Source organism: Butyricimonas sp. DFI.6.44 (genome assembly GCF_022132345.1).
Lineage (GTDB): Bacteria > Bacteroidota > Bacteroidia > Bacteroidales > Marinifilaceae > Butyricimonas > Butyricimonas muris.
This window is the reverse complement of the sequence record NZ_JAKNJD010000010.1, coordinates 1-115,343: the sequence shown is the minus strand read 5'-3', so window position 1 is coordinate 115,343 and position 115,343 is coordinate 1. Positions and strand designations below refer to the sequence as shown.

Below are 115,343 nucleotides of genomic sequence, written 5' to 3'. Positions count from 1 at the left end.
CTCCCTTGTCACCGTGTTTTGCATGAGCTATTGCAAGGCAAAAAAAGCCAACCGAAACATCCTCACGGACAAATCGGTTCATCGCCTGCTTTGGAATTTCTTTCTCCCGTTATTCGCCGGGGGCGTTTTCTGCATCTCCCTGATATGGCAACACTATTACGGGCTGACCTCTTCCATCATGCTCATATTCTACGGTCTGGCTCTTGTCAACTGCTCCAAGTACACTTACTCGGATATCCGCTACTTGGGTTACGCGGAAATCCTGTTGGGACTCGTTGACAGCTTTGTCGTGAACAATGCCCTCGTGTTTTGGGTTATCGGGTTCGGGTTACTCCATATTTTGGCAGGCATATACTTTTATTATAAAGTAGAACGCCACCAGACATCGCAACCACAAAGAGCAAACTTCAACGAATGAAAGAAGTACTCGAAAATATAAACAAGGCCTTCGAAAGCAAGGCACGACTGGGAATCATGTCCGTGTTGATCGTGAACGAATCGGTAGATTTTGTCACGCTGAAAAACCTGCTCGACCTCACGGACGGGAACCTTGCCAGCCATACCCGCAGTCTTGAAGAACTCGGGTACATCGAATGCAGAAAACAATTTATCGGGCGGCGTCCCAACACGACCTTCGCGGTGACGGAAAAGGGACGGGAAGCATTCACCAAACACTTGAATGCCTTGGAAGATTTTCTAAAGAGTCAAAACATATAATTTTTTTTACCTTATTTACTTTGAAATTCAAAGTTCTTTTCAAGTAACAACTAAAAATAAAACACCATGAACGAACAAACAAACCTTCCGCACAAAGAGAGACACACACAGAACCGGGACGCCATTACCTTGAAAATCCTACTTATCGGGGTACTCATCGTTATCCTGATTATCCCCATGTTTATGATCCAGAACCTTATCAGCGAGCGAGAGAACACCGCGAAAGAAGCAACAACCGAGGTGCAACAAAAATGGAGCGGCCCGCAGACAATCATCGGTCCCGTTCTTACCCTAAGCTATACTTATCAAGACGAAAAGGGAAAAAACAAAACCGGCTACATCAACTATCTCCCGGATCAATTGGACATCACGGGTGATATCGAAACACAAGAACTCAAACGAGGATTGTATGAGATTATCGTTTACAATTCCTCGCTTGAACTCAAAGGCAAATTCATCTCGAAAGATCTTTTGGAAACAAACCTCTCGCGAGACATCAAGTGGAACGAAAACGCGACACTCAATCTTGGAGTAAGCGACCTGCGAGGCATCTGCGAACAAGTTGCCCTCACGTGGAACGGACAAAAATACAACATGGAACCGGGCGTCAACCCCAACAGTATCGTTTACACGGGAACATCCATTCATCTTAACGTCAGCGACCTGCTCACCCCGGACAAGACAATTGATTTCTCCGTGAAACTGACAACAAAAGGATCGGCATCCATACTTTTCGCCCCGGTAGGCAAAACGACAAACGTGGCACTGAACTCCAATTGCCCGACACCAAGTTTCTCGGGAGCTTTCCTACCCTCGGAGAGAGAAGTAACCCCGAACGGTTTCACGAGCAAGTGGAAAGTACTGGAAATAAACCGGAATTTCTCTCAAGTACTAAGGTCTTACCAACCCGACCTCTCGAATTACACGCCCTCCAATCCAATCCGTCCCGGGGAGCTCTCCATTGTTTCCTCTTCCATCTTTGGCGTAGATTTACTATTCCCCGTCGACCATTACCAAAAATCCACGCGTTCCGCCAAATACGCGTTCCTTATCATTGTTTTGACATTCGTCGTTTGCTTCTTCGTGGAAATCGTGCAGAAAAAGAACATCTATCCGCTTCAATACCTGCTGGTCGGCTTGGCGCTTTGTCTTTTTTACACGTTACTCGTTTCCACCTCGGAACACATCAGCTTCACGTGGGCATACCTGCTTTCCGCCCTTGCGACCACGACATTGATCTCGCTCTATATGGTCGGAATTCTAAAAATCAAGAAAACAGCCTTCACGATCGGGGGATTGCTCGTGTGCCTGTACACTTACATATTCTTCCTGATCCAACTGGAAACCTATGCCCTACTCGCCGGAAGCATCGGATTATTCGTCATTTTGGCAATCGTCATGTATTTCTCGCAAAAAATAAACTGGCATAATAACTAATCTCGCACTCACTATACGAATGTGGTAAAAGTCATTTTTCAAACTCCATCCCCCCCTTCGGGGTATTGAGTCCGAAGCGGACTCGAACCAACTCACGCTCGGCAATCAAGAAGCGAGGGCAGATAGAGAGCTTGCTCTCGGTTTGCCGAGCGAGAGCCGGTTCGAGACCGGCTTCCGGGCTCACTTGGATGCGAAGCAGACGGAGGAGTTTAATGACTTTTGACATACCCTCTTTTAACGACAACTACCCCTAAAACTAGGGATAACCTCACGCGAAACCGATACCTTGCAAACCACTTCCCGAGTGATAACAGGCTGCACGGATTTATCGCTCGTGTTAAAAGAACATATTTTTCACTAAAACGTGGGCTAAGTGTGGGCGAACATCAGGCGAACAGTAGGCGATGCCTTTAGACAACCGCCTAAAAGCCTCCCTACAACCACCCCACGGGGTTAGAAAAAGGTAGCTCACCGCCATGACTATGCCGGTTTCACCCCTTACCGGAAAAAAATCTTTTTGAAATTAACACCCCCGTTTTTTGGATTTCACCGAAAATGTTTAGTTTTGTGCAAACGAAATTGTATGGAGATAAAGATTCCGATAGAGGTCGTTGAGTTGGAAGACAATAGTTTCCACATCATCGCCACCCTGCAAATCGGTAGTATAGAGGGGGATTTTATTATAGACACGGGCGCATCCGTGACGGTCATAGACAAACTGACACCGTTTTCCTATGAACCGCTGGAAGATGTTTCCGAGATTAACTCCGGGGGTGTGTGCGGAGAAATCAATGAGGTTGAGCTGGTGAATATCACAACCTTACATATCGGCGGACACACGATAGAGAATGTACACGCGGCAGTCATAGACTTGCAATACGTAAATTCTTTATACGACAAACACCTGCGTCGTCGGGTTGCCGGATTGTTGGGAAGTGATTTTCTCGTGAAGCACGAAGCCGTCATTGATTATAGAAATAAGGAGTTAACATTAAAAGTATCTGCCTAATTGTATAGCTATTTTGAAAAAAATGTTATACTTTTGCGCACTAAAATATGTGTTAAAGCGAAGAATTGAAACATAGTATATTATAAATTATTTAACAGATGCAGAATAAAGGAGCGATTACACTACTCGCTGTTGCACTAGCATTGGTGAGTCTTTATCAGTTGTTTTTTACTTATAAAACGAACCAGGTAGAGAGAGCAGCAAGCGCATTTGCGAACGGCGATCCGGCTAAAGAAAAGCAATATTTGGATTCAATCGCAAATCAAACGGTTTACAATTTCCTCGGATTGGCCAAATTCACTTACAAGGAATGTAAGGAATTAGAGTTGAACCTCGGTTTGGACTTGAAAGGCGGTATGAACGTAACCATGGAAGTTGACGTGGTTGACGTGGTAAAAAGCCTTGCCAACCATAGTACTGACCCCGCTTTCAACCAAGCGATAGAGGAAGCCGTTAAAATGAGAGTTTCCAGCCCGAAAGACTTTGTTACCCTTTTCGGTGAGGCTTTTGAAAAAATAGCCCCGGGAGCACAGTTAGCTTCTCCGGCAATCTTCGGTACTCACGAGATGAGAGAAAAAATCAAAGTGGGCGCGACCAACAAGGAAGTTCTCGACGTGGTTAGAAAAGAAGCGGAAGGAGCTATCGACAACACGTTTAATATTCTCCGTACCCGTATCGACCGTTTCGGTGTGGCACAACCCAACATCCGTAAAGCAGATATTTCCGGAAGAATTATCATCGAGTTGCCGGGTATCAAAGAACCGCAACGTGTAAGAGAGTTGTTGCAAGGAACGGCTGCATTGGAATTTTACGAAACATACGATAACGGCAGAGCATTCGATGCCGGCGACCAAGCATTTTACAACTACCTTGCCCAAGCAGACCAGAAGTTAGCTGAAGTGTTGCAAGCACAAGCCAAAACTGAGGTTGTGACTGACACAGCGAGTCAAGCGGGTGTAAAACAAGAAGAGAATAAAGAATCCGCCATCTTGGACGCTATCAAGGGTGAAGCCGATTCATTGAAAAATTTAAGCCGAAACGATATCGCGAAAGAACACCCGTTATTCGCTTTATTGCAACCTAACATGACACGCGAAGGTTTGGGAACCGGTTCATGTGTCGGTTACGCTTTCGCGAAAGATACCGGGACTATCAACGCTTATTTGCGTATGCCGCAAGTAAGAGCGTTATTCCCGCGCAACTCCCGTTTGTTGTGGGAAATGAAAGCTACTCCCGAGGGATTAATCGGGTTGCACGCGATTAAAATCACGACCCGTAACGGAAAGGCTCCTCTTGAAGGAGATGCGGTTGTAGACGCCCGTCAAGATTACGACCAACAGGGAAAACCGGTTGTTTCCATGAGCATGAACAGCGAGGGAGCCAAAACTTGGGCTCGCTTGACCAAAGATAATGTAAACCGTAGCATCGCTATCGTTATTGACGGAGTGGTAGCCTCTTCACCCAACGTGATGAACGAAATCAAGGGCGGTAGCTCTCAAATCTCCGGTCGTTTCGACGTGAAAGAAGCAGGTGACCTTGCCAACATATTGAAATCCGGTAAATTGCCCGCACCCGCACGCATCATCGCTGACGAGGTTGTAGGAGCATCTTTGGGACAAGAAGCTATTCAATCCGGTATGTGGTCATTCATCATCGCCTTCGTGCTGGTATTGGCTTACATGCTATTCTTCTATAGCAAGAGCGCCGGATTGGCTGCCGATATCGCGTTGCTTGCCAACTTGTTCTTCTTGTTCGGTATTCTGGCATCCATCGGAGCCGTGTTGACACTGCCCGGTATCGCCGGTATCGTGTTGACCATGGGTATGGCGGTTGATGCCAACGTGTTGATTTACGAACGTATCCAAGAAGAGTTAAGAGCCGGCAAAGGCTTGAAACTCGCTATCAAGGAGGGTTACAGTAATGCGTACTCCGCTATCATCGACGGTCAGTTGACCACGTTGATCACCGGATTTATCCTGTACTATTTCGGAGAAGGTCCTATCAAAGGATTCGCAACCACGTTGATCATCGGTATCTTGTCTTCTCTGTTCACGGCAATCTTTATCACCCGCTTGATCCTCGAGAGAGCAGCCAAGAAGAGTGATAACGTGACATTTACTACACCGTTGACCGCGAACTGGCTGAGAAATACCAAATTCCCGTTCTTGCAAAAACGCAAGATCAGTTACACGATTTCAGGTATCGCTATCATCATCTGTTTCGTATCTCTGTTCACGAGAGGTCTGGATAAAGGTATCGACTTCGTCGGAGGTAGAACTTATACCGTGACTTTCGCCCAAGACGTACAAGTTGGAGACGTCGCTGAACAATTGGCTACTGTTTACGGAAGCGCACCCGAGGTAAAAACTGTGGGAACAGCGAATAATGTTAAAATCACGACTAAATACAGGATCGAAGAAAGCGGCGCTGATGTTGACGCTAATGTAGACTCCTTATTATACGTGGGATTACAGAATATTCTCCCTGCCGGAACTGATTATGAAACATTCCGTTCCGTGAACTTGCAACAAACCCAAAAGATCGGACCCGCCGTGGCTGAAGACATGACGAGAGCCGCTATCTGGTCGGTATTGTTTGCGTTGCTCGGTATTTTCATCTACATCATGGTGAGATTCTCCAAATGGCAATACGGAGCCGGAGCCGTTGTCGGTTTGGCACATAACACGATTATCGTAATCGGAGCCTTCTCTCTGTTTGCAGGCTTATTACCGTTCTCGTTGGAAGTAGACCAAGCGTTTATCGCTGCCGTGTTGACTGTTGTGGGTTACTCAATCAACGATACCGTGGTTGTATTCGACCGTATCCGTGAATATCGCAAACTGTACCCGAAACGAGATGACGAGCAGGTGGTAAATGACGCATTGAACTCTACGCTACGTCGTACTTTCAGTACATCATTATCAACAATCGTTGTGTTGTTAGCGATATTTATCTTCGGTGGGGCATCTATCAAGGGATTCATTTTCGCCTTGTTAGTCGGTATCGTGGTCGGTACATACTCGTCACTGTTTATCGCGACTCCGATCTCTTTCGACTTAAGCAGAAGATTCGGGAAAAAATCAGAAGAGAAAAAATAGTACTATTTTACTATATAGAAGAAACCGCCTCGACCGAGGCGGTTTTTTTATACCAAAATCTTTATTTCACTTACAAATTGAAAGCAAAAAACGGCAAATAATATTAAAGTTGCAATTTACTTGGGTTTATTGCGATAAATGTCTTATTTTTGCAACGCAGAAAGTATCAACCTGAAAATCGAAGAAGTACAAGTATGTCAAAGCGCCAAATCAGAATCTGTTTAGGAAGTTCCTGCTTCTCCCGGGGAAATAACACGAACCTCGGGGCAATCAAGAAATACCTGAGTGAAAACAACTTGGAAGCAGAGATCGATTTTTGTGGACATTTGTGTGAAGAATTGTGCAGCAAAGGTCCGATTATTCGGATTGATGATAAAGTGTACGAAGAAGTGAATCTCTCTCGTTTATATAAAATCTTACAAGAAGAGTTCCCATGCAACTAAGACCTATCTACACGGAATCGGACAATTGTCAGGATTGTTACAAGTGCATACGGGAATGTCCCGTGAAAGCAATCCGAATGGAAAACAACCAAGCCTCCATTATAGAAGACCGTTGTATCTATTGCGGACATTGCACGCAGATATGTCCAACCGGAGCTAAAAAGATTCGCGACGGACTGACCCGGGCGAAACTGACATTGGCGCAAAACCCGAAAGTATTGCTCTCCCTCGCCCCCTCGTACGTGAGCGAATTCGAGGGAATCCATTCCAGCGTGTTGATTGCCGCTATCAAAAGATTAGGATTTGCCGACGTGTCGGAAACCGCGCTCGGGGCGGAAATCGTTTCAGACCGGACGGACAAATTCCTGCAAGAAGCGGAAAACGGAGTTTATATCTCTTCAGCCTGCCCGGTCGTAGTAGAATATATCCGGAAATACTCGCCGGAACACGTGCATAACATTACGCCGATCATTTCCCCGATGCTGGCTCATGCCAAAATATTGAAACAATTATACGGGGATGATGTCAAGATCGTATTCGCCGGTCCCTGCATCTGCAAGAAACTGGAGGCAGACACGTTCAATCACTTGATCGACGTGGTAATCACGTTCAAGGATTTAAAAAAATGGTTCGAGCAGACCGAGATAAACCTTCACCAAATCGCACCGGGACAACCGAACGCGCATTTTATCCCTTATCGTTCGGGATTGGGCGCGTACTATCCTATCGAGGGCGGAATGTTGAAAGGCTTGCATGAAGGGGGAAAACAAATACACAACATGGCCTTTTCCGAATTATCGACGGTAAAAGACGTGCTGAAATCTCTGGACACACACCGGGAAAACGATTCCATTTTTCTGGAACTATTGGCATGCAAAGGCGGTTGTATCAACGGTCCCGCGAAATTAAGCCATATTTCCCCGGCGTTAAAAAGATACGAAATTATACATCAATCGGAACTGGGCAATCCCAAGGATGATTTTAAAGATATAGACCTTCAGATACTATTCTGCAAGGACCCGCATATCCAAGACCATATCTACACGGAAGAGGAAATTAAACAAGCCATGGCAGTAGTCGGGAAAACCGGACCGGAGGACGAGTTGAATTGCAGCGGTTGCGGGTACGACTCTTGCCGGGATTTCGCCATCGCCATGCTGGAAGGAAGAGCCGAGGAAAACATGTGCGTATCCTATATGCGGAAAATCGCGCACGATAAAGCGACGGTTCTCCTGCAAAAGATACCCGCCGGTGTGGTATTGGTCAACTCGGAGTTGAAGATCATGGATATGAATCAATCCTGTGCCACGATCATGGGCGAAGACATAGCCGCCATATACGAGGTTACCCCCGGATTGAACGGAGTTCCGTTGAAAAACATCTGTTCTTTCGAAGACTTGTTCCGTGCCGTGTTGACAACCGGCAAAGAAATTATCGAGCGGCAAGTGCGTGAAGAAGAGCACACGTGGATTATTTCAATTTACAATATACAACCTCATCATCTGGTATTCGGGTTACTGCAAGACCTGCGGGAACCTTACGTGCGCAAGGAATGGATGCTTGAAAAAACTCAGGAAGTAATCAAAAAACACATGGAGACCGTTCAACAAGTGGCTTGCTTACTGGGAGAAAACGCGGCATTTACCGATGCCATGCTACGTACCGTTATGGATGCTTACAAAAAGGATGACAAGAAACCACTTTAATTTCATTTGTTTTGAGAAATAACGGTAATTTCATCGAGGTTGACTTCTTCCAGAAGAACAAAGCAGGCAATGTTGTTTGCGGGGATTGTTTCATGTCGCAGAAGTTAAAAGGCGAAGGACGCGTAATCAGCGTGTTGTCCGACGGGTTGGGCAGCGGGATCAAAGCCTGCGTGCTATCCACGATGACCGCTACCATGGCCATGAATTTCACCGCCATGAACGAAAGCATCCTGCGTACTTCGACTTCTATCATGAACACCTTACCCAAGGATATGGTGCGCAAGATCAGTTACTCCACGTTCTGTATCTGTGATATCGACTGTTTCGGAAGCGTGAAGATCATCGAGTACGAGACTCCCTCGTACTACCTTTACCGTAACGGCTCATTCGTGAACATACACAAGGAAAAGATCCCCGTGGAACGCGAAGATTTAGAAAACACATGCCTGTGGATTTCCGAATTTACACTGGAAAAAGAGGATCGAATCATCTTCTTCAGTGACGGAGTCTCGCAATCCGGAATGGGTTCCCACAAAATGCCTTTCGGGTGGGAAGACGGCGTTAAAGATTATATTGCCGGTTTAATAGAACACTATAATGATATATCAGCCAAGGAACTCGCGCATAAAATCGTGAGTCAGGCAGAAAAAAACGACGGGTATTCACTGAAAGACGACACGAGTTGTTGTGTCATCTACATGCGGAAACCCCGGAACCTACTTGTATGTACAGGTCCTCCCTACGACGAGAAAAATGACAAATACCTTGCCAACCGGGTACGGGAATTTCAAGGTAAGAAAATTCTCTGCGGGGGAACGACAGCTACCATCCTTTCACGGGAACTAGGGGCAAGCATGGAAGTAGATATGAATATCGTGGACAAGGAACTCCCTCCCATTTCCAAAATGGAAGGAATCGATTTGGTCACGGAAGGTATCCTCACGCTCGGGAAAGTGGAACGCATCCTGACCGCCGGAGATATAGACAAACGCCGTGAAGCCGGACCGGCCGAAATGGTGGTAAAAATGTTGTTGAATAGCGATAAGATCACGCTACTCGTGGGAACCCGTATCAACACGGCGCACCAAGATCCCAATCTACCTGTAGAATTAGAGATCCGGAGAAACGTGGTCAAAAAAATAAAATTTTTATTGGAGACAAAGTATCTGAAAGATGTAGAGATTATGTATATTTAGGGGCAAAATTCAAAAAAATGGCTCACATTATGGAAAAAGTAAATTTAAAAATATGCGTAGGCACCATGTGTTATGTTATGGGCGGCGCTGAATTGAGAGACGTTATTGAATCTCTTCCCCACAATATTATCGAACATCTGAACGTTAGCTATTCTCCATGCCTCGGGTGCAGTAAAGGCGAAGAAGCACCCCCGTTTATAGAGATAAACGGCAAACGAGTCGCCGGCGTTAGTAAAAATAGTTTAATACGAATTATAAAAGAGGAACTTAGAGATGTTGTATGACAATTTTGCAATGCTCACGAAACGTGAGCTACTGATTAGAATTGTAAAACTTTTAAAAGAAAAGAATTTAGTAGACGGCGTGAAGTACATCCCGGTGGAAATGCGTCCAAAAAATAAGCGACCGATAAAATGCTGCGTGCATAAGGATCGTTATATCTTGAAACACAAGATTATTTCAATTTTGGGTTTCGAGATCACGGACGAGGAAATCGACTTAATCCCGTTAGCTGAATTCGCGCAAAAAGCCTTGGACAACAAGAACACGAAAGAGAATATTCTTTCCGTGGTACACGAAGCTTGTAGCGCGTGTATGCAATCACAGTATTTCGTGACCAACATGTGCCGGGGTTGCGAGGGACGTCCCTGCCTGATGAACTGCCCGAAAGCAGCCATCTCCTTCAAAGGCGGCAAAGCATCTATCACACAGGAAGACTGCGTGAGTTGCGGACTTTGTGCCAAAGTGTGTCCCTACCACGCGATCGTGTACACTCCCGTACCTTGCGAGGAAGTATGTCCGGTAAAAGCAATCTCCAAAGGAGAAGACGGCACGGAACATATTGACAAAGATAAATGTATCTATTGCGGAAAGTGTATGCAAACCTGCCCGTACGGTGCCATCATGGAACGCTCCAAAATCATCGACGTGTACAAAGGCATCACGAACCCGGATAAAAAGATTATTGCCATCCCTGCCCCGGCTATCTATGGGCAGTTTAACGCTACCCCGGGACAGATTCTTGCAGCCATTAAAGCTATCGGATTCGACAAAGTAGTTGAAGTAGCTCTTGGTGCGGAAGACACTTCCCGCAACGAGGCTGCCGAATTCATGGAACGCATGCACGAGGGCAAACCTTTCATGACCACCTCATGCTGCCCGGCATACGTGGGCTGGGTAGACAAACACGCTCCCATGGTGAAACCGTTCGTTTCGGACACCCGTAGTCCCATGGTATACGCTGCCCGACGCGTAAAAGAACAATATCCTGACGCTGACGTTGTATTTATTGGTCCCTGTCTGGCAAAGCGCTACGAGGCAGAAATGTACGTTCCGGAAGTGGATTACGTGATGAGTTTCGAGGAACTCGGTGCGTTTATGGTCGCTTACGACATTGATGTAGAGAAATGCGAAGAATTACCGTTAAACCCGGAAGTAACGAAATACGCCCGCGGATACGCCCAAGCCGGAGGTGTTCGTGACGCTATCGTTCAAGCGGTAGGTAACGGTTATACCACCCTCTCGATCGAAGGATTAGATAAAAAGAACCAAACCTTGCTGAAAATGATGCCGAAGAAACCCGAAGCCCAATTCGTGGAAGTCATGGCTTGTGACGGCGGTTGCGTGAACGGTCCTTGTTCACTAGCCCCGCTGACGCTGGCAAAACGGCAGATAAAGAAGGCGTTGGATAAATAATAAAAAAATAACCCGAGCGTGACTCGGGTTATTTTTTTTATTTCAAATATGCATCTACTTCGCGAAAGCGTGACGATATCCCTTTATCTTATTCCAGCCGCCGCGGGTGAAATCCGGAATTGCCACGGGAGCACTATTGTTTTCCAGTGAAAGTGCGGTCAATTCACCAAGACAACACCATTCCGCCAAGTCATACACGTCCATATCCAACGGCAAACCGTTCTGCAAGCAATACACGAGGCGATAATCCATGATAAAATCCATGCCGCCGTGTCCGCCGACCTTCTTGGCTTGTTCTTCCAATTCCTTTTGAATGGGATGTTTGTATTTTTCCATCAAGGCTTTCTTCACTTCTTGCGGCACGAAACCGTGAGCGTTTAGATTCTCGTGATCCGGCATCACGTCCGAGGATACCTGCGAGGGTTGCAGGGCGTAGCCTTGTATCGGGTATTTATTGGCAAAACCTTTCGTACCTGTCAACTGGTACATCCGACTGTACGGACGGGGCGATGTCACGTTATGCTGCATCTGTATCGTTTTACCATTCTCCGTGTGAATTAACGTCACCGTGTGTTGCCCGTTCTTGAAATCCTTCACCTCTTCACCCGTCTTGTTTTTGATATACTCCGGTGCAGAAACAGCTTTCGTGTCCATGCAAACAAGATAATTCATCTTATCGCCGCGGTGAATATCCAGCAATTGACAAGCGGGCCCCATGCCGTGAGTGGCGTAAATATCCCCCCGGTGTTTCCGGTTGTAGTCCATACGCCAGTTATTCCAGTAATAAGCCCAGAACTCGTCAAGATTATGAATGTAAGCACCCTCGACGTAAAGTATTTCCCCGAAGACATCATGTTGCGCCATGTTCAACGTGGTCAACTCGAAGAAATCATACACGCAATTTTCCAACATCATGCAATGCAATTGCTTTTTCTCCGCCATGTTAATCAACGCCCAAATCTCCTCCATATTCATGGCGGCAGGAACCTCTATTGCCACGTGTTTACCGTGTTCCATCGCGTAAAGAGCCATCGGCGCGTGATGCAGCCAATCCGTGGCGATATACACCAAGTCAATGTCATCCCGTTCGCAAAGTTGCTTCCACGCATCTTCACTTCCCGAATAACCCGCCGCCTCCGGCAATCCGGCACGTCTCAATATCCCTTGCGTCTTATCCACCCGTCCGGGAACGATATCACAGAGAGCCACGACTTTTGTACCCGGTATATGCGTGAATCTTTCTACCGCTCCCGGTCCCCGCATCCCCAACCCGATAAACCCGACACGCACGGTATCCAACTTGGGAGTCACCAACCCCAGCACATCTTTCTGTCCCGCCGGACGTTCCGGCACGGGCACCTCGATAGGCATCACTTTTTGAGCCGCCTTCTTGTCCACTTTACAAGAACACAAGCAAAATAGTCCGCCCGAAAAAATTGCCATAGCAAATAATAAGGTCTTCATTACTCTTTTCATACAACAACACTTTAATATTTAAACACTGATTATATTCCTTCTTCTTCAAACACGCTCTAAAAGTAATAATAATCCTTTATAAATAATATAATCTATCACAAAATAATGCAGGTAATCAAACAACCAAAAACAACACACATTACACCTACATAGATATATTTCCGGAATTATTTTCTTAAATTTGTAAAAACCTATATTTATTACTTATGGATATCTCATTCGAATCTCAATTGGAAGTCTATCGATCATTATCCGGTCAGGCAAAACTTATCGTAGACATGTTAGCACACTCTTGTTGCCCTATCAACAGGAAGGATATGGAAAGTTTATTCCCTGACGTCACTTCCCCCCGTTCCGAAGTACACGCGACCTTCAAAAGGCTCCAACAGGCTAAAATTGTTTGGTATTGCATGGAAGGCGGAAGTACTGATGATTACTACACGTCTATGTTAGCTCTGGAATTAACCATTCTACTATTCCTGCAACAGGTAAAAGAGGGGCGCAATATCGAGCAAGAAGTCAGCACTCCACAATTCTGGGAAAAAGTAAATCGAACAGGACGCCCCACGAGAGAGAGGATACTAGCTATATTCTTTGATGTAAAATTACCGGATCACGACCATTTCCCGATCCCGCATTTTTATGAACAGCAACTTCTCAACACAGCCTCAAAGATGAAATCATCCTTTCATCTCGAAACAACATTTCCCGAAAAATACCTTATACGCCACTTCCGGGACATTGTCCGGCTACAAATCGAACAGATTCATCCTAACCCGTCCATCGCTTGTTGGTATGACCGATTTACCGTTATACACAAAAACTCCCCCCTCTTTCATGCCACCTTGCAAGATACACGGGCAATCCTAACACTCTTGCTTCCCGGCAAATCAGATCAAATTCCCGACAACGTAAATCCCGCTACCAGAGAGGGAGCATCCTTATTGGGAATGTACTACCTTTATCAAGGTGATTACTCGCGTGCCCTTCGATATTTTTCGGAAGGGGAATCAAATAAAACGATATTCGACGACTATCGCCCCACCCAATACCCCATATTCCTATTCGGTAAAGCCATGGCTTACCTACTAGATTCTAAAACATCTATCGATATCAATTCCCCGCTAAACATTCTCCCTCCCGACGACATTTTCGAACGGCTCGCGTGGGCAAACAAAATGAACAAAAGCCCGGAAGAAATCACTCGCTTACTACCGGCAGAAGGCTCTCTTCCCCCCTTGTCCCAATATCTACTGAACAGCATGAAACAATACCTCGGACTAGCCGTCGACGGTTCATTGACATTCCTCGAACATCAAGCCGCTAAACTAGGTTGGGACATTCCGTCTTTAGTAAACAAATGCTCATCGAGAGAAAACTCAGTATCTTTTAAACAAGATACCATACTAACGGGAAAATGGGAAAAAACATTTGCACCTCTCGCGGAACAAACATTCACACCAATCATTCAAAAAGATAGGATGAAAGAACTCTTAGCCACACGAACAAACACATTCCGGATCGCGTACTTTATACGCACATGGGGCAAACAACAGTGGATGATTGTCCCCAAGCTACAGAAAACAAAGGATGGAATCACATGGACATCCGGCATGCCTATCGCCGCGCCAAGACTCTTCGAAGGCTCCGTCCCCGACATGACCGATTGGGACTGTGAATTAGCCTACCCGAATCTTTCCAAAGAAGACAAGATAATTCTTCTCGCAGGACATCCTCACGTCTACAATGAAAAAGATGAACAAAGACGTTCCGTTCAAATCATAAAAATCAATCCCGCGATCTCGATACGACAAGATGACACGGGATATTGCATAACCACAAATCTTAAAAATTTTGCATCCCGACAAAAAATTCTTTGGGAACGAAATTTTCTGAAAGCCACGATTTATGAAATTACTCGCCAACAACACTACATTCTCTCTTGGCTAGACAAGTTTTCGCATTTGCCATTCGAAGCGCACGATGCACTGGTTGTCTTAATAAAACATCTACAAAAATCCGTCACCATATACACTGACATCGAAATCAATATAGAATAATACCGGATAGTCTGTCATTCACTTCTTAAATCTTTGCAATATGCAAAGATTTAAGAAACACCATGATGTAAACTCCGGTTTTCCGCCGAAGTCCGATTTATTTAGCCTACTATTTGTCAAATACCAAAAAATATCTATTTTTACATTATCATCTGAGCGTTTCAGATAGGAAATATTTTAAAGGCGTTTGTTTGGATTCTTATCTTTAGAATCTTAATTATTACAATGTTCTGTTTGGTGGACATGATATTGTATGTCGTGTATAATATACATTAAAAGGCGAATGAATTGTTTGCAACAGAACATTCCGCAAGATATAAAAGATAGATAAAACAAGTATCTCCACGCTTTTAACGGTTATAATTACCTTTTGGAGATAGAGGTAGAAACATGATATCAGACATGCAATTAATCTATCGTCTTCGTAGTGGAAAAAATCCGAAATGGATTTACTATATTCAAAACATGACTCGTTACGCAATCCCGCAAATCATACTCCGCAACCGTCGTGAAAAAATATTGAAAAAAGCCATGAAACGACCGGATTTCCCTTACATACAAGAACGTGTCGAGTATTATAACAAACTGTCAGAACCCGTGAAATTACCGGACACTTCTCCCCGTCTGGCAAATCACAAGTTCACCAAAAGGGAAAAACAATCCGTTTACTTCTTTGATACCTACGAATTCACCCGCTGGTTCCCGAAATCTCTAAAATGGCAACATTTGCCCGGTGATATCGTTCACGTTCCCGACTATCCGGCTATCGTGAAAAGCCGTCCCCTTCATCCCGATAATAAAAATTCGGTTCTATTGAATCTCGACAAGATACGCCATTTCGTTTTTCTCAAAGACACGATACCTTTCTCCGGAAAAAAGAATAAAATCATTTTTAGAGGCAAGGCAGGCTCGAAACCTCGCAGACAACAGTTCATTTCAAAGTTTATCGATCATCCCATGTGCGATGTCGGAGAAGTTGGCAGTAGTCCCAACATACCCGCGGAATGGAGAAAACCCAAAATAACACTACGCGATCATCTCGAGTACAAATTCATCATGGCACTCGAGGGGAATGACGTGGCAAGCAACTTGAAATGGGTAATGTATTCCAACTCCATCGCTGTAATGCCCAAACCTACTTGTGAAACTTGGTTCATGGAAGGTAAATTAATCCCCGATTATCACTATATTGAAATCAAGGAAGATTATTCCGACCTGATCGAGAAAGTTAATTATTACATCGAGCACGAGAATGAGGCTCTCGAAATTATAAAACACGCTCACGAGTACGTGGCACAATTCCGGAATAAAAAAAGAGAAAAACTAATTTCTCTATTTGTCATGGAAAAATACTTTGAAAAAACGAATTAAAAAACGGGAGATTACTATTTGAAATATTTTTCAAAAAAAATATATATCAAAGAGAATTTTTCCCGAGAAAAGACAAAAAAAATACTTCACGAATGCCCAAAAAACGATTTCAAATCCTTGTGGCACTCGTGAAGTATTATTCCAATATTATACTATCTCAAAATTTCTCGAGCAACTTCTCCAGAAGAGAAGCAAGTTTCCTTAACAACAGTTCATTTGTCGCAAGCAACATAGTCATCTGCTCATCCTTAGCCTTTAAAGAAGAAGCTTGTTTATCAACAATCGCCACCAGATGACGTGTCATTATACTATCATCCTCGCCGACTGAATCAACCCCTAAAGAATCATCATCAACCGCAACAACTTTACGGTATTTCTCGCCCTCGCCACTTACAAGCCAATTCCGGTTTACTCCCAGCAAGTGACTCAGCACCTCCAATTTTGTGGTATCAGGCTTCGTCTTGTTATTCAGGTAGTTTGAAATGGTAGTAGCCGACATGTTTAATGCCTTCGCCACACGGTATTTCGTGTAACCTTTCTCGTTCATCACCTCTTGCAATCTCTCGGAAAATGACATACCCTTTTATTTAGAATTAATTTAAATTTTATCTATTACCAAAAAATAATCCAATTTGATTTTGCATTCTTCCAAATTTGTATTACCTTTGTGTATCGTTTGTTACAAATATAGCGATTATTGGTAAAATCCCCAAGCAATTGGGGTATGTTAATCGGTTGGTGATGTGAGAAGACAAAGATATTTATCCCGTTAATGTTCTTTGTCTTCTCCTTTTATTTATCAAGCCCGCTCCTCACAGACTCCCACAAACAATCAGATAAAGTCAGTTTCAAGTCGGCTTGTTCTACCGTTGTTGAATCGTTGTTCTCTTTTTCTACAACCGTTCCGAAACGGCACAACATCAATTCAACAACATAAGTAAATCAATACCCCCTCTCGAACACACCCCTATTGTAGATTAAATACCGACACTCTTGTCACTACTAGCACATCACTTATTCAACACTTGCCACACAAATCATACAAGATAAATTTTACTTGATCTAACCACAGTTTTCTACCACCTTTAATTCACATCTAGTATTTACCAACAATAATTTATTTTTCCCATACCTTATATATATAGTAAAAGAGATTTCATTTTTCCTCATTCAAGAGTATTTGAAAGCTATTCAAAACACGAAACGGAACTTGCTCTTTCATTTACTTTCGTTTTTAGGTGATTTTATTGCGATATTATTTTGTTTTCTTTCGTTTTATTCTTTCCTTTGCGATAATAAAATCTTTTGGACATGACACAGCACGAGACAACAAAACCATTTGATGTAATCATCATCGGCGGCGGCGCGACAGGAGCCGGCACTGCCAGAGATTGTTCCCGCAGGGGACTGCGGGTGCTTTTGGTTGAAAGATTCGATATTTCCACCGGAGCCACGGGACGCAATCACGGGCTGTTGCATAGCGGCGCTCGCTATGCGGTAACCGACAAAGAATCCGCGGAAGAATGTATCAAAGAAAATATGATTCTTCGTAAAATCGCCAGCCACTGCGTGGAAGAAACCGACGGACTCTTCCTCACCCTTCCCGAAGATGACATAAATTACCAGTCCAAATTTGTTGACGCCTGCAGGCAAGCAGGTATTCGGGCTGACGTGATCGATCCGAAAGAAGCTTTAAAGATGGAACCTTCCGCCAATCCCGATATCATTGGAGCGGTAAGAGTTCCGGACGGAGCGGTCGACCCGTTCCGCCTGACAGCATCCAATATCATGGATGCGAAACTACACGGTGCCACCGTGCTGACTTATCACGAGGTCACGGAACTCATCCGCGAGCAAGACCGCATCACGGGCATCAAAGTCCTTGACCACAAAACGAAAGAAACAAAATCCTATTACGGCTCCGTCGTTGTCAACGCCGGGGGTATATGGGGACACAATATAGCCAAACTGGCCGGAATCAATATCAACATGCTACCCGCCAAGGGAGCCTTGTTGATTTTCGGGCACCGGGTAAACAACATCGTGCTGAACAGATGCCGCAAGCCCGCCGACGCCGATATTCTCGTGCCGGGCGATACCATCTGCCTTATCGGAACAACTTCCAGCAAAGTACCTTACGAGGAAGTGGACAACATGTACGTCACCCCGGAAGAAGTGGACTTACTATTGCGGGAAGGAGAAAAATTATCCCCGCTACTGGCACAAACCCGCATCCTAAGAGCGTACGCGGGAGTCCGACCGCTAGTTGCATCAGACGATGATCCCAGCGGAAGAAACGTAAGCCGGGGTATCGTGCTACTGGACCACGCGAAGAGAGACGGGCTGGAAGGCCTTATCACCATCACGGGCGGAAAGCTCATGACCTACCGGTTGATGTCCGAATGGACGACCGACTTGGTTTGCAAGAAACTAAACGTTTCAACCCCTTGCACCACCGCCACGGAAAAATTACCCGGCTCCAGAGGAAATGCCGAAGAAACAAGTAAAAAAATCATATCCGTTCCGCTCGCGCAACGCAACGCCACAATCAACCGCCACGGGGAGATGGCAGACAAGTTCTCAGGGAATACCGCCTTGGACAACAGCTTGATCTGCGAATGCGAAGAAGTATCCGTGGGAGAAGCGAAGTACGCCTTGAACGAGTTGGATGTAAACAATCTGGTTGACTTGCGAAGAAGAACCCGCGTGGGAATGGGCACTTGCCAAGGAGAACTCTGTGCCTGCCGAGCCGCCGGATTAATGAGCAACATGAAAAAAGCCTGCACGAAAAGAGCGAAATCAGACCTTACCTCTTTCTTGAACGAGAGATGGAAAGGCATGGCACCCATCGCGTGGGGCGATACATTACGTGAAAGTGAATACACCGCGTGGATATACGAAGCCGTATGCGGGCTAACATCATCTTCAAAAGAATAATTATGAAATTCGATACCATTATCATCGGTGGCGGTCTGTCCGGCTTAATTTCCGGGATACAATTGTCCAAGCAAGGACAACGCTGTGTCATTATTTCTTCCGGGCAAAGCGCCTTGCATTTCTCTTCCGGTTCTTTTGATTTACTAAACGCGCTACCGGACGGGAAAAGCGTGAACAAACCGCTGGAAGCAATCGGAGAATTGATCGAGCAAGCACCCGCGCATCCTTACGCGAAGCTGGGAATAAGCAAGTTCGCGCAATTGACCGAAGAAGCGGAAACCTTCCTGCAAGACACGGGCATCCCGATAAAAGGAAAAGCAGAACAAAATCACTACCGAGTAACCCCGATGGGTACGTTAAAACCGACATGGCTAACCTTGGAAGATCATTTGCAAGGCGAAAACGCGAACCGGATTCAATGGAAGAAAGTCGGGATTTTCAACGTGACGGGATTTCTTGATTTCTATACCCAGTTCATTGTTGACGAACTGGCAAAAATAGGTACGACATGTACCACCCACTTGATTAATTTTCCCGCCTTGGAGCGTTTACGGAAAAACCCGACAGAAATGCGTTCCGTGAATATCGCCAGAGTGTTTGACAACCAAGACAACCTGAACGAATTAGTTCGCCAAATCAAGGCGGAACACGGAGATTGCGAAATCATCGCGTTACCCGCTATCGTGGGATTAAGCCGGAAAGACGCTTTAGCCTATCTTCAAAAAGAAATCGGGAAGCCGGTTTATATACTGCCAACCCTCCCCCCTTCCGTGCCGGGCATCCAAGTACAACAACAACTGCGCGCCCGCTTCCAAGAGGTCGGCGGCGTTTTCATGCTGGGCGACATTGTCCTGCGGGCAGAGAAAGAGGGTGACCGGATCACCCGGGTTTACACGAACAATCACGGGGATATCCCGTTCACGGGCAAAAACGTGATTCTAGCGACAGGAAGTTATTTCAGCCAAGGACTGATTGCCGATCCGGAACGGGTTTACGAACCAATCTTCAATCTGGACGTCACTTACTTCCGAAATCGCGAACAATGGTATAGCCGGGATGCGTTCGAGGCTCAACCCTATCAGACTTTCGGGGTAAAAACCGACAAAGATTTCCGGGGGATGCAAAATGGCAAACCGATAGAAAACCTTTACGTGTCCGGAGCCATACTGGAAGGCTTCAACGCGATAAAAGAGGGATGCGGGGCGGGAGTCTCCATCTTAAGCGCATTGTATGTAGCAGACAGAATTTCAAGTAAACAGGAGATGTTATGAATCTACAACAACACAATATAAGCGATAATAATTTCGAGCAATGTATCAAATGTACCGTGTGTACCGTTTACTGCCCGGTGGCAGCCGTCAACCCGGATTACCCGGGTCCCAAACAAGCGGGACCGGACGGGGAACGCCTGCGTTTGAAGAAATTCAATTTCTATGACGAATCTCTGAAATATTGCATTAATTGCAAGCGATGCGAGGTGGCATGCCCCTCGAACGTGAGAATAGGCGACATCATACAGTCCGCACGCATCAAGTACAGCGAGAAGAAACCCACGCTACGCGATTTCATCCTAGCGAACACGGATCTGGTGGGGACGTTATCAACCCCGTTCGCCCCGATTGTAAACACCACGCTGGGATTAAAACCCGTGAAAGCCATCCTTGACGGCGTGATGAAGATCGACCACCGCCGCACGTTCCCGAAATACTCGTTCGGCACATTCGAGGGGTGGTACAAAAAACAGGCTGAAAAGCAAGCCGCCTACCCGAAGCAGGTCAGCTACTTCCACGGTTGTTACGCGAACTACAACAACCCGCAACTGGGAAAAGACCTCGTGAAAGTAATGAACGCTCTCGGCATCGGGGTACAATTGCTCGAGAAAGAAAAATGCTGCGGGGTCGCGTTAATTTCTAACGGCTTTATCAATCAGGCAAAAAAACAAGCCAAAACAAACATAGCTTCGATTCGAAAGTCCGTCATCGATAAAAACATTCCGGTGATAGCCACCTCGTCAACCTGCACGTTCACCATCAGGGACGAGTATCCCCATCTATTGGACGTCAAAAACGACGATGTCAGAGACCGGATAGAATTAGCCACACGCTACATCTATCGGTTACTTGGCCAAAAAGATTTGAAATTGAATTTCAAGCAAGGAGAAAAACTCAAAGTAGCTTACCACACTCCTTGCCACATGGAGAAACTGGGTTGGTCTTATTATTCGATAGAACTGTTAAAACTTATCCCCAACATCGAATTAACCATTCTCGATTCACAATGTTGCGGGATAGCAGGAACTTACGGCTTCAAGAAAGAGAATTACAAGACCTCACAAGATATCGGTGCTTCCTTGTTCAATCAAATCGAAAGTTGCGGTATCGATATCGTTGCTACCGATTGCGAAACTTGCAAATGGCAAATCGAAATGTCCACGACCAAGCGGTGCGAACATCCTATATCAATATTAGCCAATGCTTTAGAATGATATAAATATTATCACCAGCGGGGTAAACTAATCTTTTTCAAAAAGAAATAAAAATAAAATCAAAAGAGAAACGTAATTTTATTGAAAATTATTTTGATTTAAAAATCAATATCCCTAATTTTGTTGTGAATTGAAAGAGATTAGTTTCGAAATAGAAAGAAAACGTTTTCGAATACATTCGATAAAAAAAACATTGAGAATTAAATACAATTGCAATGAATCAAAGAAAAAACATACTAAAATGCCCTATTTAGGGTTGCGATGAAACTTTTTAAGATTTATTACGTATAAAGGTGTGTCTAAATTAATAATTATAACATAAAATCTAATAACATGTGGAACTTTTTGAAACCAGCGCCATTCAAAACCCAGTTACCCGAGGGTGAGATTGATTCTACGTACAAGCGCATGCGTTGGCAGGTATTCATCGGTATTTTCGTTGGATATGCCGGCTATTACATTGTGCGAAAGAACTTTTCAATGGCGATGCCATTTTTGACAGATCCTGACGGTCCTTACGGCTTCGAGAAAGGCTCGTTAAGTATCGTGTTAGCTCTAAACGCTGTTGCTTACGCCTTATCCAAGTTCTTGATGGGTAGTGTTTCCGACCGAAGCAACGCGCGCGTATTCCTACCTTTAGGATTGGTTCTAGCCGCGTTATCCATGATGTTCATGGCAGTCCCGATTGAACTATTCGGGGCGGGTACCATCTCCATCGTGATTATGGCGGTACTAAACTTCCTCGTGGGGTGGTTCAACGGAATGGGATGGCCTCCTTGCGGACGCGTGATGACACACTGGTTTTCCGTGAAGGAACGGGGCACGAAGATGTCTATCTGGAATTGCGCCCATAACGTGGGTGGCGCTCTTGTCGGCCCGATGGCCGTGTACGGAGCCATGTGGTTCGGTTCTTGGTTCTACGGGGCTGACAGCACAAAATACTTCATTATAGGTACTTACATATTCCCCGCGGCAGTAGCTTTGCTAATCGCTCTAATCGCTTACGTTATGATTCGCGACACGCCACAATCCTGCGGGTTGCCCACCATCGAGAAATGGCGTAACGATTACCCGAAAAATTATAGCGAGAAACAGGAAGAAGTCCTCACCACGAAAGAAATCTTCTTCAAATACGTGCTTAATAACAAAATGTTATGGTTCATCGCCATCGCTAACGCTTTCGTTTACATGGTTCGCTACGGTTGTCTTGACTGGGCTCCCACCTATTTGAAAGAGGCACAAGGCTACGATATCAAAGAAGCCGGATGGGCATATTTCGCTTACGAGTTTGCCGCTATACCGGGCACGCTTGTTTGCGGTTGGTTGAGTGACTACGTGTTCAAGGGGCGTCGGGCAATCACAACGATCATCTTCATGGCGCTTGTAGCGGTATTCATTTTCTTCTATTGGCATTTCTCCGACAACTATACAATCGTGACGCTATCTCTGATTGCCATCGGGTTCTTCATCTACGGACCGGTGATGCTTATCGGTGTGCAGGCTCTTGACCTTGCTCCCAAGAACGCGGCGGGAACATCTGCCGGGCTAACGGGTTTCTTCGGGTATTTCTTCGGAACCGCGATTCTGGCAAACGTCGTGATGGGTTATGTCTCTGAAAGTTCGTTCGGTTGGGATGGAACATTTATATTATTGCTGATAGCGTGCGCTTTATCAATAGTATTTGTCAGCTTTACTTACAAGGAAGAACAATATTTGGTTAACAACAAAAAGTAATAACAAACATGAAAAAGAAGCTCGTAACGAGTAGCGTTATCATTCTGGTAATGCTATTCTTCACCCCTTATATCTCCGCGCAAACCTATCGCGAGATCAAGGGATGGTCAAAAGAGATTAACGATCGCATTGAAACATTCTTGAACACGACCTTAACCATGAATACCCGCAAAGTTGCCGTGTTCGACGGGGACGGCACCGTGTTCGGGCAAGTTCCTCATTATCTGGCAGACGAAGCACTGTATCGTTACGCCGACAAATATTACAAGGGCAAGAATGACAAAGTGTCAAAGGAAAAAATGGCTATTTTGAACCGCATGGTGAAAAACGGCGACAACGTGGGTAAAGTGTACGTTGAAGACCGTGCCCATTTTCTCGCGGGAATGACTCCCGAAGCCGTGGCAACCTTGGGTTACGATTGTTACGTGGAATCATACCAAGGAAAATTCTACCCGGAAATGAAACAGCTTATCGCGAATTTGAAAGAATACGGATTTGAAGTATGGATATTGACAGCTTCTCCCGAGTTTTTATACCAAAAATTCTTATCAGAGGAATTGGGAATCCCTGACGTGAATATTCTCGGGATGAAGTCTGTCGTTGTCGACGGGGTGCTGACAAACGAAATCGTGCTGCCGATCCCGCAAGACGACGGGAAAGCCAATGTCATCCCGACATTTATCAAAACCCGCCCGCTGGTAGTGGGTGGCAATAGCCGCGGGGACATGGACATGCTGAATCAATCCTGCGGTTTAAAAATAGTGATCAACCCGGACGACAAAACCGTCCGCGGCGAGGAAGACGGTCCGATGCACGGTTACACGGTGAAAGGATACTGGGAAAAAGAGGGGGCGCTTATCGTGAACTGCAACGACACCAGAGATCCGAAAGTACGCTTCCACACGGGAGAATGGGGAATAAGAGAGAACGCGGCTAATCCGAAAAAGTAATTCCGAGAAGAATATAATTTGTATGAACTTAATTTAACATTGTTATGAAAAAAAGTTATTTATTGAACGTGTTAATGCTGTGTTGTGCCCTTTTCGTATGCACATCTACATGGGCTAAGGCCGAGAACGACCAAACCCCTGCCACAACTGAAGGGACTGCCCAAACAAATGACGGGGATCTTACTCAAAAAGTAAATAAACTCCTTTCACTACTACCGAAATTTTCCGGTTACATCCAAACCGGTTACAACTGGGGTGACAAAAACGGCGACAACAGATCATCTTTCCAATTGAAACGTATGCGTTTGATCATCGACAAGCAAGTGTCAAAAACATTTGACTTCCGCGCACAATTGGAATGTTTCTCCGGTTCTACCGACGGAACCGCTTACTCGAAGAAAGTAATCACGGTTATGGATGCGTTCATTAACGCGCATATCACGAAAGGACTACACTTCCGCGCGGGTCAATACTATTTGCCGCTTGGCTTCGAGAACTATGACATTTCCCCCGCGACATTGGAAACAGTAGATTTCTCTAATATTTGCTACCGCATGGTATGCCGTAATGCTGTTTCAACTCCCAACCTTATCGACTACGGTCGTGACCTCGGTATCATGGCTTATGGAGATTTCCTACCGAGCAAAGACAAGAAATTCAACTACTTGAGCTATCAAGTATCTTTGAGCAACGGTTATCTTCCCACGTTGAACGACGACAACAAATCTAAAGATATCATTGGTCGTATCACCGTTCGTCCCATCGAGAAATTGCGTATCATCGGTTGCTACAACTGGGGTGAATACAAACAACTCAATGCAGGACAAGTAGTAGGAAATTATCAAGCCATGAACCGCGTTATCACCGGTGCTTGGTATTATGATCCGAACGGTCTTGACCTTCGTGCAGAATACGGTCATATCAAGAGTGACGATGCCGATGTTGACGAAGACGGTTTCTACTTCCTCGCCGCTTACAAGATCGGTAAATTCTTGCCGGTAGCCCGTTTTGACATGTATCGCGACAAAACGAACAAGACTTCTGCCAACAACAAGGACAATTACCTGATCGGTTGTACTTACGAGCCTATCAAGGATGTTAAGTTCCAAGTGAATTACATCTTGTCCGACTACACGGACAAAGTTGACAAAGGCACTGGCAACAGTTTGCAAATCATGTGTTTGCTTAAATTCTAATATAAAGTAAACCTTTATTAATAACCTAAATATTTTTGATTATGAATAAGTTATTATTTGTTGTGGCATTGCTTTTAGCAAGTATGGCCGTAAACGCTCAACATCTTGGCTCCGAGTATCGCTTGAAAAAAGTTATTCCCGTGGCAGGACGTCAAGGAATTGCTATCGACAGCAACTATTACTATGTATCCGATACTAAAGTTCTTTACAAATACGATAAGCATGGTAATCTTATCATGAAGAACGATCAACCGTTCCAGAATCCCGAAATCGCCAACCACTTCGGTGATATCGACATTTATAACGGGGAAATCTATTGCGGTATCGAGAAATTCGAATACGGACGCGGTTACAACATTGCCGTATCTATCTATGACGCGGAAACGTTGAAATGGAAACGCGACCTGCCTTGGTCACCGGAATCGGGACAAGTAGAGGTATCAGGTCTTGCCGTTGACCGCGAGAAAAACATGGTTTGGATGTCCGACTGGGTGGATAGCCGTTACGTGTATTGCTACAGCCTTGAAACAGGACAATACTATACCAAGATGCAATGCCGCCCGACCCCGTACTGGTGTCAAGGTATTTTCATCGCTGACGGTAAAATGCTTTTCACTTCAGATGACGGTGAATCATTATACAATATTCCTGACAACATTTACATTGCCGACATCTCTGAAGTACACTTCACCGGATTGCAGGACGGAACTGAAGTTGTTAAGGACACCCCTTTCAGCGTGAAACTTGACAAAAAAGGGAAACCCGTAATGCGTACAGGCAAAATTGCCGGCGGAGCGAAAGCCGGAAGAGTTGAATTATTCCGCGAGATGAGTGATTTCCGCCGCGCCGGAGAGATCGAAGGTCTTTCTATCGACCCGGTAAATGACGACCTCGTGGTATTGAACAACCGTGGTACCCTGATCGTTCTCGGTATGTCACAAGGTCCGTTCAAAGATGAAGGTTACACCGGAGAAATTCACGAACTTTACATCTACGAAAAAGTAAAATAGTTTTCGGGTTCAATAATTTCAAACAACGGGAGACTGTCCGACACGCTCGGGCAGTCTTCTTTTTTTTACGCCGGTCCTGTTTTCCTCTCTTTTTCGAGATCAATTTCTGCCCTGTTCAGTTATCTTCTAAGAATTAATTATAATCATACCATATAGTTCAGTATTATCAAATTTTATTTAATTCCAATTAATTTTCTATTTCTATACCTTTATAATAGGAGATGAATGGGAGTTGAATAGGAGTTGAATGGGAGATGATATAAAGAAAGTACAAATCACATTATTATAATATTATAATCATATAACTTTCATTAACAGCAAAACCACTTTTCTTCCAACACATTTCACCCGCCTCTACTTAGCAAGGGTACAAAAATATAAACACCGTATACCGGAATGAATACGACAAATACATAGATGATTCCTGCTGTTATTCTAGAACGGATAACCGATAGCCAAATGGAACGCCAACCCGTCCTTGAATTTGGAAATATTGTAATATCCCGGTTTATCGGGATTCTTGTAAGGGGTATGCAAAGCAACACCTAAATCCCCGCGGATAACGATAAAACCGATGTCATAGCGCAACCCGCAACCTGTTCCCAGCGCGATCTCGTTCAGCAAACCCGCCAGCTTGAATTCTCCCCCCGGACGCTTGGGGTCATTCCGCAACAACCACACGTTACCGGCATCCAAGAAAATTGCCCCGTTCAGGCTTCCCGCTATTTTAAAGCGCAACTCGATATTTCCTTCCAGTTTTATATCCCCGGTCTGGTCGAGATATGCCGTCTTGTTATCACTTTTCTGGTGATAGCTACCCGGCCCGATGGAACGAATCGTGAAAGCCCGGATGCTGTTGGCTCCCCCGATATAAAATTGCTCGCTATACGGCATCACGCTTGAATTGCCGTAAGCGTACCCGAGCCCTCCCATGAAACGAGTGGCGATCAACGAATTTTCGGTCAGTTTCCGGTAAACAATAATCTCGGAAGTACCTTTCAGAAACTGGGAATAGGTGTTACCGAATATCGTTTTCCCCTCTCCCTTGTGATTCCCCGACAAGTACTGTATCGCGGACAACAAGTTTCCCGCCGACATGATCATATTTTGCCAGTACAACCGGTTCGGGTTACGGGAAGTCCCCTGTCGGTCATACGTGTAGGTGTATGCCATCGAGGGTATAAACTGATTCTTGAAACTCATCGCTATTGCCGGATTATTATCCATCGTTTCGTCAAATTCCTTTGAAGTCCGCAACAAATGGGTATAACTGAGCTTCAACGGGGTGATCGTGTGATACTTCCGGTAGGAAGACTGGAAATCATAACTGAATGATCCCGTGAATGAAATCATCCGGAAAAATGTATGACGGTTCAGGAAATCCACTCCGATTTGGAAATGCGTGCGTTCGGGAAAATCTTTCGTACTTTTCAAGAAATTGGGAACCAACAAGCGAGGTACCGACAAACCGACATTCACGCCCAACTCGTAGGAATTGATTAATCCGGATTTCGAGTTGCCTTGCTTGTTACCGACCTCCCACTCGTATGCCCCGTTCAACTTGAAAGACAGGTTCTCTCCTCCCCGGAACAGGTTTTTGTTGGTGATACCGAGAGTCAGTCCCGGTCCCAGCAAGTTGTTGGATTTCGAGGATACATCCACCTCTACCTCGGTTTCGATCGGTAAATCGTACACCGCGTTAATTCCAAAATTCAATTTGCCGAATCCGTCCGTCCTTGCCGTGTCCGCACGGGTGACGTTCAGATTCGTGTATTTAAAAATCCCCAAACGGGCAAGGCTTGTCTGCGTACGATTCTGCCGCCGGAAAGAGTAAATATCTCCCGGCAATAAATACATCGAACGAGCCAGCACTTTGGGTTTTACACCCAACGGTTTCGTGTATTTTACATTTATCTCTTTATAAGCTAGCGAATCGGTCGTTTCCGACTCATCGGGTTCCTCCAGCACCAGTTCTACACTCCCAATCTTGTAAGGTTGCAACGCGACAGCCGGAACACCATGTTTCAAGGCGATACGAACATCAGCCACCCGCTTTTCCCGTGTCGTGTCGGCAAGAAACTCGATATAGTCCGATTGGAAATAATAGTAACCGTTGTTCCTCAACAATTGGGTGATACGCTCCCGCTCGTCTTCCATCGAGTAAACACTGTATTCAGCCCCTTTTGTCAAAAGGCAACGCTGTTTCCTCCTCTGCAACAAACTATCCATGCGTCCTTTCCATCCCCAGAACTCGATATTGCCAAACATATACGGTTCGGGTACACGCACGTGATAGCTGATTTTCGCTTTCTTGGGATTGCGCTTGTTGGGGATGATCTCGTAACTCGTTTCCACCCCGAAATACCCGTAATCCCGGGCAGCGTTCTCCACCGCTTTCAAGCGCAATTCCGGTTGCACGTCGCTAATCAATACCGGTTTCTTCGCCAACTTCTTGTACAACCAGTGTTTCAGACCTTTCTCTTTTTTGATGTTCCAATTGTACACCCACAGACCGATGGGAAAAGGCGAACGCACGTACGGGGCGAACAACGGGTTGTTGGGGGGATAGGACATCGGGTTGGAAATCGCGGAACTCTGCGCCCCTTGCAACTTGACTCCTTCCGCCGTTTCTATTTTCATTTTTTTCACCCCGGTGTACAACACTTCGCCTTCCGTCAGTTTTTTGGTCTGCGAACAAGATGCGCCCAACAGTAGCAAAGCTACCGTCACGGATATATATATTCTATTTATCAGACTTTTCATTTTCTATTCGCCGTGTTTCTTTCTTTTCCACTTTCGTTTTCTTCTTTCGCCGGAATATATCCCGGAATTTCTGGTAATTTTTCCGTAACACCACACCGATACCGGTTTGGGTGACTTCGCCCTCCAACACGCTCTCGTAACCCGTGTGCCGGAATATTTTAAGGAAGAAATTGGGATTCTTCCCGAACAGGTATTCCACCGCGATATCATCGACCAGATTCTCCTCCACACCCCCGGCTGCCGGATCATTATCCGTGGATATACGTCCCCCGACTTTCACCCGAACCCGGTTATTGAACAGCCGTTTCGAGAATTGGTAGGAGTAATCCGTCTTCTTCGACTCGCCCGCCTCCGATACCTGATTGTATGTATTGATGCCGAAAGTCAAATCCATGTTCTTCAAATGTTTTCTCGACCATTGATTCAACTCCCGTTCCACGAAATTATTGATCGCATTATCGGAAGCGTTTGATTTGGCTACCGTACCGGGTCCCGAGTAAGACCCGTATATCATCATATTCATCGCCTCTCTGGATCTTTCTTCGGGAGTCATCGCCGCCAACTGGTTCTGTATCGTGATATCCCCCTCGGCGGCAAGGTCGAAAGTGATATCCGGCTTCTCCAACGTGTTGGTAATCCGTATTATCGCCTTGAAATTCACCAGACGGGATTTCTGGCTATCATCCGTGACACTCGCGGAGATCGTTTCTGCCGCCATAATATTCAGTGTCGGGTTGGCAATATCTCCTGTCCATTCCACGTAATTGCCATCCTGTATCTTGAAATCTTTCTGCCCGATCACCGGCAAGCCGTAAGACACGATTCCGCTCGACAGCACGTAGCGCCCCACGAGGCGACTCTCTCCCACCGGACTCAGCGTGTAGGTCAAACTCCCTCCCCCGTTGATGGAAACCCGGTTCTGCCCGTTAGCGGACAACAACACGTTCAAACTTACCAGCGGGGCGATATTCACGGACATCAACAAGTCCAGACTGACTGCGCGGATTTGCTTCAGTTGGTCATCCTCCGCCACTTCCGTACTATCCCGGAAAGACACGAAACGCACGAGATCAACACTCCGGTCGGTCACGGACAAAGGAGCGGACTTCAACGTGTAGTACACTTCGCTGTTATCCAACAGATTAATATTTCCCCGAATCTTCAACGCGTCTAACATTCCTTTCAAGGTTGCCGACACGTCGACAAACAATTTCCCGTAAACCATTGTTTCGTCGTTTTCCTGCACCTTCATCGCTTGGAAATTACGAGCCGTGACGGATGCATCCATCTCGATACTGGAGAATGAAGCAAAGTTCACGTCCCCCTGCAATTCCAGTCGTTGCTTATTCGGAGCAATCAGCCCGAAATGATTAAATTTCAATAAATTATTCCGAATCGTGATGGTAGAGGTATCTATCTTGAAGGTCGTTCCCACCGGAAGCGCTTCCACTTCTCCCTCTCTGAAACTCAAATTGCCGTCAATCAAAGGTTGGCTCATATTCCCCTTGATACGGAACGCTCCGACCATATCCCCGCCCAGACGAATCATCCCCGGCGGCGTGAAGGCTCCTGCCACCCGTAGCGGTAATTTCGGTATCCCTATATTCAAATCCATGTTCTGATCATCCGGTCCGGTCATCATCTTGCCCCGCGCCAATAGAGCCTGTTGCCCGTCCACGGCAAGGGTAAAATCGACATCATGCTCGGTCTGTCGCGACAAGCGGTATTTTATACCCATATCCAAGTTCCCGATCCGCTCCTGTTGATAATTAAATTCATTTATCGTGATATTTCCACCCACGTCGATCACCTTGTTTTTACTGTGCATCTGTAAATCAACGCCCAGCATACCGGACATATCCGGGATAAAACTCAACACATCGGAGATATGCCCCAGATCAATACCTTTTATATCCACGACCAATGATTCCGGTTCCCGGTTCGCTCCTTCCTCCGACACCAACCGGATACGCTTATCCCCGTTCAACAACTGCAAGTTTGCCGCCGGAATTTCGCCTTGTTTCAGACGAACAAAGTTTCCCCGGTTCACTTGCCAAGACACGTATCCCAACACCAACGGGTCCGGGGATATACTCACGCTGACAGCACTGTCCTGAAAAGCGATATTCGCCCCGATGTTAAAGATCTCTCCGTCTTTATTCTCCCGTTCCCGCAATCTCACGTTTACCTGATCGTGTTCCACCGAGCCTTCCGCGGTCAATTGCGACAATGCTTCCAATTGATTTTTTGCCCCGAACACGTTCACCCCGTAGCGTAAAGCCACGCCTTGACCGTGAGCGTTCATGAACACGCTATCAATCACGAAACCCTCGATGTCCAACCCGAAAACCCCGGCATCCATCTTGAAGTGGGACTCGGTATCCGTCCCCAGTTCTATACCTACACGCTTGAAGCGCATCCCGTTATTCTTCAGGTAACTGTTTAATATGTTCTTTTGGGCAGCATCGATCGTCAAACTGAAATCCGGCAACACCTCCCCCAATTGTTCCATATTAAAATCGTGTATTTCCAGTTGTCCGGCAAGCAGTTCTCCCGCTTTGGCAAATTGCCGAGCCAACAAATAGCCGTTCCCTTTCCCGTTAAACTTCACGCTCAAATCTCCAGCGTCCACGTTCAATCGGGTACGATTGTCCTCCCCGGCGAACGATATATTTAAATTCCCCAACTGCCGGGTTCCGACATCTTTCAAAACGATATCCGTGAAATCGGCTTTTAGAGCGGAAGTACTGTCCGCGTTCAATTCTCCCTGCAACGTCAATCCCAGAGAGAACGCCAGTTCTTCCGGCATAAAATGCAATCCTTTCAAGTCCGCATTCCGGATATCACTTTCAATCTTTGCCTCGTATCCTTTGTCGCCGGCGGTAAGCTGGAATTTCATATCCATATCCAACTCTTTATTACCACTTGCCAAAACCCCGTTCAGCACACCCTCTTTCAACACGGCATTCAACGTGATATCTTTATAATCGTAACCATTGTATTGCAATAATGCCAAAGCTAAATTCACTTTGCCCGCCGCCGTTTTCAAATCCAATCCTTTCCCCGAGGCGGAAAGCGTGGCGGAAACCATTCCCAATGAATCTTTTGGCATAAATTCATTCAACGCGAACTCCCGCAAACGAACTCCCGCGTAATAGGAATTATCTTTCATCCCGTAACCGGCAACCATATTCAGACTTCCTTGTCGGGGGCTAACTCCCACTTTGACTCTCGCGGTCTGATCCGCCATATGTAAATCGACGTTCAACTTCAAATTATCCGGCACAACCACGCCTGCCTCCTCCCCGTCGCCCAAGAACGGCGCGAAAAAACGCCCGTTCCGAACAGTCAACGATACCCGGTAATCCGCGACCATCTGTTCCATATCGGTAATAGAAGAAACTTTTCCGCTACTTTCCAACAAAAAATCATTTCCGGCACCCACGTTCAGGTGTTCGATATTCAATCGCTCGATCTCCCCATTCAATAATCCGGCAAGCGAAAACGTTTTATCCTGTAAAAAAGATTCCATTAATTTATTCGTGTCCGGCATAAACAAAAGTATATCCTTCCCCCCTATCGTACCGTTTATCGACAAGCGCAAAGGAGTATTCATCCCGAATCCGGTAAGCCCGCTAGCCGCTTGCACGTTCATCCCTAACCGGCTATAAGCCGTTTTCAATGACAGATTGGAAACGTTAGACTTATCGCTCCCGACATTTACCCGACAGGATAAATTCCGCAAATCAAGCCCGTTCCCTTCTTTCAACTGCAATCGCTGCACGATAGCCGCTATCTCCGTTCCCCGGTTAAACACGCTGTCCACTTGCAATGAAAGAGCCGATACCCGTATCGCCTCCGGAAATCTTTCCTCTGCCACACTTATTCCGCGAGGCTTCATTAAAAAACGACTATCCGCCAACTCGACCTTCCCGGCATGTACTACCCACGGCATACTCCCCGTGGAATCCTGTACCGCGTCCTCCCCGCCCGAAGTGGCATCCGCAAGCGTCAGCACCTCACAATATCCCCGTACCAATAGTATGGAATCCAGATTTACCGTCTGTTCCCCAAGATGTATCTCCGCTTCCCTCAAGCGTCCTTCGCCCACTCCCGCGCGGATTTGTCCCATGGGCAACCCGTTCATCACGCAGTCGACACTATCCAACAGCAACTCGCCCACCCGGAACTTCCAACGTGCCGGCTCTCCCGGCTGTGTGGTGTCCGGCTCACTTTCACCCAAGTTCATGAAAACCGTTCCGCCATGCAAGGAAACCGTAGGAATGTCAGCCTCTTGCTTCGCCAGATTCAACCTGTCCATACGAAGATTCAGTTCATGGAGTGCCACTTTCATTTTCATTCCCGAAAGCGTATCCCCGAAGTTCATTGCCGCATTCTCTATCACCAACCGTCGCACTTCAATCTCCTTCTTCAACAATTTCGATAAAGCGACATTTACTTGAATCAGGTCAGCACTCAGCATCGTGTCCCGCTCCGTCTTTCCAAAATAAATTCTTTCCACTGCCAAGTCTAACGGGAATTTCAACAGTACACGCCCCACGGAAAGTTTCATACCCATGTTACGCTCCACGTATTGCTCCGCCTTTCCCGTCACGAAATTCTGTATACCGGGAATGTATAAAAGAATCATAACAAGCACTACCAAGGTGAAAAGCCCCAGTATAACCCTGAATATATATTTTAATATCCTACGTAAAATCTTCATTCTATCTTCATTTCGAAGGTTGTAAACCAATTGCAAAACTACAATTATTTCTTCAAATCCCACGGGTAACACGGAAAACTCCTTCCACATGCCCCCACCACTCCCGCAAAACAGAATGTAAATTTTACGCATGAAACTTGTTTCGTGTTACGAAAACAGAACAAAAACACGATGGGGGGCAAAAAAACATTTTACCACTCCAATGCACAATGTATCAATACATTATCCCAAACACCCCCGAACAGGTGTTTTTTTCTCCGTTTTTTTTCGTAATTTTGCAGACTGGGTAGGTAGGATTTTGTATTGAGTTGAAACCTATCATTTACAAACATAAATTATTACTTATGTCACTTAAAAGAAATGTTCTTGATTTAAGGAAGAGAAAAGAGATTGTTCTTCAAGGTGGTGGCGAAGAGGCTATTAAGAAGCAAGCTGCAATGGGAAAGTTGACAGCCCGGGAGCGTATTGAAGCAATACTCGACAAAGATTCTTTCCACGAGTACGACATGTTCGTTGAGCATCAGTCAAAAGATTTTGATATGGATAAAAAGGTTCTGCATGGTGATGGTGTTATCATCGGAACCGGTACTATTTATGGAGAACCCGTGTGTATCTATGCCCAAGACTTCACCGTTGCCGGTGGTTCATTAGGCTTGATGCATGCCCGCAAGATCACCAAAATCATGGACCACGCTCTGAAAATGAGAGTGCCCTTGATCGGGATCAACGACTCGGGAGGTGCTCGTATTCAAGAAGGAGTTGACTCTCTGGCAGGATACGGGGAAATCTTCTTCCGTAACACGCAGGCATCCGGAGTTATTCCTCAATTATCCGTCATTCTCGGTCCTTGCGCGGGAGGTGCCGTGTATTCACCCGCTTTGACTGACTTCGTGTTCGTGGTGGACAACATCTCGAAAATGTTTATCACGGGACCGGAAGTGGTGAAAACCGTACTCGGTGAAGTGGTAACGATGGAAGAACTCGGGGGTGCCAGAGTGCACAGTGAAGTCAGCGGTAACGCCCATTTCTTCGCACACTCGGAGTACGAATGTTTCGAACAGATCAAAAAACTATTGACCTTTATCCCGTGGAGTAACGAGGCGAAAGCCAAACCGTTCCCCTCCAAACCGCCGAAACCGGAGTACAAAATCGAAAAGATTGTTCCCGCCGATCCCACTCAACCTTACGACGTGAGAGATATTATCCGGGCGGTTGCCGATGACTCGGACTTCCTTGAAATACAACAGGAATTTGCCAAAAATATCGTGGTCGGATTCGGACGTATCGACGGAGAAACTATCGGTTTCGTGGCAAATCAACCTTCCGTGTTAGCGGGAGTGCTGGATTGCGATTCATCGGATAAAGCGGGACGTTTCATCCGCTTCTGTGACGCATTCAATATCCCGATCGTGACCTTCGAAGATATGCCGGGTTACTTACCGGGCGTGGAACAAGAACACATGGGTGTTATCCGTCATGGGGCAAAAGTACTTTACGCGTATAGCGAGGCGACCGTGCCCAAGATCACCGTGATCCTGCGGAAAGCGTACGGCGGAGGTTACATCGCCATGAACTCGCGTCACTTGAAAGCAGACTTCATGTTCGCTTGGCCGACAGCAGAGATTGCCGTAATGGGACCGGAAGGAGCCGCTAACATTATCTTCAAGAAAGAGATCATGTCAGCAGAGAATCCGGACGAAATGCGCAAGATCAAAGTTGCCGAATATCGCGAGAAATTCGCTAACCCCTATGTGGCTGCATCCAAAGGGTACATTGATTCTGTCATCGAACCCGAGGAAACCCGGAAAATTTTGAAACACTCTATCGAGGTATCCAGCAACAAGTCGGTACTAACCCCGGCAAAAAAACATGGTATTCCTCCATTTTAATCTTAAATTATACCACGAATGAGTACACCAAAATATGACTTATTAGAAATTGACGGCTTACAATACAAAACCCAATTCACGGAGAAATTTATCAACCGCAAGAAATGGGAAAAACCCGATCCGGGAGCCGTCCTCACGTACATACCCGGTTCTATTATCGACATGTACGTGAAAGAAGGTCAGGAAGTAAAAGCCGGAGACTTATTATGCCTCCTGCAAGCCATGAAAATGCATAACAAAATCCTGGCCCCTATAAGCGGAACTGTCGTTAAAATCCATGTAAATAAAGGCGACAAAATTCCCAAAGACGCTTTAATGTTTGAAATAAAATAACCTTCAAAGGCTGCCCCTTCGGCAGCCTTTGCTTACTAAACGAATATGAGTTTCTTTAAAGCTATAAACATCGTCAAGACGTATGCCAATCACAAGGCACTGGATGATGTTTCCATCAATATCCCGGAAGGCTCGATTTACGGATTACTAGGTCCGAACGGAGCCGGGAAAACCTCATTAATCCGTATCATCAATCAAATCACCGCTCCTGATTCGGGCGAAATCTATTTCCGGGGTGAACATCTGAAACCATCTGACGTCAATCGCATCGGTTATCTTCCGGAAGAGCGAGGACTCTACAAGAAGATGAAAGTCGGAGAACAAGCCGTCTATCTGGCTCGTTTAAAAGGAATCAGCAAAAGTGATTCCATTACCCGATTGAAAATGTGGTTCGAAAAATTCGGCATAGAGGCTTGGTGGGACAAAAAGGTAGAAGAACTCTCCAAAGGAATGGCGCAGAAGGTGCAGTTTATCACAACCGTGTTACATGAACCGGAGTTGCTGATATTCGACGAGCCTTTCAGCGGGTTTGACCCGATCAACGTGGAATTATTGAAAAAGGAGATATTGGAACTTCGCAAAAAAGGAACGACAATCATCTTTTCCACTCACAACATGGGATCAGTCGAAGAGATTTGCAGCCATATCGCTCTCATTAACAAATCCCGGAAAATCATCGAAGGCCCGATTAACCAGATTCGGGAAAAATATGCCAGCAATACCTATCAATTAAGTTGTCGCTACAACCCGGAATTTAACCCGGAACTCGTTGTCGGCTCGGAGTTCGAGGTAGTATCCCAGCGTGTCGAAGATGAACGCCAAGATATTATCTTACAACAGAACACGTATTGTTCGGCAAATACTCTCCTGTCCAGAGTGCTGCCGAAAGCGGACATAATCTCTTACCAGAAGATTATTCCCAGCATGAACGATATTTTCATCAAACTGGTTAAAGAACAATAGAATATTAAGCTATAATAATTCAAATTGAAGCTTGTGAATGATTCTTCATTTTCAATTTTCAATTTTCAATTTTCAATTAAAATGAACAAGATATTCATCATCATAAGCCGGGAGTTCTCCACAAGGGTACGTAAAAAAACATTTCTGGTCGTTACCATTTTCGTTCCGATCCTGTTCGCATTGTTTTACGCGTTTCTGATGTGGATGCTATTGCGTGACGACACGCAAAAGAGAACGATAGCCGTGATCAACGAATCGAGTCTCGAAACCCCATTCCAGAAGATTAATAACACGACTTTCCAATACATTGACCATGACATACCGGAAAGCGATTATGCCGAGTTTCTGAAAAAGAATGACTATTACGCCATTACCAGAGTGCCGGCAAACGTTATGACTCATGCCGAAATTCCGGTATTCTCGACATCACAGGTACCCATGGAATTAAAAAATGAACTGGCCGCACAGCTACGACAGAATATCGAGAGTATCAAGCGAGCCGAAGTCATAGCCAAAAGTCAGGTACCTAACCTTGAACAAGAATTGGACGCGGCAAAGACACCTGTATTAGTCAGAACCTTGTTAGTCACGGATAAAGGAGATACGAAAGAGGGTTCTTCGGAAATCACTTCCATTATCGGGTTAGTGGCAGGAATGATTATCTATTTCTTTGTCTTCATGTACGCTTCCCAAGTCATGAAAGGCGTCATTGAAGAAAAGACGAACCGTATCATTGAAGTTCTCGTTTCTTCCGTGAAACCATTCCAATTCTTGTTGGGAAAAATCATCGGTGTTGCCGCCGTGGGACTTGTGCAATTTCTGATCTGGATTGTTCTCGGCGGAATAATTATGATCGCGTTTCAAGCGTTGTTTATGCCCAACTTGGACTTGGAAGCATTGAAAAACGCAAGTGACCTCACGATGTTCGCACAGAGTTCCGAGATAAACACGGAACAGTTAGCCGTGATTCAGAATCTGGCAAAGACGATCGATCCCGCGTTTATCATGAAATTCCTTGCAGCATTCCTTTTCTATTTTATCGGGGGATACTTACTCTACGCGTCACTCTTCGCCGCGATCGGTGCAGCAGTGGATAACGAAACCGATTCCCAACAATTCATGACACCGCTCTCTATCATATTGGTAGTAGCCCTTTATATCGGTGTCGCTGCCATGAAAAGCCCCGAATCGCCCATGGTATTCTGGAGTTCTCTTATCCCGTTCACTTCCCCGGTAGTGATGCTCGTGCGCATCCCGTTCGGGGTCCCGGCATGGGAGATCGCTACTTCCATGGGATTACTGGTTGCTTCCTTCCTGTTCTTCACATGGCTATCGGGCAAGATATACCGGGTAGGTATCCTGATGTACGGGAAAAAGGTCACGTGGAAAGAACTTTACAAATGGCTTAAATACAAGGCATAAAAAAAAGCGGCTCCCGCCGCTTTTTTTATTTTATCAAATCTTATGGATTACCATTCCTGAACGCAACTTCGGCTCAAACCAAGTTGTCTTCGGGGGCATAATATTCCCGGTATCGGCAATATTAATCAATTGCTCCATAGACACAGGATATAAAGCGAAAGCCACTTTCATCTCTCCATTGTCAACACGACGCTTCAATTCACCCAACCCACGGATACCACCAACGAAATCAATCCGTTTGGAAGTACGCAAATCCTGAATGTCAAGGATGTCAGCCAACACGTGATTAGAAAGAATCGTTACGTCCAATACTCCGATCGGATCGTTATCATCGTAGCTTCCGGGTTTAGCGGTCAATTTATACCATCTTCCACCCAAGTACATGCTGAATTCATGCAATTTAGCCGGGTGGTAAATCTCCGTACCCATATCTTCAACCGTGAAATGTTCACCCAATTTAGCCATCAATTGCTCCTCGGTCAAACCGTTCAGATCTTTCACAACGCGGTTGTAATCGATAATTTTCAATTGATGATCCGGGAAATGAACAGCCATGAAGAAGTTATACTCTTCTGTTCCGTTGTGGTTCGGGTTCTTAGCGCTGAATTCGGCACCGATACGAGCGGCAGCAGCCGTTCTGTGGTGTCCGTCCGCAACATAAGTGTAAGGCACTTTGGTGGCGAACAATTCTTCCAGACGCTTGTTCGTATCCGGGCAGTTGATAGCCCAGAAATGATGACCGAAACCGTCTTCTGCCACAAAATCGTAGTCAGCTTTCCGGCTTTTCACGATATCCTCAACGATAGCGTCGATTTCCGGCACTGCCTTGTAAGCGAAGAACACAGGCTCCAAATTAGCTTTCACGTAACGGGTCAGAATCATACGATCCTCTTCCTTGTCGGGACGAGTCAACTCGTGTTTCTTGATAATACCGTTCACGTAATCCTCGCAAGCAGCACATCCCACGATACCGTATTGTGTTCTTCCGTCCATGGTTTGGGCGTAGATATAGAATTTTGCGTCCTCATCTTGTACCAACCATCCCTTGTCTTGGAACATATTGAAGTTCTCAACACTCTTGTTATAAACTGTTTCGGAATGAATATCCGTTCCAGCGGGACAGTCGATTTCGGCTCTGGTCACATGTAATAATGAACGAGGTTTACCGGCTGCCATTTGTGCAGCTTCTTCCGAGTTCATCACGTCATAAGGCAGACAAGCCAACTCCTCGCAAATTTCTTGAGAGGGAGTACGCAATCCTTTAAATGGTTTTACTATTGCCATATACAATTTTAGATTTTAGATTTTAGATTTTAAATTTGCTGTGTTCCAATTTAAAATCTAAAATTTACAATTTACAATTCTATTTGTTTACTCTGAATTTCTCGTCGCCTTTCTCGATAAAGTTCACGATTTGGCGAGCGGCAGCCAATCCGGCATTAACGTTAGCCTCTTCAGTCTGAGCACCCATCTTTTTCGGGGTAGCGAAGAAACGACCTTCAAACTTGTTGAAGCAATCGCAATCCGGAGCGATATCGGTGATATAGTGGAAATCAGCTCTTTCTTCCATCAATTTACCCAAACCTTCCTCGTCGATAACCTCTTTACGAGCGGTGTTTACCAACACGGCACCCTTCGGCATATTCTTTAACAAATCATAGTTGATAGATTTCTTGGTTTGTTCCGTTGCCGGGATATGCAAAGAGATATATTGGCACATACCATACATTTCTTCAGCCGAATGTAACGGGGTAGCACCGGCTGCCTTGATTTGTTCATCCGTCATGAACGGGTCGAAAGCGTACACTTCCATGCCGAAACCGCGAGCGATACGACCCACATTCTGTCCCACGTTTCCATAAGCGTGGATACCGATTTTCTTCCCCTTCAACTCAGAACCTGATTTACCGTTGAAGAAGTTACGAGCCATGTAAACCATCATACCGAAAGCCAACTCAGCCACTGCGTTTGAGTTTTGTCCCGGGGTATTCATAGCTACCACGTTATGAGCGGTACAAGCAGCCAAGTCGATATTGTCAAATCCGGCACCTGCACGAACGATCACTTTCAATTTCTTGGCAGCCTCGATAACTTCTTTTGTAGCTTTGTCCGAGCGGATAATCATAGCGTCAACGTCAGCCACGGCAGCGATCAACTCGTCTTGAGATGTATATTTTTCTAATAATACCAATTCGTATCCCTGAGCCTCTACGATCTCACGAATCCCGTTTACAGCAACCGGAGCAAACGGTTTATCTGTTGCAATTAATACTTTAGTCATGATATTTCAATTTTTGATGTAAAAAAAAGATTTACGATTTCAGATTTCGATCACCCTCTTCCGAAAGCAATAATCGTAAATCCGAAATCGTAAATCAATAAATTATTTAATATGAGCAGCTTCAAATTCTTGCATTGCAGCAACCAAAGCCTTCACGTCCTCGATAGTACAAGCGTTGTAAGTAGAAGCACGGAATCCGCCTACTGAACGGTGTCCCTTAATACCCACGATATTCTTTGATTTAGTGAAATCCAAGAATTCTTTCTCCAATGACTCGTATCCTTCTCTCAACAAGAAAGGAATGTTCATTCTTGAACGAGAACCTTCTTTCACAACCGGACGGAACATCTTGCTTCTTTCCAATTCGTTATAGATCATATCAGCTCTCTCGATAGCCAATTTCTCCATAGCTTCAACGCCACCCATTGCTTTAACCCACTTCAAGGTTTCTTTTACCCCAAAGATGTTCACACAAGGAGGAGTGTTGTACATAGATTCTTTATCCACGTGAGTTTTGTATCTCAACATGGTCGGGATCATTCTGTCTGCAACAACGTTGTTAGCCAAGAAATCATTGTTGATGATCACGAAAGTAACTCCGGCAGGTCCGAGGTTCTTCTGGCAACCGCCATAGATCATAGCATATTTAGACACGTCAACCGGACGGCTGCAGATGTCTGATGACATATCACAGATTAAAGGCACCGGAGAAGTCGGATCATAGAAAATTTCCGTACCGCGAATCGTGTTGTTGGAAGTGATGTGCATGTAATCCACGTCTGAAGGGATCGTGAATTCGGGATAATAAGTAAATCCATCTGCCTCAGAAGAAGCAACAATTTCTACATCTCCCCACATTTTAGCCTCCTTAATAGCAGCGGTTGACCAAGTACCGGTGTTCACATAAGCAGCTTTCTTCTTGAAGAAGTTGAACGGGATCATGCAGAATTGCATGCTGGCGCCACCACCCAAGAAAATTACGGAATATCCTTCCGGGATGCCCAATACTTCTTTGAATAAAGCTACAGCTTCGTCATACACAGCTTGAAAATCAGAAGAACGGTGAGACACTTCCAAAATAGATTGTCCCGTGTTACCAAACTCAAGCACAGCTTTTGATACATTTTCCAATGTAGAATCCGGCAATTTACAAGGTCCGGCATTAAAAATGTGTTTTCTCATCTCTAAAATATTTAATAGATAATTAATACTAAAATCTTGTTTATAATCACGTTGCAAAGATGCAAAATAAGTCGGTATAAAAGACTTTTTTCCGTAATTTTTATTCGCATTCGTTATTCGCTTGATATCAACAACTTCCGCCTTTCCGAAAACGTTTTTATACCTTCAAAGACAAAAGCACCCGTTTGCGGGTGCTTTGTTATCGTTCAGCTCAAAAGCACCCGACTAAAAGAACGGGGTTTTGACGATTTTCGCTTTTAAAGCTTTATTTCTTACACGGATGAAAATCTCGGTATCCAGCTTGTGGAAACCGCTCTTCACGTATCCCGTACCGATTGACTTGCCTGTCAACGGGGAAACAGTACCCGAGCAAACCACCCCGATCTCGTTTCCTTCCGCGTCCTCGATCACGTATCCCTGACGAGCGATACCCTTATCCAGCACCTCGAACGGTTTCATGTAGCGGGCAGGCTTGTCATTTTTCATTTTTTCATGGTACGCGCGGTTGATGAAATCATTTCCCGGTACAAACTTCGTGATCCAACCTAATCCGGCTTCAATCGGAGAGTGTTCGTCATCAATTTCATGCCCGTACAAGCAGAAACCGGCTTCCAAACGCAAAGTGTCGCGAGCACCTAAACCACAAGGCTTAATACCGAACTCTGCGCCTGCCTCGAATACGGCATTCCAGATTTTCTCGGCGTCTTTCACGTAAGCGTAAATCTCGCAACCGCCTGCTCCGGTATATCCGGTCGTGGAAAAAATTACTTTGTCTACCCCGGCAAACGGAATTTCTTGGAAAGTATAATATTCCATATCCACCACGTCAGCGGAAGTCAATTTTTGCATTGCTTTCAATGCTAACGGTCCTTGAACGGCAAGTTGACAGATATTCTCGGAAGCGTTCTCCAAATCCGTATCCAAGTTCATACCTAACTCTTTCGCCCATTTGGTGCACCATGCCCAATCCTTATCGATATTCGCAGCATTCACCACCAACAAATACTTTTCAGCACTGAAACGATACACCAGCAAATCGTCCACGATACCACCAGTTTCGTTCGGGAAGCAACTGTATTGCACTTTACCGTCAGTTAATGCTGCCACATCATTGGACGTAAGTTTCTGCACCAACTCGAAAGCCTTCGGACCTTTTACCCAAAATTCTCCCATGTGAGAAACATCGAACACGCCCAATTTCTCGCGTACGGTATTATGCTCGTCCTTGATACCCGTGTATTCTATCGGCATATTGTAACCGGCAAACGGAGCCATTCTTGCTCCCAACGCCTCATGAAAATGTGTAAATGGAGTAGTCTTCATCATTATTTATCGCTTAAATATTCATTATATTATTATACTATTAACTATAACGCTCCGCAAAGTTATAACTTTTATTCATCCCGCCTACCCTTTCTTTAAAAATATTACTTCTTATGAAAAAAGTTATGCATAACCACACATATTATCCTTTCTTCCAAAAACTTATATCCCGTATCCAAGCGAAGTAAACAAATTTTGCAAACGATTTAATATTATTTTTTTCCACAGATACCTTAACGAATCATTTGATGATTTATTTGCATTGTCAGCAAAAATGATTACTTTTGCTAAATAACCCATTAATTTAGATACTAGAAAAACCATGATAATCAAAGTAACAGAACACAACGGTATCACCTTCGCCGAATTTACAGAAGAAGTGACTCGTTTCACTCTCGCGCTGTCAGAAGAAGTTAAGTCTGAACTAAGACCTTATTTGAATAATCCCGACTGTCGGATGATATTCGATTTCAATCACATTGAATTTGTGGATAGTAGCGGTATCGGCACGGTCATCGCTCTTTTCAAAACAGCTAAAAGTGTCGGTTCCAACTTGAAACTTTGCAACCTATCCCCGGATGTTTTGAAGATATTCGAACTTCTACACCTGCAAGTCATTTTCGACATCACGGGAACACGAGAAAGTTGCGTAGCTTCCTACGCTCAATAAGAAACTTAAAGACCGTCTAAATTATCGAGGACGGTCTTTAAGTTTTTAGAAACTCCCAAAAGTTAACAATTTCCATCATGAATGACACCTTGCCAACAAGGAGATAAAATATCTTGACAATGTTCGTAAACCGAACGAATAATATGAATTCCCTTCTCCTCGTTTATCCGGATACTTTTTCCCACGGCAATCATATCTTCCAACGACGGATTCCCGCTATTATTCACGGAAGTTGCATGTTCCCCGTTATACCCTGCACGGCAAAGAGTTAAATCATATGCCGGAGCCAATGTCCAAATCCCATCCCTACATATAAAACTAAAATTCTTCGCATGATCATCCTTATTTGAGGTCAATACATTAAAAACCATACGACGAAACATCTCATCAACCGCTTTTGAGTCTTGCGTTAAATACCCCGTAAGATGTAATAATATTTTGTAATCCAATTTCGGTAACAAAATAGATTCATTCAATAAAGCACCTGCCGTAGCAACGTGCAAGCGTTCCCCATTCTCAATATCAAAACGCATGGATGCAAAATACTTTCCCTCTAAAAGTTTAAAATCAGGTATTTCAATACCACATCGCCTTGCTGCCAAATTATATTTATATTCCGTTTTCCCCATGTCCGCGGGATCGTAGATATGCCTGAATTTGACAAGCCAAACCCCATCCGCATCCCGATACAAGCATTTAGGTCTACATCCCCCGGAATTACCACTATTAAAATAGAGAACCTCTTCCCCCTCGTCTGTCTTTTCACCTAAAACAGCCAACGCCAATTCTTGTAACTCATCTAATTCCGGCAATGTTTTATCCTCACCAATATAAGATTCAGGAACATAAGACAAGGCTCCCATGCCCGTACGTCCGACAATACTTAATCTTTGTAATGGCGTTAAAGTTGAATCATCAATCTTTTCTTTTCTCAGAATACGATTTAACAAATATCGACCATAACCATCAGGCAAACGATCTTCAAATATCCCGAAATTCCCATAAAAAGGCTCAGGTGACGCGATAAATAAATCCGGCTTTAAAGGCAAGTCCAAAGGAGATATGGAGAAACCGGATACCAACCAATTTTTATCATATTGAAAAGCACAACGTCTCCTGTCAGGAGTCAAAGTCAATTCGCCTACTTTCCTGTCGCGATACATAACCGTGAGCTTGTCAACTAATTTCATCTCGTCCCCCTTTTTCTGTTTCTATTCTGATTTATCGTATCAAGTTCCTGCATCGTGCTGTATTTCGGTTCCCCAAGCAGAGCCTTAATCTCTTCCGTGTATCCAAGCGCTTTACAAAGTGCTACATAAGATTCCAATGAAATTTTATGCACATTCTCAAATTTCACAATTGTAGCTAATGGCACCCCACTCATCTCCGAAAGCAGTTTGCGGGAATAATTCTTCTCTAACCGCCTCTTCTTCATATTCCGCGCTAAAATTTGCAAAAGTTCTTCTATCGAAACCAAATCAAAATCATATATAACTTTCATTATTATAACTTTTATATCTCAATTTGATATTTAATATATACTATTATATCTATTACAAATATAGGAAACATTACTCATTCTTCAATCATTCACTACCTGAAATTCCTTCATTTTTAACTTTCAATTCTCTATTTTCAATTAAAAATCCGAAAAGACTTTTCAAGAGCATGTCGTTTCCTCACAAATCGCCTAAAACCTACTGTAATCCCAAGGTAATACTACCTCTACCTACTTACAGAAAACTTACACCACTCTTATATCTCCGGTGTCTAACGATGACACAAGGATAGAATAACCGCCTTATAAGCAAGTAGAGGTAGTATTACGTTAGGATTACCACGGGTTCTCGAATATTTTCCCAAAACACGCTCAGAAATCCAATCATTAAATAAAAAGATTGCCGCCCAAAAATTTTACTTTTTAGGCGGCCTTCAGAACCATTCCGGAATTTCCCGAAACGAATTAATCTACCACAAACTAATTAACACTATCAACCTTTCAACGAACGATTGATTAAAAACATCAAATAATCGTAATGAGCCTTCGTATCCGCATTACCGGACCCTTGGCGTTTTTTTACCTGTTCTATTACTTTCAAATAAAGATTATACCACAAATGATTCGGATTATCGACAGCCATATTCTCCACCAGCCAGCGACTTCCGAATCCGGCAACTTCCGGCATCCGGTTACTTTGTTTACCATTCAACGATTCGACAGATTCATGCAACACGTTCTGAGACTTCGCATAATAACGGGAAGCATTTTCACGATTACCATTGATATCAACAGTATTCCGCACATTGGTCAAGAAAGCCACTTGCAAAATTCTTTCGGTTTCTGTCAAATTGCGTCCCTTTATGGTCGGCTCCCAAATCATCTTGTACAAATCTTCCAAATACTCTTCCGGGGTATAATTACCCTTGTCCCGGTAAGCCACCAGTGAAATACGGCGAGTACTGAACAAATCTGTTTCTTCATCCGCCTTACTCAAGAAATCTTTCAGTATCTGACGAGCCCGGGAACCGTCGAATTCCAAATTCTCCACCACTTCCGGACGATCTATCCAATCTATATCTTTCAATTGCCCGATCACGAATTTCAACGAATTCTTCTGTACCTCTTTCGGAACAGCAACAAAAGTTGAAACCGGCTCACCGACATAATGCTGATTCAGATAAAACCCTCCCAAATTCATGAACACGTTAAAGATATAGCGCTTATAATAATAACCCACGTAACGATATACCATATTACGATACGTGTAATCGATATCTTCTTTGTCCAACCATTGGTTCATATTCTCCATCAGGTATTTCAGATTCCGAATCCCGTAAGTACTTGATTTAATGGCGTCATCACCCAAATCTTCAGGCAAGGAAGTCGGATCGAACATCGTCAACGTGTAAGGTTCCGGGTCAAAACGATACATCGGATCTCCCACCTTTTCCGCGATCCACTTTTCTACCACCTTTTGTTCGTCTTCAAGTGTCTTTACGTCAAACACGGGTTGATATGCCACTTTCACGGCATGATAGTCTGCCACCCCCAGTCTTTCCGGAATCAAGACAACATCTTTGTCTCCCGGTTGAGCCACATAATTATAGCCCATGTTATCCATGATAGAAGGGGTTATACCGTATTTCCGGGTAAAAGAAGCAGAACGCAGGGAATCGGTCGGGTAAGCATGAGATGCCGGCAAGTTATGAGCGAAACCCAGAATATGTCCTACTTCATGTACAATCATCCCCTTCAAACCTTCTCCATATTTCTCCAACGGCAATTTCATCGTGCGGACGGCCTCATCACATGAAGCTGTCTGAACAAAACGTTTTAAGTTCACCCGCCTCAACATATCATGGAATATCTCGATAGACGCGTTCATCACTTGCCCCGACCGCGGATCTACCCAACGAGGAGCCGTCTTGAAACTTTCCACCCCGATCGGGGCATAACGAATACACAAGAATTTCATGTTATCCGGATCAAAAGTCGTATCATTAACCGGGAAAGCCTTCACTTGAAGCACATTTTTAAAACCGATCGCCGCGAAAGCCTTATTCCATTCTTCAATTCCGGCTTTGATATATTCGCTCCAACCTTCGGGGAAATTATTATCCACGTAGAACACAATCGGCTTCTCCGGTTCCACTAATTCTCCACTTTTATATTTCGCCACATCTTTCGGTTGTATATCCCAACGTGTCATATAGTGCGTAACCCGGGAACCATCGACTTTAGTCGTCATATTCTCCCGTTCGGTCGTCGTCACGTTTACGCGAGGATCCCCTAAACGGGGTCTCATCAACTGTTCCTCTCCCGGTAAAATAAGTAATGTCCGGTTTAACTTCACCGTCACCGGTTCATCCTGCACGACCAGATATTGACCGTTTACCAACAAATTCTGAGTATAGGTTTCAGTTGAAATAATCGAAATATTATCCTCGAAAGCCTTGATATCATCCAAACGAGTCAACTCTTCTTTCAACTTCACATCTCTCTGACCGTCCCCCAGTTCATCCACACGTTTCCCCTCGTCAGCAAAAGGAGTCAAATCATTATTCTGTTTCAAGAAAAAATCCGTCATATCCACCACTACGGCAGTACTGTCCGGACTATAAGCCTCTACTTTAAAAGCATACCGGATCGGTGGTTGAGTACTTTTACGAACAGCTTCCCGCATACCTTCCTCGGGCGAATCGGTAAGCATCGGATTCGTTCCCCACTTACGCGTAATCTCATGCATTTGCAGGGTAGAATCTCGCAGCGTGAAAGCGATATGCAAGGGATCGTTGATCATCTGCCCGACAGCCCCGTTACCATTGTCACTGGTTTCGACGAAAGTCGTTCCCAACAAGTATTCCCGTCCCAACAGGGATAAAGGATACTCGAAATATAGTTTCCCCCCGACTTGATGAAGCGTGATCAATCCTTTTACCGTTTTTATTTTCTTTCCTTTAAACAATTTCTCGTACTTCGTTTCCGGCTCTTGTTGCACGTTCTCTTTCGTCGCTTTCTTCTTCCGGTTCTTCGCGACTATATCCGCCGGATTCACCTGAATAAAGAATGCCAATAGGATTATTGATAGTATAAAACCTTTATTCATATCTTCTATTTATAAATTATATCGTTCATTAAAACTTCATTACCGGGCATTTCTAAAATCTTCAATCATCTCGAGCAGATAAGAATAATGAAGATTCGTTTCCCTGTCAGCTGTCCCGACTTTTTGCCTTAACAGGTTCTCAACACGTTGTAACAACAGGTAATAGAGATGTTGCGAATTATCATGAGCCACGTTATACACACCATAATGCAGACCGAATCCGGCAACGTCCTCCATATGTCGGCATCTTTCGCCCGACATACATATCCTTTCGCCTGCAAACATCGGTTCTCGGGACTGCCGCTCCGACTCTGCCTTGTAAGCAGGAGCCAATCGGGCAAACAACCCGTTTAGTACAACTTGTTGCAGATAACGTTCGGATTGTTTTGGTTTTCTTCCCTTTAACGTCGATTCCCACACCCCGGCATAAAGGTCATCCAAATATTCTTTCGGGGTATAGGCATCCGGTTCCCGATAAGCACAAAGAGATACCCGTTTGGTATTTAATAATGCCCTCGCGAAAAAATTAATAACATCCTGTGATTTTGGTGCTCCCACGTGCAGATTGCCAGTATACGAGAAATCATCCAACCACTCCAAGTTCTTCAAATGTTTCAACAGAAAAAGAAAGTTACGTTTCTGAATATCTTTCGGCACAACTTGAAAACTCGGCATAGGATCACCCACGAAACGTTCCGTCAGGTAAACACCCCCGACATTCATGTAAGCGTTGTACAAATATCCCCGACATTGGTAGACTATCTCGTCATAGATATGCATCCGGTAAGAATAATCCTTATCCCACGGCTGCATCCACTCATTCAAATGATTCAGAATATATTTTAGATTAGCCATTCCATAATCACCCGCTTTCACGGCATCGTCACCCAGATCTTCCGTCAAAGCACTGGGATCATAGACACCGCGAATTTGTTGTTTCCCGTAACGATACATCGGATCACCCGCTTTTTCAGCAATCCAGTCTTGTACAACTTTATTTTCTTCTTCCATCGTCGTAGCGTCGGGCACCGGCTGGTAATTAACCTTAATCGCGTAATAATCATACACGCCCAGTTCCGGCGGTGTTAAACGCACTCCTTTATCCCCCGGTTGCGCCACATAATTATACCGGGCATAATCCATGATAGAAGGTGTAGTCCCGTATTTTGCCGTAAAAGTAGCAGAACGAAGCGAATCTACCGGAATGGAAAAAGAAGATGCCATATTGTGCATCAATCCCAAACAATGTCCCACTTCATGAGCCACGATGTAACGCATACTTTCATACAGCACGTCATCAGGCTGTTTCACGGTTCTTACCCGTTCGTCCACCTGTGCAGTCTGCACGAAACGCATATCGTTTATCAACCGGATGACATCATGATAAATATAAACAGAAGCGTTAATTATCTCACCTGTTCTCGGATCTGTCCACGAGGGTCCCATCCCGTTAGCGATACTGATCGGGGCATAGCGGATACAACTGTATTTCAAGTTATCCGGGTCAAATTCGGGGTCGTCTGTCGGGAAATCACGACTAACCATCACGTTTTTCAAACCGATTTCTTCAAATGCCTTGTTCCATTCCCGAATCCCGGCATGCACGGCAGCTTTCCAATCTTCCGGAAACCCGTTGTCCACGTAAAACACGATCGGTTTTACAGGCTCCACCAATTCACCCCGCTTGTAGGCTTCCATATCTTCAGGCTCCACTCGCCAACGGTTCATCAAAAAAGTATATCTGGAACCGTCTGTTTCCGTTGTCATATTTTCTTTCACGGAATAGAAAAGCCCTACCCTTGGATCGGCCAATCGCCCGCGCATAAGATCTTTCTCCGGGAGCAGGATCATCGAACGGTTCATTTTTACCGTTACGGCAGTTTTTACACTCTTCCCCGTTACCGGTGACATTAGGCTTTGATCATAAGAAAGTGAAGATATCACGGCAATATTATCCTCAAAAGCCTTGATGTCATCAATATAAGAAACTTCCCGGTTAAAAGTAGCCCTTCGCTTCAACTTCCCGTAACCGGTAGAGCGACTATACGGATCAAAAGGAGTCAAACGAGCATCATCAGCTAGAAATAACCAAATCATATCAAACACGACTGCCGTACTGTCCGCATTGTAAGCCATGATTTCCATCGCTTTAAGCACAGGTGGAATATTACTGTTCCGAATCGCCCGATTGTACGATTCCTGATCTGTATCACTATATACTTGAAGTACGGACGGCAGACTTATCTGTACCAATTCAATCTTCTTATCCCTCTTTTGAAACGCTATATGCAAAGGATCCGTGGGTTTCTGACCGATAATGGCATTTCCGTTGTCACTAATCTCCACCACGGTCGAACCCAACAGAAATTCTCTTTTCAGCAGAGTCAAAGGAAATTCAAAATAGACCTTATCTTCAAATTTGTGAAGCGTGATCATTCCCTCGCGAGTCACGTACTTTTTCCCTTCAAAAAGCTGGTCATATTTGCTCTCCTTCTTCTGCTCCACACACTCATCCTTCCCTTTCTTTTTCCGTCTTTCGGCTTGTACCTCCACAACATCCGTCAACAGAAAAGAAAACAAACAGAATAGAACTAAAAGGAAATTCTTATTCATATATCTTGTTTTAGAATGCATCACTTATTCTTTAAAAATCCCTCGATCTGTGACAACAAATAAGCATAATGTCCCCGAGTCTCATAAGTCCCGTTGTTTTTGTTCTCTTTCATCAGATTTTGTATTTTCAATAACATCTGATGTAAAAGATGCTGATTATTATCATTCGATACATTCGCCACGTACTGGATAAAGTCATACCCGAACCTGCCATTCAAGTTTTGTTGAAATTCCATCTCGTTCGAGAAGCGATCAAAATTCGCAGTTTTCATACTCATTGCTTTCCTCTCTGACACCCCCTCGATCATTTCCCGAATCCGGTAGTCCGGCAACCCGGCGTGACCGCCACAAGAACAACTGTATGCCGGACGGGATTTAGCCAATACCATATCTGCCATAGTCTTCCTTCCCGATGCCGGATTCACGTCACGAATCAAAGAATTCACGATTTCAGTTTGTAGGATACGTTCCGATTCGGTTGGGTCCTTTCCCCTGATTGTCGATGCCCATATCATATTGTAAAGATCATCCAAGTATTCTTTCGGGGAATACGCTTTCGAGTCCCGATACACACCCAGCGCCAGACGTTTGGTTGTTACCAACGAACCGGCAAAAGCTTTCAGTAATAAACGGGCGTTCGAACCGTCAAACTCCAAATTCTTCACCACGTCGGGACTATCCAGCCACTCCATGTCTTTCAACTCGTTAATAACGAAACGTAAAGCCCGTCTTTGCACCTCTTTAGGAACAACTTGATAAGTTTTATAAGGATCACCGACATAATGTTCATTAATATAGAATCCTCCGACATTCACCAGAGCGGTATAGATATATTGAGAATACTGGTTACAGATTTCACGGTAAATATTATCCCTGTAAGTGTAATCTTTATCCTGACTATCCATCCAGTTATTGAGATTTTTGAGAATATATTTCAAATTCCGGATACCATATTCACCCGCTTTCACGGCATCATCACCCAAATCCTCCGTCAACGACGACGGATCAAAAGTCCCGTACCCGATTTGCTGTTTCCCGTAACGATACATCGGATCTCCGATTTTATCCGAAATCATTTTCCGCAGAACCGGCAATTCTTCTTCCGGCGTACGAGCGTCCAACAGAGGCTTGTATCCCCATTCGATAGCATAATAGTCATACACGCCCAATTCGGGTGGAGTCAACGCAACCCCTTTATCTTCCGGCTGCACGATATAATTAAAGCGGGCATAATCCATAATAGAAGGGGTAGTCCCGTATTTTTTCATGAATTCCGCATCCCGGTAAGATTCTACCGGAATCGAAGCCGACGAAGCCATGTTGTGCATCAATCCCAAGGTATGCCCGACCTCGTGAGCCACGATATATCGCATACTCTCAAACAAAACATCCTCCGGCAATTTAGTCGTACGTACCCGCTCATCCACTTGAGCGGTCTGCACGAAACGCATGTTATTCACTAATTTAATCACGTCATGGTAGATCAACACGGAAGCATTCACCACTTCACTATTACGAGGATCAACCCAAGACGGTCCCTGCGCGTTAGCCATCCCGACCGGACAATAACGCACGCAGGAATATTTTATATTGTCCGGATCGAATTTCGGATCATCTTTCGGGAAGTCATAAGACTGCACGGCATTTTTAAAACCGATCTTTTCAAAAGCCTTGTTCCAAATTCTCACTCCGGCATGAATCGCGGCTTTCCACTCGTTCGGGAATGCATCATCGACATAATACACGATCGGCTTCATCGGTTCTACCAGTTCGCCCCGCTTATAAGCTTCCACATCCTTAGGCTGAAGATCCCAACGATTGATATAATACACATCTTTCACTCCATCCTGTTCGTCCGTAATAACTTCTTTGCCGGAAACAAAATAACCGATTCGGGGATCGGCCAGCCGGGGACGCATAGTCGGTTCCTCCGGCAATAAAACTAATGAACGATTCACCCCCACGGTTACCGGTTCATCCATAACCAACACGAACATCCCGTAAAGGGCAATATCCTGCAAATAAGAAAGTGAAGAGGTGACGGAAACATTATCCGAGAACGCCTTTATGTCCCCGACATAAGACAATTCCGACTGGAAACGCTTTCTCCGTGTACCCTGTCCGTAATAAACTTTTTTCCCGTAAGGATCAAAAGGATCCATCCGGGAATCATCGCTCACGAAGAATTTGGTCGTTTCAAAAACAACTGCCGTACTATCGGCATTGTAAGCCTTCACCGCAAATCCTTCCATAATAGGCAAACGGGTTCCCTTCTTCATGGCCTCTCCGATGTTTTTATCCTTGCTCTGGCTGAAAATCTGTGCCCGAGAAGGATTCGTCACTTCGCACAGGTAAACCATACTATCGGTCATCGTGAAAGCTACATGTAACGGTGTCTGATTCTTTTGTCCCACCAATGCATTCGAGTTATCACTAATACTGGAAACAGTCGAACCGAGAAGCATATCCCTTCCCAACAAGCTCAACGGAAACTCAAAATACAATTTACCATCCACCTTATGAAGCGTGATCATCCCTTTCACCGTGGTACACTCTTTACCTTTAAAAAGCTGGTCATAAGCAGATTCCTTAGGAGTTTGCACCTCCTCCGTTTTTCCCGCTTTTTTCTTTTTCTCCCTCTTTTTAGCATCTGTAATCAACGGAATACAGACAAGAGTCATCAAAATAACTAAAACTCTGATTTTCATAAATACTTCTAATTTACATACAATTTATTTCATCCCGATATTTATACAACGCTCTCCCGTTCTAGAACAAACAAGACTTAAATAAATCTCTGTTCCAGCCGATTAGAGGAAGCCCGAAAAGAATTTCAAACGAAAAGACCTTCGGGACTCCCTTGTTTTCTGTTACAAATTAAAAACTCCAACTATTACCGTAACCTACCTTGTAGCGGATGTGCACGATCTCACCAAAATCATGAGTGGAAGCATAAAGCAATTTTTCTTTCTGGCCATTCACGGCTTTTCTCGTCAAATCCAACACGTAGAACTCTCCGGATTGCATACCGATTGCCACCCTGCGACTACCTACACATTCCGAGTCGATAGCCGTAATAATCTGTCCTTGTGGAAATTCATAATACTTTTCTACCGGTAACTTAGCATCACGATCATATAACCACAGCTCGTTATCTTTAGAAATCAATACATAGGGAGTTCCGAAATCTTTCCCGAACACCCACGAACGCAACACGTTAAACACGTTCTTTGAAGTTCCGTTTATCACTTGACTCAAATCTATCTGCCGTTGCAACACCGGAAATGCCGAAGGATTAGCAGATTCTTTCATCTCGTTCACCCGAAAATCATGCGTGTAATAATTCCCGGTTGTCCGATCCCGCAAAATAGAGTAATATCCTTGATCACCACGTCCTTCGTTAACCTCGTAATACCCGGTATGCAAGACCTCCATTGTACCCAAATCATTCAATCGCGCAAAGTCCGGGGCATACGCGGATTCATCCACTGCAAATTTAAACACCTTTCCAGCCACTTCTTTGCTCAGGTCGGAAATTGCCAAGAATCGGTTGTTCACTTTATCATACATCACGGTAAAACCCAATCCGGCAAAGGGAGCCAGCACAAAACGTGAACCATCTACCTCTTCTCCCTCAAATATCAACGGACGATCGATAAAATAACCGGAATTATACAACTGATCGGTCAATTTCTTGCGAGTATACACTTTCCCGTCATGATTCACCACGCAGGTCAACCACTTCATATCAATCATATCTATCGGTTTAAAATCCGTCGGCAGATTCCCGTCCAAGAAGATATTATTTAACAATACGTCTTTCGTGAAATCCTGTCCCGATAAATCAACACATCCTTGACCGCCGTTTTGCAACACCCAGAAATTTCCAAGATCTCCGCCACCGGCAAAATGTTCCAACACCCGAACCGGTTCCGAGCCTAATTCCTCGTCATTTACCAACCGGTAAATATCCGGTACGTCTTCGTACGTGAATTTTCCATAGTCACTCCCGTCATCCTCATTTTTTTCCCGAATATAGGAAAGAACGGACTTCCCGTTTTGTTTCGCTAGAACAACCCACGCTTCTTTGGCATAAGGAGAAGTCAAAAGAGCTGATATTCCCCCGGAATAAGCGACACCGGTACGATTATCAATTACGTTCATATAAATACTCTGGTAATTGACCACGGTATCGACCACCCATTCCAAATTCCGCTGATCAGAAATTTTCCTTCCGAGGAAAATCCATTCATAACTCAAATCAACATCATTACTGTCAATAGCAAAAGTCAACTTAGGTGACAATTTAACCGTTTCCCCCAAAACCGCTTCAAAATAACTTGCATCAAAAGTAACCGTAATATCATTCTTGGGGTCGTATGAATAATTTCCCTTATCATCATAGCAAGAACTCATCCCTAAAATCATGACGAGTAAAAAAAGTATATATCTTATTTTCATTGCCATTATTTTTTAATCATTAATAAATAGGCACCGTTAAATTCAACTCCGGATGCAAAGTCAAGTAATCTTTAAACTCTAATGCCAACAGCCGTAATTTAGTCGGATTTTCCTTTAACAACACTGGAATTTCCGTTGCATCTATTTGGGTTGCAATCAAGAAATGTTTGTATTTCTCCGGAGAATATTCTCCCAGATACACGGAAATGATATCCCCTTCCCACCAGAGCGGTTTGCTTTCCACGTTGTTAAAATGCACTTTTACCGTACGATTGCGACTTAATCCCGGAATAAAGCCATTTCCCTCTTCCAGTTTAATCATCAACGTCACGGGACCATCACTCAATCTTTCGGTCTTTTTCAACACCACATAAAGAGTATCTTTCAACTGATTCGCACCGAATTCAGGCTCCAAATCCAAAACATACTCTTCCGGAAGTGCCGTGGTTCCGGTATCAACCACGGAAACACGGTAATTAGCTTTTTCCGTGAGGAGATTACCCATTAAATTGACCTCAAATCCCGCTTTATACTCATCACTTGTCGGATAATGCGAAAAAGACACGGAAAGATCGGCACTATCCAGACTTGTCGTGAAATAAAGATATCTTTCGGATTGATAGGTCATTGTTTCCTTTTCACTACAAGAAAAGAGAGCAAATACTATCGCTATTATAGTTATATAGTTCTTCATATACATCTTACTATTTTATTAATGAATCAGTTGATTGTCAGGAAGAGGCAATACTCTGCCGATCGTGTATCCCCAATCATTCGGGGTCATATCATACTTTTTATAATAATAAAACAACTGTCCTTCCCCTATAAAATCTCTTCTGGCATCCCTCAATATAGCTTCCTGCATCTCCTCCAGACTCCCGATCTGAAGTTTACCGCCCCGGATACCTCTTGCCATTCTAACCTCATCCAATTTATTAATTCCCAACTGCGTCTGTCCTTCCGTGTAAAGAGCCTCACTGATAATATAATACATCTCGCTCAAACGTACCATCGGTATCAAATCCTCCCCATAAGAATTCCCGACCTGTGGGGTATATTTTTTCGAGTAATAATAATAATCATCCACAACCGAGAATAAACCCAAACGAGCGTCTTCCGTGTCAATCTCGTCGTAATCCTCGTTATAGATAATCGCGTCATAATATACAGGTAACTGAATATTTTCCGAACCGAGATAATGGCTATAATCATCTATTAATTTCTGGTTGGAAAGAGCGAAAATCACTCCGTCGTACAATTTATAGTTACTGTTATAACTCCCTCCCCCGGTAAATGTAAAACATTTATTGAGATACATCCCATTCTGATAAGTCGCATCCAGAACTTCCTGCGCATTCTCTCTTGCCTGCGTCTGTTTGTCACCATAAGAATATACCCGGGCTAAAGTTGCACATATAGCATAGTAATTCATCCGGTATCCCCGGTATAAATAGAATAAATCATCCGGCAAATTTTTATCTCCTCGTCCGCCTTCTATTCTCGCGCTGGTTTTCATCCAAGATCTATGATCACCCACCGTATCAAAAGGAGCTACAAGATTCTTGGCTTTCAACAAATCACGCTCTATTTTTTCCAGAATCACACTCACGCTCCCTCTGGGTTCCGAAGTCGACCCGTATCTTTCGTAATACGGAATGTAGCCTTTATCATCCGCCACCTTGGGAGCCGGAGCAAACAAACGCAACATGTCAAAATGCAGATAAGCCCGCAATGCCAATGCTTCCCCGTGAATCATATCCCGCTCGGACTCTCCCCCGACAAATTTCGACGGCTCCTCTCCATCGATACGGGCAATAATGTTATTACAATTTGCGATAGAATTGTAAGCTTGTGACCAGAATGCCTCAGTAATAGCCTTCACCCCCGTGGCGTTGTATTTTCCTAACAACACGTCATAATAATCATGGGTACTGCAATCATAGTAAATCGTCAACGGATCATACACCCACCCCATCACATCAACAAAACCCCATGTCAATTCCCTGCCATACATTTGCGAAGTCGCCATATCCCGATAAACTCCATTCAACGCATTCCGGTAGCCATCCCCGGTCGCGAAAAGAGTTTCCTCGTTTACCTGATCATCAGGTGCAACATCCAACCATTGCTCGCATGAACCCAACATGAACGGCAACAGCACAGCTAATATTATCTTATTTATCTTCATATTCTCTTGATTTCTAATTCCTAAATAACTAACTCCGATTTAGAAAGTCGCTTTTATTGAAAAATTCACCGATCTGGCAAAAGGATAACTAAGCCCGCGTTCCGCCTTAACAGATGAAATTCTGAAAAGATCGTTCGCCCCCACTTCCAAACGCAACATACCCAAATGGGCTTTCTTTATCAATTCCGAATTAAAATCATATCCCAAAGTGATCGAATTCAATGTTACCACGTTATAATCCTGTACAAAACGTTCTGTCGGATTTGTCGTTTCAATACCGTTTCTTCCGGTTTCAAGAGCTTTAAATTTAGCTTTATCACCCGGTTTCTTCCAACGGTTGGTAAATACTCGCTTATCCACGTTTGAAGTATACAGATTGGCATTTTCAACCTTGTCAACTAAAGTCTGGTTGTATTGCTGCCCACCGAACTCGTACATAAACGTCGTGTACAACGTAAAATTCTTATAGTTCACGTTAAAACCGAACGTTCCCTGTGCTTTCGGTTCCGTATTTCCCACGACAACCTGTTCCGAACTATTCCATGTATAAGTAACGGAACCATCACGATTAACCAGCATCTCCTGCCCGGTAGCGGGATCTATTCCTAAAGATTTCATCGCGTAAATCGAAGTCAATGAACCTCCCTCTTGGTATTTCGTGATAGGCTTGGAAGTGGAACCGTCATAAGCGTTTGACTCTGCAAAGTTTTTATCTACCGCATCATTATAAGCCTTCAGGCTCTCGGAAACTTTCAATATCTCATTCTTATTATGAGCCAAATTGCCGAATACGGAAACATACCAATCGTTATTGCGGAATACATCGCTTTTCAATTGAATCTCGTATCCTTTGTTCATCACTTCTCCCAAATTATCCATGTAAGTCGTGAAACCCGCTGCACTCTCGATCGTCACATCATTGATCAGATCAATCGTTTTTTTCCGGTAATAGGAGAATTCCATCTGCAACCCGCCATTAAACAGTTGTACATCTATACCCAAATCCAACTCCTTCGTTTTCTCCCAAGCCAGCTCCTTATTTCCCAACGCCATCAATGAAGCGCCAAAGCCTGTTTTATACCATTCTTCACTCAGTATCTGGTATATAGTCTGTGCCGCGTAAGGCGGGAAATTTACTTTACCGGTCACCCCGTAAGATCCTCGGATTTTCAGCACATCAATATAACCGTATTTCTTCATAAACTCGTAATTATGAAGATTAATACCTAAACCTCCCGACCAGAAAGGAGCAAACCGTTTATCGGAACCAAATTCGGAAGAACCGTCTGTTCTCACCGAAAGATCCAACAAATAGATATTATTGTAAGTATAGTTCAAACTTCCCAACACACCGAACAAACGGGTACTGTTCTGACTTACCGTCGGTTTCTCCACAATTTCCTGCGCGTAATTGGGAGAATGTAACGAACCGGAAGGAAATCCCCTGTAAAATGCCGATGTCGTAGAAGTATGCGTAGACGTTGCGTTAATACCAATATTCAGATTGATATTGTGTCCGCTTATAGTGCGGTTGTAAGCCAAAAAAGCATTCAAATCCCAATCGAACCCGTCACCAGCACTTGTACGAAGCTCTCCCGAACTACTATTGGCCGCACTCAACACCTTACCGTTACGCATTGACTTCGGATCAATAAAATCGTCACTTTTCGTGTTTTTCTTGGTTAAACTGAATTGTCCTTTTATTTGCAAATAATTATTCACGTACCAGTTGGCACTCAAATTATTTATCAACTCATCCACTTGTGACTTATTAAAACTCTTTAATCCGGCCTCGTACAAAGGATTCTTTAACTCCGACGAAGATCCCCCATGCCAATTAAAGGTCTGTTTCAAGTAATTCCCGTCCGCATCCTTATACTCGTCATACGGTTGCTTTGAAGTATAGTCCGAGAAAGTACCGTAAGGAGATTCTTCCGATCGTGTAATATTATAAGATATATAATTCTTTACTTGGAAAGAACCAATCCGGTAATCAATATAAAAACCAACCCCCATACGATCCCGGTAAGATTTTTTCATCACACCGTCTTCATTATTATAGAGCATATCCAACCCGAAACGAATATCATTGGTTCCCCCTTCTATATACAAACTGTGTTTATGATTAAATGCCGTTTGTAACGGCTTGGCTAACCAATAGGTATCAACACCGTGAGCAACATTGTTGAGCTTACCATTATATTCTACATCATATTTATTCTGATCAGAATAATTAGCAGCCTTATAAATGCCTGCCGCCACCTCTGCTTCCAACTTTTCCTTTGCGTTCATCAGGTTATAGTCGGTCAGATCCGGTGCCGTCACGGTTCCCGTCATACTATAAGATACCGATACTTTACCCGGAACAGGGGCAACGGTAGTGATAACCACGACACCATTAGCCGCACGGGACCCGTACATAGCCGAAGCAGCCGCATCTTTCAGTATCGTTATACTTTCAATGCGATTCGGGTCCATATCATACAATTTCTCCACGCTAATTTGGAATCCGTCCATGATAAAAGTCGGCAAATTCGGGTTGTTTTCCAATTCTGACTTGGAAAGATTCTTCTTTCTATCCAGATCTTTCACCCCGATACCGGAACGTCCGCGGATATACAATTCGGGCACGTTGTTCGGGTCCGAACCCCACTGGTTATTTTGCTGGATACGAAAAGAAGGATCAAAAGTCTGCAACGCTTGAATTACATTCGTTTTGGAAACCTTCAACAAATCTTCTCTCTTCACGGTAACGGAATTTCCCGTGAAACTCTCTTTTCTGATATTGGCGTATCCGGTCACGACAACTTCCTGCATCTCTTTCACGTCCTCTTGAAGGCGAATGGATATCTCCTTTGCATCATCTTTCGGATCATTCGGCAAACGATATTCTTTAGTAACCATTCCCACGAAAGAGAATACCAGTATCGTGCTATCCATCTTCGATACCTCAATCGAGAATTTCCCGTCGATATCAGTCACGACACCTAAAGTAGTACCTTTGATAAGCACGGTAACCCCCGGAAGAGTTATCCCCTTCTCGTCCATAACCTTCCCTTTGATTTTCCTGAAAGTTTCTTTTTTCTCGTCATCACCTCCTTCCTTCTTCGAAATAACCAGAAAATCGTCTACCATTTTACACTCCAATCCGCTGCCTTTCAGTGCCTCATTCAAAGCATCTTTGGCATTTACATTCGTCAGCCGAACGGTTACGCGTGACATATTCTTCAACAAGGTGTTATTATACACCACCACGTAACCGGACTGCGCTTCCACTTCCTTTATGATGTCTTCAATCAGAGCATCCTTAAAGGAAATACTAACTCTTTCCTGTGCAACTCCTGTTTCAGCATGTAACTGGAACAGAGTTACAAAAACGATCAATAATTGCAATCGCATAATTTTCCATAGTTTAGACCATACTTTTCCCTCCCGGAAAAGTTCATCCGTTAAAATTTTTTTCATAGATTTGTATAACTATTTATTTAAAATTCTCTCTTGCAGGAGAGGGTTATTAAAGAAAAAAAGGGGAAGAGGCCAATCTTCCTCTTTTTATTTTTTACTTATCCATATCGTTCCATCTTTTTGTATTGAAAATTTTAATGATTGAGTATTTTCCAACAATTTAAGAATAAAATCTATCGGTCTGTTACGCAAAGCTGCACCGGAAAAACAGACATCCCGTAAAGACTCGTCCGAAAAATAAAACTTCACATCATACCAACGTCCCAATGCCTCGGTAATCTCAGATAAAGGAGTGTCGTAAAAATAAAAAGTCCCGTGACGCCAAGAAGTATAATACTTCAAGTCAACCTCTTTTACCGTGATTTCCTTGGACGTTTTATCGTAAACGGCATGCTCCCCGACATTCACCCTCTTCATCGAATGATCACCCCATAGATTTATTTTCCCAGAAGTCAATGTCGCACTACAATCCCCTTTTTCCGGATAACAGGAAGCATTAAACGAGGTTCCCGTCACTTCAATTCTCGCATCCCCCATCAACACGTTAAAAGGTCGCTTTGCATCTTTTTTCACTTCAAAATACGCCTCTCCCGTCAACTTAACTTCCCGGGTATCTTGCCCGAAGCACAACGGGTATTCCATCTTCGTTTCAGAATTCAACCATACTTTCGTTCCATCCGACAAGATCAGCATATACTCTCCCCCGCGAGGTACGACAATCTTATTATATACCAATTTACCGACTTTATCCGTTTCGCGCAAAGAATCATAATAATTCAATGTATTACTCTTATCCCGGAATAGAATTTCCTGATCAAAATAACCGTCCCGTATCGTAGAATCACTTACATCCTTAAGATTAATCTCCCGCCCATCAGACAAATAAAGAATAGCCTTCGCTTCCCCCGGTTGAATATCGTACTTTGCAATCACGGGGATATTTGTATTTTCCGTCGTACGATCAAAAACATAATAAGCCACGAGTCCTGCTAACAAGGGGAATACTATCGCTGCCGCGTACTTTAACCACGAATATCTCCGCATAACGGGCGACGGCTTCACTTGTTTCATGACTTTACCCAAGGCCAGTGGTTTATCCAAACGGTCATATCCTTTTAGCAAAGCACCGCATTGAATAATTGATCGGATATCCTTGTAAGCACGTTTATTCTCGTCGGAAGCCTCAAGCCATTCTCGCAAACAGGCTTTTTCTTCCCCGGAACATTCATCTCGAGAATCCCGCCATATTATATCTTCTATTTCTTCTTTCATCATAATCCAATATCAATTCTTTACATAGAAGACGAAAAAAAACAGAAACGGGTGAAAGAAATTACTCGAAAATCGTGAAAAAAGTAAGAAATAATTTGAAATCTTCTTTGTTCAAGCTCTCCCGAAGAAGCTTTAAGCTTCTGGATAGCTGCGTTTTGATCGTGTTCAAGGAAACATGCATTTCGTCTGCAACTTCCTTGTATTTTTTGTTATCCACACAGATAGCGACAAACACATAGCGACATTTTTCCGGCAAAGCTTCTATCGCCTCCAACAATTTATCCATTGTAGAATCTTCCTCCGATTCCGTATGGAAAAAATATTCCAATTGATCTGCTAATGAATTTATATCAACCGTATCGTACTTTTTAGCCCGCGACAGATCAATACATGCATTACGCACCATCCGGTATAAATAAGAACGAGCAGACATAGTCCCTGTCCCCTCCTGAAAAATATCCCAAAATCTCACGAACACGTCCTGCACGATATCCTCCGCCTCAGAAAAATCACCGCAAAACCTTACCGCATACAAGCACAAAGCCTTGTAGTTTTTGTTAAACAGTTCAACAAACAATTTTTCTTTATGTACTAATTCTGAAGACATCACCTTCGTTTTTTAAGCACAATACCATCTAATTGCGCACGTAAAAATATAAAATAATTTCGGTCCATTTATTGAACATCTTATTTTTAAATTATAAACCGACTTTTTTCTATTTAGAAACGAAGGACAATAGCATTATAAAATATCATTGCCGATCCGATCATTCTCAACTGGATTAGTATTCTTTATCAAAAAGTTATCTTACTGAAATAATACCCCTTGCTCGAAGCCCTCACGAAGCTTCGCCAGAGCATCGTTACACGGAGCTATTCGAGCCACGGGGTATCTTCCGGACAGCTTCGAGGGAGGGGTATTATTTCCCAATAATTACCATTAATCTCCATGGTTATAACGGAAGAAACCCGCTTGATAACAAAATCAAGCGGGTTTCTTTATACAATATAATCGGGTATTTCTACCGATCATGAACCAAATCTTTAGTCACCCAAAGTAGCAACCATCACAGCCTTGATCGTGTGCATACGGTTCTCTGCCTCATCGAACACGATAGAATTTGCAGACTCGAACACGTCTTCGGTTACTTCCAATCCGTTCATGCCGAATTGTTTGTAAACATCACGACCTACTTGAGTATCAAGGTTATGATATGCCGGCAAGCAGTGCATGAATTTGCAGTTCTTGTTTCCGGTCAATTCCATAACTTTAGCATTCACTTGATACGGGGTCAACAATTTGATACGTTCTGCCCATACCTCAGCAGGTTCACCCATAGACACCCACACGTCGGTGTACAGGAAGTCGCAACCTTTCACTCCTTCTTCCACGTTATCGGTAATGGTAACTGTAGCTCCGGTTTCTTCAGCGATAGCCTTGCAAGTAGCAACCAACTCGGCATCCGGTTGCAATTCTTTCGGGGCAACAATGCGTACATCCATACCCATCTTGGCACCACCAACCATCAAAGAGTTACCCATGTTGAAACGGGCATCACCAAGATAAGCGAAAGTCACTTTGTTTAAAGGCTTATCGGTATGTTCCATCATGGTCAGGAAGTCTGCCAGAATCTGAGTCGGGTGGAATTCGTTGGTCAAACCGTTCCATACAGGTACACCTGCATATTGAGCCAATTCCTCAACAATAGCTTGTCCGAAACCGCGGTACTCGATACCATCATACATACGTCCCAATACACGAGCCGTATCAGCCATGGATTCTTTCACGCCAATCTGAGATCCGGAAGGACCAAGATAGGTCACGTGAGCACCTTGATCATGAGCAGCTACTTCGAACGCGCAACGGGTACGAGTAGAAGTTTTCTCGAAAATCAAAGCAATATTTTTACCTTTCAAACGAGGTTGTTCAGTTCCGGCATATTTTGCTTTTTTCAAATCAGCAGCCAAATCCAACATGTATTTGATCTCTTTCGGAGTGAAGTCCAACAACTTCAAGAAATTTCTGTTTCTCAAATTAAAAGCCATAACTTTATTAATTTTAGATTTATAATTTTAAATTTCAGATTCATTATTTATGGACAAAAGTACAATATCCCATCGAGAATTAAAAACTCATTTCCAGTTTTCAACTCTCCATTTTCAATTATCTTCTATCGTCCTCGTATTCCATCGTGATTTTGGAACCGTAACGTCTGTCTTCCAACTTTGTGGCTTCGGTAATCACTGATTTTTTTCCACCATTCTTAACAAAACGCAAACAAGCACGAATTTTCGGTGCCATACTTCCCTCTGCAAACACTCCTTCTTCCATGTATTTCATCGTATCGGCATAATCCAAGAATTCCAATTTCTGTTGCGACGGTTTCTTGAAGTCCTTATAAATATAAGGAACATCCGTCAAGATATAGAACTCGTCCGCTTTCACTCTCGTACCTACCATAGCGGAAGCCAAATCCTTGTCGATAACACCTTCCAACGGCTGGATGTCACCCTTCTCGTCGATATACACGGGGATACCGCCACCTCCGGTAGTGATCACGATATTACCTTCGCGAGCCAAACGTTCCACCAAATCGGCATTCATAAAATCTTTCGGGTCCGGGGAAGGAACCACCCGACGCCATCCGCCTTCAACCTTGATCTCTTCCTTGAAAACCCATCCTTTCTCGGCTGCCAGTTTATCCGCCTCTTCTTTCGTGTATATCTTACCCACGCGCTTGGTCGGATTCTGCATCGCCGGATCATTCTTGTCCACGATCACTTGGGATACCATCGAGATCACGTTACGTTGCAGACCGTGCTCTTTCAAAATATTTCTCAAGTTACGTTCGATCATGTAGCCGATCTGTCCTTGCGTGAAAGCCACACAAGTGTCCAAAGGCATGGCAGCGTTACCGTACATCTCTACACCGGCAGCATTATCCATAAGCACGTTTCCTACCTGAGGACCGTTTCCGTGCGAAATAATCAAATTATACCCTTCCTTAATCAAGTATATTAAATTTTCCAACGTATCTACCGTGTTGGCATTTTGCTCCTCGATAGTTCCTTTCTGGTTTCCTCTCAAAAGAGCGTTTCCACCTAACGCAACAACCGCTAACTTCTTTTCCATTACTGATATTTTATTGTTATTCTTCTTTTTGTCTAAAAAAATTCCGAAAGCACAAAGCTAACGAAATTAGTTACACAAAAAATAGCCAATTTTCATTTTTATCAAATCACAAATCACTGTATATCAATTCGCTGTATAAATATTCTTCCCGTTTTTATAAATATGCAGCGCGAAAACCATGTTTTTGCCTGCTCGGAAAAAAAATAATGGATAATGGTTCTTAACCGCCTCTTTTTTTGTACCTTTGCACTATGCAAGACGAAAACAAACGATCATCGAGAAATTTGTTTCAGCGATTTGCCAACAAATACACTATCGTGGGGTTGCTATTTGTTATATGGATCGCGTTGTTCGATAAATACAGTTTTATCGATCAATTACAGTTGCGCTCAAAAATCAGCCAGATGGAGAAAGAAAAAAATTACTACCGGAAAAAGGTTGAAGAAGATAAACGCAAAAAAGATGAATTGTTAGGGAATCGGGATAACCTCGAAAAGTTCGCCAGAGAACAGTACTTGATGAAAAAAGAGAACGAGGATATTTTTATTATCGTAAAGGAATAGGGTATTGGGAAGGATTGTTGCTATTGATTACGGGAAAAAAAGGGTTGGCATAGCGGTCACGGATCCATGCAAGATCATCGCCAACAGTCTAACGACAGTCAAATCACACGAGGTTTTACAATTTCTACAAGATTACTGCTCGAAAGAAAAGGTAGACCTTTTTGTCGTGGGACACCCCAAACAAATGAATAACACGGACTCTGAAAGCATGACTTACATCAAGCCGTTTCTCGTCGCACTCAAACGTAAACTCCCGGACATCCCCATCGTCATGTATGACGAACGCTTCACCTCAGTCTTGGCACACAAGGCGTTGCTAGAAGGAGGAGCCAAGAAAAAACAACGTCAGGATAAAGCAGTTATCGACGCCATCAGTGCCACGATCATATTGCAATCCTACATGGAATCACAAAGAAACATGAATATTTAATATGCTGTTACCTATTTACATTTACGGACATCCGAAACTTCGGAAAGTATCCGAGGACATTACCCCGGAATACGAGGGGTTAAGCAGACTGCTCGATGACATGTGGCAAACCATGTACGAGTCAGACGGGGTGGGATTAGCTGCCCCGCAAGTCGGGAAAAACATACGCATTTTCGTGATTGACGGAAGCCCATTTGAAGAAATTGACCCGGACTGTAAAGATTTCAAGAAAGCTTTTATCAACGCGCATATACTGGAACGTTCCGGGGAAGAGGTGCCTTTCAATGAAGGCTGCTTGAGTATTCCCGGCATTCACGAGGACGTGATGAGAAAAGATCATATAAAAATCGCCTATCGGGACGAGAACTGGGTAGAACACGTGGAAGAATTCACGGGCACCTGCGCACGCATCATCCAACACGAATATGATCACTTGGACGGAATCATGTTCACGGACCACTTGTCTGCTCTGAAAAAACGTTTATTAAAAGGGAAGTTGAGTAATATCAGTGCCGGGAAATTCAAACAAAACTACCGGGTAGTTTTGCCGAAATAGCCGAGGCTACGCCTATGCGTCCCATTCACTGGCATCGGTATCCATTCCTTTTCCTCGTGATTCCTTTAATCGCAGGAATTCTTGCCAGTGAATGGATGTTTGACATTCCCTCCCGATTTATCCTTTACTCGATTATAGGTTCACTCCTTCTATTGACAGGAGTTGCCCGTACACGTTACGGAAAATTATTTTCTATTTTCTCGTTTCTGTTCATTTTCTTGACAGGCGTGTATTGCCATCGCCCGCAAAACCTGCCATTCGTGCCGGGTAACGTCTACACGCTGCAAGGACGCTGTGAACGGATCACTCCACCCGACAAAGCAATTATCTCCTCAAACGGGATTCGCATCTTCACGCGATACCGGGATTCTATCCGGTTTTCTGTCGGCGATTCGCTCCTGTTTGACGCCAGAGTCTATTTGCTGTCAGCCACGGGCAATCCACATGAATTTGATTACAACACGTACCTCCGTCACCAAAATATTCAAGCCCAAGCGATTCCGATTTCGACTCCGACACGAATAGGACACTCGGAAGATTTGTACTCTTTTTGTCATTCCCTGCAACAGCATTTGTTACATAAATTGTCAACTGTCGTGCCGGACAGCACAACCTATAACCTGCTTGCAGCCCTCTGTCTTGGAGATCGCCAAAATCTGACTCCCGGCACGAAACAATTATTCCAAGACACGGGAACCATTCACCTGCTTGCCATTTCCGGATTACATATCGGGGCTATTTATCTTTTACTACTTTACGGGTTACGTCTTTTCAAACTACGCGATCGCAGATTCACCCTCGCACTGATTCCATTGTTATGGTTGATCACGGGTATTACCGGCTTATCACCTTCCGCCTGCAGGGCAGCAACTATATTGAGTTTCATTATTATAGGAGAAGCATTCCGTCTGGATTATGTACCTTTAAACGCTATCGCGGCAGCAGCATTCTTCACCTTGCTTATCCAACCGACATTACTGTATTCCGTGAGTTTTCAAATGTCGTATGCCGCCTACACTGGAATTATACTTGTCTATCCGTTAATAACCATTAAGCGTAAGGCGCTTCCCCGGCTCACACGGAAGATATACCCCCTCCTCGCCGTCAGCTTTTCCGCGCAAATTCTGACTCTCCCGATTACTGCATACTATTTCCACACGATCAGTTTAAACGGCATTCTATTCAATCTCGTCGCCGTACCGGTTGCCACACTATTACTCTATCTCGGGGCAATCCTACTCGTGTTACCCTCTCTTATCGGCAGTTATCTCGCGTATCTTGTAACAGGTATCACTCAAATCCTGCTTTATTGCCTCCGAATATTTTCCGGTATCGCCATAAATCTGACAGAATTATACCCGACATCCTTCCATATCATCCTTATATATATTATAACTTTATCATTTATCTTATACGTGACCAGCCGACAACGCCGGATTGCCCACTTGTTTCTAGCCTCGACATGTTTGCTTGTTATTTTCATCTACGGTTACACGTTCCACAAGCAAAACCGACAAGAAATCGTTGTTTACAATAGATATCGTCATTCCGTGATACTCTTGAATCACAAGGGATACTATTCTCTACTGAAAAATACGGATACCATCCCAAGCCAGTTGACATACACGATAGCAAATGACCTGCAACCGCTTCCCGAGCATGACGGATTCATCGGGGACCAAATCATTTACACGAATAAGCAACTGCAAACTCGTAAACAAACAATTACAATTGCAGATGGTACATGTCCCACTATACCCGACCAAGGAATACTCATTATCACGGGAAATATTTTCCCTATCTCGGATACGACACAATCGTCATTTCCAAGTCAAATCATTATAGACCAATCCAATACCCCCCGATGTATCCGGGCATGGGACGAATTTTGCATTCAAAAGCAAATCCCTCTATTTAAAACAAATGAACTAGGCTCTATCGTGATTCCCTTAAAATAAAAATTGGTTCATTTTTCTATGTAATTCGGATTATAATTCTTTATTTTGCCAGTTAATTAACACCTAACGAAAATGGACATAGTAATAGCGGGAGCAGGAGAAGTGGGGACACATCTCGCGACGATGCTTAGTAAGCAGGAACATAATATCATGCTGATCGACAACGACGAAGAAAAGCTGGAATTACTTGGCAGCCAACTCGATGTCATGTCTATCGTGGGATCATGTACTTCTATCGGTGCGCTTAAAGATGCCGGAGTACACAAGTGTGACCTGTTCATCGCGGTAAATCATCAGGAAGATCAAAATATCAACTCTGCCATTTTAGCCAAAAAGTTAGGAGCGAAACAAACTATCGCGCGGGTTAACAATAGCGAATATCTGGAGAGCGAAAATACGGAATACTTGAAGATGATCGGTATCGATTCCTTAATCTACCCGGAACGTCTGGCCGCGGAAGAAATCGTTGCTTCCTTGAAGCAAAGCGGTTCCCGCCAGTTACATGAATTTTCCGACGGTCGATTGCAATTACTCGGTATCAAATTATGGGAAAATGCCCCGGTACTCAACCTCACGTTGATCAAAATGGCAGAAAGATACGGGGCACAACATTTCCGTGTCGTTGCCATCAAACGTGCCGAGCGCACTATCATCCCGAGGGGAAATGATTCTTTCCGGTACGGCGATCTTGTTTTCATCGTGACGAAACCTTTCTATGTACCGAATGTATTCGCCCTTTGCGGCAAATCACAATACGAGGTTAAGAATGTCGTTATCGTGGGAGGTTCCCGAATCGGAATAAAGACAGCCTCTTTGCTTGAAAAAAACTACAATGTCAAGATTATAGAAAAAGACCGTGAGAAATGTATCCTTATCGCCGATAAATTAAAATCGACACTGGTAATCAACGGTGACGGTCGCGACCTCGCCTTGCTCCGGGAAGAAGGTATCAAAAATACCGATGCTTTTATCAGCGTCACGCATTCGTCAGAGACAAACATTCTCTCTTGTCTATTAGCCAAAAAGTTAGGAGTTAAAAAAAGTGTTGCCGAAGTTGAGAATATCGACTACATCGACCTTGCCGAAAACATCGGGATCGGAACGCTGGTAAACACTAAATTGATAGCCGCTTCACACATATACCGTTACACCATGAATGTAGACGTGAAACACTTGAAATTCCTCACGTTCTCGGAAGCTGAGGTATTTGAAGTCACGGCAGAAGCGGGTTCCAAAATTACCCGGAAAACATTGGCCGATATGAATTTTCCGGAAAATGCTACTGTCGGGGGAGTCATCCGTAACGGGGATGCCATCATTGCCAAAGGCGACGTGCAGATCGAGGCTGACGACAAAGTTGTCATCTTCGCTCTACCCAGTGCGGTGAAGAAAGTAATCAAATTATTTCAACGATGATCAACTTCAGGTTTATAACCAACATTATAGGAAAACTTTTGCTCGTCGAAAGTGCTTTTCTGATGATCTGTATCATTGTCGCCTTGATATACGGAGAAAATGATATGATGGCATTTACATATTCTACCGCCATCACTCTTGCCGCAGGAAGCCTTATGGCTTTCACGGTCAAGGTAAAAGATCGGGTTCTTGCCAAGAAAGACGGGTATTTTATTGTCACTACCACTTGGGTAATGTTCACCATATTCGGTTGTTTGCCTTTTTTGTTGGGAGGTACGATTCCTTCCATTCCGGATGCTATATTCGAAACCATGTCCGGATTCACGACTACCGGTTCGAGCGTTGTAAATGACATCGAGGCTTTACCACATGCCACGTTATTCTGGCGTTCGCTAACCCAATGGATGGGAGGTATGGGTATTATCGTGCTATTGCTGGCAATACTACCCGGACTCGGTATTGAAGGCCGCGACCTGTTTGTCGCCGAAGTTCCCGGTCCCACGCATGACAAATTCACCGCGACATTCACCTCCACCGCCCGCCGTATGTGGTATCTTTACATATCACTCACGGTAGCCCAGACCTTGTTGTTACTTCTCGGTAAAATGGATTTGTTTGATGCCATCTGCCATTCATTCACGACGATGGCTACCGGGGGATATTCCACGAAACAAGATAGCCTTGCTTATTGGAACTCGGCTTATATACAGTATGTTGTCATTATTTTCATGTTTATCGCGGGAACTAACTTTGGTCTGATGTATGTTGCCATTCACGGGAAAATCAAAAAATTATTCCGTGATGAAGAATTTAAACTTTACTTCTTCATCATTCTCATAGCAAGTGCTATGATATCATGTGTACTATATTTCAAGGGGTATGATGATTTGGAATTAAGCATTCGGGAAGCCCTCTTCCAAGTTGTTTCGATTCTCACGACGACAGGATTTGCCACGGCAGACTATTTGTTATGGCCTCCTTTACTAGGTGTGATTATTTTCGTACTTCTATTTATAGGAGCCTGCGCGGGCTCTACATCCGGCGGTTTAAAATGTATCCGACTGAATCTGCTGTTCAAGAACTCATTTATTGAAATGAAACGCATCATTCACCCGAACGCAATCATTAACGTGAAATACAACGGGAAGAGCATACATCCCAATATAATGACTGGAGTCATGGGTTTCTTTATCCTTTATATCTTCATCTTCGGGATATCCAGTGTTATCATGTCCTTGTTCACGGAAGATATTGCCACGGCTTGTAGTGCTGTTATAACAAGTATGAGTAACGTAGGTCCCGGATTCGGCGAGATTGGCCCCATGAGCAATTTCGCACACTTGAATGACTTCGCGAAAATATTCTTATCCATACTGATGATGGTTGGGCGTTTGGAAGTATTCACCGTACTGGTATTATTCAGTAGAGCTTTCTGGAAGAAATAAATAAAAAAGGACTTCCGCTCGAAGTCCTTTTTTATTTTATAATTCACCTAATCCCTGTCGGGTGACAACAATCTCATCGCCCGTGCAGTCGATAACGGTGGAAGGGATATTATTTCCATAACCGCCGTCGATAACCAAATCGACCAAGCGACCGTATTTCTCGTGGATTAACTCGGGATCAGTGATATATTCTTCAACTTCTCCCTCCTCCGCCTTCACGGATGTTGTCAACAACGGTCCACCTAGCTCGTCCACGATAGCTTGTACGATAAAATTTTTCGGAATACGGATACCGATAGTCTTACGTTTATTCATCAACGCGTTAGGCAATTTGCTCGTGGCAGGCAACACGAAAGTGAAAGGTCCGGGCAAACATTGCTTCATCAACCGGAATTCCTCGTTTGTTACCTTAGCGTATGCCGCAATATTTCCCAAATCCTTGCATATCATCGAGAAATTAGCTTTCTCCGGCTTCACTTTACGTATAGCCGATACTCGCTGCACAGCCTTCACACTATTAATATCACACCCTATCGCGTAAATAGTATCGGTCGGGTAGATGATAATACCACCATCACGTAAGAGCTCAACGATCTTCCGAATTTCCCTATCATTAGGATTATCCTCGAATAAGCGTACAAGCATTATCGCGAATTTATGAATTTACTTTCTTGTGATCTGCCAGAAATGTTGCCAAACCGGAATCTGTCAACGGGTGTTTCAACAATCCTTTGATTGCACTCAACGGACAAGTTGCCACATCAGCACCAGCCTCGATACATTGTATAATATGTTGCGTGTGGCGGATAGAAGCAGCCAAAACCTGCGTATTAAACCCGTAGTAAGCATACATATCCACGATCTTCTCCACCAACTCGATACCGTCGCTACTGATATCATCCAAACGTCCCACGAAAGGCGAAACATACGTGGCACCGGCCTTAGCAGCCAACAATGCCTGTCCCGGAGAGAACACCAACGTGCAATTCGTACGGATACCTTTATTCGTGAAATACTTGATAGCCTTGATTCCGTCAGCAATACAAGGAACTTTTACAACAATATTCGGATGCAAAGCGGCCAGTTCCTCCCCTTCTTTAATCATTCCCTCGTAATCCGTGGCGATTACTTCAGCACTTACATCACCATCCACGATATTGCAAATCTCAACGTAATGTTTTCTACAATTCTCGTCACCTTTAATACCTTCTTTTGCCATTAATGACGGGTTGGTAGTCACTCCATCCAATACTCCCAAGTCATTAGCTTCCCGAATCTGATCAAGATTTGCCGTATCAATAAAAAATTTCATCTTCTATTATTTTTTGCGTTTAACTTCAAAAATTACGGACAAAATTACAAACAATATCGGTAATACAATCATATTTAGTTTATAAAGTTCATAAGGTTCATAAAGTTCATAAAGTTTTTGCTCTTCAACTTTATAAACTTTACAAACCTTATGAACTTTACGAACTATGCTATTAGTCCGAAAAGTATCCAAGCCACTAACAACGTGAACACCACGTTAAAGGCTTGCGCTCCCAAGAAAGCATAAGTAGAACGACGATTTTCTGACGTGATCAGACTCTTGAAATCGGTTTCCAGACCGATAGACATGAAAGCAAGAGCAAACCACATTCCCTGAATATTTTTTAATATAGGCTTTGCTTCAGACACGATTTCCGGGGCCACGAAGAACGAAAAGACAACAGAAGCAGCAACAAATCCCAATACAAATTTGGGAAACCGCAGCCAGATAACCTTTAATGTAGGTTTCTCTTCCGCCACCTCTTTCTTCGAGTACGACCAATATATACTGATCAGAAAAGCGGCAACACCCAAAAGCACATTTTGCGAGAACTTCACGATAGTACTCGTTTGTAACGCCACCTCCCCGTATATGGCTCCCGTCGCTGCCACGGCTCCTGTCGTGTCGATTGTCCCCCCGATCCAAGCACCTGCCATATCTTCCGGCAACCCCATCAGCTTCGCCAGTCCCGGCATAATTAAAATCATCGGGACAGCCACCACTAATACCAGAGATACCACGTAAGACAATTTCTTCTTATCTCCTTTAATCGCACCGGCTGTCGCGACAGCCGCCGAAACACCACAAATAGAAACGGCACTGGAAAGCATCAATGACATCTCTTTATCAATCTTCATCTTTCGACACAACCAGAAACAGAAGTTCCAAACGGTGAAAACAACCACGCAAGACTGTATCAAACCTAACGAACCGGCTTTCAACAAATCACCGAAAAGTACGGAAGTTCCCAACAATACCAACCCGATTTTCACGAACAATTCTGAAGAAAGTGATTCCTTCAACCACTTGGGAATAGAAAACACGTTACTAATAAAAAGCCCGATCAAAAGACTGAATATCACGGTTTCGAAACCCCAATCTTTCAGAAACTTATTTCCCCCGACAACCATAGCCAGAAGAGTCAGAAAGAATACCACGGGAAAACTGGCCGCGATCATCTTAAACTTTTTCCCTGCCAACATTCCTGCCAGCAACGCCATGAAAAACATGAAGCAGAATACAATCAAAGCATGCCCCACATTATCCAGAGTAAATACCTTATTCATTAATGCATCGGCATCAGGCCAACTGAACGAAGGCCAATGCGGTTTCAATTGAAATACAATCAAAAGGATGATAAACCACCCGACGATAGTAGAAGTCCAATCTTCCGAAATCTTTAACTTGCTCATGCAAAATAATCTATTAGTTAGTGAATAATTTACAAGACAAAATTACTATCCGGATTCGGATGTATAATCCGTATTTTTACTGATTTACGATTAGTACATTTCCAACATACCTTTTATAGAGCCCAAGTAATACTCTTTCCATCCCTCCACGATTTCCTCGAACACGTCATCAGGAATATTCGTGTGTTCCAGTTCTACCTGAGTCTGTTCTCCGACTTTCTTCAGTTTCAACGTCACGATGGAACGTTCTGCCGTATCACCGAAGAACCACTCTTGTACAAGCAGACGATTCGGTTTCACTTCCAGATTTACCCCGCATATATCACCTTCCCACAAGGAAAACACAAATCCTTCTTCCGCTTTCATCTCGGCAGGATAACCACTCCATATTTCTATCTGGAAAGGATTTGTCAACGCAGTGAACACCTCTTCCGAGTCTGCCGCAATATCAACCGTATATTTAAAATTCATTTTCTTTCTATTAGATAAAAGAAAAGGCTGATTTCTCAGCCTTCCCCCGTATATTATTAAACGCTTATTTCTTTTGATATTGGGCATTCAACAAGCTTACCACCTCGTTGGTAATATTAAAACCATCTTGGGCAAACAACACGTTTCCGCCTAAAGTAGTACTTAATATCAACTGATAGCCTCTTGATTTATTATAATCCGTCAAGAAATTTGTAATGGCATCGTACAATTTACGATTGATTTCCATTTGTTCCCGTTGAGCGTTCTCGCTCATCTCCTGTTGCAGTTTTTGCAGATTCTGCTGTTTAATCAACAACTCCGTTTGAGCCTGTTCAGCTCTTTCGCGAGTAAGGAATCCGCCATTCTCTACTTTATGTTGGAACTCGGCAATTTCGCGATCAAGATTTTTTGCTTTCACGTTCAATTCCGTGCGATTCGCTTCGAGTTTTTTCAAAAACGCCTCGTTCAACTCCCTTGATTGAGTATACTTATTAAGCAAAGTATCCATGTTAATGTAGACAATTTTTGCATCCGCGTTTACAGTTGCAACCCCGTCTTGACTGCTCGTACTCTTACTACTCCCGGAGAAATGTAATATGTATAAAACAATTACGGCAATCAACAATAACACATTTAATCCTATCGACAAATTCTTCATAAAAACGTAACTTTGATATTAATAAATTGCTTCACTGGAAACTCTGCCCACACGTGGCTTGTTTCAAATACAAAGATAATCTTTCTTCCTTTAGTTATCCGTTTTTTCTCTTTTTTCTATATAAAAAATTTTCTTTAACAAGTCTATTTCCTGTACTCTTATCACTTTCCCTTTATCCGCCATACGCCGTGACCGCATTAAACCTTTCAACGCCGTGTAAGACTGCGTTCCTATCCCCAGCTTAACATCAACCATGCCTTTCATCTCCACTTTTCGGGCTAAATCGGAGATAACCATCTTCTGGTTCATCTCCCGGTCCATCTCTTTCACTGGGCGGGATGCCGCATTAACAGCACCTTTCATATTATTATGGGCAGTGATCAGATCGGAATCCATCTTGAAATCTTCCATGAAGAAACGGGGCAACACAACGACTTCAGCCAATTGAATAGTATCCCGTACCATGAAAATGCCTAAAAGATAATCATCCTTTTTCAAAGTATCGGAAACAACGATTCGCACGGGTTCAAAACCAACGTGCGAAAAATACAACGTGTCGCCGACCTTTACATGCACGGAAAATCGTCCTTGGTTATCCACGCCCCGAACCTCCTGCCCGAAACGATAAATAGCGTCAGGCAGAGGCTGTACGCTATCCCGGTCACAAATCACCCCCGTAACAAATATATCCCGGTCATTCGTGTCTTGCCCCCGTAAACCAAGGCATAAAAAAATCAGAAGGATAAAAAGGCTATGCCCTCTCATTTTCTCTGGCTATTTCCGTGTTCTGCAAAATATTCAGCAACAACTCCCTAGCCCGAAATAATTGAGCTTTCACCGTCCCTAGCGGGATTGCCAGCTCCTGTGCAATTTCTTCGTAAGAATACTCCTCAAAATAACGTAATTCTATCAATTGACGGTAACGGCCTTTCAGCATAGCGACTTTTTCCCGCATGAACTCAGCCCGTTGCTTGCGTATCGTTTCCTCTTCCGGGGTCAGTACGTCAGCCGGCACACTGTTAATATACCCGCGATCGTCAGGATTAATATCATCCTTATCCAAGGAAACAATTTTCGCTTTCTTCTTCCGAATAAAATCAATCGTGTTATTAGAAGCGATTTTAAACAACCAAGTACTGAATGCAAACTGAGGCGAATAGTAATTCAAACTCGCGAAAGCTTTCTCGAATGCCTCGAACATCAAGTCCTCCGCATCTGTTCTGTTATTCACCATCTTCAGTATCATAAAGTACACTGAGTCCTTATACCGCTTAAATAATTCGGCATAGGCTTTTTCATCTCCCGTTATTGCTCTTTTCACGACTTTGTAATCGTAGAGAGCTTTCTCTGACAAGTTGTTATTCAGCTCCATTTCTTTTTATTAAAAAATGAATATCCATTCCAGTACCATCGATAAACAAAACCGACTGTACTAATAATAAACGAAGTTAGGAATAATTTTTTTTGTTTCAGACAAATAGCGCAAATATTTAGCAAAACAAAATCCGTTAAAAATGCTATAATCATTATCACGGACAAATATACCGGATACACGCCAGTGAAAATCAAATAAATAGAGAGCGCATAAAAAATTAAACGCACTATTATACCTTTATCTATTCCTAATCTCTCCGTCATTGTCAATCTCATCTTACTAGCATAATAATACGATATTTCGTTTACCTCTCCTTTTTTGTCACTTTTATCAATTATCACGTACGTATCCGGACACTTTATTGTTTTAACCATTCCGAACTTCGACAATTCATTAACCATATCATTATCATATCCCAAATACGATTGTGAGTTCTTCGCGAACCCGCGGTTTTTAATGTAATACGATTTTCGGTAAGCCATGTTACATCCATCACCGAAAATATATTTTTTATTTTTTACCAAGACTAACATTTCTAAAAAACGGAGAAAACGGAAAGCCCGCCATGTAGTGATATTATGCTCACCCGGGGCGTAATTCGCGTAACCGACAACTACCGCCGTGTTTTCATCAAAATAAGATTGCATAGTCTCCACCCAATGCATCGTGGCAGGACGACAATGTATCTCGGAGAACAACAGAATATCATATTTTGCCGCGAGTACACCTATATTTATGGCCAATTTTTTCGTGAAACGAAATTTCGTGTCGGGAAAAATACGCGTACACCGCAACTCCGGATAATCTTTCTGAATCTCCGCCAACACATCCTGCGTGTCATCCTCCGAACATTCATCCACCACGATAACCTCGTATTTACCATAGGCTTGCATCAAGAAACTAGGCAGATTTCTCCTCAAAGCCTCCGCGTTATTATGAGCGGTAATAATAACGGATACCCCCTCCCCTTCCGGCTTATCAAGCCGTTTATCCTTCCGGGACACGATAATCACCCGTCGAATAATCAAGTACATATATATACATAACAACACGAGCAACGCGATTGCCCCGTACTTCAATATACCCGACTCTTCCCAAAAAACAAGCAAACTCTCCATTTTTCAAATAATATATGTTTTCTCGATAAAAAACGGACAAATATACTGACTTTAATAAGGAAATTAACGTATTAATTAAATTAATTCATGTATATTAGTTCGATTTTACTAACATAAAGCTACTACAATTATGGTACCACAAAAAACAAGAGGAATCATAGGAATACTCACCGGAGGAGGCGATGTTCCCGGCTTGAACCCCGCTATACGGGCGGTAACCATCAGAGCCTTACGCGAAGGGTATAAAGTGATCGGGATACGAAGAGGTTGGGGTGGTCTGATAGACATCGTGCGGGACCCGGAATACGATAACTCCAACAATTTCTTCGAGTTAACCGAAGAAATCGTGAACAAAGCAGGGCGCACGGGAGGTACATTTCTTCACACGTCACGCACGCGGGCTTCACACGTTCCGAGGGCTAACGTGCCGAAACACCTGCAAGAACAATACTCGGACGATATCAATGATTTAACCCCGGAGGTTCTGAAAAATCTCGAATTTATGGGGATAGATTACCTGATACCGATCGGGGGCGACGACACACTGAGTTACGCCGTCCGTCTGAGCAAAGAAAGTGTCAAGGTGGTCGCCATTCCCAAGACAATGGACAATGACGTACCGGGAACCGATTATTGTATCGGTTTCAGCACTTGCATCACCAGAACGATTTCACTCACGCATGACTTGCGCACTTCTGCCGGATCACACGAACGTATTCTCGTGCTGGAAGTATTCGGGCGTTATGCCGGTTTCACCGCCATGCTACCCACGCTGGCAGGTGCGGCCAATCGTTGCGTGATCCCGGAATACGAATTCAATATCGAGCGCCTAACCGAATTACTTTGTGAAGACCGTTTCACGAACCCAAGCAAATACTCGGTAGTCCTCGTGTCGGAAGGGGCTACCTTCTGCGGCGGGAACATGATATTCCAAAGCGAAGAAACAGATATGTTCGGGCACAAGAAGCTGGGAGGCATCGGGAACATGATTTCCGAACAACTCAAGGAACTTACCCCGCAATTCAATCACGGGCAAGTGATCAACACTATAACCCAAAAACTAGGTTATCTTGTACGCTGTGGAGATCCGGACGCGCTTGATTCCATCGTTCCCATGGCATACGGTAACCTTGCACTTGACTTGATAAATAAAGGATTGCACGGGCGACTGGTTATCCTGCGTAACGGACGCTATGACAACGCTCCCATCGAAATCGTGACCAGCAGCAAGAAACTCGTGGATGTCCAGAAATTCTACAACACGGACAGACTACGTCCCAAATACAACAGTTTCGAATTTATGCCACAAATGATACTATAAAGGAGGTGTGTTTTGACACACCTCCAGTCTGTAATGTCCATAAAGTCGAGCCTTCGGCTCCTAAAGTCTGTAAAGTCCATGATTTATAACATAATGATATAAATCAATTCTTTCGATACATTTGACCTTACGACATTATGGACTTTCAGACCTTATGGACGAGAGGGGGTGTTTCGCCCCCCTCCTTTACTTTTTCACTTTCACCGCGGTAGAATCAGGTGCAATACTATCCACCTCCACGACTACCTCCGACTCCTCGATGACAGCGCCTGCCGGTTGCTGGGCTTGATTACCCGATTGTACCTTACTCTTCTGGCTATTCCCGCAAGAAGCCAATGCCAATCCGGCAACAATAGTCACCATGCAAATCCATTCAATTCTTCCAAAAGTTCTCATCATAATTAATTTTAGTTTAGCTAGAATACAATAATAAATACTACGAGCATAATTGACAATATGTTACAAAAATAAGGTGGGTAACCATCACGGCCCCACCTTGACAAATTTAGAATTTTCAAAAATTGTTACGGAAAACATAACAATATCTTACTTGCATCGTTTAAACTAACAAAAGAAATGCCTCCGGCTTCTTATTAAACTAAGATCCCACTCCGAATTTAATAAAACGTGCATAGCACACCGGAGGCAATCTCTTCTGTGCAATACACGTTCATTTATCTTAATTCGAGTGGGATGCTGCAAATGTAAGCAATTAATTCCATAAACGGCAATAGTGAAGCGTTATTTTCGTGAAAGAATTAATACCTGACAACATTATTTTTTACTTTGAATTTGGAAAAAAGAAAATCAATGCCTAGTTTTGCACCGAACAAAGAGAAAGAAAGATTATGATATACAATCAACACATAGCCCTTACTTGGTGGTGGCACCTCTTTAAACTTCATAGTAAACAATGAGGTTATGTGATTGTATTGCATAATTGAAGATATAGAGAGAGCCTATTGTTTACTAGCAATAGGCTCTCTTCTTTTTTATTCACTATTAAAATCAGAAAACATGAAACAGATCAAGAAAATCCTGCTCACGGAGCAAGAAATGCCGACAACATGGTATAACATCGCGGCCGATATGCCGAACAAACCTCTCCCCCCGCTTCACCCGGGCACGAAACAACCGTTGAAGCCGGAAGACCTTTACCCGCTGTTTGCCGAAGAACTGGCAAAACAAGAATTTTCCACGGAACGGTATATCGAGATCCCCGACGAAGTACAAGACTTGTACAAAATCTGGAGATCAACCCCTCTCGTGCGGGCTTACGCGTTGGAAAAAGCTCTCGACACCCCGGCAAAAATCTATTTCAAAAACGAGGGAACGAGTCCTGCCGGTTCACACAAACCGAACACGGCAATCGCTCAAGCCTATTACAATTATAAACAGGGAATCAAACGAATCACCACGGAAACCGGTGGCGGACAATGGGGTACGGCACTCAGTTTTGCCTGCCAGCATTTCGGTCTGGATCTGAAAGTCTTCATGGTCAAGGTCAGCTACAACCAGAAACCCTACCGCAAACTCATGATGAACACGTGGGGTTCCGACGTGATCCCCTCCCCGAGCGAACTGACGGCAGCCGGAAGAAAGATATTGAGTGAATTTCCCGATTCCCCCGGCAGCTTGGGAATAGCCATTTCCGAAGCCGTTGAATTAGCCGCACAAGACCCGCTGACGAATTACTCCCTCGGAAGCGTGTTGAACCACGTGTTGTTACACCAGACAATCATCGGAGAGGAAGCACTGTTACAAATGGAGAAAGCGGGAGATGAACCGGATATCGTGATCGGTTGCTTTGGCGGCGGCTCTAACTTCGCCGGAATCAGTTTTCCCTTTATCCGTCGCAACTTGAAAGAAGGCAAACACACCCGGGTTATCGCCGTGGAACCTCAATCCTGCCCGAAACTCACTCGCGGAAAATTCCAGTATGACTTCGGCGACACCGTCGGTCTCACGCCATTACTCCCCATGTACACGCTGGGACACGACTTCCAGCCGGCAAGTATTCACGCGGGTGGCCTGCGTTATCACGGCGCGGGAGTTCTGGTCAGTCAATTATTGAAAGATCAACTCATGGAAGCCGTCGCGATACCCCAACTGGAAACATTCGAGGCAGGAATCCTGTTCGCTAAAACCGAAGGCATCATTCCCGCACCGGAATCCACCCATGCCATCGCCCAAGCTATTCGCGAAGCAAAAATCGCCAAGGAAGAAGGGAAAGCTAAAACAATCCTTTTCAACCTATCCGGACACGGAATGATCGATTTATTCGCTTACGAGCAATACCTTGGAGGTAACTTGCAAAATTTCGAACTTTCAGATCAGGAGATCGCTCAATCGTTGAATAAACTGGAGAAACTCATGTGAAGAGCAAATAAGTCCGTAAAGCCTATAAGATCCATAAGGTCAAAAGTCCATTGCCCCCACGGGGCGTTTTGTTCACGATAACAGAACTGTCGGTGAAATCGTCCGGAGGGCACCATGACTTTGCAACCTTATAGACTTTATGGACCTTACGGACTTTTGACTATTTTTTGCTACATTTGCAAAAAAATCAGATAGCATGTTTTATACAGAACTTACTTTCCATATCACTCCCCACGTGGAGGACATTGCCGATGCACTCATCGCCGAATTAGGCAACCTCGGTTACGACAGTTTCTCGTACACGGACGACGGTTTCAAAGCCTACATCCCATCAAAAGATTTCAAGCCGGAACAAGTTGAAGAAATGGAAATCCTCTCTTTCTTCCGCTCTCTGTACACCATTACATGGGAGAAAGCCGAAATCGAGAACCAAGACTGGAACAAAATATGGGAAGAAAACTTCACCCCCATACTCGTTCAAGATCGTATTCTGGTGCGGGCGGGTTTCCACCCCTCGATTGATAACATCGAACACGAAATCATCATCGACCCGAAAATGAGTTTCGGTACCGGACACCACGCCACCACGGCACTGATGCTGGAAAACATACTTGACATGAAACCCGAATTCAAGGGGAAAAAAGTACTCGACATGGGGTGCGGCACGGGAATCCTGTCTATTATGGCGGCACAAGCCGGGGCGACCACCCTCACCGGAATCGACATCGACGAGTGGGCTTATAACAATGCCATGGAGAACATCGCCACCAACAACGTGCAAAACATCCGTGTACTGATCGGTGACGCCGCTCTATTGGACGGCAAAGAACGTTACGACATCATCCTTGCCAACATCAACCGCAACATCCTGCTCAACGACATGCACGCCTACGTGAATGTATTGAACCCGAACGGTTACCTCATCATGAGCGGATTCTACACGGAAGATATCCCCATGATCCGGGACAAAGCTGAAAGTCTGGGACTCAAATATCAATCCCACAAGATAAAAGACAACTGGACGGCTGTTATCTTCCATAACCTGTAACTCTGCAACGTGGCAAAACCACTTGAGGATACGGCGTTAAAAAAATGAATGCCGTTTCCCCAATCGTTAATATTTTAACAAGGTCTTGTTTTTTCAAATTCTATATGCAATATTTGCATCGTGAAAACACAAAAGTAGTATGATGACTCAAAATACAAACAAATATAAACATATGATGATGTGCATGCAAAGGCTCTTTGCAGGCTAACGTACTGTTGTGAAAAAAACTGACGAAGAAGCCTGTGTGATTACACGGGCTTTTTTCATGCGAAAAAAATGAACGGATAAAACAAAAATAAAACATTATGAATGTACTGAAATTTGGAGGCACCTCTGTCGGTAGCGCTCCGCGAATCAAAGAAGTGGCACAACTCATCTCGGACGAGCAACCCAAAATCGTGGTACTCTCCGCCATGTCGGGAACCACCAACACGCTGGTTGACATCACGAACAACCTCTACCGGAACGATCGTCAGGAAGCCCTGACCGCGATACAGAATCTGGAACTCGATTACCTGATGACCATTAGCGAACTCTACGACACGGAGGATTACAAGCACAAGGGACAGGAATTCGTGCAAACCATCTTCACCTATCTCCGTTCCTTTATTAATAAAGACTTTTATCCCCTGCAAGAGAAAGCCGTCGTGGCACAGGGAGAAATCATCTCCACCACCCTCATGCACTACTACCTGCAAGAACAAGGCATCCCCTCGACATTACTCTCCGCCCTCGACTTCATGCGTATCGACAAGGATTGCGAGCCGGATTATTTCTACATCGAACAAAACTTGAAGCGCCTGCTTTCCAACCCGACCACCGAACGCATCATCATCACCCAAGGATTCATCTGTCGCAACGCCTACGGGGAAATCGATAATTTAAAAAGAGGAGGCAGTGACTACTCCGCCGCCTTGATCGGGGCTGCCGTCAATGCCGGCGAGATACAGATATGGACAGACATCGACGGTGTACACAACAACGATCCCCGTTACGTGAAAAACACCCAACCACTCCGGAGCCTCTCTTTCGACGAAGCGGCGGAATTGGCGTACTTCGGGGCAAAAATCCTGCACCCGTCAAGTATACAACCGGCAAAAAGGGCAAACATCCCCGTCCGCATGAAAAACACAATGAACCCCGGTGACGAGGGAACCCTGATCACCAAAGAAAGTCCGGTACGAAACTTCAAGGCTGTCGCCGCCAAAGACGGGATTACCGCTATCAAGGTAAAATCCAGCAACATGCTTCTGGCATACGGCTTCGTTCGCAAAGTATTCGAGATATTCGAGTCATGGAAAACACCGATTGACATGATAGCTACCTCCGAAGTAGCCATCTCGCTAACCATCGACAATACCTGCCATCTGGAAGATATCAAAAAAGATTTGACCAAATACGGGACAATCGAGGTAGAAGAAAACCTGTCCATCATCTGCATCGTCGGTGACTGCTCCATCAACAACAACGGCCTCGCCGCCCAAGCCCTCACCGCTCTGCAAGACATCCCGTTACACATGATCTCCTACGGGGCAAGCGAACACAGCATCTCCCTGCTCGTTAAACAGGAAGACAAACAACGTGCTTTACAAGACCTTAGCGAGAGATTATTTAATTGAGTTCATAAAGTTTATAAAGTTCGTAAGGTTCATAAAGTATAATATATGACAACAAAATAAACCTTATAAACCTTATAAACTTTACAAACCTTATAAACCTAATTGAAAATGAATATAGAAACCGTCAAAACATTTCAATCTTTAAAAACACCATTCTATTATTACGACACCGCACTTTTGCGGGCAACCCTCCAATCCGCGACACAAGAGGCCAACCGCCACGGTTTCCATTTACACTATGCCGTGAAAGCCAATGCTAACCCTAGAATACTTGAAATCATCCAAGATTATGGAATAGGAGCCGATTGTGTCAGCGGCAACGAAGTTGCTCGAGCCGTCGAATACGGCTTCCACCCCAACCGGATCGTGTATGCCGGAGTAGGCAAAAGTGATGACGAAATCCGACTCGCGCTGGGAAAAGACATATTCTGCTTTAACTGCGAATCACTGCCGGAAATAGAGGTAATCAACACGCTCGCCGGGGAACTCGGTAAAAAAGCATCTATCGCCCTTCGCGTCAACCCGAACGTGGACGCCCACACGCACCATTACATCACCACGGGAATAGAAGAAAACAAATTCGGCTTCTACCTTTATGACTTGGAGCACGCCATCGCCGTCTGCCGGGAATTGGAAAACATCCGTCTTATCGGGTTACATTTCCACATCGGTTCCCAAATCACCGACCTCACCGTGTTCCGAGGACTTTGCCTGCGGGTAAACGAAATACAGGCTCGTCTGAAAGAACAGGGTATTATCCTCCCCCACGTCAATTTCGGAGGCGGCTTGGGTATCAATTACGACTGCCCCTCCTGCGGGTTAATCCCGGACTTCGCTTCTTATTTCCAGACATTCGCCGATTTCTTCGAAGCCCAACCCGGACAGCAACTGCATTTCGAGTTGGGACGCTCTCTCGTGGGACAATGCGGCTCACTCGTTTCCCGCGTACTCTACGTGAAAGAAGGCAAGCACAAAAAATTCGTGATACTCGACGCCGGAATGAACGACCTCCTGCGTCCCGCCCTTTACCAAGCATTCCATCGCATCGAAAACCTCACCTCCATACAACCGTACGAAAAATACGATATCGTGGGCCCGATATGCGAATCCTCCGACTGCTTCGGCAAAGACCGGGAACTCCCCGCCACCCGACGAGGCGACCTCATCGCCATCCGCTCCTGCGGAGCCTACGGCGAAGTCATGGCCTCCCGGTACAACTTACGAGATTTACCCGGCTCTTTCTTCTTTCGTGATATTGAAAATTAGAATTATATTTTGTTTTTCAAAATAATAATATTACCTTTGTGAAAAGAAAGCAAACATGAGAATAATCGCCAAGAGTAAAATAACAGAATACTGTACCAACAATAAAGAAGCCGAAGTCGCGCTTGAAGAGTGGTATCAAAAAACAAAAAAAGCTGAATGGACATGTTTTGCTGACATGAAGAAAACTTTTAATAGCGTGGACAATGTAGGTAACCAACACTACGTGTTCAACATTAAAGGTAATAATTACAGACTAATTGTAGTGATCAAATTCACAATAAAAACAGTATTAATTCGCTTTATTGGCACACATGCCGAATACGATAGAATAGACGCTAAAAATACTTGATTATGGGAAAGATACAGAACGAGCTAGCTTACAGGGCAACAATGGAAAGAATAGAGGAACTTCTTCCATTAGTTGATGACAACACCCCTTTAGATGACAAAAACTTAATAGAATTGGATATATTGTCCGCTCTAGTAGAGGAATATGAAGACATACATTATCCCATACAATCTCCTTCATTAGTAGATATCATCAAATTAAGAATGTATGAAATGGGACTCAACCAAATAAAATTATCTGAATTATTGGGAGTTAGTCCCTCAAGAATTAGCGACTACTTGACAGGGCGAAGCGAACCGACTTTAAAAGTGGCTCGTGAAATTAGCAAGAAATTAAATATTGACGCTAATATTGTATTAGGCATATAACAAAAAAGTGCACAATCAAGGTCATGAGATTGTGCACTTTTTTTTAGAAACTTGAAAATGCATATCACTTCTGCGTATTCTTCTTATCGTTCGGCTTAGCGATCGACTCCCGCATACTCGTGTCCGCCTCGATATTCTTCATTTTATAGTAATCCATGATACCGAGATTACCGTTACGGAAAGCTTCTGCCATAGCGCGCGGCACTTCGGCTTCCGCCTCGATCACCCGGGCGCGCATCTCTTGTGCCAGAGCCTTCATCTCGTGTTCGGTGGCAACTGCCATGGCGCGACGTTCCTCTGCCTTCGCTTGGGCAATCTTCAAATCTGCCTCTGCTTGGTCTGTCTGCAACTCGGCACCGATATTCTTACCGATGTCGATATCGGCGATATCAATAGACAAGATTTCAAAAGCGGTACCGGAATCCAATCCCTTGCTCAACACCACTTTCGATATAGAATCTGGGTTCTCCAATACTTCCTTGTGCGAACCGGCAGAACCGATAGACGACACGATACCTTCGCCGACACGAGCCAAAATAGTTTCCTCCCCGGCACCCCCGACCAACTGGCGGATATTCGCTCGCACGGTAACCCGCGCTTTAGCGATCAACTGGATACCGTCCTTTGCCACAGCGGCAACGGGAGGAGTATTAATCACTTTCGGGTTCACGCTCATTTGCACCGCCTCGAACACGTCACGACCAGCCAAGTCTACCGCCGTGGCAATCTGGAATGTCAAATCAATATTCGCCTTGGACGCCGACACCAAAGCGTGTACCACTTGAGCCACGTGACCTCCTGCCAGATAATGGGCTTCCAGAAGATCGCGATAAAGTTCCAATCCGGCTTTCTTGCCCTCGATCATGGCACGCACGATGATAGTAGGCGGCACTTTTCTCCAACGCATCAACACGAGTTGCAATAATGACACCTTTACATCGGACACCAACGCCTGAAACCACAACCCGATCGGAATGAAGTAGAGAATCATCCAAAGCAAGAACAATCCACCCGCGATGACCGCTACCAGAAAAAACAAACTGCTATTATCCATCCTTTATTCTGTTTTTAGTTTAACAATTATCTTATTTTTATACACCTTCACTACTACTACCTCCCGGTTCTCCTCCACGTACCCCGAGCGAGATTCCGCTTCCACCACGTTGTCACCAACCCGGACTTTTCCCATCGGGGCCAAACGCCCTTGCGCCACCCCGACATCACCTTCTTTAATCGAATCGTCGACACCTTCCACGGCACTATCAATCTGGCTATTCAATTGCATCCGCTTCCATGTCTTCGAGCGCAAGGCGTACCACGTCACCCCGAACCCGCAAATCGCCGTCCCGAGCAAGGTAAAATGTCCCACCGTAGTGCCCATGGTAGAATAAGCCACGTAAATCGCTACCGCCACACAACCGATGCCAAGTATCCCGGCTACATTCACCCCGGGAAACACGAGAAACTCAAGAATCAACAGGATAAAACCTATCGCAATGAGCATGAATAACACGAACCACTCCATATTCAACATTTTTAATTTGTTAAAGATACATTTTTTCAAGATATATATATGCGTTATCACGCCGAAAAATTCAATATTTCTCCTTCCCTTCTCTTACCCTTCCGACAAACATCTATCCATCAACTATTGATCATCTATCCATCATCTATTCCCGAATACAATAGATGACGGATAAATGTCCGGCAATTCATCCCCTTGTGCCAGCCGAAAGGGCAAGAGAAGTGTACAAGAATAATATCACGATTAACGTGAATGTTCCAAAAAAATAATAACTTTGTGAGATTACTAATTGTTCGCATTATGGAATTACACGACAGGTACATACGATTTGACTGGGCCATCAAACGTCTACTCAGGAACAAAGCGAATTTCGGGGTACTCGAAGGGCTTTTAACCGTGTTGCTCAACAAAGAGATCCACATTATAGAGATTCTCGAGAGCGAGAGTAATCAACGACACGAGGATGACAAGTTTAACCGGGTCGACATCAAGGCTCGCGACAACGAGGACGAGATTATCATTGTCGAGGTGCAGGTTACCCGCGAACTATACTATCTCGAGCGTATCCTTTACGGAGTTGCCAAGGCGATTACCGAGCACATCGAGCTAGGGCATATTTACTCAGAAGTGAAAAAAGTGTATTCTATCAGTATACTTTATTTTGACATTGGCAAGGGGGACGACTATCTCTATCACGGACAAAATTCATTCGTGGGAGTACACACCGGAGATTTGTTACAGATCACAACGAAAGAGAAAGATACCATCACCCGGAGGCTTCCCTCTGAGATATTCCCCGAGTATATTCTCATCCGGCTAAACGAATTTGACAAGGTAGCGGTAACCCCTCTGGAAGAGTGGCTCGATTACCTGAAAAACGGGCATATCCGTCCCGACACGCAAGCCCCGGGATTAGCGGAAGCCCGACAAAAACTAATATATTACAATATGGACAAAGCAGAACGGGAAGCCTATGACCGCCATGTAGATGCAATCATGATCCAAAACGATGTTTTAGGCACGGCAAAGCTGGAAGGATTGATTGAGGGAAGAGCGGAAGGAAGAGCAGAAGGAAGGGTCGAGGGAAAAGCTGAAGGAAAGGCTGAAGGAAGAGTTGAAGGTCTTATGGAAGTAGCCCGCAATCTAAAAAAAATAGGCATACCTATTAATACTATCGTGGAAAGTACCGGGCTAACCATCGAAGAGATTAATAACCTATGATATTCCCAATTGCCCACCCGACCGTGGCGAATGATGTAAAAACCGAAGGGTTGCCGGCAATTTTTCGGCAACCCTTCGGTTATATAAATTTTTTTCTATAGAAGATTTTTTCTACTAAACATTCGATAACATTTTTTCAATAACACAAAATATACTCTAACACCCCCTCTCGCACTTTCTTCTATAGTAAATTTCAATATTCTCCTTTCGCAAAGCCAAAATAGGTTAACCTAAATTCTTTTTATTCTAACGTTTATTGTAAATTTGTGATGCGGTCACCCCCGTGAGTGTTTGTAAAATGCTAATTATTCTTTATATTTGTGAGTCGTTTAGAACAATCTAAATGATGACAATTTAATGAAAAGCGTTTAGTTTTATCCTCATCATGAAAATCGCCAATTTTTTTGCAAAGGGATAAACGGTACAAACGCTCATGCTTGCCATATAGTTATCTACACTATACATGGTTTAGCGTGGGGTGACTGTTTATTTTTGCAAGGGTGTTTGGCGATACCTCAAGATGGATAAACTGAAAGTTCCCACGCTATTTCTTTTATAATAATTTACCTTCAGGGAATTAGGGTTACAAAAGTATGGTTGTATGTGGAATTTATTTACTCGTTTTTTCAAGTGCCGGCACTTGATATGGCTTTCGCTCCTATGCGTTTCTTTTGCAGGATGCAAAGATGATTTCGATGACAGTGAATTACGCGAACAAATAGCGGATTTAGACGGAAGATTAAGCTCTCTTGAAAAGTTGTGCGCCCAGATGAACACCAATATCTCGTCCATGCAGACGATCATCAATGCGTTGCAACAAAACGATTACATCACAGGAGTTACCCCTATCACAGAGGGAAGCACCACGATCGGGTACACAATCACTTTCGTTAAAAACAAACCGATCACCATCTACCACGGGAAAGCTGGAGAAAAAGGAGAGCAAGGGGATAACGGTATTACCCCACAATTCAAAATTGAAAACGGCAGATGGATGCTATCATGGGACAACGGTTCCACGTGGGAGGACGCAGGACAGGCAACCGGCGACAAGGGAGAAGCGGGACTACCGGGTGTCACCCCTGACTTAAAAATCCAAAATGGCAGATGGATGATTTCATGGGACAAGGGCTCCACGTGGAAGGATCTGGGACAGGCGACAGGAGATCAAGGACAACAAGGCGATGCCGGCATCACCCCACAATTCAAAATCGAATTTGGAAACTGGTTCGTGTCCTTTGACAACGGGACAAACTGGAGTCTACTGGGGCAAGCCACCGGTGACAAGGGAGAAGACGGGGTGACTCCTGTTATCGGGATAAAACAAGATACGGATGGCGTCTATTACTGGACCCTGAATGGCACTTGGCTTTTGGATGATTACAACCAAAAAATCAAGGCAGAAGGAACCAACGGGAAAAACGGACAACCCGGGCAGAATGGCACACCAGGGCAAGAAGGGATTACTCCTGTTTTAAAAATAGAGGAGGGATACTGGTACGTTTCGTATGACAATGAAAATACTTGGCAACAATTGGGGAAAGCTACAGGAGAAAGTGATAGTTCCTTCTTTCAAGAGATTACAGAAGATGAAGATTACTTACATATAAGATTGACAGGACATTCAACAACAATTTCAATTCCAAAATATAAACCTCTCGCCATCAATTTTGTTGAACTAGAAGATATTTGCGTCCATCCAAATACAACTTACTTTATTGACTACAGTTTAGTCGGTTCCGATGAAAACACGACAATTAAGATAATTGCACAAGACGGTTTCCATGCTAAAGTAGAGCTAATAAATCATACACGAGGTACAATTATAATCACAACTCCCAACGATGTTTTGGAAAGCGAAGTCTTGATCTTGATTTCAGATGGTAAAGGACACACTATAATACGTTCTATCAATTTTTTTGAAGGAATCATCAGCATAACAACAAAAAATTATCACGTGGGATATGAAGGAGGTAAAATAGACGTGGAGCTCACAACAAATATCGAATACACAATAGATATTCCTGACGAAGCAAAAACATGGTTAAGCGTAGCTACGCCTATCGCCAGAAGTAGCATGCGAAGAGAGGTTATTTCCTTTATTGCACAACTCAATGCGACCTCAGCAGAACGTTCCGCAACAATACGTTTAATTGACAAACATGAAAAATATTCAGAATCAATACTAATCACCCAACAAAGAGGCATCGTAAAAAATGTTTTTCACGTGGCAATTCCCGGAACTCTTAGCCAATTTGTACCTAACGAAGATATTAATCTGATAGAAGAAATAACAATTACCGGTTCCTTAAATAAAGCTGATTACGATTTTATCAATACCCTACCCATATTAAAACATGTTGATTTAAGTGGGCTAACGGATGCCACAATTCCCCCTGATGCTTTCAACAATTCCGCAATCAACTACCGCTCAACAATTTCTTCAATCATATTACCATCAAAACTAATTGAAATTGAGAATAGTGCATTTCATTGTAGTTCAATAACGACGATTGATATACCTCCAACCGTAAAAAAAATTGGTATTGGAGCCTTCTCCGAAAGTAAAATAACCTCTCTAATCATTCCTAATTCTGTTGAATATATTGGAGCAGGTGCATTTGCTCATACAGAAAAATTAAGAGGGGATATTACTATCCCTAACGAAACAACATTTCTTGGAGAACGTGCGTTTTATTATTCAGGATTTGATGGTAAATTAACATTAGGCACAGGAATAAAAGAAATCTACCCTATGACTTTTCAATATTGCGAAAATGCTAAAGGAGATTTAATTATCCCCGCCAATATTCAAAAAATAGGATATTGGGCTTTTAATCATTATGGAGATGACTATTTCAAAAACAGAGGGACATTGCGAATTAATGCGAATTTGGATACGATTCCTCATGGTGCATTTTCAAGTAGACATTTCACTGGTAATCTTGTTATTCCTGAAAGTGTTGTTTATATTGGAGAAACGGCATTTGAAGGAAACTTTTTTACAGGTGATTTAATTATTCCAGACAAAGTTGAAGTTATCGGGGAAAGAGCATTTAGTTATAGACTTGAGGCTGGTCGTGATAGTTATTTCGATAATCTTATTTTGGGAACGAACCTTGTCTTTATTGACAAATATGCTTTTGCACATCTATACCAAGGACCTGCAATCGGTTCAACCCCATATTATGTGGGACATTCTTTTGACAAAATAAAAATAAAAAGAACTAATGCCAATAATTTCTCGTTCGATCGTTATGCTTTTGGTGAACCACCATCAGGAATGAAACAATATGATTTTGAAGTACCCATTGGAACTAGTTCCATTTATCAGGAAATCCTAAAGTGGCATATAAAAAGTATTACCGAAATCAATTTTTAGTAACTTTGGATGCTTATATTTTGAGTTAACAACGTAAAACTTATAACTATGCAACAAGAAAGATTATTAAACATTTGGAAGAAATTCCAAGGACAAATGACCTCCGAGGAGTTAAACAATATCCTCGACCGGGGTATTTGTTACTCGAAGATAGAAACGCCGCACCGGATTTTAGTGACGGGAATGAACCCGTCGTTCCGGCAAGGGGATGAGGCTCGTGAGAATTTCGTGTGCGAGTATGATTACCAAGGAATCGTGGAAGGCGGGGAAGACCGTTACTTTTTAGCTTTCGATAAACTTTTCCCAAAGGAATATAAAAAAGAGGTGGCATACATAGATTTGCTGAATTTCCGGGAAACGGATCAGCAAATGGTATGGAAATTTTGCAAAGACGCAAAAGGTCTTGAGCTAGTTGCCGAGAATTTGCGGTTGAATCAACTTTTTATCGAGCAAGTGGTGCGCCCACGGTTTATCATGGTAAAGAATAGAGGCTCATGGTGCTTCTGGGGTAGAGAGGCAAAGGCGGACTCCAACATCTGGATGGGGTACTGCTTCGAGCACGTGGAATCACTCCCTTGCGGTGAGCTGTGCCGCATCACGGGACTGGTAGATCACATGGACCGAATAAGCTACAACGAGCTGTTGGAAACCAACCTGAAAGGGACGCTAGTGCTGTTCACGAGCCATTTCCAATATCAAGCCCCAGATAAATTACCCACGCCAGAGTTAATCGCCCGGTTGTGCAATATGATGGAAAGATGAAATCGCTATCAATATGGAGGTGTGTAGTGACCCACCTCCATAAATAACTACCTATTAATCTGCACGAAACAAAATATTTTCCGTTTCCACTCATTTTTTTCTCGTAAAAGTGCAAATTTCACCCCTTGTGTAGTAATATACCTCATGTAAGAATAAAATTTCGTAAGAAATCAAATTCTTACCTCCCGCCCAAGCGTGTTGGTGGGAGAAACATATTACTAATTTTTAAATTTTAAAGTTATGGCTAAAATTAGTCCAGACCCGATAGAGAGCTATCGGGGACGTATTGGTAAAATTAGTTACTACATACGCAAAAGCGAGAATATGGCTCGCAAAAGTTCCTCGAACGGGAAAGTTTCCGACGCTCCGGCAGCCGTCGCTCAACGGATGAAGTTCAAAAGGCTGATAGAATTAAGCAAAGGACTTGTCCCGGCTATTCACCTCGGGTTCCCGCAACGCAAAAGAGGGCTATCACCGGCAAATGTCTTCATGTCCTTGAACAAAGGGATTTGTACGGTGGAAAAAGACAACACGGTGACGGTGAACTACGAGCAATTGTTATGCGCTCAAGGAGCACTCGTGGAACCGGAGGTCACCGCTACTTACAGTGCTTCGGCTTCAAAAATCATGTTCGAAAACACGAGCATGGAAGATTTCGGGTATTGTAACACAGATGACAAGACGTACGCCGTGTTGTTGAACACCCAACGAGACGTATGCCGGATAATCCCCCTTCGCGAACGCGGGGAAGGCGGTTCGACAAGCACAAGCCTGCCGGCAAACTGGGAAATGGACAACATAAAAGTGTACGTCTTCGCCACGAGCGCAAACGGGAAGTTAGCTTCTCCATCTGTTTGCATCACGATAACAGAAGAGGTTTAACACGAACAAGGGAGGGAGTTTACGGACTCCCCCCTCATCACCAAAAACATATAAATGTACGAACAAGACCGTCAAATACATTAAACATTATAGTATGAAAGTAAAAGATTTTATCAACAGATTATTCCAAGGAAAACAAAACAACCTTATCTTCTACACGAGAGGCGACAATATGTACGCCCGACGGTATGCCATTCCCGGTAAAAAACGGAAATGGGAAGTCGAGGGACGCACCCCCAAGCAACGGGCTGTCACGACACGCTTCAAGGCTGTGCAAGTTTTTTACATGACATTCGCCAAGCAAGTATCACCCGAGATATGGCGCATCGTGGCAAAAGCAGAGGGACGATACGCATCGAACGTATTCTTTTCAAGAAATTTCCACAACTTCGGTGATGGAGGCGAAATCGCCGATTTCGAAAACTTCACGTTCACGGACGGTACGCTGGCACTTCCCCGGGAATTGAAAGTTTCACGGGAAACGAACCGTTTTACCGTTTCATGGCAAGAGGAACGGGCATGGAAAACCACGGCAAGCACGGATAAATTGCAAGTGGGAGTGATCTATGACAATGACCCTCGAATACCTCGCCTTGCCTGCCAAGTAAAAGGCGTACGCGGTGAATTGCAAGGAGAGTTCTCGCTCAACGAAGAAATCGGGCAAGATGCCCACCTGTACATATTCTTTAGCAGCGAAGACAATTCCAGATTCTCTCCTAGTCAACACGTGCACGTGGGGCAAATCACGCCGCGAGAAGGATTGCCCGAAGCAGACACCAAGGTTTAAGGGGCGTGTCGTTCTCGGGTGGGGATAATATTATGCAAATTGAATTATTCGATTTGCATAATTCGATTCAAATAATTACCTTTGTGACAAAGTTCACGAAAATGGTAAAAGAAATAAATCCCTTTATCGTAACCGGCAAAATCGAACCGGAATACTTCTGCGACCGGGTACAGGAATCCTCACGATTGATAAAATCCATTACCAATGGCAATAATCTGGTAATCATATCCCCGCGCCGAATGGGGAAAACCGGGCTCATACAATTTTGTTACGAGAAACCGGAAATAAAAAAGAGATACTATACCTTTTTCATTGATATCCTACACACGTCGAGTTTGCGGGAATTCACCTATCTGTTAGGGCGGGAAATTTACGAGACGCTATTACCCCGCAGTCGCAAAATGGCAAACCTGTTCATCCAAACCGTAAAATCCATTAACGGGAAATTCGGGTTCGACCCGATTTCCGGTACCCCGACTTTCAACGTGGAACTGGGTGATATCAACCGCCCCGAATACACGCTGGACGAAATATTCAACTACCTGGCTAACGCTGACAAACCGTGTATCGTGGCCATCGATGAATTTCAACAAATAGCCAAATACCCCGAAAAGAACATCGAGGCTCTGCTGCGCACCCACATTCAAAAAATCAGGAACAGCAACTTCATCTTCGCGGGTAGCGAGCGACACATGATGCACGAGATGTTTCTCTCGACCGCACGCCCGTTTTATCATAGCGCGGATTTACTGGAACTGAAAGCCATTGTACCGGAAATGTATATCCCGTTTGTTGCCCAGCATTTCGAGAGCAGAGGCAGGTATATCGGGAAAGAAGATATTGAAAAAGTCTACCAATTGTTCAAAGGGCACACGTTTTACATCCAAAAGACTTTTAACGAGGCTTTCTCCAATACCCCGCGAGGGGAAAGATGCACGTTGGCTACTATAAGAGAAGCCGTTGATAACATGGTGAGCGCGAACGACACGATTTTTCGAGAGATACTGTCGAACATTCCCGAGAAACAAAAAGAATTACTTTATGCCATTGCTAAAGAAGGGGAAAGCGAGCGTATCACTTCTGCCGAGTTTATCAAACGCCATAGCCTCAGCTCGGCGAGTTCGGTGCAGTCGGCCATGAAAAAATTGCTCGACAAAGATACCATCACCGAAATAAATAAAGTCTTCATGGTTACGGATAAACTCTTTGCCATGTGGATAAACAGATTGTACGGGGATGGAAAACGGGTAATCTAAATTTTCAATTCTCGATTATTATATTTTACTTTGTATCGAATTTTCCATCACTGATGCGAGTGATGAATCAAGCACCTAAAAGAGAGTTTGAATGAAATACACGGAATTGGATGACGAAGAAGAATTTTACCGCAAGGTAGAATATTACAATAAAACAAAAACGGAACAATTAAGTTACCATTATAAAGAAATACTGAAACTGCTGGGTGAGGATGCAGACAGGGAAGGATTGATAAAAACCCCGTACCGTGTAGCGAAAGCCATGCAATTCATGACAAGGGGATATCATGAAAACCCGGAAGAAATCCTGCGTTCCGCCCTCTTCAAAGAAGACTACCGCCAAATGGTGATCGTGAAAGACATCGAGATATATTCCCTTTGCGAACATCACATGCTGCCCTTCATCGGGCGGGCACACGTGGCGTATATCCCGAACGGGTACATCACGGGACTAAGTAAAATAGCACGGGTAGTGGAAGCCTTCTCCAGAAGATTACAGGTACAGGAAAGACTGACGAACGACATAAAAAATTGTATTCAAAATACCCTCAATCCCTTGGGCGTTGCCGTGGTGATCGAGGCGCAGCACATGTGTATGATGATGCGGGGTGTACAAAAACAAAACTCGGTAACAACAACCTCCGACTTTAGCGGCGCGTTCGAGAAACTTGCCACGCGGGAGGAGTTTATCCGATTAATTAGTAACAAATTTCATTAGGAAATAAACAAAACGAGTATGAAAAAAGCATTTGTTTTTCCGGGCCAAGGCGCTCAATTCGTGGGAATGGGTAAAGACTTGTATGAAAACTCTCCCGAGGCGAAAGAATTATTCGAGAAAGCGAACGAAATACTGGGATTCCGCATCACGGATCTGATGTTCAACGGAACTGACGAAGACCTGAAACAAACCAAAGTAACCCAGCCGGCAATATTCCTTCACTCCGTGATACTGGCCAAATCGTTGACCGAGAAACCGGACATGGTTGCAGGTCACTCGCTGGGAGAATTTTCCGCGCTTGTGGCTAACGGCGCCCTCTCGTTTGAAGACGGATTACGTCTGGTACACGCCCGGGCACTTGCCATGCAAAAGGCATGCGAGGCACGCCCGTCAACAATGGCGGCAATCCTAGGTTTGCCGGATGAAACCGTGGAAAAAGCACTAGAGGAAATTGATGACGTGGTGGTACCCGCCAATTACAACAGCCCGGGACAAATCGTGATCTCCGGAACCATAGAAGGCGTCACCGCGGCTTGCGAGAAATTGAAAGCGGCAGGAGCAAAACGGGCTCTCCCGTTGAAAGTAGGCGGCGCATTCCACTCCCCATTGATGGAGCCTGCCCGTCAAGAATTGGCGGACGCGATTAAAAACACGCACTTCTCCAAACCGATCTGCCCGGTTTACCAGAACGTAAATGCAAAACCCGTGTCGGATCCGGAAGAAATCAAACAAAACTTGATAGACCAATTGACAGCATCCGTGCGTTGGACTCAAACCGTGCAAAATATGCTGGCTGACGGAGCTTCCTCCTTCCTTGAAATCGGTCCCGGATCAGTTCTCCAAGGCTTGATCAAGAAAGTTAGCACCGAAGTGGAAACCGCGGGAATGCAATAGGTGTTTGCCGACGGCAAACGTTACAGGTTGCAGGTTGAGCCTTTGGCTCTGCAAGTTACAGGTTAAAAAGAACTCATTCAAAAACTTGTAACTTGCAGAGCCAAAGGCTCAACTTGTAACTTGCAACAATTTTAAAGCCTCCCCGTAGGAGGCTTTAAAATTTTATTATATCTTTGAACAAAGATAATTCTATAAAGTCGAACATGCTAAGTAATAAAAATAGAAAACATCGTACGATTCAACACGTGTTCAAAATCAGTACGATCATTATTATCTGCGGTATAATAGTTTTGCTACTTCCCAAGATAGAGGGATTCAAATACTCTTACCAGAAAGGAATGCCGTGGAAATACGAAACGTTAATTGCCCCGATTGATTTCCCCTTGCACAAAAGTTCCGAGGAAATTACAGCCGAAATTGAAAAGATCCGGGAAGAACAACCTCCCATTTTCAATTACACGGAAGCAAGTTCGGATGTACAGATCAACAAATTCGCTGAAAAATTAGGCGAGTACAAAACTTTGTTCAACGGGAACGACATCAACAAGATCGTGACAAAGTTACGAGAGATATACTCTCGCGGAATACTTCTAATGCCGGAAAAGTTCAATACAGACAAAATCAAAAACATTCTGGTCGTTAAGGACGGTATTGCCCAAGAGGAAAAATTCTCCAATGTCTACACGCTGAAACAAGCATACGAAACACTGGTAGAATACGTACAAAGTCTGCATCTCGCGAAAACAACCGAGGAAAAGATCCTCAGCATGGGATTGAACAACTACATTAACCCGAATCTGGAATACGACCTTACCAAAACAGGACTGGCGGTAGAAACCAGCATGAAAAATATCACGCCGACACAAGGCATGATAAACAAAGGGGATATTATCATCTCCCGAAATGATCTGGTCACCCCCGAAACATACAAGGTACTGGAATCTTTCCGTATAGAACACGAGCAAAGTCTAGGTTCGACGGTAGACCGAATCAGAATCACTGCCGCCCAAACCATCCTGACACTGATTGCCATACTCAGCTTTTCCATGTTTCTTTACATATCAAGAAAAAGGCTCTTCTACAACACGAAAGACTTCTTTTTCCTGTATAGCATGTTCCTGCTGACCATTGCCGTGGGCAGTATCAGTTATTTCCAGAATATAAATATTCTCGCGATACCCGTGCTGTTCTTCCCGCTCATCGTGAACATACTGTTCGGCACGCGTCCGGCACTTTACCTGCTGTTGGGCACGACCATGCTGATCTCGTACTACGCCCCGAACAACTACATGTATTTCTTCATGCAGATAGCGGCGGGAATCGTGGCCATGTTCAGCCTCTCCCATTTGCAGCGCAGATCACAATTATTCATCGCGCTGGCTTTGATATTCTTGACTTACGTGCTTGTTTACGGGGCTTTCACGCTTATACAGGAAGGAACATTTGCCCCCAAACACTTGTTTGCCATCCTTCTGTTGCTTATCAACACGGCATTACTAAGTTTGATTTACCCGGCACTCTACCTCGTGGAAAAACTTTTCGGGTACACCTCGGAAATCAGTCTACTGGAATTCTCGAACCCGAACCACCCGGCATTGCGTAACCTCACGAAAAAAGCACCGGGAACCTTTCAACACTCCCTCATGGTTGCCAACCTCGCGGAAGAGGCGATTTACCATATCGGCGGCAGTCCCCTGCTGGCACGTACCGGGGCATTATACCATGACATCGGTAAATCCTACAACCCGATCATGTTCATCGAGAACCAGACCGGTGGGTTGAACCCGCACAGTAATCTGGATTTTGACGAGAGCGCCCAACTTATCATCGCACACGTCACGCAAGGACTTGAACTGGCGAACAAGTACAAACTGCCGGAAGCCATCAAGAACTTTATCCGCACACACCACGGCAAAAGTAAGGTGAAATATTTTTACTACTCGTTCAAGAACAAATACCCGGATAAAGAAATAGACGAAGCGCTATTTACCTATCCCGGTCCCGATCCTGTGAAAAAAGAATGTGCGGTGGTCATGATGGCGGATGCCGTGGAAGCCGCTTCCCGAGCTCTGGAAGTAAAGGATGAGGAAAACTTGACAAATCTTGTAAATAATATTATAGACGGTATGCTTCAAGAAGGAAGATTCGCCAACGCGGACTTGACATTCAGGGACATCTCCACCGTGAAGCGAGTATTCACGGAAATGTTGATCAACGTGTATCACGCCCGTATAGCCTACCCGAAATTAGAAAAAAAGTCGTGACCCAAACATATTAAGTATATGACAACACAGAAGCCTGTAACAATCAAGGACATCGCGGAGAAACTGAAAATATCGGTATCAACGGTTTCCCGTGCTTTGAAAGACAATCATGAAATCAGCGCTAAAACCCGCAAAAAAGTGCAAGACTTGGCCAAGCAACTCGGGTACAAGCCCAATCCCCTTGCCGTCGCGCTGAAAACGCACAAGAGCCACTCGATCGGGGTTATCGTACCCCAGATCGTGAGCACGTTTTACGCTACCGTGGTAAAAACAATCGAGGAAGTAGCTGACGGTCACGGGTACAACGTGTTGGTTATCTCCTCAAACGAAAACTTCGAGAAAGAGAAAAAAAGCGTGGACGTCCTATTGGCAAACCGGGCGGACGGAATCATCATGGCTCTATCGCACGAGACAAAAGAATTTGACCACGTGAAACAAATCCAAGAATCCGGAATCCCCGTGGTATTATTCGACCGCACAACGGGTTCCGTGGAAGGAGTATCGAGAGTCGTGACTGACGGTGTTACCGCTGCCTTCCAAGCGATACAACATCTCGTGTCGGTCGGATGCAAAAAGATCGCCATATTAACCGGACCGGAACAAATAGCCATCGGCGGCAAACGCATGGAAGGTTACCGGAAAGCGCTGGAAGCAAATCATATACCTATAAAGGAAAATTATATCCGTTACTGTTCGGACTTAACCGTTGAATCCGGCAAGCAGGCCACGCTACAATTACTCGAAACGCGGGAAAGACCGGATGCCATATTCGGTATCACGGATGATCTGGCTATCGGTGCGATTGAGGCGATAAAAGAGAAAAAACTCAATATCCCGCAGGACATTGCCGTGGTAGGGTTCTCCAACACGAAACGCTCCCGGTACATGAATCCCACGGTTAGTTCGATAAATCAATTCCCGGAAAAAATAGGAAAAACCGCGGCTGAATTATTGTTCGAACAAATCATAAACAGCAGGCACGCGAGGATAAGAAAAGAGATCGTCAATTGCGAGTTAATCGTGCGTGAATCATCCGATAAACACAAGTAAACGATTGTCGCTAGAAATGTAAAAACTTAACACTATTGATTAAAACCTTGTTAATTACTCGGTTAAAGATTATTAAAGCCGTAAATCATCAATTTGAATGACTATTTTTGTAGAAAACAAATAACAGCTGCCCATGGATGTCATTGTGGATAAATTAACGAAGTCTTTCGAAGGACACAAAGCCGTGGATTCCATCTCTTTTAAAGCCAAAAGAGGGGAAGTTCTTGGGTTATTGGGACCAAACGGAGCCGGGAAAACAACCACGATGAAAATATTGTCAGGCTACCTCTTGCCCGAACGCGGGAATATCAATTTCGGCGATTACTCCATCTGGAAGCAGGCAGGAAAAATCAAAAAGGTCATCGGCTACCTCCCGGAACACAACCCGCTGTACTCGGAAATGAACGTGATCGACTTCCTGTTTTTTATCGGTAAACTTCAAGACATCCCGAAATACAAAATCACGGCACGGGTACTCGATATGATCCGGTTGTGCGGACTTGATAACGAGAAACATAAAAAGATTCACGAGCTATCCAAAGGTTATCGGCAACGTGTCGGAATCGCTCAAGCCCTTATTCATGATCCGGAAGTTGTTATTTTGGACGAACCGACTACCGGACTCGACCCGAACCAGATCTTTGCTATCCGCAAAATCATCAAGACCATCGGGGAAGACAAAACGGTGATTCTAAGCTCTCATATTTTATCCGAGATTGAAACGACTTGTGATCAGGTAATGATCATGAGTAATGGCAAGATCGTGGCAAACGGGACGACATCCGAACTCCGTCGGAAATCCGACGCGGGTTACAGTTTCAAACTGGGCATCAAAGGGGACGACATACCGGTCATCCACAATGCTTTATGTACGCTCCCGGAGATATTGCACATGGAGATTACCCAAGAGCAAAACTTCGAGATCCAGTGCAAACCTGACGTGGAAATCGGACGAACCATATTTGACCTCTGCCGGGAACATGATTGGTATATCAGTGAACTCACTCCCGTGCAGACCAGACTGGAAGATATATTTCGAAAAGTCACTCAAAACGAATAATTCATGGGCGCAGTAAAAGTTATCATAGATAAAGAATTAAAAGTCGCATTCAACTCGCTCGCGATATACATTATTTACACGGTTTTCTTTTGCATAACGGGATTCATCTGCTGGTTCTCGTGGAAAAACGTATTTTACACCGGACAAGCCTCTTTGAGTTACTTGTTCAACGTGTTCTACTGGACGCTTTTTTTCATGGTTCCCGTGCTCACGATGAAAAGCATATCGGACGAACGAAAGGACGGCACGTTCGAACTCCTGTTCACGAAACCGATAAAACCGTGGCAATTCCTTTGCGGTAAATTTTTCGCGATACTCCTGCAAGTCATTCTATGCCTGTTACTGACTCTGCCCTATTACATTACGCTGACATCACTCGGGCATGTGGACTATGCTGCCGGGATTTGCGGCTACCTCGGACTAATACTGGTTAGCGGTTGCTATATCAGCATGGGCATATTCGCATCGTCATTGACGTCAAACACGATTGTTGCTTTTTTCGTCACCTTTGCCATCGGGATATGGTTCCAATTCCTGTTCGAGTTTATCGCGGGACTGTTCGGCTCCGGTTTCATCGCTGCCCTGTTTACTTATTTATCCATGGGCGAACATTTCGATGCCATTCCCCGCGGAGTCATCGACACGAAAGACTTTGTATATTTCGTCAGTATTGTAACCTTGTTCCTCGCGCTAGCGAGATACTATATCAGTCGAACCAGAGCCTAATATATACCTAGTGATGAAAAACAAATTCATATATAACCCCACCTTCCTGATTTTATCACTGATAGCGGTAAATATTGTCTCCTATTTCGTTTTTGCCAGAATAGACCTCACGAGCAACAAGAAATACTCGTTGAGCCCCGTGAGCAAAAATATGATTAAAAAAGTCGATAAAGACGTTTCCGTAACCCTTTTCATGTCTGAAGGACTTTCGCAGGACAAAATGAAAATGGGACGGGAATTTAAACACTTGCTCAAAGAATACAAAACCCTTAGCAACAAATCGTTCACGATCACCACCATCACGCCGGACAACGACTCGAGAGAAATACTTGCCTTGGAAGCCGGCATACATCCCTTCTCCCAAGAAAGCATGGAAAGAGATATGGTGAAGATCCAAAAAATCTACTTCGGGGCAGTCATACAAATCGGGAACAAAAAATCGGTCATCCCCCTTATCAGCCAGCATACCCCGCTGGAATACGAAGTGACTCGCATGTTAAAAGAAGCCTGCGACACGACAAAACCGAATATCGGCTTCTTGCTGGGACACAACGAAATGCTCCGCGACAAGATCACCCAAATCAGGCATGAACTTTTCCGAAACGCACGTTTGGAATCATTATACATCGACCAATTCACAGACTTGAACCGTTACAAAGTGATTTGTATCATGGGTCCCAGAGACAGTTTCAGCAAGGAAGAGATTAAACGACTCCAAGAATACTTGAAGCAAGGCGGAAGACTGTATATCGCGCTGAATCACGCGGTCGGACAAATCACAGCAAGTCAAAATAACGGTTTTATCAATCGTGTCGGTCTTGAAGATATGCTGGAAAACTTCGGACTGAAGATCAACTATGACTTCGTGATCGATAGCTATTGCGGACGAATCCGGGTATCTCAAGGACCTTTTTTCCTATATCAAAGTGAGGTCAGTTTTCCGTATATGCCAACCATACAGAAATTCAGTTCTCATGTTATCACAAACGGATTGAATGCCATATCACTACTCTTCGCGAGTAGTATGACAAACGTGAAAACCACTTCCGCCTACACGTTCACCCCGTTGGCAAAAACTTCCCCGACATCGGGAGTACAGGAAGTTCCCGTGTTCTTCGACATACAGAAGACGTGGACCCGCCATGACTTCAACCGCCCGAACAACGTCGTGGCTGCCTTATTGAATAATGAAGACGACAAAAGTGCTATCATCGTCATCTCGAATGCCAGCTTCATGGAAGACAATGACTACGATGCCCTTCGCCTAGACAACATCAGGTTTGCCATAAACTCTATCGAATGGTTGGCTGACGATTCCGGGTTGATAAAATTGAGGAACAAATATATAGTGAATCAGACATTAGAACCGGTAAGTAATTCATACCGGACATTCTTGAAATATTTCAACTTTTTCTTGCCTATTGTCATTATACTATTAATCGGCTTGTTCCAGTACAGGCAATACAAATTAAAAAGACTGAGACGTTCCCAGTCCGGATATATAGATTAAAATGGAAGGTGTGTTTTACACACCTCGTTTCAATTTCTGGTACAAAGCATCACTCACCTCGCACAAGGGCGAACGTAGTTTTTGACTGGCAATAACCCCTTTGGCATGCAAGGCTGCTTTCACCCCGGCAGGATTTCCCTCCTCGAAAAGAGCCTTGAACATCTCACCCAAGCGCAAGTGGATATCTTTCGCTTCCCCAAATTCTCCTTCCAAAGCCAAATGCACCATAGTAGAAAAGTCATACGGCAACACGTTCGCGATCACAGAGATAACCCCACTCCCGCCAATAGAAATCAAGGGCAGGGCAATGCCGTCGTCACCCGAAAGGAATATAAAATTCTCCGGCATCCCGGCAATAATGGAAGTCGCCTGTTCAAAATTACCGGCAGCCTCTTTTATCGCGATAATATTTTCAAAATCAAGAGCCAGTCGCAACGTGGTTGCAGCCGTCATATTCACGGAAGTACGCCCCGGAACATTGTACAAGATTACCGGAAGAGGCGAATGTTCCGCGATAGCTTTAAAATGATTATATAATCCCTGCTGTGAAGGCTTATTATAATAAGGTGTAACACTCAATATTGCATCTCCCTGCCTTAAATAAGGTAACGTGGCAAGTTCCTCCACGACATGAGCCGTGTTATTTCCTCCAACACCCAAGACAATCGGCAACCGCCCGGCATTTTCCTCCGTGATCACATTCACCACGTAAGCCCTCTCCTCTACCGTCATTGTCGCGGCCTCCGAAGTAGTACCCAAAGCCACCAGATAATCGACACCACCGTCTATCACGTAATTCACGAGGTTTCTTAAAGAACTTTCGTCGATATTTCCCATTTCGTCAAACGGAGTAACCAAAGCAACCCCTACTCCCGAAAACTTTTTCATCTCAATACGTATTAATCTTTGTGAATAACTTAAACAAACGATCTACAAAAACGTCCGTATTCCGGACATTGGCAAACATAATATCATGCTCCACTCCCTCTCTGGATATACCGACCTTGCACGGCGATTTGGCATATCGTACAATGTAATCCCCCAAAACATCGGGCTGCATAGAAATGTCTATGAACACCCCTTCCGTCTTCTTCAACACCTCCCGCAACTTGGCATCCCGAATTTTCCCACCATACGTAATAGAAGACTCATCCGCGTACAACGCGTCTCCCGAGCGTTCAAATACCGATTTGGACTGCCGGATAAAAGAAAGCAAATGCACTTCCATATACTTTGCCAGAGATTTTCTGATTTTATCTACCTCTGTCCAAGAAATATCATCAGCCACCCAGAACAACACACATTCCTTCGCCGCCTCTAAATTTTGAAATGCCAAAACCCGCTCGTCCTTGACTGCCACATCCTTTAAATGATATCTCTTGAATTTCTCGACTATAAATTTAAGCATATTCTTCTATTTGTACTTGAACAACCTAACGCAAAAGTAGTAATAAAAACTATACGCACCCCGCTTTGTTATTTTTCAAACATAAAAAAAAGTATCTGAAAAAAAACACGAAACTCTTGCATAAACAAAGAACATTCCATACCTTTGCCACGCAAAATAAACAAGGACTCGTAGCTTAATGGATAGAGCACTTGGTTACGGCCCAAGAGGTTGTGGGTTCGACTCCCGCCGAGTTCACGAAATCCCCTGAAAGACATCTTTCGGGGGATTTTTGTTTCCGGTAATGTCATCCCCTTTGCATTTTACCGGATTAATACTAACTTTACCACTCTACGAAAAGGAATACCGACAGTGACAGATAAAACCGAATCAACGATTATTCGCCTGCTGGCAGCCGGAGATGAACGGTGCATGAAAATAATGTTTGACATCTACTATCAACCGTTATGCACTTATGTCATGCGCTACCTTCTTTCCGTCGAGGACGCTAAAGACATCGTTCAATCCGTCTTCATCTCTTTCTGGAACAACAAAAAGGGACATCCGTTTTCAGGCTCTATCCGTTCCTATTTATTCGGCGCTGCAAGTAAAGCCTCTTTACAATTCATGAGAAACAAAGGCAAAACCTATTTCGTAGACATTGAACTGCATATTGATGACTTTCTGGATGAAATGCTTCATGACGACGAGGCAGAACTCGAAAAAATCAAAGAACAACTATACGCCGCGATAGAAAATCTCCCCACCAATCCTCAAAAAGTATTAAAAGCCATTATTTTCAATAACACGCCTTATAAAACCGTGGCGGAAGAAATGCAGATATCCGTTAATACCGTGAAAACCTACTACGCCCGTGCGCTAGAAGCTTTGCGCAAGTCAATAGACACCAAAACATTCTCCCTCCTCTTTCTCTCTTTCCTGCATTCTGAAAAATAATTTCAAAATTTTATTCTATTCGTGTCACCCATTCTAATTTTTTGGGAATATCATATAAAACAGTGACACATGGAGCATAAAACAATATACGAACTGATAGCGGAATACAGCAACGGCACCCTCTCCCCGGCGGCGCGGGAGCAACTCCGCCATCTCATAGACAATGACAGGGAAGCCCGGAAACTATTTCGGGATATCCGGGAAGCAGAGAAACTACTAAAAACAATACAGGCACAAGAAAAACTTTCACCGCAAGAAGCTTGGGAAAACTTCTCCGAAACATTAACACACACTCGCCGGAAGAACAGACGCCTGCACCGGATTATCGGAACTGCTATTGCAGCCTCTGTCGCTTTAATCCTGCTCTTTATATTCCCGGATACACGATCGACGTATGCCCCGGAGCAACAAGTTGCTCAAACTCAAATCGAACCCGGCAGCGTGAAAGCTGTACTCAGCTACGCCAACGGCGAAACTGTCAACCTAACCTCCTCGACATCTTCCCGCATCGTGGCTCCCGACGGTTCGACTATTGTAAACGACTCTCTGGAAGGATTACAATATAACAAGGATAACAGGGAAACAGGGCAAACCGCCCCGCTTCACATGATTACCGTTCCCCCGGGTGGTGAATACCGTTTCACGCTGGCAGACGGCACACGTGTATGGATAAACTCGTCCTCCGAAATACAATTCCCCAGTCAATTTTCCGGGAATACAAGGGAGATTTACATGAAAGGAGAAATATACTTGGAAGTGGCGCCGGATAAATCCCGCCCGTTCATCGTGCATTCGGGCAACGACCGGATTCGGGTACTAGGCACGAAATTCAACATAACAGCCTATCCCGAAGAACAAAAAACAATTACCACACTCGTCTCCGGAAGTGTCGAGTTCGAACACAATAACTCGAAAATTCGCCTCTCGCCGGGAGAACAATCCATCATGGACCACACGACCGACAAACTGGAAAAACAAAAAGTCGATGTATCAATCTATACCTCATGGATTAGCGGAGCCTTCGAGTACGAGAATATGCCCTTATCATACATTGCCCGACAACTGTCCCGCTGGTACGACGTGCAATTCACCTTTGAAGCGGCGGAGTTCCGGGAGCACCCCTTTACAGGCATCGTGAAGCGAAACCAAACCTTGGAAGAAGTCCTCACGATTATCGGCAAGACAACAAATATCAAATTCGAAATATCCGGAAGAAATATTATTATAAAGAAAGCGGAAGATGCTGCAAACATCTCCCGTTTAAACAATTAATTCCATTCTCTAGGTGGAAAAAACAATTAAAGTACAATGTTATGAAAAAAAATCCATTTAAGAAACAGCATTTGAGTTTATTACTCATTTTCCTATTCGTATTCGGCATGGGGAGTTACGCTGACACTCCCGTGAAAAAAGTGACTCTGGACGTGAAGAATATACCTCTTCGCGAAGTATTCAAACAAATCAAAGAACAGACCGAAGTAAAATTCATTTACAGCGAAGTCGAAATTCAGAAAGCCTCAAACGTCACCTTGAAATTCGAGAACCAACCGTTAAAAACGGCATTGGATCTTATTTTCAAAAACCAGCCTTACACCTATGAAATCGAAAGCGACATCGTTATCGTGAAGCCGAAACCGGCGACGGACACCCCGGAAAAGAAAAAAACACGCACGATCAAAGGTCAGGTACTGGACGAAAACAACCAGCCCATCGCCGGAGCCAACATCTGGCTGAAAGGAACCACCACCGGAGTACCTTCCGACGTCAACGGAAACTATGTTCTTACATTCGACGAGAAATATAACACCGTCATGGTATCCTTCATCGGTTACAAAACCATTGAAATGCCCTTGGGTAAACAGGAAGTAATCAACTTCAAACTGGAACCCGACAAGGAAACCTTAGACGAAGTGGTGGTAACCGGATACCAAACCATTTCCAAGGAACGCTCTACCGGAGCTTTTGCCAAAGTAAGCGCCACCACTCTCGAAACCCGTCGTTTGGACAACTTGTCCTCCGTACTGGAAGGACAGGTCGCCGGGTATTCCGACGGAATCATCCGGGGAGTATCAACCATGAATGCCATGCAAACCCCGCTTTACGTGATTGACGGCTTTCCCGTGGAAAACACGACTATCGACGCCTACGGCAATGTCACGGAAAACATACCCGATCTCAACATGGAAGACATCGAAAGCATCACCATATTAAAAGATGCCGCCGCCACCTCTATCTACGGGGCACGCGCTGCCAATGGTGTCGTTGTCATCGTGACCAAAAAAGCCAAACAAGGCAAGACTCAAGTACAACTTTCCGGCTCGTTTACCATTCATCCCTATTCCTACTACACGGGTAACTTGACCAATTCGGCCGATATCATCGAACTGGAAAAATACTGGGCAACACAAAACGCCGAATTAAACAATGGCATAGACCGGGCGATTGCCGAGGCTGAAAACCTCCGGAACAACTATTCCACCCTACCCAGCGCAGGGACCAATATCTTACTCGACCTTTACACGAACAAGATTTCTCAAGCAGAAGCGGACGCGAAACTGGCAGAATTGAGCTCTCGGGGATTCGGCTTTTACAAGGATGTAGAGAAATACGCCAAACGCAATCCTTTCTACCAGCAATACAACCTGAGCGTAGGCAAAGCCACAGACCGGAATAACTTCAACCTCTCCGTCAGTTACCGGAACAACAAAGAAGAAGACCGATACACGAAAAACGATCAAGTCGGGGTAAATATCACAAATTCACTTCAACTGACTTCTTGGTTGAAAGCAGATGTCGGCGTTTACATCAGTTTCAAGAATAAAGCGGAACAAACATACGACTTATTCAGTTCTTACAGCGCAGGCTTCACCGCGAGTCCCTACGACCGGTTAAAAGAAAACGGCACGCCCGTCACCATTGCCGCCCAGCAAACAAAGACCGTGAGAGATAATATAGCCAATTACGGACTATACAGTCTGGATATCGTACCGCTTGACGAGCTCGACAGACGTTTGAACAAAACCAGAGAATTTAACAACCGCCTGTACGGGAAACTGGATATCAAAATCCTTCCGTGGTTATCCTATAATACCATGTTCCAATACGAATACGGGGTAAGCCGCTTGAAACGTCTGGAAGAAATGGAATCTTTGAATACCCGCCAAACGGTCAACAAATTTGCCACGAACAATAACGGAGAAGCCTTGTATAACCTGCCCGCGGGGGATATATTCTACACGCAGGAACACCATTCCAACGCGTATAATTTCCGCCAGCAAATCAATGTTGACAAAACATTCAACGACTTGCACAACGTAACATGGATCATCGGGCAGGAAATCAGAAACACCAAGCTGGAATATAGCAGTCTTACCCGCTACGGCTACGACAGCGGATTATTGTCATCACAATATATCGATGAAACCAAACTGACGGCAGGTTTCTCCGGTCTGATGAACTCGTGGGCATCACTCACCTCTCCCCGGTCACAATCGGAATTGGTAAACCGTTTCGTGTCATTCTATTCCAACATAGCCTATTCATTCGACAACCGTTACACCCTCTCCGGCAGTATCCGTTGGGATCGTTCCAACCTATGGGGTACAAACTCCAAATACCAAAACAAACCGTTATGGTCTGTCGGGGCAAACTGGAATATCAACCGGGAAAGCTTCTTTAACGTAAACTGGATAGATTTACTAAAACTTCGGGCATCATACGGTATTGGCGGTAATATCGCGAAAGACGCCGCACCCTATCTCACGGCCAATTACTACGCGAGCACCTTAGTCGGAGGCTTGTACGGAAATATCTCTTCACCTCCTAATCCAAACCTGCGTTGGGAAAAAACAACGACCATAAACGTCGGTATAGACTTTTCAGCGCTCACGGGACGCTTGTCCGGAACGTTTGAAGTGTACAACAAAAAAAGTGTAGACCTGCTTGCCAACCAAATGGGAGTACCCACGGAAGGTTTCGGGTACAGAACCCTCTCCTTCAACAACGGGGCTATGCGTAACCGGGGATTTGAATTGACACTCCAAGGGGACATTCTCCGCGAAACCGAGTTCAAATGGAATGCGGGATTCCTTTTCGGGTACAACAAAAACAAAGTAACCAAGATTAATGTAACTGCACCCGTGTATTATCTCCAAATGGATTATCCTATGGCATACCCCAGAGAAGGAAAACCTTATAACGCTATTTACGCTTACAAATGGGCAGGATTGAGTGAAAAAGGAGAACCTCAAATGTACGATTTGAACGGAGAAATCACGACAACGAAATACACGGATCTCGAAGCGATCCATTATGCCGGGACAAGTGTTCCCGTTTACAGCGGCTCCTTCACGAACACATTGAACTACAAAAACTTTGAATTTTCATTCATGCTGCTTTACGCGGGCGGTCATAAAATACGCAACACCAATATTCCCACGATCAGCATGGGCAGGACGGTCAGTATGACGAACAAAGACATCCGCAAACGCTGGCAAGAAGCAGGTGACGAGGAAAAAACCAATGTTCCCCGCCTCTTGTTCAGCACATCCCCGGAATTTAATTACGCGCGGGAAAGCATATACGGGAAAGCAGACATTCACGTGTTGGATGCATCCTATATTAAAATCAGCAATCTCTCGCTCTCGTACAGAGTTCCGGTTGAATGGGTGAAGAAAATCGGTCTTGGTGCAGCCCGTGTACAATTCAATATCGAGAATTTAGCCACCCTTGCATTTAACAGCAAAGCCGGAGTTCTTCTGGGAAGTAAGAACAAACCGAATTACGTTTGTGGACTCTACCTGAACTTTTAATTCTAAAATCGAAAGACCATGAAAAAGAAAATACAATATATACTCGTAAGTATCAGTCTTCTGATAACAGGAGCTCTCTTTTCCTCCTGCAACGACTTTTTAGACATTCTCCCCAAAGGAGAAAAAATCCCGACAACCCTCGCCGACTTCGACGCTTTTATCCGGAATGAATCAAATCATCTTAACGATGCCACACAAGCCATAAACCTATTGAACGACGTGTACATGAAACCGAGTTCCCTCACTTCTGTAACACTAAATTCTATCAACTACAACTGGCAGGAGAACGAAGATCGCATCGAACAAAACAATTCCGATGAAGCTCTCTATTACTATTCCTATTCCGCCATCGCGAATTGGAATCTCATTATCAGCAGCGTACCCGATGCCACGGAATGTACCCAAGCAGAACGGGATGAATTGATCGCTCAAGCAAAAGTACTTCGGGCAATGAATTACTTCTATCTGACAAACTATTACGCGGAAGCCTACAACAGCACAACTGCCGCCACGAAGCTATCCGTTCCCCAGATACTCAGTATGGATATGGGGGCTCCCTCTACCCAGATCACGATCGAAAAAATGTATGGATTCATTTTACAAGACCTTACCGAGGCTCTTCCGGCTCTCCCCGAAGAAGGTACTACCGTCCTGCACCCGACTCTGGGAACCGCATACGCCATGTTGGCACGGGTATATCTCACCATGGGCGATTACACGAATGCCTTAACATACGCGGAAGAAGCCTTGAAACAAAACGATGAACTATATGACTGGCGTACCTATTACGAGCAAAACAAAGAACAAATAGAAAAACCGGACGATTGGTCAACCAGTTATCCCGCTATCGGCTTGAATAACCCGGAAAACTATATTTTCCGCTACGGGACCAACACACAAAAGAACTTCGGACAAAGCGGAGTCAACGGAGCTTTAACCATCACGCGTGCCGCCCTTTTTGAAGAAGGCGATGCCCGTTTTGCCTCTAAATGGAAAGCGAAATACGAAGCACCCGATGATATATTCTATGGTATCCGTAATGATAAATTTAACGGTGGTGGAATCTCCACGCCCGAAATGTATTACATAAAAGCCGAATGTCTTGCACGCAAAGGAGGACAGGACAATATCAACGAAGCCATGAACGTTCTGAACGCCGTACGTGTAACCCGTATCTTCGCGGATAAATACGCTCCACTCTCTGCCGCCACGACAGAGCAAGCCGTGAAATACATCATTTCGGAAAAAGCGAACGAATACGTGCAAACCGCCATCCCTTTTTGGGATATGCGTCGCTTAAATCAAGATGCCCTGTACGCCCGGACACTCACGAAAGAGTTTAATGAAAGTACACTCACCCTATCCCCGACTTCACACCTGTGGATAATGCCCTTCCCGTTGGGAGCTACAAGCAATCCGGGGAACGGAACCATAAAACAAAATGTAGAACGATAAGCTTTAAAACGACACGATAATGAAAACAATAATAATCATGATGCTAGCCATCATCACGCTAGCCACCACTGCTTGTGCTTCAAAAGATTCATTTACAATCAACGGAACAATCACCGGCTTAACCGACGGAACAGAAATTTGCCTCGTGCCGGGTTCTACTCACAAACAAGAAAAACCCATTGCAACGACAACTCTTTCTAACGGCAAATTTACCTTTTCCGGTCAAGTTGAATCACCCCGGATGTTCTACATACAATTGAAAGAAAATTCGGGCGTAATACAAGTAATGGTAGAGAACGGGGTAAATGCCACTGTTACAAGCAAGGTAGAAACCCGGGATAACAATGGTCAAGAATGGACCTCTTTTAGTGATACAAAAGTATCCGGCTCCCCCATCCATGAGGAATTTCTCAAAAAAATGGCATTTAAAGAAGAATTAGAACAGATGTTTATGAGCAAAAATGAAAAACACAAGGTAATCAGCGCCCAAATAGGTGAAGCCAGAATGAATAAAAACAAAACTCTCATGGACTCTCTTGCCAAAACAAAAGAATATCAGGAAATGGCTGCAGACGAAAATCTTTTTTTCAAAGCTGCGGGGGAAAAGACAAAACAAGCCGTCATGGATAACAAGAACTCTTGGTGGGGACCTTTCCTTATGTTGCAATCCATGAGTTGGTTCGAGGAAGAGCAAAAAGAATGGTTCGCGAACTTCTCACCGGAAGCACAGAAAAGTTATTACGGTCAAATTGTTTACAAAGAACTGCATCCGGAAACCCTCGAAGGCAAACAAGCCCCTGACTTTACCGTAACTGACTCTCAAGGTAAAACACTCACTTTACAAGAACTAATAAAAGGCAAAAAATACACACTCATCGACTTTTGGGCATCTTGGTGTGGACCATGCCGTCGGGAAATTCCCAACCTGAAAGCCTTGTATAAAGAATTTGCAACCAAAGGTCTTGAAATAATCAGCATATCCATAGACAAAGACAATGCTGCATGGCAAAAAGCACTTCAAGAAGAACAATTCCCTTGGCCTAATTTCTTGGATAAATCAAATATCGCCGATGCATACGAAGTAAAACTTATCCCCGCTATCTTCCTTGTAGATTCAACAGGAAAAGTCTTATCCATCAAACTACGAGGCAAAGCATTGGAAGAAAAAATAAAAGAGCTTCTCAAGTAAGCATATATCATTTCACACAGCGGAAAAGAGTAGGTATTCCTACTCTTTTTTTCATTATCTAAAAGCAAATAAATTAAATACAGTCTACAACGCAAGAAAAGCAACCTGCAACTTGCCGAAGGCAAATGTCCTGCAACTTGCAACTCGCCGGAGGCGACTAAAACAGAGGATAAGCTAGAATACCATTTACACCATAAAAAAAGAGCGACTCTTTTCAGAATCGCCCTTCTCTAAATCTGGCATCGACCTACTCTCCCACCTCTCGGCAGTACCATCGGCGCTAACGGGCTTAACTTCTCTGTTCGGGATGGGAAGAGGTGGATCACCGTCGCTATAGACACCGTTTAATAAAATTGAAAGTTGAAAATGGAAAATGGAAAATTATTCCCAATCATCACTATCTCCAAGCTTCCGTCACTTCATCGTGGCGCTCCCGCCACCGTGACAATATCTTTTTAAAGTTCATCATCTCAACATGTATCGAAAACCGGTCGTTGATTTCAAGCCTGATTACATTTCATCATTTTCAATTTTCAACTTTCAATTTTCAATTGCCATTGTCATCTTGACAATGGCACGGAACGTTAAACGTATCATCTAACCCGCCGAACGTCAACTTTCGGGTGATTAGT

At 44.2% G+C, this 115,343-nt stretch carries 89 protein-coding genes, 1 tRNA gene and 1 rRNA gene (1 of these 91 running past the window's edge); 56 read left to right on the top strand and 35 right to left on the bottom strand.

All coding sequences use genetic code 11. The features are described from left to right. The 10 genes from L0M98_RS14730 to L0M98_RS14685 all read left to right on the top strand — a co-directional run. A protein-coding gene (locus L0M98_RS14730) for a hypothetical protein (RefSeq protein ID WP_099294281.1) crosses the window boundary here: on the top strand, positions 1 to 418 show its 3' portion. 221 nt of this gene lie to the left of the window's left edge; 418 of the gene's 639 nt are visible here — the last part of the coding sequence; its start codon lies beyond the left edge, outside the window; the stop codon is at positions 416 to 418. After that, positions 415 to 717: a winged helix-turn-helix domain-containing protein gene (locus L0M98_RS14725; protein WP_099294283.1), complete on the top strand. Its 303-nt coding sequence runs from the start codon at positions 415 to 417 to the stop codon at positions 715 to 717. The genes L0M98_RS14730 and L0M98_RS14725 overlap by 4 nt, the downstream gene beginning before the upstream one ends. 66 nt (positions 718 to 783) lie before the next feature. Further along, positions 784 to 2,154 (top strand): cell envelope integrity protein CreD, encoded by a 1,371-nt coding sequence (creD, locus tag L0M98_RS14720; protein ID WP_227216779.1) that lies wholly within the window; start codon positions 784 to 786, stop codon positions 2,152 to 2,154. Between the two features lie 583 nt (positions 2,155 to 2,737). Further along, a complete protein-coding gene (locus L0M98_RS14715) occupies positions 2,738 to 3,163 on the top strand; it encodes a retropepsin-like aspartic protease (protein WP_099294289.1) in 426 nt (141 codons plus the stop codon). A gap of 98 nt (positions 3,164 to 3,261) precedes the next feature. Then, on the top strand, positions 3,262 to 6,261 hold the full coding sequence (secDF, locus tag L0M98_RS14710; protein WP_227216780.1) for a protein translocase subunit SecDF: 3,000 nt from the start codon (positions 3,262 to 3,264) through the stop codon (positions 6,259 to 6,261). A gap of 194 nt (positions 6,262 to 6,455) precedes the next feature. Continuing rightward, positions 6,456 to 6,704, top strand: a complete 249-nt coding sequence (locus L0M98_RS14705) for a (2Fe-2S) ferredoxin domain-containing protein (RefSeq protein ID WP_018338306.1) — start codon at positions 6,456 to 6,458, stop codon at positions 6,702 to 6,704. Continuing rightward, positions 6,695 to 8,410 carry a [Fe-Fe] hydrogenase large subunit C-terminal domain-containing protein gene (locus L0M98_RS14700; RefSeq protein ID WP_227216781.1) on the top strand — a complete coding sequence of 572 codons (1,716 nt, stop codon included), beginning with the start codon at positions 6,695 to 6,697 and terminating at the stop codon, positions 8,408 to 8,410. Before L0M98_RS14705 ends, L0M98_RS14700 begins: the two co-directional genes overlap by 10 nt. A gap of 11 nt (positions 8,411 to 8,421) precedes the next feature. Further along, a complete protein-coding gene (locus L0M98_RS14695) occupies positions 8,422 to 9,606 on the top strand; it encodes a SpoIIE family protein phosphatase (protein ID WP_227216782.1) in 1,185 nt (394 codons plus the stop codon). Positions 9,607 to 9,635: 29 nt separating this feature from the next. Beyond that, the gene (locus L0M98_RS14690; RefSeq protein WP_186978308.1) at positions 9,636 to 9,890 is read left to right on the top strand and encodes a hypothetical protein; all 255 of its coding nucleotides are present in this window, start codon (positions 9,636 to 9,638) and stop codon (positions 9,888 to 9,890) included. After that, entirely contained in the window at positions 9,880 to 11,301 is a 1,422-nt protein-coding gene (locus L0M98_RS14685) for a monomeric [FeFe] hydrogenase (RefSeq protein ID WP_227216783.1), read from the top strand. Before L0M98_RS14690 ends, L0M98_RS14685 begins: the two co-directional genes overlap by 11 nt. A 54-nt stretch (positions 11,302 to 11,355) precedes the next feature. Here the strand turns inward: L0M98_RS14685 and L0M98_RS14680 are convergent, their stop codons facing one another. Further along, entirely contained in the window at positions 11,356 to 12,744 is a 1,389-nt protein-coding gene (locus tag L0M98_RS14680; RefSeq protein ID WP_227216821.1) for a Gfo/Idh/MocA family protein, read from the bottom strand. A 350-nt stretch (positions 12,745 to 13,094) separates the two neighbouring features. Here L0M98_RS14680 and L0M98_RS14675 point away from each other — a divergent pair, with 350 nt between their 5' ends. Continuing rightward, positions 13,095 to 14,837, top strand: a complete 1,743-nt coding sequence (locus L0M98_RS14675) for a hypothetical protein (RefSeq protein WP_227216784.1) — start codon at positions 13,095 to 13,097, stop codon at positions 14,835 to 14,837. Between the two features lie 402 nt (positions 14,838 to 15,239). Next, positions 15,240 to 16,208: a glycosyltransferase gene (locus tag L0M98_RS14670; protein WP_227216785.1), complete on the top strand. Its 969-nt coding sequence runs from the start codon at positions 15,240 to 15,242 to the stop codon at positions 16,206 to 16,208. Positions 16,209 to 16,365: 157 nt separating this feature from the next. Here the strand turns inward: L0M98_RS14670 and L0M98_RS14665 are convergent, their stop codons facing one another. Further along, entirely contained in the window at positions 16,366 to 16,785 is a 420-nt protein-coding gene (locus L0M98_RS14665; protein ID WP_099294313.1) for a helix-turn-helix domain-containing protein, read from the bottom strand. 734 nt (positions 16,786 to 17,519) lie between these two features. On the opposite strand from L0M98_RS14665, the gene glpA reads away from it, so the two are divergent. From glpA to L0M98_RS14630, 7 genes are all read left to right on the top strand, one after another. Continuing rightward, positions 17,520 to 19,145 carry an anaerobic glycerol-3-phosphate dehydrogenase subunit A gene (gene glpA / locus L0M98_RS14660; protein WP_227216786.1) on the top strand — a complete coding sequence of 542 codons (1,626 nt, stop codon included), beginning with the start codon at positions 17,520 to 17,522 and terminating at the stop codon, positions 19,143 to 19,145. A gap of 2 nt (positions 19,146 to 19,147) precedes the next feature. Then, the gene (gene glpB, locus L0M98_RS14655; protein WP_227216787.1) at positions 19,148 to 20,416 is read left to right on the top strand and encodes a glycerol-3-phosphate dehydrogenase subunit GlpB; all 1,269 of its coding nucleotides are present in this window, start codon (positions 19,148 to 19,150) and stop codon (positions 20,414 to 20,416) included. Next, positions 20,413 to 21,630, top strand: a complete 1,218-nt coding sequence (gene glpC, locus L0M98_RS14650) for an anaerobic glycerol-3-phosphate dehydrogenase subunit GlpC (RefSeq protein ID WP_227216788.1) — start codon at positions 20,413 to 20,415, stop codon at positions 21,628 to 21,630. The genes glpB and glpC overlap by 4 nt, the downstream gene beginning before the upstream one ends. 333 nt (positions 21,631 to 21,963) lie before the next feature. Next, complete coding sequence (gene pgtP, locus L0M98_RS14645) at positions 21,964 to 23,364, top strand: phosphoglycerate transporter protein PgtP (RefSeq protein WP_099294319.1); 1,401 nt, start codon at positions 21,964 to 21,966, stop codon at positions 23,362 to 23,364. 8 nt (positions 23,365 to 23,372) lie between these two features. Then, complete coding sequence (locus L0M98_RS14640; protein ID WP_186978343.1) at positions 23,373 to 24,314, top strand: HAD family hydrolase; 942 nt, start codon at positions 23,373 to 23,375, stop codon at positions 24,312 to 24,314. A gap of 44 nt (positions 24,315 to 24,358) precedes the next feature. Then, positions 24,359 to 25,510, top strand: coding sequence for a porin (locus L0M98_RS14635; protein ID WP_099294322.1), 1,152 nt, complete (start codon positions 24,359 to 24,361; stop codon positions 25,508 to 25,510). A 41-nt stretch (positions 25,511 to 25,551) separates the two neighbouring features. Beyond that, positions 25,552 to 26,520, top strand: coding sequence for a hypothetical protein (locus L0M98_RS14630; RefSeq protein ID WP_099294324.1), 969 nt, complete (start codon positions 25,552 to 25,554; stop codon positions 26,518 to 26,520). A 435-nt stretch (positions 26,521 to 26,955) separates the two neighbouring features. Here the strand turns inward: L0M98_RS14630 and tamL are convergent, their stop codons facing one another. Together tamL and L0M98_RS14620 are read right to left on the bottom strand one after the other, a co-directional pair. After that, a complete protein-coding gene (tamL, locus tag L0M98_RS14625; RefSeq protein ID WP_186978344.1) occupies positions 26,956 to 29,283 on the bottom strand; it encodes a translocation and assembly module lipoprotein TamL in 2,328 nt (775 codons plus the stop codon). Further along, positions 29,264 to 34,141, bottom strand: a complete 4,878-nt coding sequence (locus tag L0M98_RS14620; RefSeq protein ID WP_186978345.1) for a translocation/assembly module TamB domain-containing protein — start codon at positions 34,139 to 34,141, stop codon at positions 29,264 to 29,266. The genes tamL and L0M98_RS14620 overlap by 20 nt, the downstream gene beginning before the upstream one ends. Before the next feature lie 212 nt (positions 34,142 to 34,353). Between L0M98_RS14620 and L0M98_RS14615 the strand changes: the two genes are divergently transcribed. The 4 genes from L0M98_RS14615 (at position 34,354) to L0M98_RS14600 (ending at position 38,616) form a co-directional block, all read left to right on the top strand. Then, the gene (locus tag L0M98_RS14615) at positions 34,354 to 35,898 is read left to right on the top strand and encodes an acyl-CoA carboxylase subunit beta (RefSeq protein WP_099294328.1); all 1,545 of its coding nucleotides are present in this window, start codon (positions 34,354 to 34,356) and stop codon (positions 35,896 to 35,898) included. 18 nt (positions 35,899 to 35,916) lie between these two features. Next, positions 35,917 to 36,231, top strand: a complete 315-nt coding sequence (locus L0M98_RS14610; protein WP_099294330.1) for a biotin/lipoyl-containing protein — start codon at positions 35,917 to 35,919, stop codon at positions 36,229 to 36,231. A gap of 45 nt (positions 36,232 to 36,276) precedes the next feature. Next, entirely contained in the window at positions 36,277 to 37,194 is a 918-nt protein-coding gene (locus L0M98_RS14605; RefSeq protein ID WP_099294332.1) for an ABC transporter ATP-binding protein, read from the top strand. 81 nt (positions 37,195 to 37,275) lie between these two features. Then, on the top strand, positions 37,276 to 38,616 hold the full coding sequence (locus tag L0M98_RS14600; protein WP_099294334.1) for an ABC transporter permease: 1,341 nt from the start codon (positions 37,276 to 37,278) through the stop codon (positions 38,614 to 38,616). Between the two features lie 33 nt (positions 38,617 to 38,649). Here the strand turns inward: L0M98_RS14600 and L0M98_RS14595 are convergent, their stop codons facing one another. The 4 genes from L0M98_RS14595 to gcvT form a co-directional block, all read right to left on the bottom strand. Then, positions 38,650 to 39,900 (bottom strand): DUF1015 domain-containing protein, encoded by a 1,251-nt coding sequence (locus tag L0M98_RS14595; protein WP_186978346.1) that lies wholly within the window; start codon positions 39,898 to 39,900, stop codon positions 38,650 to 38,652. A 79-nt stretch (positions 39,901 to 39,979) separates the two neighbouring features. Beyond that, positions 39,980 to 40,897 carry an NAD(P)-dependent oxidoreductase gene (locus L0M98_RS14590; protein WP_099294337.1) on the bottom strand — a complete coding sequence of 306 codons (918 nt, stop codon included), beginning with the start codon at positions 40,895 to 40,897 and terminating at the stop codon, positions 39,980 to 39,982. A gap of 102 nt (positions 40,898 to 40,999) precedes the next feature. Beyond that, positions 41,000 to 42,079 (bottom strand): 3-phosphoserine/phosphohydroxythreonine transaminase, encoded by a 1,080-nt coding sequence (gene serC / locus L0M98_RS14585; protein WP_186978347.1) that lies wholly within the window; start codon positions 42,077 to 42,079, stop codon positions 41,000 to 41,002. Positions 42,080 to 42,304: 225 nt separating this feature from the next. Then, positions 42,305 to 43,402 (bottom strand): glycine cleavage system aminomethyltransferase GcvT, encoded by a 1,098-nt coding sequence (gcvT, locus tag L0M98_RS14580; protein WP_186978372.1) that lies wholly within the window; start codon positions 43,400 to 43,402, stop codon positions 42,305 to 42,307. Between the two features lie 322 nt (positions 43,403 to 43,724). On the opposite strand from gcvT, the gene L0M98_RS14575 reads away from it, so the two are divergent. Further along, a complete protein-coding gene (locus L0M98_RS14575) occupies positions 43,725 to 44,072 on the top strand; it encodes an STAS domain-containing protein (RefSeq protein WP_099294340.1) in 348 nt (115 codons plus the stop codon). 62 nt (positions 44,073 to 44,134) lie between these two features. On the opposite strand, the gene L0M98_RS14570 is transcribed toward L0M98_RS14575, so the two are convergent. The 13 genes from L0M98_RS14570 to L0M98_RS14510 all read right to left on the bottom strand — a co-directional run bounded on the left by L0M98_RS14570 (position 44,135) and on the right by L0M98_RS14510 (position 65,811). After that, entirely contained in the window at positions 44,135 to 45,262 is a 1,128-nt protein-coding gene (locus tag L0M98_RS14570; protein WP_186978348.1) for a type II toxin-antitoxin system HipA family toxin, read from the bottom strand. Further along, positions 45,259 to 45,573 (bottom strand): helix-turn-helix domain-containing protein, encoded by a 315-nt coding sequence (locus tag L0M98_RS14565; protein WP_186978349.1) that lies wholly within the window; start codon positions 45,571 to 45,573, stop codon positions 45,259 to 45,261. Before L0M98_RS14565 ends, L0M98_RS14570 begins: the two co-directional genes overlap by 4 nt. Positions 45,574 to 46,063: 490 nt before the next feature. Next, a complete protein-coding gene (locus L0M98_RS14560) occupies positions 46,064 to 48,679 on the bottom strand; it encodes a zinc-dependent metalloprotease (protein ID WP_227216789.1) in 2,616 nt (871 codons plus the stop codon). A gap of 39 nt (positions 48,680 to 48,718) precedes the next feature. Beyond that, complete coding sequence (locus L0M98_RS14555) at positions 48,719 to 51,292, bottom strand: zinc-dependent metalloprotease (RefSeq protein WP_227216790.1); 2,574 nt, start codon at positions 51,290 to 51,292, stop codon at positions 48,719 to 48,721. Between the two features lie 20 nt (positions 51,293 to 51,312). Then, positions 51,313 to 54,000, bottom strand: coding sequence for a zinc-dependent metalloprotease (locus L0M98_RS14550; protein ID WP_227216791.1), 2,688 nt, complete (start codon positions 53,998 to 54,000; stop codon positions 51,313 to 51,315). Between the two features lie 169 nt (positions 54,001 to 54,169). Then, the gene (locus tag L0M98_RS14545; RefSeq protein WP_176555162.1) at positions 54,170 to 55,753 is read right to left on the bottom strand and encodes a PKD-like family lipoprotein; all 1,584 of its coding nucleotides are present in this window, start codon (positions 55,751 to 55,753) and stop codon (positions 54,170 to 54,172) included. Positions 55,754 to 55,772: 19 nt separating this feature from the next. Next, complete coding sequence (locus tag L0M98_RS14540) at positions 55,773 to 56,447, bottom strand: DUF4843 domain-containing protein (RefSeq protein ID WP_176555163.1); 675 nt, start codon at positions 56,445 to 56,447, stop codon at positions 55,773 to 55,775. Positions 56,448 to 56,465: 18 nt separating this feature from the next. Continuing rightward, positions 56,466 to 57,941 carry a RagB/SusD family nutrient uptake outer membrane protein gene (locus L0M98_RS14535; RefSeq protein WP_227216792.1) on the bottom strand — a complete coding sequence of 492 codons (1,476 nt, stop codon included), beginning with the start codon at positions 57,939 to 57,941 and terminating at the stop codon, positions 56,466 to 56,468. Between the two features lie 39 nt (positions 57,942 to 57,980). Continuing rightward, positions 57,981 to 61,406, bottom strand: coding sequence for a SusC/RagA family TonB-linked outer membrane protein (locus L0M98_RS14530; RefSeq protein WP_227216793.1), 3,426 nt, complete (start codon positions 61,404 to 61,406; stop codon positions 57,981 to 57,983). Positions 61,407 to 61,493: 87 nt separating this feature from the next. After that, positions 61,494 to 62,681, bottom strand: coding sequence for a FecR family protein (locus tag L0M98_RS14525; protein ID WP_099294357.1), 1,188 nt, complete (start codon positions 62,679 to 62,681; stop codon positions 61,494 to 61,496). Positions 62,682 to 62,739: 58 nt separating this feature from the next. After that, a complete protein-coding gene (locus L0M98_RS14520) occupies positions 62,740 to 63,285 on the bottom strand; it encodes an RNA polymerase sigma factor (protein ID WP_186978355.1) in 546 nt (181 codons plus the stop codon). A gap of 437 nt (positions 63,286 to 63,722) precedes the next feature. Further along, entirely contained in the window at positions 63,723 to 64,724 is a 1,002-nt protein-coding gene (locus tag L0M98_RS14515; RefSeq protein ID WP_099294361.1) for an ornithine carbamoyltransferase, read from the bottom strand. Positions 64,725 to 64,842: 118 nt separating this feature from the next. Continuing rightward, positions 64,843 to 65,811 (bottom strand): carbamate kinase, encoded by a 969-nt coding sequence (locus L0M98_RS14510; protein WP_099294363.1) that lies wholly within the window; start codon positions 65,809 to 65,811, stop codon positions 64,843 to 64,845. A gap of 251 nt (positions 65,812 to 66,062) precedes the next feature. On the opposite strand from L0M98_RS14510, the gene L0M98_RS14505 reads away from it, so the two are divergent. The 6 genes from L0M98_RS14505 to L0M98_RS14480 all read left to right on the top strand — a co-directional run bounded on the left by L0M98_RS14505 (position 66,063) and on the right by L0M98_RS14480 (position 72,179). Next, positions 66,063 to 66,374: an FtsB family cell division protein gene (locus L0M98_RS14505; protein WP_227216794.1), complete on the top strand. Its 312-nt coding sequence runs from the start codon at positions 66,063 to 66,065 to the stop codon at positions 66,372 to 66,374. Between the two features lie 4 nt (positions 66,375 to 66,378). Further along, positions 66,379 to 66,804 (top strand): Holliday junction resolvase RuvX, encoded by a 426-nt coding sequence (gene ruvX, locus L0M98_RS14500; RefSeq protein WP_099294367.1) that lies wholly within the window; start codon positions 66,379 to 66,381, stop codon positions 66,802 to 66,804. Between the two features lies 1 nt (position 66,805). After that, a complete protein-coding gene (gene def, locus L0M98_RS14495; protein WP_227216795.1) occupies positions 66,806 to 67,360 on the top strand; it encodes a peptide deformylase in 555 nt (184 codons plus the stop codon). 14 nt (positions 67,361 to 67,374) lie between these two features. Continuing rightward, positions 67,375 to 69,318 (top strand): ComEC/Rec2 family competence protein, encoded by a 1,944-nt coding sequence (locus L0M98_RS14490; RefSeq protein ID WP_227216796.1) that lies wholly within the window; start codon positions 67,375 to 67,377, stop codon positions 69,316 to 69,318. A 72-nt stretch (positions 69,319 to 69,390) separates the two neighbouring features. After that, positions 69,391 to 70,734 (top strand): Trk system potassium transporter TrkA, encoded by a 1,344-nt coding sequence (gene trkA, locus L0M98_RS14485; protein ID WP_099294373.1) that lies wholly within the window; start codon positions 69,391 to 69,393, stop codon positions 70,732 to 70,734. Positions 70,735 to 70,838: 104 nt separating this feature from the next. Continuing rightward, a complete protein-coding gene (locus tag L0M98_RS14480; protein ID WP_227216797.1) occupies positions 70,839 to 72,179 on the top strand; it encodes a TrkH family potassium uptake protein in 1,341 nt (446 codons plus the stop codon). Positions 72,180 to 72,215: 36 nt separating this feature from the next. Here L0M98_RS14480 and L0M98_RS14475 read toward each other — a convergent pair whose 3' ends face one another. The 8 genes from L0M98_RS14475 to L0M98_RS14440 all read right to left on the bottom strand — a co-directional run bounded on the left by L0M98_RS14475 (position 72,216) and on the right by L0M98_RS14440 (position 78,525). Continuing rightward, positions 72,216 to 72,824, bottom strand: coding sequence for an L-threonylcarbamoyladenylate synthase (locus tag L0M98_RS14475; protein ID WP_099294377.1), 609 nt, complete (start codon positions 72,822 to 72,824; stop codon positions 72,216 to 72,218). 10 nt (positions 72,825 to 72,834) lie between these two features. Continuing rightward, a complete protein-coding gene (fsa, locus tag L0M98_RS14470; RefSeq protein WP_027201604.1) occupies positions 72,835 to 73,491 on the bottom strand; it encodes a fructose-6-phosphate aldolase in 657 nt (218 codons plus the stop codon). A gap of 164 nt (positions 73,492 to 73,655) precedes the next feature. Further along, complete coding sequence (locus L0M98_RS14465) at positions 73,656 to 74,903, bottom strand: YeiH family protein (RefSeq protein ID WP_099294378.1); 1,248 nt, start codon at positions 74,901 to 74,903, stop codon at positions 73,656 to 73,658. A gap of 90 nt (positions 74,904 to 74,993) precedes the next feature. Next, complete coding sequence (locus L0M98_RS14460; protein ID WP_186978359.1) at positions 74,994 to 75,374, bottom strand: SRPBCC domain-containing protein; 381 nt, start codon at positions 75,372 to 75,374, stop codon at positions 74,994 to 74,996. 64 nt (positions 75,375 to 75,438) lie between these two features. Beyond that, positions 75,439 to 76,032, bottom strand: coding sequence for an OmpH family outer membrane protein (locus L0M98_RS14455; RefSeq protein ID WP_227216798.1), 594 nt, complete (start codon positions 76,030 to 76,032; stop codon positions 75,439 to 75,441). 90 nt (positions 76,033 to 76,122) lie between these two features. Beyond that, the gene (locus tag L0M98_RS14450) at positions 76,123 to 76,797 is read right to left on the bottom strand and encodes a hypothetical protein (protein ID WP_227216799.1); all 675 of its coding nucleotides are present in this window, start codon (positions 76,795 to 76,797) and stop codon (positions 76,123 to 76,125) included. After that, positions 76,784 to 77,404 carry an RNA polymerase sigma factor gene (locus L0M98_RS14445; RefSeq protein ID WP_099294385.1) on the bottom strand — a complete coding sequence of 207 codons (621 nt, stop codon included), beginning with the start codon at positions 77,402 to 77,404 and terminating at the stop codon, positions 76,784 to 76,786. The genes L0M98_RS14450 and L0M98_RS14445 overlap by 14 nt, the downstream gene beginning before the upstream one ends. Continuing rightward, positions 77,395 to 78,525 carry a glycosyltransferase gene (locus tag L0M98_RS14440; protein WP_227216800.1) on the bottom strand — a complete coding sequence of 377 codons (1,131 nt, stop codon included), beginning with the start codon at positions 78,523 to 78,525 and terminating at the stop codon, positions 77,395 to 77,397. Before L0M98_RS14440 ends, L0M98_RS14445 begins: the two co-directional genes overlap by 10 nt. Positions 78,526 to 78,655: 130 nt before the next feature. On the opposite strand from L0M98_RS14440, the gene L0M98_RS14435 reads away from it, so the two are divergent. Then, entirely contained in the window at positions 78,656 to 79,846 is a 1,191-nt protein-coding gene (locus L0M98_RS14435) for a 6-phosphofructokinase (RefSeq protein WP_227216801.1), read from the top strand. A gap of 186 nt (positions 79,847 to 80,032) precedes the next feature. On the opposite strand, the gene L0M98_RS14430 is transcribed toward L0M98_RS14435, so the two are convergent. Next, positions 80,033 to 80,245, bottom strand: a complete 213-nt coding sequence (locus L0M98_RS14430; protein WP_227216802.1) for a hypothetical protein — start codon at positions 80,243 to 80,245, stop codon at positions 80,033 to 80,035. Positions 80,246 to 80,863: 618 nt separating this feature from the next. On the opposite strand from L0M98_RS14430, the gene L0M98_RS14425 reads away from it, so the two are divergent. The 6 genes from L0M98_RS14425 to L0M98_RS14400 all read left to right on the top strand — a co-directional run bounded on the left by L0M98_RS14425 (position 80,864) and on the right by L0M98_RS14400 (position 86,875). Next, positions 80,864 to 82,225: a TrpB-like pyridoxal phosphate-dependent enzyme gene (locus L0M98_RS14425; RefSeq protein WP_099294393.1), complete on the top strand. Its 1,362-nt coding sequence runs from the start codon at positions 80,864 to 80,866 to the stop codon at positions 82,223 to 82,225. A gap of 196 nt (positions 82,226 to 82,421) precedes the next feature. Further along, a complete protein-coding gene (prmA, locus tag L0M98_RS14420; protein WP_099294395.1) occupies positions 82,422 to 83,273 on the top strand; it encodes a 50S ribosomal protein L11 methyltransferase in 852 nt (283 codons plus the stop codon). A 305-nt stretch (positions 83,274 to 83,578) separates the two neighbouring features. Beyond that, positions 83,579 to 84,892, top strand: coding sequence for an aspartate kinase (locus L0M98_RS14415; protein ID WP_227216803.1), 1,314 nt, complete (start codon positions 83,579 to 83,581; stop codon positions 84,890 to 84,892). A 108-nt stretch (positions 84,893 to 85,000) separates the two neighbouring features. Next, positions 85,001 to 86,158: a diaminopimelate decarboxylase gene (gene lysA / locus L0M98_RS14410; RefSeq protein WP_227216804.1), complete on the top strand. Its 1,158-nt coding sequence runs from the start codon at positions 85,001 to 85,003 to the stop codon at positions 86,156 to 86,158. A 55-nt stretch (positions 86,159 to 86,213) separates the two neighbouring features. Next, complete coding sequence (locus L0M98_RS14405; protein WP_227216805.1) at positions 86,214 to 86,507, top strand: type II toxin-antitoxin system HigB family toxin; 294 nt, start codon at positions 86,214 to 86,216, stop codon at positions 86,505 to 86,507. A gap of 2 nt (positions 86,508 to 86,509) precedes the next feature. Beyond that, on the top strand, positions 86,510 to 86,875 hold the full coding sequence (locus tag L0M98_RS14400) for a helix-turn-helix domain-containing protein (protein WP_227216806.1): 366 nt from the start codon (positions 86,510 to 86,512) through the stop codon (positions 86,873 to 86,875). 64 nt (positions 86,876 to 86,939) lie between these two features. Here the strand turns inward: L0M98_RS14400 and floA are convergent, their stop codons facing one another. Beyond that, positions 86,940 to 87,929, bottom strand: coding sequence for a flotillin-like protein FloA (gene floA / locus L0M98_RS14395; RefSeq protein ID WP_099294405.1), 990 nt, complete (start codon positions 87,927 to 87,929; stop codon positions 86,940 to 86,942). A gap of 3 nt (positions 87,930 to 87,932) precedes the next feature. Beyond that, positions 87,933 to 88,460: a hypothetical protein gene (locus tag L0M98_RS14390; RefSeq protein ID WP_441301366.1), complete on the bottom strand. Its 528-nt coding sequence runs from the start codon at positions 88,458 to 88,460 to the stop codon at positions 87,933 to 87,935. Between the two features lie 240 nt (positions 88,461 to 88,700). Between L0M98_RS14390 and L0M98_RS14385 the strand changes: the two genes are divergently transcribed. From L0M98_RS14385 to L0M98_RS14325, 13 genes are all read left to right on the top strand, one after another. Next, positions 88,701 to 89,621, top strand: a complete 921-nt coding sequence (locus L0M98_RS14385) for an Rpn family recombination-promoting nuclease/putative transposase (protein ID WP_227216822.1) — start codon at positions 88,701 to 88,703, stop codon at positions 89,619 to 89,621. Positions 89,622 to 90,222: 601 nt separating this feature from the next. Further along, complete coding sequence (locus L0M98_RS14380) at positions 90,223 to 93,003, top strand: leucine-rich repeat protein (RefSeq protein ID WP_227216808.1); 2,781 nt, start codon at positions 90,223 to 90,225, stop codon at positions 93,001 to 93,003. Positions 93,004 to 93,051: 48 nt separating this feature from the next. Further along, positions 93,052 to 93,765, top strand: a complete 714-nt coding sequence (locus L0M98_RS14375) for a hypothetical protein (RefSeq protein ID WP_227216809.1) — start codon at positions 93,052 to 93,054, stop codon at positions 93,763 to 93,765. A gap of 240 nt (positions 93,766 to 94,005) precedes the next feature. Beyond that, positions 94,006 to 94,647, top strand: a complete 642-nt coding sequence (locus L0M98_RS14370; RefSeq protein ID WP_227216810.1) for a DUF6266 family protein — start codon at positions 94,006 to 94,008, stop codon at positions 94,645 to 94,647. Positions 94,648 to 94,741: 94 nt separating this feature from the next. Then, the gene (locus tag L0M98_RS14365) at positions 94,742 to 95,434 is read left to right on the top strand and encodes a hypothetical protein (RefSeq protein ID WP_227216811.1); all 693 of its coding nucleotides are present in this window, start codon (positions 94,742 to 94,744) and stop codon (positions 95,432 to 95,434) included. Between the two features lie 101 nt (positions 95,435 to 95,535). Beyond that, on the top strand, positions 95,536 to 96,690 hold the full coding sequence (locus L0M98_RS14360; RefSeq protein ID WP_227216812.1) for an AAA family ATPase: 1,155 nt from the start codon (positions 95,536 to 95,538) through the stop codon (positions 96,688 to 96,690). Between the two features lie 91 nt (positions 96,691 to 96,781). Beyond that, positions 96,782 to 97,408: a GTP cyclohydrolase I FolE gene (folE, locus tag L0M98_RS14355; RefSeq protein ID WP_099294409.1), complete on the top strand. Its 627-nt coding sequence runs from the start codon at positions 96,782 to 96,784 to the stop codon at positions 97,406 to 97,408. Positions 97,409 to 97,426: 18 nt separating this feature from the next. Continuing rightward, positions 97,427 to 98,302, top strand: a complete 876-nt coding sequence (gene fabD / locus L0M98_RS14350; protein ID WP_186978658.1) for an ACP S-malonyltransferase — start codon at positions 97,427 to 97,429, stop codon at positions 98,300 to 98,302. A gap of 203 nt (positions 98,303 to 98,505) precedes the next feature. Continuing rightward, positions 98,506 to 100,566, top strand: a complete 2,061-nt coding sequence (locus L0M98_RS14345) for an HD family phosphohydrolase (protein ID WP_227216813.1) — start codon at positions 98,506 to 98,508, stop codon at positions 100,564 to 100,566. Between the two features lie 18 nt (positions 100,567 to 100,584). Further along, entirely contained in the window at positions 100,585 to 101,616 is a 1,032-nt protein-coding gene (locus L0M98_RS14340) for a LacI family DNA-binding transcriptional regulator (protein ID WP_099294415.1), read from the top strand. Between the two features lie 133 nt (positions 101,617 to 101,749). Next, entirely contained in the window at positions 101,750 to 102,676 is a 927-nt protein-coding gene (locus L0M98_RS14335) for an ATP-binding cassette domain-containing protein (protein ID WP_227216814.1), read from the top strand. Between the two features lie 3 nt (positions 102,677 to 102,679). Next, positions 102,680 to 103,402 carry an ABC transporter permease gene (locus tag L0M98_RS14330; RefSeq protein ID WP_186978655.1) on the top strand — a complete coding sequence of 241 codons (723 nt, stop codon included), beginning with the start codon at positions 102,680 to 102,682 and terminating at the stop codon, positions 103,400 to 103,402. Positions 103,403 to 103,415: 13 nt separating this feature from the next. Then, complete coding sequence (locus L0M98_RS14325) at positions 103,416 to 104,912, top strand: GldG family protein (RefSeq protein ID WP_099294421.1); 1,497 nt, start codon at positions 103,416 to 103,418, stop codon at positions 104,910 to 104,912. A gap of 15 nt (positions 104,913 to 104,927) precedes the next feature. Here L0M98_RS14325 and dapA read toward each other — a convergent pair whose 3' ends face one another. Then, a complete protein-coding gene (gene dapA, locus L0M98_RS14320; RefSeq protein ID WP_227216815.1) occupies positions 104,928 to 105,800 on the bottom strand; it encodes a 4-hydroxy-tetrahydrodipicolinate synthase in 873 nt (290 codons plus the stop codon). 1 nt (position 105,801) lies between these two features. Then, complete coding sequence (locus L0M98_RS14315; protein ID WP_227216816.1) at positions 105,802 to 106,320, bottom strand: DUF6913 domain-containing protein; 519 nt, start codon at positions 106,318 to 106,320, stop codon at positions 105,802 to 105,804. A gap of 164 nt (positions 106,321 to 106,484) precedes the next feature. Between L0M98_RS14315 and L0M98_RS14310 the strand changes: the two genes are divergently transcribed. From L0M98_RS14310 to L0M98_RS14285, 6 genes are all read left to right on the top strand, one after another. Next, positions 106,485 to 106,557: transfer RNA gene (locus tag L0M98_RS14310), tRNA-Arg, on the top strand. 114 nt (positions 106,558 to 106,671) lie between these two features. Further along, the gene (locus L0M98_RS14305) at positions 106,672 to 107,256 is read left to right on the top strand and encodes an RNA polymerase sigma factor (RefSeq protein ID WP_141561007.1); all 585 of its coding nucleotides are present in this window, start codon (positions 106,672 to 106,674) and stop codon (positions 107,254 to 107,256) included. A 69-nt stretch (positions 107,257 to 107,325) separates the two neighbouring features. Next, a complete protein-coding gene (locus L0M98_RS14300; protein ID WP_227216817.1) occupies positions 107,326 to 108,528 on the top strand; it encodes a FecR domain-containing protein in 1,203 nt (400 codons plus the stop codon). 41 nt (positions 108,529 to 108,569) lie between these two features. Beyond that, the gene (locus tag L0M98_RS14295; protein WP_227216818.1) at positions 108,570 to 112,067 is read left to right on the top strand and encodes a SusC/RagA family TonB-linked outer membrane protein; all 3,498 of its coding nucleotides are present in this window, start codon (positions 108,570 to 108,572) and stop codon (positions 112,065 to 112,067) included. Positions 112,068 to 112,085: 18 nt separating this feature from the next. Then, complete coding sequence (locus L0M98_RS14290) at positions 112,086 to 113,522, top strand: RagB/SusD family nutrient uptake outer membrane protein (RefSeq protein WP_099294433.1); 1,437 nt, start codon at positions 112,086 to 112,088, stop codon at positions 113,520 to 113,522. A gap of 19 nt (positions 113,523 to 113,541) precedes the next feature. Then, positions 113,542 to 114,711 carry a TlpA disulfide reductase family protein gene (locus L0M98_RS14285; RefSeq protein WP_227216819.1) on the top strand — a complete coding sequence of 390 codons (1,170 nt, stop codon included), beginning with the start codon at positions 113,542 to 113,544 and terminating at the stop codon, positions 114,709 to 114,711. A gap of 234 nt (positions 114,712 to 114,945) precedes the next feature. On the opposite strand, the gene rrf is transcribed toward L0M98_RS14285, so the two are convergent. Further along, positions 114,946 to 115,056, bottom strand: a 5S ribosomal RNA gene (rrf, locus tag L0M98_RS14280). Between the last annotated feature and the right edge of the window lie 287 nt (positions 115,057 to 115,343).

Bases quoted from the DNA above. Each gene is read 5' to 3' on its own strand.
- L0M98_RS14335 (WP_227216814.1), top strand. From the start codon at position 101,750: ATGGATGTCATTGTGGATAAATTAACGAAGTCTTTCGAAGGACACAAA.
- L0M98_RS14300 (WP_227216817.1), top strand. From the start codon at position 107,326: ATGGAGCATAAAACAATATACGAACTGATAGCGGAATACAGCAACGGC.
- L0M98_RS14550 (WP_227216791.1), bottom strand. From the start codon at position 54,000: ATGAAAATCAGAGTTTTAGTTATTTTGATGACTCTTGTCTGTATTCCG.
- L0M98_RS14675 (WP_227216784.1), top strand. From the start codon at position 13,095: ATGGAAAGTTTATTCCCTGACGTCACTTCCCCCCGTTCCGAAGTACAC.
- floA (WP_099294405.1), bottom strand. From the start codon at position 87,929: ATGGATAATAGCAGTTTGTTTTTTCTGGTAGCGGTCATCGCGGGTGGA.
- L0M98_RS14440 (WP_227216800.1), bottom strand. From the start codon at position 78,525: ATGGAGAGTTTGCTTGTTTTTTGGGAAGAGTCGGGTATATTGAAGTAC.
- L0M98_RS14360 (WP_227216812.1), top strand. From the start codon at position 95,536: ATGGTAAAAGAAATAAATCCCTTTATCGTAACCGGCAAAATCGAACCG.
- L0M98_RS14700 (WP_227216781.1), top strand. From the start codon at position 6,695: ATGCAACTAAGACCTATCTACACGGAATCGGACAATTGTCAGGATTGT.
- L0M98_RS14450 (WP_227216799.1), bottom strand. From the start codon at position 76,797: ATGAGAGGGCATAGCCTTTTTATCCTTCTGATTTTTTTATGCCTTGGT.
- L0M98_RS14475 (WP_099294377.1), bottom strand. From the start codon at position 72,824: ATGCTTGTACGCTTATTCGAGGATAATCCTAATGATAGGGAAATTCGG.
- L0M98_RS14385 (WP_227216822.1), top strand. From the start codon at position 88,701: ATGGAATTACACGACAGGTACATACGATTTGACTGGGCCATCAAACGT.
- L0M98_RS14540 (WP_176555163.1), bottom strand. From the start codon at position 56,447: ATGAAGAACTATATAACTATAATAGCGATAGTATTTGCTCTCTTTTCT.
- L0M98_RS14570 (WP_186978348.1), bottom strand. From the start codon at position 45,262: ATGAAATTAGTTGACAAGCTCACGGTTATGTATCGCGACAGGAAAGTA.
- L0M98_RS14515 (WP_099294361.1), bottom strand. From the start codon at position 64,724: ATGGCTTTTAATTTGAGAAACAGAAATTTCTTGAAGTTGTTGGACTTC.
- L0M98_RS14715 (WP_099294289.1), top strand. From the start codon at position 2,738: ATGGAGATAAAGATTCCGATAGAGGTCGTTGAGTTGGAAGACAATAGT.
- L0M98_RS14380 (WP_227216808.1), top strand. From the start codon at position 90,223: ATGTGGAATTTATTTACTCGTTTTTTCAAGTGCCGGCACTTGATATGG.
- L0M98_RS14555 (WP_227216790.1), bottom strand. From the start codon at position 51,292: ATGAATAAGAATTTCCTTTTAGTTCTATTCTGTTTGTTTTCTTTTCTG.
- L0M98_RS14525 (WP_099294357.1), bottom strand. From the start codon at position 62,681: ATGATGAAAGAAGAAATAGAAGATATAATATGGCGGGATTCTCGAGAT.
- L0M98_RS14430 (WP_227216802.1), bottom strand. From the start codon at position 80,245: ATGATGAGAACTTTTGGAAGAATTGAATGGATTTGCATGGTGACTATT.
- L0M98_RS14605 (WP_099294332.1), top strand. From the start codon at position 36,277: ATGAGTTTCTTTAAAGCTATAAACATCGTCAAGACGTATGCCAATCAC.
- L0M98_RS14725 (WP_099294283.1), top strand. From the start codon at position 415: ATGAAAGAAGTACTCGAAAATATAAACAAGGCCTTCGAAAGCAAGGCA.
- L0M98_RS14620 (WP_186978345.1), bottom strand. From the start codon at position 34,141: ATGCGTAAAATTTACATTCTGTTTTGCGGGAGTGGTGGGGGCATGTGG.
- lysA (WP_227216804.1), top strand. From the start codon at position 85,001: ATGAATATAGAAACCGTCAAAACATTTCAATCTTTAAAAACACCATTC.
- L0M98_RS14425 (WP_099294393.1), top strand. From the start codon at position 80,864: ATGAAACAGATCAAGAAAATCCTGCTCACGGAGCAAGAAATGCCGACA.
- L0M98_RS14590 (WP_099294337.1), bottom strand. From the start codon at position 40,897: ATGACTAAAGTATTAATTGCAACAGATAAACCGTTTGCTCCGGTTGCT.
- L0M98_RS14370 (WP_227216810.1), top strand. From the start codon at position 94,006: ATGGCTAAAATTAGTCCAGACCCGATAGAGAGCTATCGGGGACGTATT.
- L0M98_RS14400 (WP_227216806.1), top strand. From the start codon at position 86,510: ATGGGAAAGATACAGAACGAGCTAGCTTACAGGGCAACAATGGAAAGA.
- L0M98_RS14595 (WP_186978346.1), bottom strand. From the start codon at position 39,900: ATGGCAATAGTAAAACCATTTAAAGGATTGCGTACTCCCTCTCAAGAA.
- L0M98_RS14640 (WP_186978343.1), top strand. From the start codon at position 23,373: ATGAAAAAGAAGCTCGTAACGAGTAGCGTTATCATTCTGGTAATGCTA.
- L0M98_RS14545 (WP_176555162.1), bottom strand. From the start codon at position 55,753: ATGAAAATAAGATATATACTTTTTTTACTCGTCATGATTTTAGGGATG.
- L0M98_RS14435 (WP_227216801.1), top strand. From the start codon at position 78,656: ATGGTACCACAAAAAACAAGAGGAATCATAGGAATACTCACCGGAGGA.
- L0M98_RS14480 (WP_227216797.1), top strand. From the start codon at position 70,839: ATGATGGCATTTACATATTCTACCGCCATCACTCTTGCCGCAGGAAGC.
- L0M98_RS14600 (WP_099294334.1), top strand. From the start codon at position 37,276: ATGAACAAGATATTCATCATCATAAGCCGGGAGTTCTCCACAAGGGTA.
- tamL (WP_186978344.1), bottom strand. From the start codon at position 29,283: ATGAAAAGTCTGATAAATAGAATATATATATCCGTGACGGTAGCTTTG.
- L0M98_RS14505 (WP_227216794.1), top strand. From the start codon at position 66,063: ATGCAAGACGAAAACAAACGATCATCGAGAAATTTGTTTCAGCGATTT.
- L0M98_RS14405 (WP_227216805.1), top strand. From the start codon at position 86,214: ATGAGAATAATCGCCAAGAGTAAAATAACAGAATACTGTACCAACAAT.
- L0M98_RS14610 (WP_099294330.1), top strand. From the start codon at position 35,917: ATGAGTACACCAAAATATGACTTATTAGAAATTGACGGCTTACAATAC.
- L0M98_RS14630 (WP_099294324.1), top strand. From the start codon at position 25,552: ATGAATAAGTTATTATTTGTTGTGGCATTGCTTTTAGCAAGTATGGCC.
- L0M98_RS14565 (WP_186978349.1), bottom strand. From the start codon at position 45,573: ATGAAAGTTATATATGATTTTGATTTGGTTTCGATAGAAGAACTTTTG.
- L0M98_RS14285 (WP_227216819.1), top strand. From the start codon at position 113,542: ATGAAAACAATAATAATCATGATGCTAGCCATCATCACGCTAGCCACC.
- L0M98_RS14665 (WP_099294313.1), bottom strand. From the start codon at position 16,785: ATGTCATTTTCCGAGAGATTGCAAGAGGTGATGAACGAGAAAGGTTAC.
- L0M98_RS14680 (WP_227216821.1), bottom strand. From the start codon at position 12,744: ATGGCAATTTTTTCGGGCGGACTATTTTGCTTGTGTTCTTGTAAAGTG.
- L0M98_RS14705 (WP_018338306.1), top strand. From the start codon at position 6,456: ATGTCAAAGCGCCAAATCAGAATCTGTTTAGGAAGTTCCTGCTTCTCC.
- L0M98_RS14455 (WP_227216798.1), bottom strand. From the start codon at position 76,032: ATGAAGAATTTGTCGATAGGATTAAATGTGTTATTGTTGATTGCCGTA.
- glpC (WP_227216788.1), top strand. From the start codon at position 20,413: ATGAATCTACAACAACACAATATAAGCGATAATAATTTCGAGCAATGT.
- L0M98_RS14575 (WP_099294340.1), top strand. From the start codon at position 43,725: ATGATAATCAAAGTAACAGAACACAACGGTATCACCTTCGCCGAATTT.
- dapA (WP_227216815.1), bottom strand. From the start codon at position 105,800: ATGAAAAAGTTTTCGGGAGTAGGGGTTGCTTTGGTTACTCCGTTTGAC.
- fabD (WP_186978658.1), top strand. From the start codon at position 97,427: ATGAAAAAAGCATTTGTTTTTCCGGGCCAAGGCGCTCAATTCGTGGGA.
- secDF (WP_227216780.1), top strand. From the start codon at position 3,262: ATGCAGAATAAAGGAGCGATTACACTACTCGCTGTTGCACTAGCATTG.
- prmA (WP_099294395.1), top strand. From the start codon at position 82,422: ATGTTTTATACAGAACTTACTTTCCATATCACTCCCCACGTGGAGGAC.
- L0M98_RS14685 (WP_227216783.1), top strand. From the start codon at position 9,880: ATGTTGTATGACAATTTTGCAATGCTCACGAAACGTGAGCTACTGATT.
- L0M98_RS14325 (WP_099294421.1), top strand. From the start codon at position 103,416: ATGAAAAACAAATTCATATATAACCCCACCTTCCTGATTTTATCACTG.
- L0M98_RS14340 (WP_099294415.1), top strand. From the start codon at position 100,585: ATGACAACACAGAAGCCTGTAACAATCAAGGACATCGCGGAGAAACTG.
- L0M98_RS14520 (WP_186978355.1), bottom strand. From the start codon at position 63,285: ATGTCTTCAGAATTAGTACATAAAGAAAAATTGTTTGTTGAACTGTTT.
- L0M98_RS14530 (WP_227216793.1), bottom strand. From the start codon at position 61,406: ATGAAAAAAATTTTAACGGATGAACTTTTCCGGGAGGGAAAAGTATGG.
- L0M98_RS14415 (WP_227216803.1), top strand. From the start codon at position 83,579: ATGAATGTACTGAAATTTGGAGGCACCTCTGTCGGTAGCGCTCCGCGA.
- def (WP_227216795.1), top strand. From the start codon at position 66,806: ATGCTGTTACCTATTTACATTTACGGACATCCGAAACTTCGGAAAGTA.
- L0M98_RS14295 (WP_227216818.1), top strand. From the start codon at position 108,570: ATGAAAAAAAATCCATTTAAGAAACAGCATTTGAGTTTATTACTCATT.
- gcvT (WP_186978372.1), bottom strand. From the start codon at position 43,402: ATGAAGACTACTCCATTTACACATTTTCATGAGGCGTTGGGAGCAAGA.
- L0M98_RS14365 (WP_227216811.1), top strand. From the start codon at position 94,742: ATGAAAGTAAAAGATTTTATCAACAGATTATTCCAAGGAAAACAAAAC.
- L0M98_RS14290 (WP_099294433.1), top strand. From the start codon at position 112,086: ATGAAAAAGAAAATACAATATATACTCGTAAGTATCAGTCTTCTGATA.
- serC (WP_186978347.1), bottom strand. From the start codon at position 42,079: ATGAGAAAACACATTTTTAATGCCGGACCTTGTAAATTGCCGGATTCT.
- L0M98_RS14345 (WP_227216813.1), top strand. From the start codon at position 98,506: ATGCTAAGTAATAAAAATAGAAAACATCGTACGATTCAACACGTGTTC.
- L0M98_RS14465 (WP_099294378.1), bottom strand. From the start codon at position 74,903: ATGAGCAAGTTAAAGATTTCGGAAGATTGGACTTCTACTATCGTCGGG.
- L0M98_RS14460 (WP_186978359.1), bottom strand. From the start codon at position 75,374: ATGAATTTTAAATATACGGTTGATATTGCGGCAGACTCGGAAGAGGTG.
- trkA (WP_099294373.1), top strand. From the start codon at position 69,391: ATGGACATAGTAATAGCGGGAGCAGGAGAAGTGGGGACACATCTCGCG.
- L0M98_RS14445 (WP_099294385.1), bottom strand. From the start codon at position 77,404: ATGGAGCTGAATAACAACTTGTCAGAGAAAGCTCTCTACGATTACAAA.
- L0M98_RS14615 (WP_099294328.1), top strand. From the start codon at position 34,354: ATGTCACTTAAAAGAAATGTTCTTGATTTAAGGAAGAGAAAAGAGATT.
- L0M98_RS14635 (WP_099294322.1), top strand. From the start codon at position 24,359: ATGAAAAAAAGTTATTTATTGAACGTGTTAATGCTGTGTTGTGCCCTT.
- pgtP (WP_099294319.1), top strand. From the start codon at position 21,964: ATGTGGAACTTTTTGAAACCAGCGCCATTCAAAACCCAGTTACCCGAG.
- L0M98_RS14535 (WP_227216792.1), bottom strand. From the start codon at position 57,941: ATGAAGATAAATAAGATAATATTAGCTGTGCTGTTGCCGTTCATGTTG.
- L0M98_RS14670 (WP_227216785.1), top strand. From the start codon at position 15,240: ATGCAATTAATCTATCGTCTTCGTAGTGGAAAAAATCCGAAATGGATT.
- L0M98_RS14315 (WP_227216816.1), bottom strand. From the start codon at position 106,320: ATGCTTAAATTTATAGTCGAGAAATTCAAGAGATATCATTTAAAGGAT.
- folE (WP_099294409.1), top strand. From the start codon at position 96,782: ATGAAATACACGGAATTGGATGACGAAGAAGAATTTTACCGCAAGGTA.
- L0M98_RS14375 (WP_227216809.1), top strand. From the start codon at position 93,052: ATGCAACAAGAAAGATTATTAAACATTTGGAAGAAATTCCAAGGACAA.
- fsa (WP_027201604.1), bottom strand. From the start codon at position 73,491: ATGAAATTTTTTATTGATACGGCAAATCTTGATCAGATTCGGGAAGCT.
- glpB (WP_227216787.1), top strand. From the start codon at position 19,148: ATGAAATTCGATACCATTATCATCGGTGGCGGTCTGTCCGGCTTAATT.
- L0M98_RS14510 (WP_099294363.1), bottom strand. From the start codon at position 65,811: ATGGAAAAGAAGTTAGCGGTTGTTGCGTTAGGTGGAAACGCTCTTTTG.
- L0M98_RS14490 (WP_227216796.1), top strand. From the start codon at position 67,375: ATGCGTCCCATTCACTGGCATCGGTATCCATTCCTTTTCCTCGTGATT.
- glpA (WP_227216786.1), top strand. From the start codon at position 17,520: ATGACACAGCACGAGACAACAAAACCATTTGATGTAATCATCATCGGC.
- L0M98_RS14330 (WP_186978655.1), top strand. From the start codon at position 102,680: ATGGGCGCAGTAAAAGTTATCATAGATAAAGAATTAAAAGTCGCATTC.
- L0M98_RS14560 (WP_227216789.1), bottom strand. From the start codon at position 48,679: ATGAATAAAGGTTTTATACTATCAATAATCCTATTGGCATTCTTTATT.
- creD (WP_227216779.1), top strand. From the start codon at position 784: ATGAACGAACAAACAAACCTTCCGCACAAAGAGAGACACACACAGAAC.
- L0M98_RS14690 (WP_186978308.1), top strand. From the start codon at position 9,636: ATGGAAAAAGTAAATTTAAAAATATGCGTAGGCACCATGTGTTATGTT.